The organism is Paraburkholderia phenazinium, assembly GCF_900141745.1.
GTDB classification, from domain to species: domain Bacteria; phylum Pseudomonadota; class Gammaproteobacteria; order Burkholderiales; family Burkholderiaceae; genus Paraburkholderia; species Paraburkholderia phenazinium_B.
Genome location: NZ_FSRM01000001.1, coordinates 1089364 through 1203993 on the forward strand (window position 1 = coordinate 1089364; position 114630 = coordinate 1203993).

General features: G+C 62.2%; 106 protein-coding genes and 1 tRNA gene (1 of these 107 only partly in view). 56 read left to right on the forward strand and 51 right to left on the reverse strand.

Annotation, left to right across the window (positions count from 1 at the left end; translation table 11 throughout):
* On the forward strand, positions 1–137 hold the end of the coding sequence (locus BUS06_RS05120; RefSeq protein WP_074263284.1) for a fumarylacetoacetate hydrolase family protein. Its footprint begins 562 nt before the window's first position; 137 of the gene's 699 nt are visible here — the last part of the coding sequence; the start codon falls outside the window, past its left edge; the stop codon is at positions 135–137.
* Between the two features lie 28 nt (positions 138–165).
* Complete coding sequence (gene maiA, locus BUS06_RS05125; protein ID WP_074263285.1) at positions 166–810, forward strand: maleylacetoacetate isomerase; 645 nt, start codon at positions 166–168, stop codon at positions 808–810.
* 132 nt (positions 811–942) lie between these two features.
* On the opposite strand, the gene ftsY is transcribed toward maiA, so the two are convergent.
* Complete coding sequence (gene ftsY / locus BUS06_RS05130) at positions 943–2127, reverse strand: signal recognition particle-docking protein FtsY (RefSeq protein ID WP_074263286.1); 1185 nt, start codon at positions 2125–2127, stop codon at positions 943–945.
* A 248-nt stretch (positions 2128–2375) separates the two neighbouring features.
* On the opposite strand from ftsY, the gene rsmD reads away from it, so the two are divergent.
* The 3 genes from rsmD to BUS06_RS05145 all read left to right on the forward strand — a co-directional run bounded on the left by rsmD (position 2376) and on the right by BUS06_RS05145 (position 3936).
* A complete protein-coding gene (gene rsmD, locus BUS06_RS05135; RefSeq protein WP_074263287.1) occupies positions 2376–2990 on the forward strand; it encodes a 16S rRNA (guanine(966)-N(2))-methyltransferase RsmD in 615 nt (204 codons plus the stop codon).
* A 113-nt stretch (positions 2991–3103) separates the two neighbouring features.
* Entirely contained in the window at positions 3104–3616 is a 513-nt protein-coding gene (gene coaD, locus BUS06_RS05140) for a pantetheine-phosphate adenylyltransferase (RefSeq protein WP_074263288.1), read from the forward strand.
* 65 nt (positions 3617–3681) lie between these two features.
* Positions 3682–3936, forward strand: a complete 255-nt coding sequence (locus tag BUS06_RS05145) for a YfhL family 4Fe-4S dicluster ferredoxin (RefSeq protein ID WP_074263289.1) — start codon at positions 3682–3684, stop codon at positions 3934–3936.
* 64 nt (positions 3937–4000) lie between these two features.
* Here BUS06_RS05145 and hisC read toward each other — a convergent pair whose 3' ends face one another.
* The 8 genes from hisC to BUS06_RS05185 form a co-directional block, all read right to left on the reverse strand.
* Positions 4001–5080, reverse strand: a complete 1080-nt coding sequence (gene hisC / locus BUS06_RS05150; RefSeq protein ID WP_074265920.1) for a histidinol-phosphate transaminase — start codon at positions 5078–5080, stop codon at positions 4001–4003.
* 14 nt (positions 5081–5094) lie between these two features.
* Positions 5095–5697 carry an aminoacyl-tRNA hydrolase gene (pth, locus tag BUS06_RS05155; RefSeq protein WP_074263290.1) on the reverse strand — a complete coding sequence of 201 codons (603 nt, stop codon included), beginning with the start codon at positions 5695–5697 and terminating at the stop codon, positions 5095–5097.
* Positions 5698–5839: 142 nt separating this feature from the next.
* The gene (locus BUS06_RS05160; protein ID WP_074263291.1) at positions 5840–6466 is read right to left on the reverse strand and encodes a 50S ribosomal protein L25/general stress protein Ctc; all 627 of its coding nucleotides are present in this window, start codon (positions 6464–6466) and stop codon (positions 5840–5842) included.
* 165 nt (positions 6467–6631) lie between these two features.
* A complete protein-coding gene (locus BUS06_RS05165) occupies positions 6632–7588 on the reverse strand; it encodes a ribose-phosphate pyrophosphokinase (protein WP_074263292.1) in 957 nt (318 codons plus the stop codon).
* 45 nt (positions 7589–7633) lie between these two features.
* A tRNA-Gln gene (locus BUS06_RS05170) sits at positions 7634–7710 on the reverse strand.
* Between the two features lie 53 nt (positions 7711–7763).
* The gene (gene ispE / locus BUS06_RS05175) at positions 7764–8645 is read right to left on the reverse strand and encodes a 4-(cytidine 5'-diphospho)-2-C-methyl-D-erythritol kinase (RefSeq protein ID WP_074263293.1); all 882 of its coding nucleotides are present in this window, start codon (positions 8643–8645) and stop codon (positions 7764–7766) included.
* A 53-nt stretch (positions 8646–8698) separates the two neighbouring features.
* Positions 8699–9373: a lipoprotein insertase outer membrane protein LolB gene (gene lolB / locus BUS06_RS05180; RefSeq protein WP_074263294.1), complete on the reverse strand. Its 675-nt coding sequence runs from the start codon at positions 9371–9373 to the stop codon at positions 8699–8701.
* Positions 9373–11214 (reverse strand): tetratricopeptide repeat protein, encoded by a 1842-nt coding sequence (locus BUS06_RS05185; protein WP_074263295.1) that lies wholly within the window; start codon positions 11212–11214, stop codon positions 9373–9375. The genes lolB and BUS06_RS05185 overlap by 1 nt, the downstream gene beginning before the upstream one ends.
* 87 nt (positions 11215–11301) lie before the next feature.
* Here BUS06_RS05185 and mutM point away from each other — a divergent pair, with 87 nt between their 5' ends.
* Complete coding sequence (mutM, locus tag BUS06_RS05190) at positions 11302–12132, forward strand: bifunctional DNA-formamidopyrimidine glycosylase/DNA-(apurinic or apyrimidinic site) lyase (RefSeq protein WP_074263296.1); 831 nt, start codon at positions 11302–11304, stop codon at positions 12130–12132.
* Between the two features lie 7 nt (positions 12133–12139).
* Positions 12140–13270 carry an A/G-specific adenine glycosylase gene (gene mutY / locus BUS06_RS05195; protein WP_083611347.1) on the forward strand — a complete coding sequence of 377 codons (1131 nt, stop codon included), beginning with the start codon at positions 12140–12142 and terminating at the stop codon, positions 13268–13270.
* Positions 13271–13287: 17 nt separating this feature from the next.
* On the opposite strand, the gene BUS06_RS05200 is transcribed toward mutY, so the two are convergent.
* The 11 genes from BUS06_RS05200 to kdsD form a co-directional block, all read right to left on the reverse strand.
* Positions 13288–13920 (reverse strand): LON peptidase substrate-binding domain-containing protein, encoded by a 633-nt coding sequence (locus tag BUS06_RS05200; RefSeq protein WP_074263297.1) that lies wholly within the window; start codon positions 13918–13920, stop codon positions 13288–13290.
* Between the two features lie 41 nt (positions 13921–13961).
* Positions 13962–14855 (reverse strand): RNase adapter RapZ, encoded by an 894-nt coding sequence (gene rapZ / locus BUS06_RS05205; RefSeq protein ID WP_074263298.1) that lies wholly within the window; start codon positions 14853–14855, stop codon positions 13962–13964.
* Positions 14856–14937: 82 nt separating this feature from the next.
* On the reverse strand, positions 14938–15906 hold the full coding sequence (gene hprK / locus BUS06_RS05210; protein WP_074263299.1) for an HPr(Ser) kinase/phosphatase: 969 nt from the start codon (positions 15904–15906) through the stop codon (positions 14938–14940).
* Positions 15907–16049: 143 nt separating this feature from the next.
* Positions 16050–16565, reverse strand: coding sequence for a PTS IIA-like nitrogen regulatory protein PtsN (ptsN, locus tag BUS06_RS05215; RefSeq protein WP_074263300.1), 516 nt, complete (start codon positions 16563–16565; stop codon positions 16050–16052).
* Between the two features lie 234 nt (positions 16566–16799).
* Positions 16800–17159: a ribosome hibernation-promoting factor, HPF/YfiA family gene (hpf, locus tag BUS06_RS05220; RefSeq protein WP_074263301.1), complete on the reverse strand. Its 360-nt coding sequence runs from the start codon at positions 17157–17159 to the stop codon at positions 16800–16802.
* A 171-nt stretch (positions 17160–17330) separates the two neighbouring features.
* Complete coding sequence (locus BUS06_RS05225) at positions 17331–18857, reverse strand: RNA polymerase factor sigma-54 (RefSeq protein ID WP_074263302.1); 1527 nt, start codon at positions 18855–18857, stop codon at positions 17331–17333.
* A 184-nt stretch (positions 18858–19041) separates the two neighbouring features.
* Positions 19042–19842 (reverse strand): LPS export ABC transporter ATP-binding protein, encoded by an 801-nt coding sequence (gene lptB / locus BUS06_RS05230; RefSeq protein WP_074263303.1) that lies wholly within the window; start codon positions 19840–19842, stop codon positions 19042–19044.
* A complete protein-coding gene (lptA, locus tag BUS06_RS05235; RefSeq protein ID WP_074263304.1) occupies positions 19839–20510 on the reverse strand; it encodes a lipopolysaccharide transport periplasmic protein LptA in 672 nt (223 codons plus the stop codon). The genes lptB and lptA overlap by 4 nt, the downstream gene beginning before the upstream one ends.
* Before the next feature lie 19 nt (positions 20511–20529).
* Entirely contained in the window at positions 20530–21138 is a 609-nt protein-coding gene (gene lptC / locus BUS06_RS05240) for an LPS export ABC transporter periplasmic protein LptC (RefSeq protein WP_074263305.1), read from the reverse strand.
* Complete coding sequence (locus tag BUS06_RS05245) at positions 21135–21698, reverse strand: KdsC family phosphatase (RefSeq protein WP_074263306.1); 564 nt, start codon at positions 21696–21698, stop codon at positions 21135–21137. Before BUS06_RS05245 ends, lptC begins: the two co-directional genes overlap by 4 nt.
* The gene (gene kdsD, locus BUS06_RS05250; RefSeq protein WP_074263307.1) at positions 21698–22681 is read right to left on the reverse strand and encodes an arabinose 5-phosphate isomerase KdsD; all 984 of its coding nucleotides are present in this window, start codon (positions 22679–22681) and stop codon (positions 21698–21700) included. The genes BUS06_RS05245 and kdsD overlap by 1 nt, the downstream gene beginning before the upstream one ends.
* Before the next feature lie 135 nt (positions 22682–22816).
* Here kdsD and BUS06_RS05255 point away from each other — a divergent pair, with 135 nt between their 5' ends.
* The 5 genes from BUS06_RS05255 to purU all read left to right on the forward strand — a co-directional run bounded on the left by BUS06_RS05255 (position 22817) and on the right by purU (position 27952).
* A complete protein-coding gene (locus tag BUS06_RS05255) occupies positions 22817–24808 on the forward strand; it encodes a monovalent cation:proton antiporter family protein (protein WP_074263308.1) in 1992 nt (663 codons plus the stop codon).
* A gap of 86 nt (positions 24809–24894) precedes the next feature.
* The gene (locus tag BUS06_RS05260; protein ID WP_074263309.1) at positions 24895–25461 is read left to right on the forward strand and encodes an adenine phosphoribosyltransferase; all 567 of its coding nucleotides are present in this window, start codon (positions 24895–24897) and stop codon (positions 25459–25461) included.
* Between the two features lie 20 nt (positions 25462–25481).
* Positions 25482–26096: a LysE family translocator gene (locus BUS06_RS05265; protein WP_074263310.1), complete on the forward strand. Its 615-nt coding sequence runs from the start codon at positions 25482–25484 to the stop codon at positions 26094–26096.
* Between the two features lie 68 nt (positions 26097–26164).
* The gene (locus tag BUS06_RS05270; RefSeq protein ID WP_074263311.1) at positions 26165–27013 is read left to right on the forward strand and encodes an NUDIX hydrolase; all 849 of its coding nucleotides are present in this window, start codon (positions 26165–26167) and stop codon (positions 27011–27013) included.
* Positions 27014–27082: 69 nt separating this feature from the next.
* Positions 27083–27952 (forward strand): formyltetrahydrofolate deformylase, encoded by an 870-nt coding sequence (gene purU / locus BUS06_RS05275; RefSeq protein WP_074263312.1) that lies wholly within the window; start codon positions 27083–27085, stop codon positions 27950–27952.
* Between the two features lie 151 nt (positions 27953–28103).
* Here the strand turns inward: purU and BUS06_RS05280 are convergent, their stop codons facing one another.
* Positions 28104–29189, reverse strand: coding sequence for an AI-2E family transporter (locus BUS06_RS05280; protein ID WP_074263313.1), 1086 nt, complete (start codon positions 29187–29189; stop codon positions 28104–28106).
* A gap of 35 nt (positions 29190–29224) precedes the next feature.
* Positions 29225–32098 (reverse strand): excinuclease ABC subunit UvrA, encoded by a 2874-nt coding sequence (gene uvrA / locus BUS06_RS05285; protein ID WP_074265922.1) that lies wholly within the window; start codon positions 32096–32098, stop codon positions 29225–29227.
* 306 nt (positions 32099–32404) lie between these two features.
* On the opposite strand from uvrA, the gene BUS06_RS05290 reads away from it, so the two are divergent.
* Both BUS06_RS05290 and BUS06_RS05295 read left to right on the forward strand, forming a co-directional pair.
* Positions 32405–33598 (forward strand): MFS transporter, encoded by a 1194-nt coding sequence (locus tag BUS06_RS05290; RefSeq protein ID WP_143787461.1) that lies wholly within the window; start codon positions 32405–32407, stop codon positions 33596–33598.
* Positions 33599–33713: 115 nt separating this feature from the next.
* The gene (locus BUS06_RS05295) at positions 33714–34247 is read left to right on the forward strand and encodes a single-stranded DNA-binding protein (RefSeq protein ID WP_074263315.1); all 534 of its coding nucleotides are present in this window, start codon (positions 33714–33716) and stop codon (positions 34245–34247) included.
* Positions 34248–34307: 60 nt separating this feature from the next.
* Here BUS06_RS05295 and BUS06_RS05300 read toward each other — a convergent pair whose 3' ends face one another.
* Complete coding sequence (locus BUS06_RS05300; protein ID WP_074263316.1) at positions 34308–35429, reverse strand: NADH:flavin oxidoreductase; 1122 nt, start codon at positions 35427–35429, stop codon at positions 34308–34310.
* Positions 35430–35526: 97 nt separating this feature from the next.
* On the opposite strand from BUS06_RS05300, the gene BUS06_RS05305 reads away from it, so the two are divergent.
* Positions 35527–35904, forward strand: a complete 378-nt coding sequence (locus tag BUS06_RS05305) for a winged helix-turn-helix transcriptional regulator (RefSeq protein WP_083611348.1) — start codon at positions 35527–35529, stop codon at positions 35902–35904.
* Positions 35905–35985: 81 nt separating this feature from the next.
* Here BUS06_RS05305 and BUS06_RS05310 read toward each other — a convergent pair whose 3' ends face one another.
* From BUS06_RS05310 to BUS06_RS05325, 4 genes are read right to left on the reverse strand one after another with little or no spacing between them, the layout of a single operon-like run.
* Positions 35986–36537 (reverse strand): hypothetical protein, encoded by a 552-nt coding sequence (locus tag BUS06_RS05310; RefSeq protein WP_074263318.1) that lies wholly within the window; start codon positions 36535–36537, stop codon positions 35986–35988.
* A 2-nt stretch (positions 36538–36539) separates the two neighbouring features.
* Positions 36540–37430, reverse strand: a complete 891-nt coding sequence (locus tag BUS06_RS05315) for an SPFH domain-containing protein (RefSeq protein ID WP_254368758.1) — start codon at positions 37428–37430, stop codon at positions 36540–36542.
* Positions 37431–37483: 53 nt separating this feature from the next.
* Positions 37484–38416: a phosphatidate cytidylyltransferase gene (locus BUS06_RS05320; RefSeq protein ID WP_074263320.1), complete on the reverse strand. Its 933-nt coding sequence runs from the start codon at positions 38414–38416 to the stop codon at positions 37484–37486.
* A gap of 21 nt (positions 38417–38437) precedes the next feature.
* Positions 38438–39100 carry a lysophospholipid acyltransferase family protein gene (locus BUS06_RS05325; protein WP_074263321.1) on the reverse strand — a complete coding sequence of 221 codons (663 nt, stop codon included), beginning with the start codon at positions 39098–39100 and terminating at the stop codon, positions 38438–38440.
* Positions 39101–39432: 332 nt separating this feature from the next.
* Between BUS06_RS05325 and BUS06_RS05330 the strand changes: the two genes are divergently transcribed.
* Positions 39433–40038 carry a CDP-alcohol phosphatidyltransferase family protein gene (locus BUS06_RS05330; RefSeq protein ID WP_074263322.1) on the forward strand — a complete coding sequence of 202 codons (606 nt, stop codon included), beginning with the start codon at positions 39433–39435 and terminating at the stop codon, positions 40036–40038.
* Between the two features lie 26 nt (positions 40039–40064).
* On the opposite strand, the gene BUS06_RS05335 is transcribed toward BUS06_RS05330, so the two are convergent.
* The 6 genes from BUS06_RS05335 to BUS06_RS05360 form a co-directional block, all read right to left on the reverse strand.
* Complete coding sequence (locus BUS06_RS05335; RefSeq protein WP_074263323.1) at positions 40065–41150, reverse strand: ABC transporter ATP-binding protein; 1086 nt, start codon at positions 41148–41150, stop codon at positions 40065–40067.
* A 29-nt stretch (positions 41151–41179) separates the two neighbouring features.
* Positions 41180–42187 (reverse strand): ABC transporter ATP-binding protein, encoded by a 1008-nt coding sequence (locus BUS06_RS05340; protein WP_074263324.1) that lies wholly within the window; start codon positions 42185–42187, stop codon positions 41180–41182.
* 1 nt (position 42188) lies between these two features.
* Positions 42189–43088 carry an ABC transporter permease gene (locus BUS06_RS05345; RefSeq protein ID WP_074263325.1) on the reverse strand — a complete coding sequence of 300 codons (900 nt, stop codon included), beginning with the start codon at positions 43086–43088 and terminating at the stop codon, positions 42189–42191.
* Between the two features lie 59 nt (positions 43089–43147).
* Positions 43148–44086, reverse strand: coding sequence for an ABC transporter permease subunit (locus BUS06_RS05350; RefSeq protein WP_074263326.1), 939 nt, complete (start codon positions 44084–44086; stop codon positions 43148–43150).
* A 44-nt stretch (positions 44087–44130) separates the two neighbouring features.
* The gene (locus BUS06_RS05355; RefSeq protein ID WP_074263327.1) at positions 44131–45747 is read right to left on the reverse strand and encodes a peptide ABC transporter substrate-binding protein; all 1617 of its coding nucleotides are present in this window, start codon (positions 45745–45747) and stop codon (positions 44131–44133) included.
* Positions 45748–46426: 679 nt separating this feature from the next.
* Complete coding sequence (locus BUS06_RS05360) at positions 46427–46885, reverse strand: Lrp/AsnC family transcriptional regulator (RefSeq protein WP_074263328.1); 459 nt, start codon at positions 46883–46885, stop codon at positions 46427–46429.
* Positions 46886–47175: 290 nt separating this feature from the next.
* Between BUS06_RS05360 and BUS06_RS05365 the strand changes: the two genes are divergently transcribed.
* On the forward strand, positions 47176–48249 hold the full coding sequence (locus tag BUS06_RS05365; protein ID WP_074263329.1) for a Leu/Phe/Val dehydrogenase: 1074 nt from the start codon (positions 47176–47178) through the stop codon (positions 48247–48249).
* A gap of 133 nt (positions 48250–48382) precedes the next feature.
* Here the strand turns inward: BUS06_RS05365 and BUS06_RS05370 are convergent, their stop codons facing one another.
* Positions 48383–49123: an LrgB family protein gene (locus BUS06_RS05370; protein ID WP_074263330.1), complete on the reverse strand. Its 741-nt coding sequence runs from the start codon at positions 49121–49123 to the stop codon at positions 48383–48385.
* A complete protein-coding gene (locus tag BUS06_RS05375; protein WP_074265923.1) occupies positions 49120–49491 on the reverse strand; it encodes a CidA/LrgA family protein in 372 nt (123 codons plus the stop codon). The genes BUS06_RS05370 and BUS06_RS05375 overlap by 4 nt, the downstream gene beginning before the upstream one ends.
* Before the next feature lie 269 nt (positions 49492–49760).
* Between BUS06_RS05375 and BUS06_RS05380 the strand changes: the two genes are divergently transcribed.
* Entirely contained in the window at positions 49761–51401 is a 1641-nt protein-coding gene (locus BUS06_RS05380; protein WP_074263331.1) for a methyl-accepting chemotaxis protein, read from the forward strand.
* Positions 51402–51498: 97 nt separating this feature from the next.
* Here BUS06_RS05380 and BUS06_RS05385 read toward each other — a convergent pair whose 3' ends face one another.
* The 7 genes from BUS06_RS05385 to BUS06_RS05410 all read right to left on the reverse strand — a co-directional run bounded on the left by BUS06_RS05385 (position 51499) and on the right by BUS06_RS05410 (position 58070).
* On the reverse strand, positions 51499–52311 hold the full coding sequence (locus BUS06_RS05385; RefSeq protein WP_074263332.1) for a c-type cytochrome: 813 nt from the start codon (positions 52309–52311) through the stop codon (positions 51499–51501).
* Positions 52308–53933, reverse strand: coding sequence for a b(o/a)3-type cytochrome-c oxidase subunit 1 (locus BUS06_RS05390; RefSeq protein WP_074263333.1), 1626 nt, complete (start codon positions 53931–53933; stop codon positions 52308–52310). The genes BUS06_RS05385 and BUS06_RS05390 overlap by 4 nt, the downstream gene beginning before the upstream one ends.
* Positions 53920–54498 (reverse strand): cupredoxin domain-containing protein, encoded by a 579-nt coding sequence (locus tag BUS06_RS05395; protein WP_074263334.1) that lies wholly within the window; start codon positions 54496–54498, stop codon positions 53920–53922. The genes BUS06_RS05390 and BUS06_RS05395 overlap by 14 nt, the downstream gene beginning before the upstream one ends.
* Before the next feature lie 2 nt (positions 54499–54500).
* Positions 54501–54677, reverse strand: coding sequence for a hypothetical protein (locus BUS06_RS37760; protein ID WP_167379371.1), 177 nt, complete (start codon positions 54675–54677; stop codon positions 54501–54503).
* Positions 54678–54749: 72 nt separating this feature from the next.
* The gene (locus BUS06_RS05400) at positions 54750–56123 is read right to left on the reverse strand and encodes a c-type cytochrome (RefSeq protein WP_074263335.1); all 1374 of its coding nucleotides are present in this window, start codon (positions 56121–56123) and stop codon (positions 54750–54752) included.
* Positions 56120–56836, reverse strand: a complete 717-nt coding sequence (locus BUS06_RS05405) for a c-type cytochrome (RefSeq protein ID WP_074263336.1) — start codon at positions 56834–56836, stop codon at positions 56120–56122. The genes BUS06_RS05400 and BUS06_RS05405 overlap by 4 nt, the downstream gene beginning before the upstream one ends.
* 343 nt (positions 56837–57179) lie before the next feature.
* The gene (locus tag BUS06_RS05410) at positions 57180–58070 is read right to left on the reverse strand and encodes a LysR family transcriptional regulator (protein WP_074263337.1); all 891 of its coding nucleotides are present in this window, start codon (positions 58068–58070) and stop codon (positions 57180–57182) included.
* A gap of 97 nt (positions 58071–58167) precedes the next feature.
* Here BUS06_RS05410 and BUS06_RS05415 point away from each other — a divergent pair, with 97 nt between their 5' ends.
* From BUS06_RS05415 to BUS06_RS05450, 8 genes are all read left to right on the forward strand, one after another.
* Positions 58168–59505, forward strand: coding sequence for an MFS transporter (locus BUS06_RS05415; protein WP_074263338.1), 1338 nt, complete (start codon positions 58168–58170; stop codon positions 59503–59505).
* 152 nt (positions 59506–59657) lie between these two features.
* Positions 59658–60446: a response regulator gene (locus tag BUS06_RS05420; RefSeq protein ID WP_367946951.1), complete on the forward strand. Its 789-nt coding sequence runs from the start codon at positions 59658–59660 to the stop codon at positions 60444–60446.
* A gap of 163 nt (positions 60447–60609) precedes the next feature.
* Positions 60610–61302 (forward strand): response regulator, encoded by a 693-nt coding sequence (locus BUS06_RS05425; protein ID WP_074263340.1) that lies wholly within the window; start codon positions 60610–60612, stop codon positions 61300–61302.
* Between the two features lie 110 nt (positions 61303–61412).
* The gene (locus BUS06_RS05430) at positions 61413–62057 is read left to right on the forward strand and encodes a response regulator (protein ID WP_074263341.1); all 645 of its coding nucleotides are present in this window, start codon (positions 61413–61415) and stop codon (positions 62055–62057) included.
* A gap of 243 nt (positions 62058–62300) precedes the next feature.
* A complete protein-coding gene (gene aqpZ / locus BUS06_RS05435; protein WP_074263342.1) occupies positions 62301–63044 on the forward strand; it encodes an aquaporin Z in 744 nt (247 codons plus the stop codon).
* A gap of 34 nt (positions 63045–63078) precedes the next feature.
* Positions 63079–66819 (forward strand): ATP-binding protein, encoded by a 3741-nt coding sequence (locus BUS06_RS05440; RefSeq protein ID WP_074263343.1) that lies wholly within the window; start codon positions 63079–63081, stop codon positions 66817–66819.
* Positions 66820–67174: 355 nt separating this feature from the next.
* Complete coding sequence (locus BUS06_RS05445; protein WP_074263344.1) at positions 67175–67609, forward strand: CHRD domain-containing protein; 435 nt, start codon at positions 67175–67177, stop codon at positions 67607–67609.
* Positions 67610–67758: 149 nt separating this feature from the next.
* Positions 67759–68724 carry an alpha/beta hydrolase gene (locus BUS06_RS05450; protein ID WP_074263345.1) on the forward strand — a complete coding sequence of 322 codons (966 nt, stop codon included), beginning with the start codon at positions 67759–67761 and terminating at the stop codon, positions 68722–68724.
* Here BUS06_RS05450 and BUS06_RS05455 read toward each other — a convergent pair.
* Positions 68694–69539: an EcsC family protein gene (locus tag BUS06_RS05455; RefSeq protein WP_074263346.1), complete on the reverse strand. Its 846-nt coding sequence runs from the start codon at positions 69537–69539 to the stop codon at positions 68694–68696. The two genes, BUS06_RS05450 and BUS06_RS05455, sit on opposite strands and share 31 nt — an antisense overlap.
* Before the next feature lie 141 nt (positions 69540–69680).
* Here BUS06_RS05455 and BUS06_RS05460 point away from each other — a divergent pair, with 141 nt between their 5' ends.
* Both BUS06_RS05460 and BUS06_RS05465 read left to right on the forward strand, forming a co-directional pair.
* Complete coding sequence (locus BUS06_RS05460; protein WP_074263347.1) at positions 69681–71276, forward strand: MDR family MFS transporter; 1596 nt, start codon at positions 69681–69683, stop codon at positions 71274–71276.
* Between the two features lie 28 nt (positions 71277–71304).
* Positions 71305–71766, forward strand: coding sequence for a MarR family winged helix-turn-helix transcriptional regulator (locus BUS06_RS05465; RefSeq protein WP_074263348.1), 462 nt, complete (start codon positions 71305–71307; stop codon positions 71764–71766).
* Here BUS06_RS05465 and BUS06_RS05470 read toward each other — a convergent pair.
* The gene (locus BUS06_RS05470; protein ID WP_074263349.1) at positions 71733–73010 is read right to left on the reverse strand and encodes an amino acid deaminase; all 1278 of its coding nucleotides are present in this window, start codon (positions 73008–73010) and stop codon (positions 71733–71735) included. The two genes, BUS06_RS05465 and BUS06_RS05470, sit on opposite strands and share 34 nt — an antisense overlap.
* A gap of 174 nt (positions 73011–73184) precedes the next feature.
* Between BUS06_RS05470 and BUS06_RS05475 the strand changes: the two genes are divergently transcribed.
* The 3 genes from BUS06_RS05475 to BUS06_RS05485 all read left to right on the forward strand — a co-directional run bounded on the left by BUS06_RS05475 (position 73185) and on the right by BUS06_RS05485 (position 76027).
* Positions 73185–74075, forward strand: coding sequence for a MurR/RpiR family transcriptional regulator (locus tag BUS06_RS05475; protein WP_074263350.1), 891 nt, complete (start codon positions 73185–73187; stop codon positions 74073–74075).
* Positions 74076–74078: 3 nt separating this feature from the next.
* Positions 74079–75560: an N-acyl-D-amino-acid deacylase family protein gene (locus tag BUS06_RS05480; protein ID WP_074263351.1), complete on the forward strand. Its 1482-nt coding sequence runs from the start codon at positions 74079–74081 to the stop codon at positions 75558–75560.
* Between the two features lie 83 nt (positions 75561–75643).
* Positions 75644–76027, forward strand: a complete 384-nt coding sequence (locus tag BUS06_RS05485; protein ID WP_074263352.1) for a RidA family protein — start codon at positions 75644–75646, stop codon at positions 76025–76027.
* A 789-nt stretch (positions 76028–76816) separates the two neighbouring features.
* Here the strand turns inward: BUS06_RS05485 and queF are convergent.
* From queF to ilvA, 3 genes are read right to left on the reverse strand one after another with little or no spacing between them, the layout of a single operon-like run.
* A complete protein-coding gene (gene queF / locus BUS06_RS05490; protein WP_074263353.1) occupies positions 76817–77641 on the reverse strand; it encodes an NADPH-dependent 7-cyano-7-deazaguanine reductase QueF in 825 nt (274 codons plus the stop codon).
* Entirely contained in the window at positions 77638–78555 is a 918-nt protein-coding gene (locus BUS06_RS05495; protein WP_074263354.1) for a 5'-nucleotidase, read from the reverse strand. Before BUS06_RS05495 ends, queF begins: the two co-directional genes overlap by 4 nt.
* A gap of 18 nt (positions 78556–78573) precedes the next feature.
* The gene (gene ilvA / locus BUS06_RS05500) at positions 78574–80097 is read right to left on the reverse strand and encodes a threonine ammonia-lyase, biosynthetic (protein WP_074263355.1); all 1524 of its coding nucleotides are present in this window, start codon (positions 80095–80097) and stop codon (positions 78574–78576) included.
* A 521-nt stretch (positions 80098–80618) separates the two neighbouring features.
* Between ilvA and BUS06_RS05505 the strand changes: the two genes are divergently transcribed.
* The 18 genes from BUS06_RS05505 (at position 80619) to BUS06_RS05590 (ending at position 103096) form a co-directional block, all read left to right on the forward strand.
* Positions 80619–84713: a DUF3683 domain-containing protein gene (locus BUS06_RS05505; RefSeq protein ID WP_074263356.1), complete on the forward strand. Its 4095-nt coding sequence runs from the start codon at positions 80619–80621 to the stop codon at positions 84711–84713.
* 34 nt (positions 84714–84747) lie between these two features.
* The gene (locus BUS06_RS05510; RefSeq protein WP_074263357.1) at positions 84748–85176 is read left to right on the forward strand and encodes an HIT family protein; all 429 of its coding nucleotides are present in this window, start codon (positions 84748–84750) and stop codon (positions 85174–85176) included.
* A gap of 7 nt (positions 85177–85183) precedes the next feature.
* Entirely contained in the window at positions 85184–85597 is a 414-nt protein-coding gene (locus BUS06_RS05515; protein ID WP_074263358.1) for a gamma-butyrobetaine hydroxylase family protein, read from the forward strand.
* Between the two features lie 66 nt (positions 85598–85663).
* Positions 85664–86395 (forward strand): bifunctional demethylmenaquinone methyltransferase/2-methoxy-6-polyprenyl-1,4-benzoquinol methylase UbiE, encoded by a 732-nt coding sequence (gene ubiE, locus BUS06_RS05520; RefSeq protein WP_074263359.1) that lies wholly within the window; start codon positions 85664–85666, stop codon positions 86393–86395.
* A gap of 37 nt (positions 86396–86432) precedes the next feature.
* Positions 86433–87455, forward strand: a complete 1023-nt coding sequence (locus tag BUS06_RS05525) for a Tim44 domain-containing protein (protein WP_074263360.1) — start codon at positions 86433–86435, stop codon at positions 87453–87455.
* A gap of 113 nt (positions 87456–87568) precedes the next feature.
* On the forward strand, positions 87569–88213 hold the full coding sequence (locus BUS06_RS05530; protein WP_074263361.1) for a ubiquinone biosynthesis accessory factor UbiJ: 645 nt from the start codon (positions 87569–87571) through the stop codon (positions 88211–88213).
* A gap of 15 nt (positions 88214–88228) precedes the next feature.
* A complete protein-coding gene (ubiB, locus tag BUS06_RS05535) occupies positions 88229–89806 on the forward strand; it encodes a ubiquinone biosynthesis regulatory protein kinase UbiB (RefSeq protein WP_074263362.1) in 1578 nt (525 codons plus the stop codon).
* On the forward strand, positions 89796–90437 hold the full coding sequence (locus tag BUS06_RS05540; protein ID WP_074263363.1) for a class I SAM-dependent methyltransferase: 642 nt from the start codon (positions 89796–89798) through the stop codon (positions 90435–90437). Before ubiB ends, BUS06_RS05540 begins: the two co-directional genes overlap by 11 nt.
* Before the next feature lie 138 nt (positions 90438–90575).
* Entirely contained in the window at positions 90576–90953 is a 378-nt protein-coding gene (locus BUS06_RS05545; RefSeq protein WP_074263364.1) for an FmdB family zinc ribbon protein, read from the forward strand.
* A 74-nt stretch (positions 90954–91027) separates the two neighbouring features.
* Entirely contained in the window at positions 91028–91684 is a 657-nt protein-coding gene (locus BUS06_RS05550; protein ID WP_074263365.1) for a DUF502 domain-containing protein, read from the forward strand.
* 71 nt (positions 91685–91755) lie between these two features.
* Positions 91756–93555 (forward strand): aspartate--tRNA ligase, encoded by a 1800-nt coding sequence (gene aspS, locus BUS06_RS05555; protein WP_074263366.1) that lies wholly within the window; start codon positions 91756–91758, stop codon positions 93553–93555.
* 188 nt (positions 93556–93743) lie between these two features.
* Positions 93744–94220 (forward strand): dihydroneopterin triphosphate diphosphatase, encoded by a 477-nt coding sequence (nudB, locus tag BUS06_RS05560; RefSeq protein WP_074265924.1) that lies wholly within the window; start codon positions 93744–93746, stop codon positions 94218–94220.
* A 41-nt stretch (positions 94221–94261) separates the two neighbouring features.
* Positions 94262–95473 carry a cardiolipin synthase ClsB gene (gene clsB, locus BUS06_RS05565; protein ID WP_429286976.1) on the forward strand — a complete coding sequence of 404 codons (1212 nt, stop codon included), beginning with the start codon at positions 94262–94264 and terminating at the stop codon, positions 95471–95473.
* 365 nt (positions 95474–95838) lie between these two features.
* Positions 95839–96438: a TetR/AcrR family transcriptional regulator gene (locus BUS06_RS05570; protein WP_074263368.1), complete on the forward strand. Its 600-nt coding sequence runs from the start codon at positions 95839–95841 to the stop codon at positions 96436–96438.
* Between the two features lie 97 nt (positions 96439–96535).
* Entirely contained in the window at positions 96536–98323 is a 1788-nt protein-coding gene (locus BUS06_RS05575; protein WP_074263369.1) for an acyl-CoA dehydrogenase C-terminal domain-containing protein, read from the forward strand.
* Between the two features lie 139 nt (positions 98324–98462).
* Positions 98463–100898 carry a 3-hydroxyacyl-CoA dehydrogenase/enoyl-CoA hydratase family protein gene (locus BUS06_RS05580; protein ID WP_074263370.1) on the forward strand — a complete coding sequence of 812 codons (2436 nt, stop codon included), beginning with the start codon at positions 98463–98465 and terminating at the stop codon, positions 100896–100898.
* Between the two features lie 83 nt (positions 100899–100981).
* Positions 100982–102181, forward strand: coding sequence for an acetyl-CoA C-acyltransferase (locus BUS06_RS05585; RefSeq protein WP_074263371.1), 1200 nt, complete (start codon positions 100982–100984; stop codon positions 102179–102181).
* 144 nt (positions 102182–102325) lie between these two features.
* Positions 102326–103096 (forward strand): enoyl-CoA hydratase, encoded by a 771-nt coding sequence (locus BUS06_RS05590; RefSeq protein WP_074263372.1) that lies wholly within the window; start codon positions 102326–102328, stop codon positions 103094–103096.
* A 40-nt stretch (positions 103097–103136) separates the two neighbouring features.
* Here the strand turns inward: BUS06_RS05590 and fdhD are convergent, their stop codons facing one another.
* Entirely contained in the window at positions 103137–103967 is an 831-nt protein-coding gene (gene fdhD, locus BUS06_RS05595) for a formate dehydrogenase accessory sulfurtransferase FdhD (protein WP_074263373.1), read from the reverse strand.
* A gap of 140 nt (positions 103968–104107) precedes the next feature.
* On the opposite strand from fdhD, the gene BUS06_RS05600 reads away from it, so the two are divergent.
* The 6 genes from BUS06_RS05600 to BUS06_RS05630 all read left to right on the forward strand — a co-directional run bounded on the left by BUS06_RS05600 (position 104108) and on the right by BUS06_RS05630 (position 109953).
* Positions 104108–104584, forward strand: a complete 477-nt coding sequence (locus BUS06_RS05600; RefSeq protein WP_074263374.1) for a nitrate reductase associated protein — start codon at positions 104108–104110, stop codon at positions 104582–104584.
* 183 nt (positions 104585–104767) lie between these two features.
* Positions 104768–107875: a sensor domain-containing protein gene (locus tag BUS06_RS05610; RefSeq protein WP_074263376.1), complete on the forward strand. Its 3108-nt coding sequence runs from the start codon at positions 104768–104770 to the stop codon at positions 107873–107875.
* Positions 107876–107922: 47 nt separating this feature from the next.
* The gene (locus tag BUS06_RS05615; RefSeq protein ID WP_074263377.1) at positions 107923–108531 is read left to right on the forward strand and encodes a helix-turn-helix domain-containing protein; all 609 of its coding nucleotides are present in this window, start codon (positions 107923–107925) and stop codon (positions 108529–108531) included.
* A complete protein-coding gene (locus BUS06_RS05620) occupies positions 108528–109055 on the forward strand; it encodes a GNAT family N-acetyltransferase (RefSeq protein WP_074263378.1) in 528 nt (175 codons plus the stop codon). Before BUS06_RS05615 ends, BUS06_RS05620 begins: the two co-directional genes overlap by 4 nt.
* A 13-nt stretch (positions 109056–109068) precedes the next feature.
* Positions 109069–109317 carry a hypothetical protein gene (locus BUS06_RS05625; protein WP_074263379.1) on the forward strand — a complete coding sequence of 83 codons (249 nt, stop codon included), beginning with the start codon at positions 109069–109071 and terminating at the stop codon, positions 109315–109317.
* A gap of 84 nt (positions 109318–109401) precedes the next feature.
* The gene (locus tag BUS06_RS05630) at positions 109402–109953 is read left to right on the forward strand and encodes a GNAT family N-acetyltransferase (protein ID WP_074263380.1); all 552 of its coding nucleotides are present in this window, start codon (positions 109402–109404) and stop codon (positions 109951–109953) included.
* 46 nt (positions 109954–109999) lie between these two features.
* Here BUS06_RS05630 and BUS06_RS05635 read toward each other — a convergent pair whose 3' ends face one another.
* Positions 110000–110395, reverse strand: a complete 396-nt coding sequence (locus BUS06_RS05635) for an acyl-CoA thioesterase (protein ID WP_074263381.1) — start codon at positions 110393–110395, stop codon at positions 110000–110002.
* A gap of 264 nt (positions 110396–110659) precedes the next feature.
* Between BUS06_RS05635 and BUS06_RS05640 the strand changes: the two genes are divergently transcribed.
* The gene (locus BUS06_RS05640) at positions 110660–112552 is read left to right on the forward strand and encodes an ABCB family ABC transporter ATP-binding protein/permease (protein WP_074263382.1); all 1893 of its coding nucleotides are present in this window, start codon (positions 110660–110662) and stop codon (positions 112550–112552) included.
* A 67-nt stretch (positions 112553–112619) separates the two neighbouring features.
* Here BUS06_RS05640 and murU read toward each other — a convergent pair whose 3' ends face one another.
* Together murU and BUS06_RS05650 are read right to left on the reverse strand one after the other, a co-directional pair.
* On the reverse strand, positions 112620–113360 hold the full coding sequence (murU, locus tag BUS06_RS05645; protein WP_074263383.1) for an N-acetylmuramate alpha-1-phosphate uridylyltransferase MurU: 741 nt from the start codon (positions 113358–113360) through the stop codon (positions 112620–112622).
* 12 nt (positions 113361–113372) lie between these two features.
* Positions 113373–114431 carry an aminoglycoside phosphotransferase family protein gene (locus BUS06_RS05650; protein WP_074263384.1) on the reverse strand — a complete coding sequence of 353 codons (1059 nt, stop codon included), beginning with the start codon at positions 114429–114431 and terminating at the stop codon, positions 113373–113375.
* Between the last annotated feature and the right edge of the window lie 199 nt (positions 114432–114630).

Sequence of the window (114630 nt, forward strand, 5' to 3'; positions counted from 1 at the left end):
TGTCGACGCTGTTCGAACTGCAGCCCGGCGATCTGATTTTCACGGGCACGCCCGAAGGCGTGGGCGCTGTCGTGAAGGGCGACACGATGAAGGGCGGCGTGGACGGACTCGGCGAATTCAGCGTACGCGTCGTCTGAAGCTGCTGCAGGGAGGAGACAGATAAATATGAAGCTTTATAGCTATTTTCGTAGCTCGGCGGCGTATCGCGTGCGGATAGCCTTGAATCTGAAGGGGCTGCCGTATGACTATGCGCCGGTGCATCTGCTGCGCGATGGCGGCGAGCAGCTCAAGCCGGCTTATCGCCGGCTGAATCCGGATGCGATCCTGCCCACGCTCGTGGATGGCGACAACGTTTTGACGCAGTCGCTCGCGATCATCGAGTATCTGGAGGAAACGCATCCGGAGCCACCGTTGCTGCCGAAGTCGCCGGTTGATCGCGCGTATGTGCGCTCGGTGGCGCTGCAGGTGGCCTGCGAGATCCATCCCGTGAACAATCTGCGCGTGCTGAAATATCTGAAGCACACGGTAGGCGCCGACGACGCAACCAGGGACGAGTGGTACCGGCATTGGGTCGAGGCGGGTTTCACGACGCTCGAAGAGCATCTGGCGAGCGATTCGCGCACCGGCAAGTTCTGCTTCGGCGATACGCCGACGATGGCCGATGCGTGTCTCGTGCCGCAGGTGTTCAACGCGCAGCGCTTCAAGATCGACCTGAATCGTTTTCCGACGATTCATCGCATTCACGATCAGGCGTTGCAGCTTGATGCGTTTGCGCGCGCGGCGCCCGGTGTGCAACCGGATGCGGAGTGAGGGGGGAGTCAATGGGCCGCTGAGCCATTGTGGCCAGGTATGGCACCAACAAAGAGGGCGCTCCGTGGAGCGCCCTCTTTGTTGGTGCTGCGATCTTGCGACTCACGCCGGCGAGATGCCCATCCGCGCTGTTTAGCCGCCGAGCAACGCGTCAGAAAACTCCTCGGCGCTGAACGGCTGCAAGTCCTCCACCTTCTCGCCCACGCCGATGAAGTAAACCGGGATCGGCCGTTGCCGTGCAATGGCCGCGAGAATGCCGCCTTTGGCCGTGCCGTCGAGCTTGGTGACGATCAGACCTGTGAGCCCGAGCACATCGTCGAACGCTTTTACTTGCGTGAGCGCGTTCTGCCCGGTGTTGGCGTCGATCACGAGCAGCACTTCGTGCGGGGCGCTGTCCATTGCCTTGCCGATCACGCGCTTGACCTTGCGCAACTCTTCCATCAGATGCAACTGGGTTGGCAGACGTCCGGCCGTGTCGGCCATCAGCACATCGATCTTGCGCGCGCGAGCTGCGCCGACCGCGTCGAAGATCACCGCGGCCGGATCGCCGCTTTCCTGTGACACGACCGTCACGTTGTTGCGTTCGCCCCAGATCGCGAGCTGTTCGCGCGCGGCGGCGCGGAAGGTGTCGCCTGCGGCCAGCAGCACCGACTGGTTGAAGCTCTGCAGATGCTTCGCGAGCTTGCCGATGCTAGTGGTTTTGCCGGCGCCATTCACCCCCGCGATCATCATCACGAGCGGCTGGGCGCGGCCGAGCATCAGTGATTTCTCGAGCGGTTTGAGCAGGTCGATCAACAGTGTGCGTAGCGCGGCCTTGACCTGTTGCGGCTCAGTCAGACGCTCAGCGCGGACTTTTTCACGCAGCGATTCGAGCAGAAATTCGGTGGCGTCGACACCTGCGTCGGACATCAGCAGGGCGGTTTCGAGCTCCTCGTAGAGGTCATCGTCGATCTTGGCGTTGATGAAGATGCCGGTCAGGTTCGAACTGGTCTTGGACAGACCGGTTTTCAGGCGCGTGAGCCAGGACCGCTTGGCCGCAGCTTCGGGCAACGGCGGCGGCACGATCTCCACGGTTTCGAGCGCGGTTTCCTCTTCAGGCTGCGCTTGCAGGGGCACAAGCGGCTCGAAGTCGCTCACGGGCGCGGCTTGCGTGCCAGTGTTGCTGACGGGCCGCGGGGCGGTTGGTGCAGCAGGCACGGCCGGCCGTGCCGCGGCGGCTTCGGCTTGCGGAGCGACGGATTCCTGCGCCGTCTGCGATTCCTCGGGCGTCGCGTCAGGGTCTTTCGAACCCTTGAATCGTTTGAAAAAGCTGAACATGTTCTGGCGTGGTGAGAGCGAGCGCCGGTGCGCGCAGCCGGTTGGGCCCGGTGGCAGCGGCAGGCAGCGTGACAATGCGGGATGCAAGGCGCTGGAAGGCGCTTATTTTATCAGGCATGTCTGATCTGGCCGCATTAGCCGTCCGGCCAGGGTGAGATGCTTTTCACCCTGTGGTAACGTTGCCTCTCCAACCCTAGTGCAAAAGCGTCTGTGGGTAACTGCCTAACCGTTTAACCGTTCGAATCTGCATGCCTCGTCCCTCTACCTCCCGCGCGCCCGCTGCTCCGTCTCACCGCGGCAAACCGCACGCCATCCGCATCATTGGCGGCGACTGGAAGCGCACACCGTTGCCTGTCCTCGACCTCGACGGCCTGCGTCCTACGCCCGACCGCGTGCGGGAAACGCTCTTTAACTGGCTCGGTCAGCGCCTTGACGGCCAGCGTTGCCTCGATCTGTTCGCCGGCAGCGGGGCGCTGGGCTTCGAGGCGGCTTCGCGCGGCGCGGCACGGGTCTTGATGGTCGAGCGCCACGGTAAGGCGGCCGGGCAATTGCGTGCCAATCAGGCGCGCCTCGCGCCCAACACCATAGAAGTGGCCGAAGCGGACGCGCTGCGCCTCGCGGCGAGCCTCGCACCCGGTTCGTTCGACGTGGTGTTCCTCGATCCGCCGTTCGATTCCGACCTGCTGGGCCGCGCGCTGGAACTGGCGGCACCGCTCGTCAGCGCCGAAGGATTCCTCTATGTGGAAGCCGGCGATGCGCTCGACGTCGCACAGACGCCCGCGCTGGCGGGCTGGACCATCGTTCGGCAGGGGAAGGCTGGGGCGGTCCACTATCATTTGCTGCAGCGCGAAAATGAGGAATAATGCGCGTTCCAAAACAAGCGCCGGACGGCTAGCCGTCACGCGCGCGACCGGCGGCAAACGCGCCCTGCGGGCGTGCTTGACGTGCCCATTTGTCTGAAGAGAGGAGAAGTGTCATGGTAGTCGCCGTGTACCCGGGTACGTTCGACCCGCTGACGCGCGGTCACGAAGACCTCGTTCGGCGCGCGTCGAGCATTTTCGACACGCTGGTGGTAGGCGTCGCCGACAGCCGCAACAAGAAGCCGTTCTTCACGCTCGAAGAGCGCCTCGATATCGCTCACGAAGTCCTCGGTCATTACCCGAATGTGCAGGTAATGAGCTTCAAGGGGCTATTGAAGGATTTCGTCCGCACCAACAACGCCCGTGTGATCGTGCGCGGCCTGCGCGCCGTGTCGGACTTCGAATACGAGTTTCAGATGGCCGGCATGAACCGCTATCTGCTGCCCGACGTCGAGACCATGTTCATGACGCCGTCGGACCAGTATCAGTTCATCTCCGGCACCATCGTGCGCGAGATCGCGCAGCTGGGCGGCGACGTCAGCAAGTTTGTGTTCCCGTCCGTGGAAAAGTGGCTGAAGGACAAGGTGGCTTTGCTGGATCAGGACAACCGCCAGGCGGGACAGTCCTAACCAGCGTAAACTAGCCGTTTGACGGAACGAAAGCCGGCCTCGCGCCGGCCCGAAGTGAGAAAAGCATGGCCCTGATGATTACCGACGAGTGCATCAATTGCGACGTGTGCGAGCCCGAGTGCCCGAACGACGCAATTTCGATGGGCCCGGAAATCTATGTGATCGACCCGAAGAAGTGCACCGAATGCGTCGGTCATTTCGACGAGCCGCAGTGTATCCAGGTGTGCCCCGTGGAGTGCATTCCGCGCGACCCGGAACATCTGGAGACGCCCGAAGGCCTGATGGCGAAGTATCACGCGCTGCAGGCCGCCAAGGCCTGAGCGGTCTGCTTTGGCGAGGCGTGTGAGTCTCGCCTCACTCTTCATCCTTCACGTTCCCGCGTGCTTAGCCCGCGTGCGAGCGAAACACATCCTTCAGCGCTTCCAGCAAAGTGTCGCATTCCGCATCAGTGCCGATCGAGATACGCAAATGCTGATCGATGCGCGGCGCCTTGAAATGGCGCACAAAAATCTCCTTCTCCCTTAGCCGCAAGGCAAGCGTGGCCGCGTCATAGCCTTCGTGGCGGGCGAACACAAAATTCGCCCCCGACGGCACGACACTGAAACCAAGTCCTGTCAGGCCCGCAGACAGACGCTCGCGGCTCGCGATAACTTTCGCGCAACTGTCGCGGAACCACACATCGTCCTGATAGGCGGCAATTGCTGCGACCTGTGCAAGCCGGTCGAGCGGATAGGAGTTGAAGCTGTCCTTGACGCGCGTCAGCGCTTCGATCAGCGCCACATTGCCGAACGCAAAACCCACGCGCATGCCGGCCAGCGAGCGCGACTTCGAGACGGTCTGTGTCACCAGCAGATTCGGATAGCGGTCGATCAGCGAGATCGCCGACTGCGCGCCGAAGTCCACATATGCTTCGTCGATCACCACAACCGAGTCGGTATGCCGTGCCACCAGCCGCTCGATTTCGCCGAGCGGCAAAGGGTGGCCAGTCGGCGCATTCGGATTCGGCAACAGGACACCGCCGTTGGGCAAATCGTAGTCGTCGACGCGGATGGCGAACGCGTCATCCACGGGAACGGTCCGGTATTCGACCTCGAACAGGCCGGCGTACGTCGGATAAAAGCTGTACGTGATGTCCGGGAACAGGATCGGCTTGTCGTGCTTGAGCAGCGCCTGGAAGGTCAGCGCGAGAACTTCGTCCGAACCGTTGCCGGCGAACACCTGTTCGGCGCGGATGCCGTGGTGCGCCGCGACCGTCTCGCGCAGCTTGCGTGCGGTCGGGTCGGGATAGCGTCGCAGCGATTCCGCGCTGTCACCGAGTTCATGACGGATCGCGTCCAGCACGCGCGGCGACGGAGGATACGGGTTCTCGTTGGTGTTCAGCTTGACCGGATGGGCGAGCGCGGGCTGTTCGCCCGGCACATACGGCGTCAGACGGTGGACGATGTCACTCCAGTAACGGCTCAAACTTGCCTCCATATTCAGCTGCTGCGATGCAACTGCATTACCGCCCGGTCGAGCTCGCCCTTGACAACGAGCGGCATCTGGACGAGCGCGCGTTCGATCGATGCGTCAATCACATCCTGCTCTTCGCGGCGCGGCGGCTTCAGCACATAGTTGGCTACGTCCGGCTTGGCGCAGGCACGCGCACTTTCCGGAATCAGATCGCGCGGATGGCCAATGCCGATACGCAGCCGCCAATATTGTTGCGACGAGAGATGCGCGGAGATGTCCTTCAGGCCGTTATGCCCGCCGCTGCCGCCACCGAGCTTCAGCTTGACGGTGCCGGGCGGCAGATCGAGTTCGTCGTGCGCAACCAGAATCTCATCGGGCAGGATTTTGAAGAAATGCGCGAGCGCGACGACCGATTGCCCCGAGCGGTTCATATACGTCTGCGGCTCGAGCAGATGGACCTCCTCGCCATGCAGACGGGCCTTCGCGTAGAAGCCGTGAAAGCGCCGCTCGTCACGCAAGGTGGTGCCGGCTTCGCGCGCCAGTTGATCGACCAGCCAGAAACCGGCGTTGTGACGCGTCGCGGTGTATTCGGCGCCCGGGTTGCCGAGCCCCACGATCAGCTTGATCATGATTGATTCATGATGGGTTAAGGGCCGGCGGCGTACCACGCGACCTGAAAAAAACGAAAAAAAACCCGCCGGGGCGAACCGCGGCGGGTCATATCGTCCGTTCCATTGAAACGGATCGAGAGGATTGCTCGCTCTATGCAGCTTAAGCGGCCGGCGTTTCGCCTTCGCCAGCAGCAGGAGCAGCAGCGTCGCCTTCAGCGACAGCGCCAGCCGGGATCGTCGCGGATGCGATCACCGGGTTTTCAGCTTCGATGTGTGCAATCAGCGCGACACCAGCCGGCAGGACGATGTCCTTGGCGTGCATCGTTTGACCTGCTTCGATCTTCGCGAGGTCGACTTCGAGGAACTCAGGCAGTGCCGACGGCAGGCACTCGATTTCGATTTCGTTCAGAACGTGCGAGATCACCGCGCTCGACAGCTTGACTGCCGGGTTCGATTCCTGGTTCATGAAGTGCAGCGGCACCTTGGTGTGCAGCTTCTTCGTTGCGTCGACGCGCTGGAAGTCCACGTGCAGCACGAGCTGACGGAACGGATGGTATTGCACGTCGCGCAGCAGAACCTGTTGCGCCTTACCGCCGACTTCCAGATCGAGAATCGACGAATGGAAAACTTCTTTCTTCAGGGCGTGCCACAACGCGTTGTGATCGAGTTCGATCATTTGCGGTTCAGCACCAGCGCCATAAACGATTGCCGGCGTCTTGCCGGTAATACGCAGGCGGCGGCTCGCACCCGTACCTTGCTGTGAACGCTCGAAAGCGACTACTTTCATTTTGAATCTCCAATGCACTGCCCGCGACCAGGCAGTAAAAACGGGGCCTTCATGCCAGATTGGCTGAGGCCCCAGACTCGACGGCACGAACCTTCGTTCGCCCATGCCGATTGTGCAAAAGCGCAGCGTGCGATTTGTAACCGCGCGTCGCGCCTTCGCAAATACTTAACTTTCCGCAAACAGCGACATCACCGAATCGCCGCGGCGGATCCGCGAGAACGTTTCGGCCAACAGACCTGCGCTCGTCAGCGAACGGATCTTGGCGCACGAGCGGGCTTCTTCGCCGAGCGGGATCGTGTCCGTGACGACCAGTTCGTCGAGCGCGGATGCAGCAATACGCTCGCCGGCACCGCCAGACAGAACCGGGTGAGTTGCATACGCGAACACCTTGATTGCGCCGCGCTGCTTCAATACCTGTGCTGCCTTGCAGAGCGTGCCCGCGGTGTCGACCATGTCGTCCATGATCACGCAGGTACGGCCTTCGACTTCACCGATGATGTTCATCACCTCAGCGATATTCGCCTTCGGGCGGCGCTTGTCGATGATCGCGAGATCGCAGTTCAGTTGCTTGGCCAGTGCACGGGCACGGACCACACCGCCGACGTCCGGCGACACGACCAGCAGGTTCTCGTGATTTTGCTTGCGCAGATCGCCGAGCAGCACGGGCGTGGCGTAGATGTTGTCGACGGGTATGTCGAAAAAACCTTGAATCTGGTCAGCGTGCAGATCCATCGTGATGATCCGCTCGACGCCAGCGATTTCCAGCATGTTCGCCACCACCTTGGCCGAGATCGCGACGCGTGCCGAACGCGGGCGACGATCCTGGCGGGCATAGCCGAAGTAGGGGATAGCAGCGGTGATCCGGCCAGCGGATGCGCGCTTGAGCGCATCGACCATGATCATCAGTTCCATCAGGTTGTCGTTCGCCGGCGCGCACGTGGATTGCAGGACGAAGACATCCTTGCCGCGCACGTTTTCCTGAATCTCGACCTGGATCTCGCCGTCCGAAAAACGGCTGACCATCGCTTTGCCGAGGGGAATACCGAGGATTTTTACGACTTCGTGTGCAAGCGCGGGATTCGCGTTGCCAGTAAAAACCATCAGGCCGTCATGGCTGCTCATCATGCACCTGCTTCTGGCTGGGGGGCGAGGAACTGCGAGAATTTTTGGCAGGGGAGGAAGGACTCGAACCCTCGAATGCCGGAATCAAAATCCGGTGCCTTAACCAACTTGGCGACTCCCCTACACTAACTTTGAGCTTCCCCGAGCGTGTAGGACCGCTCGACGATGCAAAACTTTATGACGCGAAGCCGAATAGTGGATGTATATCCAAGCTTGCTGTTACCGCGCTGTTCCATTCGCCTGGCAGTTTGGCTTGCACCGCTTCTGCTTCATCGCGACTTTGGAACGCTGCAAAAACGCTTGCACCTGATCCAGTCATCCGCGCGGGTGCGACGTTGTCAAACCATCCCAACACCTGCGCAACTTCTGCGTATTTTCCCACGACAACCTGCTGCATGTCATTCCGGCCAAAACTGTCGGGCCATCCCGTACTGCAAGTTTGTTGTGCAAGAAAGTCCGTAATTGTGAGGGGTTTTGAGTCCCTTGTCAACGATTTCTCGGAGAAAATCGCTGCAGTTGGAACGTGAACCCTTGGTGTCACAACGAGGAAATATCGCGGCGGCAATTGTACAACCTCCAATGCCTCTCCGACACCCTCTGCAAACGCATTTTTTCCGAACACAAAGAACGGCACATCGGCACCCAGCTTCAGTGCAATTGCCTGCAGTTCTTCGCGCGGCAGAGCGAGCTTCCACAGACGGTTCAGCGCCAGCAGCGTGGTGGCCGCGTCCGAACTGCCGCCGCCGAGGCCGGCGCCCATCGGCAGCCGTTTCTCGATCGCAATGTCGACGCCTTCCTGCGTGCCCGTATGGCTTTTCAGCAGTACCGCGGCTCGCACCGTCAGATCCTGTTCCGGCGGCACACCGGAGATGTCGCTGCTACGCGTGACGAGACCGTCGGACCGTCGCGTGAAATGCAGCGTGTCGCCCCAGTCGAGCAACTGGAACACGGTCTGCAGCGAGTGATAGCCATCCGGCCGCCGGCCGGTGATGTGCAGGAAGAGATTGAGCTTCGCTGGCGCGAGGCAGTCGCGCAGCGAATCGTTTGTTTCGGTCATGAGTAAAGACGAATTGCAGCAGGCGAGTCGTACGGGTAGTGCGCTTCGCCAGGTCACTGGTCGAGTACCAGCTTGATTTCGAGTGGCGGTTCCTGGCGGCTCAGATTGACGCGCTTGAGGCCAGTGGCCGGTGCATCGGCATACGCGACGTAGTTGATGGTCCAGCCGTCCTGAACGATTTCCTTCAGATGTGCGGGATCCTGCGGATCCTGCTCGGTTCTGGCTCGCGAAGTGGGCGCGGCCGATGGCTGCAACCAGTAGCGCAGGCCTTCGACGGGCAACGCAAAGCCGAGCGCATTCTGCATCAGCGTGGACACGTTGTCGGCGGTGAGCGGCTGGCGATTCGGCAGTTCGAGCGAGGCAGAGGCTGGCGACGATGTGACAATCGCGAGTGTCTGACCGAGCGGGTTACGCAACTGGAGCGTGACCGTGTCGCCGGCTTCCTGCCAGTCGAAATTGCCGTAGGCGTTGCGTTGCGCACCGTTCTGATCGACGTACTGGACGGCGAAGCGGCCGTGATAGGCGCGGCTTGTTTGAGCCGTGACCGAGGTCGTGGCGTTAGACGTCGACGGTTGCCGCGGTGTCACCGAGGCGCACCCGGTCAATCCGGACACCGTGACGACAGCCGCCGCTGCGAACCCCAGCGCCGCGCGGCGGGGCGCCTGGAAATAATGGAACCAGCCAGCAAGCCAGTGCGCGGAGCGGATAGAGCGGTTCGAAATGAGCATCAGAGATCGTTCACCTGAAAACGTGCGAGCGTTTTGAGGAGCGTATCGTTGTCCGGTTCGAGCTTGCGGGCTTCACGCCAGGCGTCGCGCGCCTGATCCTGGGCGCCGGTCTTCCACAGTACTTCGCCAAGATGCGCGCCGATTTCTGCATTGGGCTGCAGATTGTAGGCCTTGCGCAGCAGCGTGAGCGCATCCGACGTATCGCCGAGGCGATACTTGACCCAGCCCACGCTGTCCATGATGAACGCATCGTTCGGCGCCAGCGACGCGGCCTTCTGGATCAGCTTGTCCGCTTCCTGCAGGCGCACGCCGCGGTCCGCCAGTGAATAGCCGAGGGCGTTGTAGGCCTGCGGATTGTCCGGCTGCGTGTCGATCAGCCTGCGCAACTGCGCTTCCATGATGTCGTAGTGGCCGTTCTTCTCGGCCGCCATCGCATAGTCGTAGGTCAGATCGGGGTCGTCGGGGAAGTCGGCGGTGGCTTGCGCCAGGCGCGCTTCCGCTTCCGGATAACGCTTCGAGTCGAACAGGATGGCGGCGTCGGTGCGGTCGATCAAGGCCTGATCGCGTGGGTCAGGCGCTCGCAGGCCCGCCAGCAGCTTGCGGGCGTCGTCCGGCTTGTTCTGCTTTTCGAGCAACTGGGCGCGCGTGATCTGCGCCGGAATGTACTGCTGGCTCGTCGGCGCAATCTTGTTCAACCAGTCGCCTGCCGCTGCGTCGTTCTTCTGCTCGAGCGAGATCTGCGCGAGATAGATGTAGGCCTGGCCCGGATCGGCACCCGTCGTCTTCTCCGCTTTCTGCGCGTACTGCTGCAGATAGGTCTGCGCGGTTGGATAGTCCTTTTTCTGGATCGCGATCAGCGCGAGCGCCATCATCGGCGTCAGATCGTTCGCGTTGTCCTTGTGCATCTCAACGAACTGCGCCTGCGCGTCGTCGAGACGGTCGCTGGCCAGATACATCTGGGCCAGCGCGAGCCGGGCATCATGCGATTTCGGATTTTGCTGGACGTACTTCTCGAGCGACGCGATGCCTTCCTTGCGCTCTTCCGGGCCCATCTGCGAGAGCGTGAGTGCCGCGGGCAGATAGTCGGGCTTCAAGGCGAGCGCCTGCTCGAGCGACTTGCGTGCGCCCGGCGCATCGTTCGCCACGATCTGCTGACGGGCGATAGCCAGTTGCGCTTCGGGCCGGTTCATGTCGTTCTTCAGCAGATCCTGCAGCACATGCAGGCCGCCGATACGATTCGGACCGCGCGAGAGCAGCAGTTGCAGCGAGAGGATCGCGCTGCCGCGATTCGCTTCCGGCACCTTTGCCAGTTCGCGTGTGAGCAGCGGCTCTGCGTCGTCAGGCTTGCCCGACAGAACGAGCAGCGAAGCATCGAGTTGCGCCGCGCGTTCCGACGAGGGCGCATACTGCTGCCACAATTGCGCGGCCGCGAGGGCGTCCGAAGGACTCTGCGCTGCCAGCGCGATCTCCGTGGCGCGTTGCGCCATGCGCGGATCGTGCGTGTCGCGCGCAAGCGCAAGGTACGTTTGATAGGCCGGCGCCGGCTGGTCGCGCTGCAAGGCGACTTCCGCCGCGAGCACCTGGAACACGATCTGGCTCGACAGGGCAATATCGGGCAGATTTTTCTGGTCTTCAGGCGTTTGCGCACCGAGCGCGTCCGGGATGGACACGGAGTTGTCGTCCGAATCGGACGAGGGATCCTGCGCGTGCCCCGGCAAGGCGGCGAGCGCCCACACGGTAAGCGCCGCCGCACCTAACAGGCGTCGGGCGGAGACAGCGTGCGGCACGCGGGAGGCGCGCGACGGGCGCTTCGAAAACAGCTTCACGAAGGACAAGTTCATGGAAATCCGTTCAATGTTTCGGACGATTGTAACGCGCTCGCTACAATAAGCGCACAACCACTCACGCAAGTTGCAGACCAGTTAGACATGCCAGAGTTGCCAGAAGTTGAGGTTACCCGACGTGGAATCGAGCCGTACGTCTCCGGACGCCGGGTCGAGCGCGTCGACGTTCGCACCCCCGCGCTGCGCTGGCCGATTCCGGCAGACCTTGCGAGAACCTTGCGGGGCCACGTGGTGCACAAGGTCGAACGGCGCGGCAAGTACCTGCTGTTCGAAATCGACGACGGCTGGTTCATTGTGCACCTGGGCATGACTGGCACGCTGCGCGTGCTACGCAACCTGCCGCATCTGCCGGCTGCTGCGAAACACGACCATATCGACTGGATTTTCGACGAGTTCATTCTCCGCTATCGCGACCCGCGACGCTTTGGGGCCGTCCTTTGGCACTCGCGCGAAGACGGCGATGTGCTCGAGCATCCGCTGCTGGCCGGCCTCGGGGTCGAACCGTTTTCGCCTGCTTTTTCCGGCGCGCTGATGCACCGGGAGACGCGCGGGCGCAAGGTCTCCGTCAAGCAGGCGCTGCTGGCGGGGGAGATCGTGGTGGGGGTGGGCAATATTTACGCGTCCGAAAGCCTGTTTCGCGCCGGTATCCGGCCCACCACGCCCGCTGGCCGTGTTTCGCTGGTCCGCTACGGGTTGCTCGCGGATGCGGTGAGAGTCACGCTTGCTGCCGCGATCGAAAAAGGCGGCAGCACGCTGCGCGATTTCGTCGGCAGTGACGGTGAAAGCGGTTATTTCCAGCTCGATTATTTCGTCTATGATCGCGCGGGGCTGCCATGCCGTGTGTGCGGTACGCCGATCAAACAGATCGTGCAAGGGCAGCGCTCGACCTACTTTTGTCCTACCTGCCAGCGCTAATTTTCCGATGCCCTCCCGCTTAACGCCGTCCGCGACGGCCACCGTGCCTGTATTACCCATCGAGCCTGCTCTCGCTGATTTCTCTGCACGTCTGATCGGCTGGCAGCGTCAGCACGGCCGCCACGACCTGCCCTGGCAGAACACACGCGACCCCTATCGCATCTGGCTGTCGGAAATCATGTTGCAGCAGACCCAGGTGTCGACCGTGATTCCGTATTACGCGCGTTTTCTGGCGCGCTTCCCGGACGTCGCCGCGCTCGCCGCAGCGCCGATCGACGACGTGATGGCGCTGTGGGCCGGTCTCGGCTATTACTCACGTGCCCGCAACCTGCATCGGTGCGCGCAGGCGGTGGTCGAACTGCAGGGTGGGGCGTTTCCGGCTTCGGTGGAGGCGTTGGCCGAATTGCCGGGGATCGGCCGCTCGACCGCGGCGGCGATCGCGTCGTTTGCGTTCGGTGCGCGGGCCACGATTCTCGACGGCAACGTGAAGCGTGTGCTGGCCCGGGTGTTTGGCGTCGAAGGTTTCCCAGGCGAAAAGAAGGTCGAAAATGCCATGTGGACGCTGGCTGAATCATTGCTGCCGTCCAACGCCAGCAATGATGATGTGAGCGCCTATACACAGGGCTTGATGGATCTCGGCGCGACCCTGTGTATGCGCGGCAAGCCTGACTGCGAGCGCTGTCCGTTCGCGCCCGACTGCGTGGCGAATGTCACCGGCCGGCAGCGTCAACTGCCGGCCGCGCGGCCTAAAAAGGCTGTGCCGACGCGACGTACCTGGATGCTCGTGTTGTGCGACGGCGATACGGTGATGCTGGAAAAGCGGCCTCCGTCGGGTATCTGGGGTGGGCTGTGGAGCCTGCCGGAAGCGGCTGATGAAGCAGCGTTGGCGAAGCGGGCACGCGAATTCGGCGGCGACGGCGCGGTCTCACCGCTTGCGCCGCTTACACACACGTTCACGCATTTCCGGCTGGATATCGAGCCGCGCATCGCGGAACTGGGTCGTGTCGCAGGTGGCAAGACGTCGCTAGTGCTAGGTGATGCGGAAACCGTGTGGGTGGCGCTGCGCGACATCGACGCGTACGGCGTGCCGGCGCCGGTGCGCAAGCTGCTGGACGGTCTGCACGGGTCTTTGCTGTAGATAGCTTGCAGGAGCCCTCACAACAACTGATGCTGCTGCATGTAGTGATGAACCACATCGATGCGCGCCCCGGCATCCGGCAACTCCATCAGCTTTTGCCGCGCCCGCAGGGCAATAGGCAACACTTCTGAGAGCCGGTTTGACACCCACGTCGGGTCTTCGAGTTTGAACGGTTCCGCGAACGGCAGGCTATCCGGATCGCGCTCGCGGATTGTTGCGATGATCCGCTCCAGTACTTCCGCGCAAGCGCCAAATTTGGCCAGCAGTTCGTTGCCTTCGAGCGGTACGTCGTCCGGCAACGACTCCGCCATGCCCACCAGGAGACCGCTCGCTTCCACGCGATGCGATAGCAGCCGGAAGCGCCGCGTGCCACGCGCGCGGATCAGCAGCATGCCGAAGGTTTCGACATCGCACTCCCCGATCTCCGCCAGACAGCCGACCGCTTCAGGCACGGAGGGCTCGTCCGGAAGCGCCACTTCACCACCGCTTTTTAGCAGACATACGCCGAACGGAGTCTTTTCGCGCAGACACTCGCGCGCCATGTCCAGATAGCGCGCTTCGAAAATCTTCAGGGGCAGCAGCCCATCGGGAAACAGCACCGTGTGCAGCGGAAACAGCGGCACATCGGCAAGCACAGAAGTAGAGGACATGGCGCGCAACGCTTCGGGTTAAGGCCGCGCGATGCGGCCGGTTAAGCCACTAACTTCGATGATTCGCCGACGTCGACCGGCGCATCGCGGTGCCGCACGATCACATTGGCCTGCTTGGCAAGACGCGCGGCGAGCGTCTCGGCAATGAAAACGGAGCGGTGCTGACCGCCCGTGCAACCGATTGCCACAGTCAGATAGCTGCGGTTATCGTCGCGAAAGTGCGGCAGCCACTTCGCGAGGAACGTCTCGATATCGCCCATCATTTCGTGCACGACGGGCAGAGCACCGAGGAAATCGATGACCGGTTTGTCGAGTCCCGTAAGCGGGCGTAATTGATGATCGTAGTACGGGTTGGGCAGCGTGCGCACGTCGAATACGAAATCCGCGTCGAGGGGCACGCCGCGCTTGAAACCAAACGACTCGAACATCAGCACGAGGCCACTGTGCTCCTGTTCGATAAAGCGTTTGACCCATGCGCGCAACACGTTCGCGCGCAGGTTGCTGGTATCGATCTGGTGGCCGAACTCAGCCAGGTTTCCGACCAGTTCGCGCTCGCGCTCGATCGCTTCTTCGAGCGACGTGAGCAGGCCCACGTCTGCATCGTGCGAGGCCGAACCGGAGAGTGGATGGCGGCGGCGTGTTTCGGAAAAGCGTTGAATCAGCGATTGCGTGCTGGCGTTCAGAAACAGCACACGCACATCGTGTTCGCGCGACAGGTCGCGAATCATCGCGGGCATGTCGTCGAGCGAGGCGCTGGAACGCGCGTCGATTGCAACGGCGAGACGGTCGTAACCATCTGCTGCGAGGTAGGAGGCGAGTTGCGGCAGAAAGCGCGGCGGCAGATTGTCGACGCAATAGTAGCCAGCGTCTTCAAGCGCGTTCAGTGCAACGGATTTGCCGGAGCCGGAAATACCGGTGATCAGAATAATGCGCATGAGGTCGTCAAATCTGTACGTTTCATCATAGCATCTGGTCCCCGCGTGCGTGCCCCGTTGCCGCCGGACACACCGGGCGGTTTCAGATCAGCTTGCCGGGAAACTGGCTGTCCGGGTCCTGCATGGCGAGGCGCTGCCGATCCATGAAGTCGCGCAGCGTGTCGATGCCGCGCAGTTGCAGGATTGTGTTGCGCACGGCGGCTTCCACCAGCACCGCGAGGTTGCGGCCGGCCGCAACCTGAATGGTGACTTTGCTGATAGGCAGACCAAGCACGTCGACGGTCTGGCTTTCCAGTGGCAGACGCTGAAATTCGCCATCCGGACGGCGCACGAGCTGAACGATCAGCTTCAGCTTCATTTTGCGCCGTACGGCGGTTTCACCAAAAATAGTCTTGATATCGAGCAACCCGAGGCCGCGCACTTCCAGCAGGTTTTGCAGCAGCGGCGGGCAACGGCCTTCGACGAAATCTGGCCCAAGGCGCACGAAATCTACCGCATCATCGGCGACAAGGCCGTGACCGCGGCTGATCAGTTCGAGGCCGAGTTCGCTCTTGCCGAGACCTGAGTCGCCGGTGAGCAGCACGCCCATGCCGAGAATATCCAGAAACACGCCGTGCAACGTGGCGCGCGGCGCCAGGATGCGCGACATGTACAGACGCAGGCTGTCGATTACCGCTGCGGCCGACATTGGCGTAGTGAACAGCGGCGTGGATGAACGTGTGCAGCGCAGAACCAGCTCCGGCGGCGCAGCGACCCCGCCCGCCACCACCAAAAACGGCGGCTCGAGGGCGATCAGCTCGGCCATGTGGCGCGAGCGGTCTTCTTCGGATTGGCGCTGGTAATAGTCGACTTCGGCGTCGCCGAGCACCTGGATCCGGTTCGGGTGGATCAGGTTCAAGTGGCCGACAAGGTCGGCGCTCGAGGTGGCATTGGCGACCGTTTCCGCCGAGAAGCCACGCTCCCAGCCTTCATGCCCCGTCAGCCAGCTGAGTTTCAGCATGGCGGCGTTGTCGTCGAAAATGCTTTGGGCGTTGATGCTGGACGTATCCATGAGTCCGTGACTCCAGTGTGGGCCTGTGCCCCGCATGCGCCGGCTGCGTCAGCGCAGCCGGATTAGCCGGCGCGAGCCGGATTCGACACGGGGACCCAGCCGCTCGCAGGCGGGGGACCGACGTGCGGATGGGCGCCGATGCATCAAGGTTGCCACTGAGTGAGCAGTCGATGCAATGCTTCGCGGTTTTCTTCCGTATGCAGCCGTTCGCGCGTCTCGCGATCGGACAGCAACTGGGCGATTTCCGAGAGAATTTCGAGGTGTTGCTGGGTGGCTTGCTCGGGTACCAGCAGGAAGATCAGCAGCGACACCGGCTGACCGTCCGGCGATTCGAAGGGGATGGGCTCGGCGAGGCGCACGAAGGCGGCGAGCGGCTGCTTCAAGCCTTTGATCCGGCCGTGCGGAATCGCCACGCCTTCGCCAAGACCGGTCGACCCGAGGCGCTCGCGCGCGAACAGATTGTCAGTGACCGTGCTGCGAGCGATGCCGTTCTGGTTTTCGAAAATCAGGCCCGCTTGCTCGAAGACGCGTTTCTTGCTGGTGACCGATAGTCCGACGACGACGTTTTCGAGGGGAAGAAATTTGGCTAAACGATTCATGTTGGCAGGCGGAAACGTGGCCTGGATACTCCTCGCTGTGGCGTTTGAGTGGCGTTCCATTCTCGACTGATGCTCACGGCGATGTGCTTGGAAGCCCAAAAAACGCAGGACTCCCGCTGAATAACCCCGATGACCCCTATGGTAACCGGCCCATTATAGAACAGCGCGACCATGGATGGTGCGGCGCGCCAATGCCTGTTCGTCGTGCGATGTGTTCTAGCCAACGAAAAACCGCCCGTTGCCGGGCGGTTTAGCTAGGTCGGGAAAAATCCCTCTAATCCTTCACGGTCCTGCTTATTGCGGCGGCACGTCCAGTTGCGGCGCCAGCTCTTGATACTTGATCGCGTCGTGCTGATGACCCTGCAGGCGATCTTTGTGACGAATGACTTGCCGGTCGAGCTTGTCGATCATCAGATCGATCGCGGCGTACAGGTCGCCGTCACAGCTCTCGACAAAGATGTCCTTACCCTTCAGATGCAGGTTGATTTCAACCTTTTGCCTCTTTACCTTTTCCTTGTGGTTGTCGACCGAGAGGACCACACTGCCATCGATCACCTGATCGAAATGTCTTAGCACCCTATCCAGTTTGGTGATCACGTATTCTCGCAACGCTGGCGTTACTTCGAGATGGTGTCCACTGATCTGCAAGTTCATAGTGCTTCTCCATGCTAGTGGCCGCTTGGTCCGCACGATGGGGCAGGTACCGGTCGATCGTTCGCCTCGCCTGAGCCGTCCCCCGTGACTGACTACTGGCAGGTCGCATCGGCCGGCCTGTCCGCCAACGGGCGGAGCGGCCGGAAAATGCCCGCCACACTACGCGGCGAGCTAAAGAGACTTGCGCAGGTTGACTGCCGGGATCCTGAGGGCTTCGCGGTATTTCGCTACGGTGCGCCGTGCGACCACGAATCCTTGCTCCGCCAGCAGTTCGGCTATGCGGCTGTCTGAAAGAGGAGATTTGGTGTTTTCCGCTCCTATCAGTTGCTTGATGAGCGCGCGAATGGCCGTTGAAGAGGCAGCGCCGCCCGTGTCCGTCGAAACGTGTGATCCGAAGAAGTACTTAAATTCAAGCGTCCCGAATGGGGTCAGCATGTATTTACCGGTTGTCACACGCGAGACAGTTGACTCGTGTAGGCCCAGCGTATCAGCAATTTCCCGCAAAACCAAGGGCCGCATGGCAATTTCGCCATGCACAAAAAAGCTCTTTTGACGCTCGACAATAGCCTGCGCCACTCGCAGGATCGTCTCGAAGCGTTGCTGGATATTTTTGATCAGCCAGCGGGCTTCCTGGAGTTGCTGACGCAACGATCCACTGCCCGGATCGCCGCGGTTGTTCCGCAGAATGTTTGCGTACAGATGATTGATACGCAGTTTCGGCACGACCTCCGGGTTCAGCTCGGCCTGCCAGCTTTGACCGATCTTGCGCACCATGATGTCGGGCACGACGTAGTCGGCCTCGGCCTTGCCGTAGGCGGCGCCGGGGAACGGTTCGAGCGAGCGGATCAGCACGTGTGCATCGCGCAGATCGTCGTCGCTTGCCTTCAGATGTTTGCGCAGACGCGTGAAATCGCGTGCGGCAAGCAGTTCAAGATGGTGAGCCACGATCTCGAGGGCGAGCGTGCGGGTGGCCGAGCCGTCGAGGCGCAGCAATTGCAGCTTCAGGCACTCGGAAGCGGACCGTGCGCCCACGCCGGCCGGATCGAAGCTATGCAGCAGCGCGAGTGCGGCGTTCAGTTCGTCCAGGTCGACTTCCAGTTCTTCCGGCAGATCAGCCTGCACTTCTTCCAGCGTCGCGGTCAGGTAGCCGTCGTCGTCCAGAGACTCGATCAGAAACGTGATCAGCGCCCGGTCACGCTGGCTTGCCTGGGTGACGCGCAGTTGCGCCATCAGGTGATCGCGCAGCGAGGTGCTCGATTCGTGAATCTGCAGCGGCGGCAGGTCGTCGTCGTCGGAGGCGGTACCGGAACGGCCGTAGTCCTCCAGATTCCACTGGGACGAATCGCCGTTGCTGTCGGACGCGAGACCGTTGTACTCGTCGACACCCTGCGGCTCGCCGCTTTCGCCACCTTCACTGCTGCTGGAGGACGACGACGAGGAGGAGGACGACGAGCCGTTGCCCATCTGCTCCGGCGCGGCGTTGTTGGGCGCCTGGGCGATCAGCGAGCCGTCTGCGGCGACGCGCAGGGGGCTCGCGATCCAGTCGTCCTCGTTTTCGAGCAGAGGATTCTGGGAGATCGCCATCGCGACCTCCTGCTGCAGCTCAAGCGTAGACAGCTGCAGCAGCCGGATGGACTGTTGCAGTTGAGGTGTCAGCGCAAGATGCTGCGACAGGCGGAGTTGTAGGCTGGCTTTCATGGCAAGTTGAGATTCATTGTAAAGAGTTTGCCACGACCGCGATACCTTGCGGCATTCGCGATAACGCGTGCGCCCGGACTGGGTCTGCAGGGGCGCGGGCGGCCTGCCGCGTCAAAAATACTGGGAGGCCGCCGCAGCAAGGGGCCGGCGGCGGGGGACGCCGCCGTTCATGCCCCTCGGATACTTACATGCGGAAGTGCTCGCCCAGATAGACGCGCCGCACGTTTTCGTTTTCGATGATGTCGCCAGGCGCACCGGCGGCCAGCACGCTGCCGTCGCTGATGATGTAGGCGTGGTCGCAGATGCCGAGCGTTTCGCGCACGTTATGGTCCGTAATCAGGACGCCGATGTTGCGCTGCTTCAAGAACTTGACGATCTTCTGGATTTCCAGCACTGCGATCGGATCGACGCCGGCGAACGGTTCGTCGAGCAGAATAAAACTCGGGTTAGTCGCCAGCGCGCGTGCAATTTCCACGCGGCGGCGCTCGCCGCCCGACAGCGACAGCGCCGGATTGCCCCGCAGATGCGCAATCTGCAGCTCATCAAGCAGTGCTTCGGTGCGGGTGGTGATGGTGTCCTTGTTGAGCCGCTTGCCGCTTTCGTCAAGCTGCAGTTCCAGCACCGCGCGGATGTTCTCTTCGACGGTGAGCTTGCGAAATACCGACGCTTCCTGCGGCAGATACGACAGCCCGAGCGAGGCGCGCTTATGGATAGGCAGCAGGCTGATCGATTTGCCGTCCAGATCGATTTCACCGGCGTCGAGCGGCACGAGGCCCACGATCATGTAGAACGAGGTTGTCTTGCCGGCGCCGTTCGGGCCGAGCAGTCCGACCACTTCACCGCTCTTGACGTCGAGCGACACGTCCTTGACGACCGTGCGCGAGCCATAGCGCTTCTTCAGATTGCGAACCACCAGCGAGCTACTGGTCCCCGCCGGCTTGCGGTGGGGAAGGGAAGGTGAATTGACGGAGTTTACTGAGCTCACTGGGGCGGGGTTCCCTGGATCTTGTTGGACGGCACGAGCGTAGCGGAGGCGCCGGTCAGCGGCGCGGCGCCGCCGTTGCGCGGCGCCAGCATCGCGCGCACACGGCCGCTCGGGTTGCCCGGGCCGGCGACGTCCTTACCCGCCTTGGCGGTGTAGAAGTCGTTCTGGCCGTCATAGGTGATGACGCTGCCGTGGACCGTGTCCATCAGCGTCGAGAGGCCCTGCAGACGGTTCACCGTGGCGTCGGTCGTCAACGTGGTGAGGTCCTGCTTGCCGTCGTAGTCGATGCGGATGGCCGTGCCTTCGACATACTCGTCGAGGCCTTCGCGCTTCTGGCGGAAATACGACAGGTTGCCGCCGCTCGAAGTGCCGGTAGCGTACTGATAGCCTTGCGGATCCTGGGTCACCTCGACACGATCGGCCTTGATGACGATCGTGCCTTTGGTGGCCACCACATGCCCGGTGAAGATGTTGACCTGCTTCAGGTCGTCATACGTCATGTTGTCCGCTTCAATATTGAGCGGCTTGTCCTTGTCGGCGCGTTCGGCGTGCGCCGGCGGCGCGAAGCCGATGAAGGGCAACGCGAGCAGCAGCGCGGCAAGTCCGGCCCGGCACGCAGACAAGGTGCGCGCGCGGCCGGTATCAAAACGGTGGAACGATTCGTTCATGCAGTCACGCTGGAATGGATTACCCGGGTTGCTTCAGGGAGCCGCCGGACGCGTCGGACGCGGCGATCGCGCCACGGACATTGCCGAACAGCTGCATGACCCGGGTGACGTTGTTGTAGTTCATGCCGCTGGCCGTCATGACTGACAGGCCGCGCTGAAGTTTAACCGGCTTTTCGGTCTCGATCACATCGTCGTTGACCAGTACCCGAAAATGCTGGGAATCAGCCTGCATCGCCGGGTCGCCGTCACCGGCTGCGCGCAGGATGCGGGCGTGGTCGTACAGATCGACGATCGAGGCATCGCCGTTCACCGTGCCGGTGTCGCCGGTCGCCGTAACAATCGGCTTACCCGGCTGGAAGGCGCGGATAGCCGGCTTGATCAGATCGCTCAGTTCATTGTCTTCGTAATGGACGAGGTTCGTGGCCGTCAGCCGGTACTGCGTGGCGCCCGACTGATCCAGTTCGGACACCGAGAAATTATCGGCAAAGTAATCGGGCGTATGTTCTTTCGGCTTGACCTCGCCTTCGTGCGGCGGCGGCGCGGTGGCCTGCAGCAGCCACCACGTGATACCGGCGAGCGCAGCCATCGCGATGAGCGGGATCAGCGAAGTGAAGCGGAACTGGTTCATCCGACGAGGCCCTGCTGCTCACCGCCACTGCACGCCTTGGCAAGCAGTTCGTCGTACTTGTTTTGCGCCCGCAGCAGGGTGTCGCACACTTCGCGCACGGCGCCGTGACCGCCGCGCGCCTCGCTGACCCAGTGAGCCCGTGCGATTACTTCCGGATGCGAATTGGCGGGCGCCGCAGCGAAGCCGACCTTCAGCATCACGCCGAGATCGACCCAGTCGTCGCCCATATAGCCGCATTCCTCAGGAGTGCGGCCAGTCTGCCTGAGCAGATCGGCAAACGCTTCCGGCTTGTTTTCGATGCCCTGGTACAGATGCGTGATCTTCAGTTCCTTGGCGCGTACGGCGACGATGCCCGACTTGCGGCCTGTAATGATCGCCGTCTCGATGCCGGCTTCGCGCAGCAGCTTCGCGCCGTGGCCGTCCATCGAATGGAACGACTTCATCGTGTCGCCCTCGGCGGTGAACATCAGTCCGCCGTCGGTCAGCACGCCGTCGACGTCGAAAATCATCAGCTTCACGCGGCGTGCGCGTTCGTTAGCGGAGAGGGGCGCGGCGGCCATCAGATCACCTTTTTGGAGAACAGGTCGTGCATGTTGAGCGCGCCGATGAGCTTGCCCGCTTCGTCAATGACCAGCATCTGATTGATCCGGTGGCGCTCCATCAGTTCCACTGCTTCGATGGCCAGTTGGTCCGGGCCAATGGTACGCGGGCCAGGTGTCATCACCGAGGCGATCGGCAGGTCGCGGAAGTCGCCACTGCGTTCGAGCACGCGGCGCAGGTCGCCGTCGGTGAAGATGCCTTTGACGCGCTGGTTTTCGTCGACGATCGCCGTCATGCCCATGCGCTTGGCCGTCAACTGGAACAACGCGTCGCGTACGGTAGACTCAGGCATCACCTTCGGCACCTGGTCGCCGGTGCGCATCACGTCGCGTACGTAAGTAAGCAGACGCCGGCCTAATGCGCCGCCGGGATGCGAGCGGGCGAAGTCGTCTGGGCCGAAGCCGCGTTCTTCCAGCACGGCAACCGCGAGCGCGTCGCCGAGCGCGAGCGCGGCCGTGGTGCTGGCAGTGGGCGCGAGATTCATCGGACAAGCTTCCTTGGCGACCCCCGCATTCAGATGCACGTCGGCCAGTTTGGCGAGGCTCGAGCCCGGCTTGCCGGTGATCGCGATCAGCCGGGAGCCGAGCCGCTTGATGATCGGCAGGATCGCCATCAGCTCTTCGGACTCGCCGGAATTGGACATGGCGACGAACACGTCGTCGGCCGTGACCATCCCAAGGTCGCCATGGCTGGCCTCGGCCGGGTGTACGAAGAAGGCGGGCGTGCCGGTGCTGGCGAAGGTTGCCGCCAGCTTGCGGGCCACGTGACCAGATTTGCCGATGCCGGAGACGACCACGCGCCCGCGGCAGCTAAGGATGAAGTCGATCGCCTCGACGAAGCCATCGTCGAGTTGATCGCGAAGCGCGCGCACGGCGTCCGCTTCGATGTCGAGCACGTTGCGAGCGCGAGCGAGTGCCCGGTCGCCATTGATTTTCGCTATCATTCGCGGAGTATAGCAAAGGCGTTTGTTCGCCGCGCCGGGAGGGCTGTCCCCGGCCGCTGCCCTCACCGGCCCCTCAACCTTGTCGCACGGCGCTTTGCGTGCGATGGTTATGTCGACGAACCAGGACGCTTTCAGATGATTTCCCCGCTCGAAATGACGCTGTTCCTGCTGCTGGCATCAGTGGCGGGCGTCGTCGTTTTCCGTTTCCTGAACCTGCCGCCCATGCTCGGCTATCTGACGGTGGGGATCGTCGTCGGGCCGCATGCGTTCGGTATCGTTCCGGATTCGCAAGGCGCGCAGAACCTGGCCGAGTTTGGCGTGGTGTTCCTGATGTTTTCTATCGGGCTGGAGTTTTCGCTCGCCAAGCTGCGTTCGATGCGCCGGCTGGTGTTTGGGCTCGGCCTGCTGCAGGTGATCGGCACGGTCGCGGTGGCCGTCGCGCTCGGCTTCGTGCTGGAGCGCTGGGTGCATATCACGTGGCAGGGCAGCGTGGCGCTGGGCGGGGCGCTCGCCATGTCGTCCACGGCGATCGTCAGCAAGATGCTGGCGGAACGGCTCGAGATCGAGACCGAGCACGGCCGCAATATCTTCGGTGTGCTGCTGTTCCAGGATCTGGCGGTGGTGCCGCTGCTGATTGTCATCTCGGCGCTCGGCGGCGATTCGAGAACCCTGATGACCGCGCTCGGGCTCGCAGCGGTGAAGATTGTCGTTGCGTTGTCCTTGCTGCTGATCGTCGGGCAGAAGTTCATGACGCGCTGGTTCAACGTGGTGGCGCGGCGCAGGTCGCAGGAGCTGTTCATCCTGAACCTGCTGCTCGTGACGCTTGGGGCGGCGTTTATCACGGACAAGTTCGGCCTTTCGCTCGCATTGGGCGCGTTCATCGCCGGCATGCTGATCGCCGAGACGCCTTACCGGCATCAGGTGGAAGAAGACATCAAGCCGTTTCGCGACGTGCTGCTTGGGCTTTTCTTCGTCACCACCGGTATGCTGCTCAACCCGATGGTGATCTGGAAGCATCCGTTCATCGTGCTGGCCTTTCTGCTCGGGCCGTTGCTGCTGAAGCTGATCATGATTACCGCGTTGTCGCGGTTGTTCGGCGCGACACCGGGCGTGGCGATGCGCACCGGCATCGGCCTCGCCCAGGCCGGCGAGTTCGGCTTCGTGCTGCTGAACCTGATTCTCGATAAACACCTGGTCGACGCGACGTTGCTGCAGGCGATTCTCGCCGCGATGCTGCTGTCGATGCTGGCAGCGCCGTTTCTGATCCAGAACGCGGACCGCATCGTGCTTCGGCTGTCGTCGACTGAATGGATGATGCAGTCTTTGCAGATGACGCGCATCGCTACGCAAAGCCTGAAACAAAGCGGCCATACGATCATCTGCGGATACGGCCGGGCGGGGCAGAACCTCGCGCGCATGCTCGAACACGAAGGCCTGTCCTACGTCGCGCTCGACCTCGACCCGGACCGGGTCGCGGCGGCTGCGGCGGCCGGCGAATCGGTGGTGTTCGGCGATGCGGGGCGGCGCGAATCGCTGCTGGCTGCGGGTATCCATCGCGCGGCTGCGGTGGCGATCACCTACGCCAATACGCCGTCTGCGCTGCGGGTGCTGCACAACATCCACGAACTCGAGCCGACGCTGCCGGTCATCGTGCGCACGGTGGATGACGCCGACCTCGAGAAGCTGCTCGCCGCCGGGGCCACCGAAGTGATTCCGGAGATTGTCGAAGGCAGCCTGATGCTGGCGTCGCACACGCTCGTGCTGATGGGCGTGCCGATGCGGCGAGTGGTGCGGCGTGTCGAGGAGATGCGCGACGAGCGCTATAGTCTGCTGCGCGGCTATTTCCACGGCGCCGACGACGTGGGCGACGACGACAGTCACGAGCAGGTGCGACTACAATCGGTGCCGGTCGACGAGAACTCGGACGCCGTGGGCCGCACGCTCGCGGAAGTGGGGCTGGTCGACATGGGCGTCGAAGTGACGGCGATCCGCCGCCATGGCATTCGCGGCGTGGAGCCCGATCCGTCCACCAAGCTGCGTGCGAGCGACATCGTCGTGTTGCGCGGCTTGCCCGAAGCGCTGGCCGAAGCCGAAGAACGGCTGTCGCGGCATCGCCGGGCGGCGTGAGCGCGTGAGTAGGCGCCAGAGTCGGGCCGCCGCGCGAGATTCTTAAGCATTTTATCCGGATCCATGGGGATCCATCTGGAGTCATCATGTCCAACGCGCTTGCGAGCGCCCCGCTCGACGCGGCTGCGTTCGTCAAAAGCCAGATTCGCACCGTGTCCGACTGGCCGCAGGCCGGCGTGCAGTTTCGCGATATCACGCCGCTGCTGCAGCATCCTAAGACCTTTCGCGTACTGATCGACCTGTTCGTCCAGCGCTATATTGACGCGAAGCTCGACTACATCGCGGGCCTCGACGCGCGCGGTTTCATCATCGGGCCGGTGCTGGCGTACGAGTTGAATGTGGGCTTCATTCCGATTCGCAAGGCCGGCAAGCTGCCGTACAAGACGGAGTCCGAGTCGTACGAGCTCGAATACGGGACGGCGACCGTCGAGATTCATGCGGACGCCTGCGGACAGGGTGACCGCGTTCTGATCGTCGACGATCTGATTGCGACTGGCGGCACCATGATGGCCGGCAAGAAGCTGCTGGAGCGGCTCGGCGCGGTGGTGATCGAAGGCGCGGCGATCATCGATCTGCCGGACCTGGGCGGGGCCGCGCTGTTGCGCTCGGCGGGGTTGCCGCTGTTTACGGTCACTGAGTTTGGCGGTCACTGAACAATCACGAGGGAAGACGCATGCCGAATTTTTTGCTGTTCCTCGCCACCTCGATGGCGATCACCTTCGCCCCCGGCCCCGACAACCTGCAAGTACTTGCGCGCGGCATCTCGCAGGGACGTGCCGCCGGGCTGGTCGCCGCGCTCGGTTTTGCGGCCGGCATCACGTTCCACACGACGCTCGCCACGCTCGGCGTAGCCGCGTTGCTGCGTTCCTCGCCGATGGCATTTCAGGCCATCAAGTACGCGGGCGCTGCCTACCTGATCTGGATCGGCATCAAGGCGCTGCGCAGCCAGGGGCTTGCGACGGCTCATGAGCGTCCGGCGCAGCCGCTGTGGTCGGTGTTTCGCCAAAGCGTGTTCGGCAACATGATGAACCCGAAGGTGACGCTGTTTTTCCTGGTGTTCCTACCGCAGTTCATCGAGCCGCATGGCGTGCAGAGCGTGCCGGTGCAGATGCTCGAACTGGGTCTGGTGTTCATGCTGCAGACAGTGGTCGTGTTTTCGCTTTTCGGCGTGTGCGCCGGGATGATCGGCAGCTGGTTGAAGCGTCGTCCGCGCGTCGGCGTGTGGCTCGACCGTCTCGCTGGGGCGACCTTTATCGCAATCGGCATTCGCGTGGCGCTGCGCGACTAGGCTGCCTGCTGCGACCCGCTTCTGAACTGACCCGCGCGGCGCCGTCGCGCCGTGCCGTTGGAGCACTCATGACCTTGCCCTGTATCACCAAAGCGCGCCGGTTCGATGCGCAGGCGCATCGGCCGTTCTTGATGGAAGGCCAGCAGGTCGGCTGGATCCGCGCAACGGATGTGCCGTTGCTGGCCCGCTGGCCGGATGTTTTCGATGTCGACGCGGCGGGCGTGACGTTATCGTCGCGCTACTCCAGCCTCGATATGCGTAGCGCCGCACTGGGGGCTGTAATCGGCGCGCTCGCCGCGGATGGCAGGATTCCAGGCTGGCGCGATGAAACTTACGCGATCCGCAACCACTTCGACGCGCAGCCGCTTGCGTATATCGAGCGCGCGGCGTCGCGCTTTTTCGGCACGATGACCTACGCGGTGCATCTGAACGGCGTCGTAGAATACGCGGATGGCGCGCCGCAACTGTGGATCGCGCGCCGCAGCGACACCAAGGCGACCGATCCGGGCATGCTGGATAACGTGGTCGCAGGCGGGATAGGCTGGGGCTTCGGCGTGGAGGCGACGATTGTCAAGGAGTGCTGGGAAGAAGCCGGCATCCCCGAAGCGATCGCTGCGCGCGCCACGGCAGGGCGCACAGTGCATGTACTGCAATCGCTGCCGGAGGGTACCCAGGCCGAGCAGATCTTCGTCTACGACCTGGCGTTGCCCGCGGATTTCACGCCGCGCAATCAGGACGGCGAAGTGGGCGAACACCGGCTGGCGCGCATCGATGAGGTTGCGCGCTGGATCGAGGAAGACGCGATGACCGTGGATGCCAGCCTCGCTACGCTCGACTGCCTGCTGCGCCGCCGCTGGATAGACGCTGAGGACTGCGCGGGGATCGAAGCGCTGTTCGTGCCGCCGGCCGCTGCATAACGCGTGACGCACAGCGTCCTTGCATCACACTAAACGAATCACGGATTGAAGAAGGGAGTCACCCAGGTCATGTCGACCGATCACAGCTTTATTCTCAAACTGTCGTGCGCCGACCGGCCCGGCATCGTGCATGCGGTGTCCGGCTTTCTGTTTGAGCGCGGCAGCAACATTCTCGACTCCGCGCAGTTCGGCGACAGCCACACCGGCGAGTTCTTCATGCGGGTGCATTTCCAGCAGGTAGGCGGCGATCCGGGTCTGGAAGCGCTGCGTACCGCGTTCAGCACGCTTGCCGACGAGTTCGGCATGCACTGGGAGCTGCACGATGCGACCGTGAAGCCGCGCGTCGTGATCATGGTATCGAAGATCGGTCATTGTCTGAACGACTTGCTGTTCCGCTACCGTACCGGCCAGCTCGGCATCGAGATTGCCGCGATCATCTCGAACCACAAGGACTTCTATCAACTCGCCGCGAGCTATGACGTTCCGTTCCACCACTTTCCGCTGCTGGCTTCGACGCCCGAGGGCAAGGCGGCTCAGGAAGCGCGGGTGCTCGAAGTGATCGACGAGCATCAGGCCGATCTGGTGGTGCTTGCCCGCTATATGCAGATTCTGTCGCCGAAGCTGTGCGAGCGGCTCGCGGGGCGCGCGATCAATATCCACCATTCGTTCCTGCCGAGCTTCAAGGGCGCGAAGCCGTATTACCAGGCATTCGACCGCGGCGTGAAGCTGATCGGCGCAACCGCGCACTATGTGACGACCGATCTCGACGAAGGTCCGATCATCGAACAGGAAGTGGAGCGCGTCGACCACAGCATGACGCCGGATCAGTTGACGGCGATTGGCCGCGACGTCGAATGCGTGACGCTGGCGCGGGCAGTGCGGTGGCACGTCGAACATCGTATCGTGCTGAATGGCAGCAAGACGGTGGTGTTCCGTTGAGCGGGAACTGCTGCTACTGAATTCGCGGAGTCTGTGCCTCTTTGCAGAAAAACAAAGGCCGCCGGTCATTGCGACAGGCGGCCTTTTTCATGGGGCGCGGCGTTCGGGACGCGTACCGCTGCCGCTGTTCAGGCTCGCGGTATCACACCCTTCAAACCATCCGCAGATAAATCAGCTCCCGCTTGATATACGCATAAAAGATAGGCGCGGCAATCACGCCCTGGAGGCCGAAAGCCGCTTCCATTACCAGCATCGCCACCAGCAGTTCCCACGTGCGCGCTTCGATCTGGCCGCCGACGATCCGCGCATTCAGGAAGTATTCGAGCTTGTGGATCAGGATCAGGAACACGAGCGACATGACCGCGGCCGGAAAGCTCACGGAGAGCGCGACTGCGACAATGATGGTGTTCGAGATCAGATTGCCGATCACCGGCAGCAAGCCAACGATAAACGTGACGAGCACCAGCGTCTTGGAGAGCGGTAGCCGGTCGTGGAAGATCGGCAGGATCACCAGCAGGAAGATGCCGGTGAACACGGAGTTGATCGCTGAAATCTTCACCTGCGCGAACACGATGCGACGGAAGGCGTCCGCAAACCGCATCACGCGAGTGACGAACGCGGTGGACAGCGGCAGCCGCTGAATCGGTTTCTGCGCCCCGACCGCGATGATCGCGCCGATGATCATGCCGATCAGGATATGCGTGAAAACCCGCGCCGCGTTCTTGCCGCCTTGTTGCAGCATGCCGGCATGGGTATGCATCAATTCGGTGGCGCGTGCTTTCATCTGATCGGCGTCGACAGGCAGATAGTTGGCGACGAACTGCGGAATCCGCCCGCGCGCCTCGTCAATCAGCTGCATGGCCTGGTTGAGCAGCATCTGCACGCTCGGCACGTCGCCTTCGAAGTGGTCGATGATGCCGATTACGATGCCCGTCAGCACGCCGACGATCACCGTGGCCAGGATCACGACCGAAAGCCAGCGCGCGCGCTGGCTGGACATGTGCTTTTCGATACGCGGCGCGATTGTCTGAATGAGCTGAAACACGAGCAGCCCGGCCAGCAACGCGCCGAGCAGCCGCAGATTCAGGACTGCGATCATGCCGACCAGCATTAGCAGGTAACTGCCGATCTCGACGGCGGACAGTCTGGGCAGGCTCATGTCGCTCGTCAGCCTGACCGGGCGTGGGCGCAGATCCTGCACCTGCCCTTCTTCGGGCGCCTCGTTACGCTTGGTCATGGCTTATTTCCGTATCCAACCTAGGGTTTGCAGCATCATTTTTTGGCGGCGTCGCGTTTGAGCAGCGGCGCCAGATATCGACCGGTAAAACTTGCCTTCGACTTCGCCACCTGCTCCGGCGTGCCTTGAGCGATGATCTGACCGCCGCCGGCACCGCCTTCCGGACCGAGATCGATGACCCAGTCCGCAGTTTTGATTACATCGAGATTATGCTCGATGATCACCACGGTATTACCCTGGTCTCGCAAACGGTGAATTACTTCGAGCAACAGAGCAATATCGTGGAAGTGCAAACCGGTCGTCGGCTCGTCGAGGATGTATAGAGTGCGACCGGTGTCGCGCTTGCTCAGTTCCAGCGAAAGTTTGACACGCTGAGCTTCACCCCCCGACAGCGTAGTGGCCGACTGCCCCAGGCGAATGTACCCAAGACCCACGTCCAGCAACGTTTTCAGCTTGCGCGCCACCACCGGAACGGCCTTGAAAAACTCGTAGGCGTTTTCAACCGTCAGTTCCAGCACTTCGCTGATGTTTTTGCCTTTGTACTGCACATCGAGCGTTTCGCGGTTGTAGCGCTTGCCGTGACACACGTCGCACGGCACGTAGACGTCGGGCAGAAAGTGCATTTCCACCTTCAGCACGCCGTCGCCCTGGCAGGACTCGCAACGGCCGCCCTTGACGTTGAATGAGAAGCGGCCCGGATCGTAGCCGCGTTCCTTCGAAGCCGGTACGCCCGCGAACAACTCGCGGATCGGCGTGAAGAGGCCAGTATAGGTGGCCGGATTCGAGCGCGGCGTGCGGCCGATCGGCGACTGATCGACGTTGATGACCTTGTCGAAGTGTTCGAGACCTTCAATCGATTCGTACGGTGCCGGTTCGGCCGATGAGCCGTACAGGTGATGCGAGACCGCGTGGTACAGCGTGTCGTTGATCAGCGTGGACTTGCCCGAGCCGGAGACGCCGGTGATGCAGGTCAGGAGACCCACCGGCAGGTCGAGCGTCACGTGCCGCAGGTTGTTGCCGTAAGCCTCGACGATGCGCAGACGCCGCTCGTCCGGCTCCCTGCGCTCGTCCGGATAGTCGATGGTGCGCGCGCCGGACAGATACTGACCCGTGATCGATGCAGCGTCCGCCTGCACCTCATCGGGCGTGCCTTCAGAAATGATCATGCCGCCGTGTTCGCCGGCGCCCGGTCCCATGTCGACCACGTAGTCGGCCATGCGGATCATGTCCTCATCGTGCTCCACGACGATTACCGAGTTGCCGAGATCGCGCAGATGCTTCAGCGTCGAGATCAGACGGTCATTGTCGCGCTGATGCAGGCCGATGGACGGCTCGTCCAGCACGTACATGACGCCAGTCAGGCCAGAGCCGATCTGCGAGGCGAGCCGGATGCGCTGCGCTTCGCCGCCCGAAAGCGTTTCCGCGCTGCGCTCCAGCGACAGATAGTCGAGCCCCACGTTATTCAGGAACATTAACCGTGCGACGATTTCCTTGACCACCTTGTCGGCAATCTCGCGCTTTGAACCTTCTAGGCGCAGCGTCTGGAAATAGCCGAGCGCATCGCGCAACGGCCAGCCGCTGATTTCGAAGATGCCGCGCGCGTCGCCGTCCGCGCCGATGCGCACAAAGCGCGCCTCACGGCGCAAGCGGGTGCCTTCGCAGGCGGGGCAGGCCTGGTTGTTCTGGTACTTGGCGAGTTCTTCGCGCACGGCGACCGAATCGGTCTCACGGTAACGGCGTTCGAGGTTAGGGATGATCCCTTCGAATACATGCTCGCGAATCGACGCACGGCCGCGTTCGTTGATGTACGAGAACGGAATGGTCTGCTTGCCCGAGCCGAACAGCAGGATCTTGCGAACCTTTTCCGGCAGATCTTCGAAGGCTTCGTCGATATCGAACTCGTAGAACGCGGCGAGGCTTTGCAGCATCTGGAAGTAAAACTGATTGCGCCGGTCCCAGCCCTTCACGGCACCCGCCGCGAGCGACAGCGACGGATGCGCGACCACCCGCTTCGGATCGAAGAAAGTGATCTGGCCGAGGCCGTCGCACTCCGGACACGCGCCCATCGGGTTGTTGAACGAGAAGAGACGCGGCTCGAGTTCCTGCAGCGAATACGAGCAGATCGGGCAGGCGAACTTGGAGCTGAACAGATGCTCCTTGTCGGTGTCCATTTCGAGCGCGATGGCGCGGCCGTCGGCGAGACGTAGCGCCGTTTCGAACGATTCCGCGAGGCGCTGCTTCATGTCTGCGCGCACTTTCAGACGGTCGACGACGACGTCGATCGTATGCTTGTCGTTCTTCTTCAGCTTGGGCAGCGAGTCCACTTCATAGATCTTCGCGACTTCCTCATTGGCCGTGCCGCCGCCCGAACGCACGCGAAAGCGGATAAAGCCCTGCGCCTGCATTTCCTCGAACAGCTCGACGTGTTCGCCCTTGCGGTTCGCCACCACCGGAGCCAGGATCATCAGCTTGGTGTCTTCCGGCAGCGCGAGTGCTGCATCGACCATCTGCGAGACGCTTTGCGCCTGCAGCGGAATCTCGTGATCCGGACAATACGGCGTGCCGACTCGCGCGAACAGCAGACGCAGGTAGTCGTGAATTTCGGTGACGGTGCCGACCGTGGAACGCGGATTGTGCGACGTAGCCTTCTGCTCGATCGAAATGGCCGGCGACAGACCTTCGATCAGGTCGACGTCAGGCTTTTCCATCAGCTGCAAAAATTGCCGTGCGTAGGCGGAGAGACTTTCGACGTAGCGCCGCTGTCCTTCCGCATAGAGCGTGTCGAACGCAAGCGACGATTTTCCCGAGCCCGACAGGCCGGTAATCACGATGAGCTTGTGACGTGGCAGGTCGAGACTGACGTTCTTCAGGTTGTGGGTGCGAGCCCCACGGATACGGATTTGTTCCACGCGTTGATCCATTACCTGGCCATTGACTGGCGGAAAGAGGAAGAGGCTAAACCTGCTACTATAACGACTTTTCGAGACCGCTGTTACGGCTACCTGACAGCGCCCAACAGGCGCGCGGCAAGCTGTAAGACGGTGGTTTAGAGCCGTGCGAAAAGGTTGCAGATGGGGCCTTTTTGCGCGACTGCAAGACGCCTGCGGGTCTTTGCCGCAGTCCGCCGGTCGCTCACGGCAGGCCGCCGAGGGTATGCTGCTCCACGGTGAGTCGCCCGGCCCCGGGCCGTCCAGATTATTCAAAACACGTTCCCGATGTCCAATCCGTCCGCTACATCTTCACGCATGAGCGCGCCTGAGTTGCGCGCGACCGTGTCGCTCGCAGGCATCTTTGCGCTGCGCATGCTCGGCCTCTTCATGATCATGCCGGTGTTCTCGATCTACGCGAAAACCATCCCCGGCGGCGACAACGTCCTGCTGGTGGGGATCGCGCTGGGTGCCTACGGCGTGACGCAATCGCTGCTGTACATCTTCTACGGCTGGATTTCCGACAAGGTAGGGCGCAAGCCGGTGATCGCCACGGGGCTCGCGATTTTCGCGCTCGGCAGCTTTGTCGCGGCGGGGGCGCACGACATGACGTGGATCATCGTCGGTCGCGTCATTCAGGGGATGGGCGCGGTGTCGTCCGCGGTGCTCGCTTTTATTGCCGACCTCACGTCCGAGGAACATCGCACCAAGGCGATGGCAATGGTGGGTGGCAGCATTGGCGTGTCGTTCGCGGTGGCGATTGTCGGTGCGCCGGTCGTGTTCCAGTGGGTCGGCATGAGCGGGCTGTTCGCGCTGGTCGGCATTTTCTCGATCCTCGCAATCGGCGTAGTGATCTGGATCGTGCCGAATGCGCCGATGCCTGCGCACGTGCGCGCGCCGTTCTCTGAAGTGCTGCATAACGTCGAACTGCTGCGTTTGAATTTCGGCGTGCTGGTGCTGCATGCGACGCAAACGGCGCTGTTTCTGGTGGTGCCGCGGATTCTCGAAGCGGGCGGTTTGCCCGTGGCGTCGCATTGGAAGGTTTATTTGCCGGTGATGGGGCTGTCGTTTGTCATGATGGTTCCGGCCATCATCGCAGCGGAAACGCGCGGCAAAATGAAGACCGTGCTCGTGAGCGCGATTGGTCTTATCCTGATCGGACAGTTGTTACTAGGCGTCGCACCCCATACCATTCTGAGTGTGGCCGGGATACTGTTTATCTACTTTCTCGGCTTCAATATTCTTGAGGCGTCGCAGCCTTCGCTGGTGTCGAAACTGGCGCCGGGATCGCGCAAGGGCGCGGCTACCGGCGTGTACAACACCACGCAGTCTATCGGCTTGGCGATCGGCGGCGTGATCGGCGGCGTGCTGCTGAAGGCGGATGGGCAGAGCGCGGTGTTCTTCGCCTGCTCTGGGCTGGTATTTTGCTGGCTTATAATCGCGGCAAATATGAAGCCGCCAGCGCCGCGCAAGAAGGCTTGATGGTAAGTACTCACCGGTAGCCGGCGAGGCGCAGTTTGGGTCTCGGGCCGGCCGGTTCAGAGATGGTAAATGTGCGTTGCCGCGCCACCTGCAACGGAATCAACAGGAGAAACTCATGGCATCCGTGAACAAGGTAATTCTCGTCGGCAACCTCGGAGCCGATCCGGAAGTCCGCTATCTTCCGAGCGGCGACGCAGTGGCGAACATCCGCCTTGCGACGACGGACCGGTACAAGGACAAGACGTCGGGCGAAATGAAGGAAGCCACCGAGTGGCACCGGGTTTCGTTTTTCGGGCGTCTGGCCGAGATCGTGAACGAGTATCTGAAGAAGGGCTCGTCGGTTTATATCGAAGGACGCATTCGCACACGTAAGTGGCAGGCGCAGGATGGGACGGACCGGTATTCCACCGAGATCGTGGCTGAACAGATGCAGATGCTGGGTGGCCGCGGCGGAGCGATGGGCGGCGGTGGCGATGAGGGTGGATATAGTCGCGAGCCGTCGGAGCGTAGTGGCGGCGGCGGTGGTGGTGGTCGCGCGGCTTCGGGTGGCGGCGGTGGGGCGCGTGGTGGTAGCGGTGGCGGTGCTAGCCGTCCGAGCGCGCCGGCCGGTGGCGGGTTTGATGAGATGGATGACGATATTCCGTTTTGACCTCCCGCACCCAAAAAATGTAAAGATCAACCCCGCCTTCGAGCGGGGTTTTTCTTGAACTCAGTAAAGCTCCCCCAACGCCGCCGGACTAAAGTCCTTCAACTGACCGGTCTCACCCGAACGAATCTTCGTCACCCATTCCGGATCGCTGAGTATTGCGCGGCCAATGGCGACCAGATCGAACTCGTCGCGCTCCATGCGGTCGAGCAGATTGTCCAGACCCGCCGGGCTCGAACTCTCGCCACCGAAGGTGCCGAGGAAATCACCTGAAAGACCAACCGACCCCACGCTGATCGTCGCCGCGCCCGTCACTTTCTTCGCCCATCCCGCAAAATTCAGGCCGTTTTCCCCGTCGATTTCCGGAAACTCCGCTTCCCAGAAGCGCCGCTGCGAACAGTGCAGGATATCGGCGCCAGCTTCCACGAGGGGCACAAGCCAGTCGGCCATTTCATCCGGCGTATGCGCGAGTCGAGCGGCGTAGTCCTGCTGCTTCCATTGACTCAAACGAAGGATGATCGGGTGGTCCGCTCCGACGGCAGCCCGCACGCTCTTGATCACCTCGACCGCGAAGCGCGACCGTTCACGAATCGATTTCCCGCCAAAAGAGTCCGGGCGCCGATTGGTGCCGTCCCAGAAGAACTGGTCGAGCAGATAACCATGCGCGCCGTGAATCTCTACGGTGTCGAACCCGAGCCGCTTCGATTCCGCTGCGGCACGTCCAAAGGCAGCAACCGTATCCGCGATATCTTCATCGGTCATCGTCTTGCCACGCTGCTTTTCAGGTGCCACAAGACCCGAAGGACTCTCGACCGGCGAGGAAGGCCGCCATTCAGTGAACGGATTAGCAACGGACCCCACGTGCCAGATCTGCGGCGCCATCTTGCCGCCCGCTTCGTGGACGGCGTCGATCACCTTCTTCCAGCCAGCAAGCGATGCTTCTCCGTGGAAGAACGGAATATTCGGATCGTTGCGCGACGACGGGCGATCGATTACCGTCCCCTCGGAGATGATAAGACCGACCTCCCCCAATGCGCGCCGCCGGTAGTAATCCGCCACGTTAGCGCCGGGCACACCCTCTGGCGAGAAGGAGCGCGTCATGGGCGCCATCACAATGCGGTTTTTCAGGTTGAGCGTTTTCAGTTGAAACGGTCTGAACAACACGTCGAGTTGCGAACTAGTCATCGATGCACCTCATGAACGAAAAAACCGATGGTATATGTTTTATACTAGGTGTCAATGAGTCACCACATTGCTACCAGGTAGCATTCAGGAAACCGCCATGTCGGAATGTCAACCAGAGGTGTTGTCTCTTGCCAGTTGCCCAAGTCGTTTGCTACTCGATCAGATCGCTGACAAGTGGTCGGTTCTGATCCTTGCGTCGCTACGCCCCGGGCCGATGCGATTCAACGCGATCAAGCGCCGCATTGAAGGGATCACGCAGAAAGCCTTGGCGCAGTGTTTGCGTCGGCTCGAGCGAAACGGAATTGTCGAAAGAAGAGTGATTGCGACTTCGCCAATCTCCGTCGAATACGAAATCACGGCGCTGGGGCGGTCGCTCGATGGCCCATTCCAGGCGCTTTATATGTGGACGTACGAGCATCTCCCTGAGGTCGAGAGTGCGAGAGCTCGCTATGATCAACGTGAGACCGCGGGCTAATGTCTGCTGCGTGAGCTTGGGCGGGGCCGACCCACCAGAATAGCCTGCAGCGTCGGCCCAGGATTGAAAGAGCGGAGAGAATCAGACCGTGCGATCCAGCAACGCTGCCTCTCGACTCCGCAACGTCAACTGAAGGGCCGTCAATCCTTCTTCAACTTCGTCAAGATGCTCCAGTATCCATAGGCCATTGCGTCCATCGAGCATCGCATGGAGCAGCGAACACTGCCCTACGAGCCGCTCGTCACAGCCAATCAACACTTTCAATGTTTCGGCTTCCTGACGATAGCGCTGCGTCATGCGATCGTTCTCCGGAACCGGCTGGGATTGCAGCCTGCCGCTGACCGTGCCGATGTTTCCCGCCAGCCGTTCGAGCTTCTGTGCAGCCGCCATATTCGACGGATTCGGGAACGGCTTCTCGCGGGTGGGTGTGCCGATAAACTCGCGTCGATAATCGGACTCAGCGCGTTCGACATTGGAACGCGCCATCCCTAGCAGCCATCCTGCCTTGCTACGCACCAGTTGATCGTCAGCGCGAAGCTGATTTTCGGTGCGGTAGAAGTTGTAGCCCCAGCCGTGAAACAGGTTGATCGCCGCCTGGCGGAGCGCCCCTTCGTCGTAGAATTTTGAGTCCATGACTAGCTCTTTCCGGAGAACCCGGCTTCATGTCCGAGCGGATAAATTCCGGTGGCGGGCGCGCCGATCTGGAAGGGCAATCCTGCTGCCGCATTCGGCGCAGACACGAGGCCCTTTTCCGCCATGCGCAGCGCAAGGTAGTAACGAACCGCTTCGATCGGCGAGAGGCCAATAGCCTGCAGCGAGATGAGTTCGCGCATCCGCTCGTCCTTGGGCACGATCAGGACCTTGAGGTCATTCAGCATGATGCCAAACGTTCTCAGGAAATCGGAGAGATGCGTCTTGACCGACTCACGGATCTCGTTGATATGCTCGTTGATGTTTTCCATCTTCGTCACCTGGACGATCTGATTGATCGCCTGCTCGATTGCGGGGCCGGCATAGTCCGCGACCTCTTGCGTATCGATGAGGTTGCCGTTGAACGGCAGGTGCGTAATAAGATCGAGCGCTGCTTCCTTGGTATCGATGTGAATATAGTAGTCAACCTGATACGCCATCTCAGCCATCTCGGCGCTGGTCGCGATGCCCTGGCTGCGAATCAGCAGTTTGGCGCGGTTGATGTAGATGACTTCGAACACCCACGGCGAGGAACCACCAAAAAACCCTTGGGCGATGGAGCCCAGCAGCGGCTTGTCAGGCGTAGTGAGAGCGTACTGTCCCGTCTCATACACGTTGAGCACTGCGCCGCGTGATTTCAGCACGCAGAAGTGGTTGCTTTCGACGGTTAGCAGTGAGCCAGAAACAATGCTTTCGTCCACAATCTTGACCGCTACGCCCTTGGTACCGAGCAGGTCGGTGCCGTCGCGCTGAAGGGATGTGATGACCTGCCGTGTTATCGCCATGTCTTGCTCCTCATCTTGATCTCGTTCGTTGAACTGCTCGAGTGTTCGCAACGGTTCGGATAATGGAGCCGGCCGGCCGTCAGGAACGGTCGGTTCATATCCGTCTACTGCACGTAAAGATACCGCACCAGGTGGAAAAACACCGGCGCAGCAAAACAGATCGAATCGACACGATCCAGCGCACCGCCATGCCCGGCAATCATCGAACCCCAGTCTTTCGCGCCTAGCGAGCGTTTAACCGCAGACAGGACGAGTCCACCTACAAATCCCGCCAACACGATTGCCAGCGACATCAGGAACGCCGCGCCGAAGCTGAACGGCGTGATCCGGTAAAGCGCCGCGCCAGCCAACGTAGCCAGCAGCCCTCCGCCGACGAATCCCTCCACAGTCTTCGACGGACTCAGCAACGGCGCGATTTTGCGCTTCCCGAACAGCTTGCCGACAACATACTGGAACACATCGCTGATTTGCACCACCAGCAGGAAGAAGAACAGCAGCAGCGCGTTCTCGCCCTCATAGTGCGGGATATCCAGAATCAGAAGAGCGGGCGCATGACTCAACCCATAGACGCACACCATCAGTGCCCAATGGATCTTCGAGTTGCGGCTCAGAAACTCGTGCGTATCCTGCGTCAGCGCGGACACTAGCGACAACGTGATGAACAGATGCACCGGTACGAAGATGGAAAACATCCCGTACCACCGGACCCACAGCAGCAGATACTGCACCGGAATCGCGATGAAGAATGCGATGAAGAGCGTGGTGTGATCGCTCGGCGTCGTCGGCGTTAGCGTGATGAACTCGCGTAGCGCGAGATACGACACCACTGCGAAGACGATGTAAGTGGCCGTCGGCCCGAGGCCGATCGCAATTGCCATGATCGCGATCATGCCCCACCAGGCACGAATACGCTGGTTCAGATTGGCGATGGTCGCGCTTTTACCGCCGTCGCGCCACGCGAGAATCGCACCGATAATCGATGCAATGGCCAGAAAGCCGGTGAGGCCGCCCACAAGTTCCCAGAACGCTGTTCTCATAGTGTTTAATGTTTTGGAATGCTATTGATCTGAAGTGGCTGTTCTCGCCGCAGTCTCGAGCGCCTCCCGAGCAGGAGAAAGTTCGACGATCGCGTCGCGGGCGCGGCGCAGAAAATCCGCTTTCGCCTCTTCCGGCTTTAATTGCAGCGTGCCGCCGAAATGCACCTTGCAGATTAGCGGCACTGGCCAGATTGCGCCTTTGGGCATGATCCGCTGCAGATTCTCCAGGTAGACTGGGCACAGGTCGATATCAGGAAACTCGCTGGCGAGCCTGAAGATGCCGCTCTTGAATGCCTGCGGCAATGCTTCGGCGCTACGTGTGCCCTCGGGAAAAATGATCACGGACTCGCCAAGCCGCAATGCCTCGCGGACCGGATCGAGCGGGTCACCTTCACCTTCATGCTTGCGGTCGATCAACACGACGTTGAGCAGATCGCGCGCAATATGCACTTTGGCTTTGCCGCGCTGCCAATAGTCGCGCGCAGCCACGGGGCGAACCTGATGACGCAACTCACTCGGCAACGCGGCGAGGATCGCCAGCGTGTCGATGTGGCTCGTGTGATTCGAAAAGTAGATGGTCTGCGAGGCGCTCGGCGCGCCGTGATGCCACACGGGGTAGGTACCTGCCACGAGGCGTACGACGCTCAGCAGAAAGTCACGTTCCCACGCGTGCCAGGTACTCATGAATGCTCCTCTCGAAGCGATGCGCTGCAAGCGGTCGCTTGCCCTCGCGCTTATCTTCGTTATCCAAACTTCTGCCGACGGCCAGAATCCTTCTGACACCGACGCATTCTTATGCGATGCGAATCATCGTATGCGAGAGCAGAAGATTTCAGTCGCGGCATTATGACGAGTTTCCATGACAAGCACCACATCGCTTTGCTCGGGCTCGTCTTGACGTTCGTTGCCGTTTAAATGACGATGTCGCTGTTTGTGACAGCACAAACAGAGCGGGCGCGGGACATGTCGCCCGACTTCCCGAAAGACCATTCAAGACGCCAATCAACGAGCGCGCTATGAGCGTATACGCACTAAAACCGAAGTTCCAGAATCTGCTGCGTCCGTTGGTGCGGCAACTCGCACGCGCAGGCGTCACTGCCAATCAGGTCACCGTATCGGCTGCGCTTGGATCGATACTCGTCGGGATCGTGGCGGGTTTCGGATTTCCGCTTTACCGGCTGTTTTTGCTGATCCCTGTCTGGCTGTTTTTGCGCATGGCGCTCAATGCGATAGACGGAATGCTGGCGCGCGAATTCGGTCAAAAGAGCGCGCTCGGCGCCTATTTGAATGAACTGGGAGATGTGGTCTCGGACATAGCCCTGACATTGCCGTTTCTAGTGATACCCGAGTTTAATCCGGCCGATATCTGGGTGTTTGTGCTGTCCGCGGTGGTGGTCGAATGCGCGGGTCTGGTCGGACCGCTGGCTGGTGCCACGCGTCGTTATGATGGACCGCTTGGCAAGAGCGATCGCGCCGTCGCGGTCGGCGCGTTTGGTTTGTGGATTGGTTTGGGTTTGCCGCTGGCGCACTGGGCAGACTGGCTGTGGTGCGCGTTGACCGCGCTGTCGGTGATTACGGTCTGGCAGCGGATTAGAAAGGGAGTGACGGAGGCGCGAGGTTAAGCCGCCCAGCGCGCTCCTGCTAACCTTCAAATAACCGGCGGCGCTTCACGGAGATCCGCTCCCACGCGAATGCACGCCACCCTGCGATCCGCCGTCCCACGCGAGATCGACTGCGGCACCTCTTCGGCGCAAGCTGCAATCGCCTCGGGACAGCGCGTGCGGAACGCACATCCAGAGGGCAGGTTGAGCGGCGATGGCATCTCTCCAGTTAGCACCGCATGTTTGCGTGTGCGCTCGATCGCAGGATCAGGCCGCGGCACCGCCGACAACAACGCCCGTGTATAAGGATGCTGCGGCGACCCATACACCTCCTGCCGCGTGCCCAGCTCCATCACGCGCCCGAGGTACATGACCAGCACGCGCTGGCTGATCGCCTTCACGACCGCCAGATCATGCGCGACAAACAGCAGCGACAGCGACAACTCCCGCTGCAAATCGCGCAACAGATTGACGATCTGCGCCTGAATCGAAACATCCAGCGCCGACACGGGTTCATCGCAAATCACCAGTTGCGGCTCACCCACCAGTGCCCGCGCAATCCCGATCCGCTGACACTGTCCACCAGAAAACTCGTGCGCATAGCGCGACAGATGATGCGCGCCAAGACCCACGCGCTCCAGCATCGTTACCACGCGCGCATGAGTCTCATCACGCCCCAGACCGGGTCGTTGCACCTTTAACGGCTCGGTGACGATCTGCTCGATGGTCATCCGTGGATCCAGCGAGGCCAGCGGGTCCTGAAACACCATCTGCACGTCCTTGCGCAGCCGCTCCATCGCAACGGCCGGACGGCGTCCGTCGGTCACCGTCTCCGTATCGCGCCAGCGCACGCTGCCTTCCGTCACAGGTGTGAGGCCGATAATCGCTCGCGCCAGTGTCGACTTGCCGCAGCCCGACTCGCCTACGAGTCCCAGCGTCTCACCGCGTCGCACGTCGAACGACACGCCATCCACTGCGCGCAAGGTCGCTTTCGACGACCACGGATACGCGCCGCGCGGCACCCGGAAGTGCACCTTGAGATCGCGCACCGTCAGCACCGGCTCGCCCGCCACGTTGGCACGTGCTTCACCCGCCGCGCCGCCCAGCGGCTTTCCCGATGTCCCGTCACCCATACCCACCGTCCTTTGCGTCACCGTGTTACTCACCGCACCACCTCCATCATCTCGCCGACCGGGCGCAGGCAAGCACGCCAGCCGTCCGTCCGGTCGACGATGGCCTCCAGTTCGGGCCGCGTCGTATGGCAGCGGTCCTTTGCCAGCGCACAGCGTGGCGCAAATGCGCAGCCTTCGATGGCCTCGCCCGGCGCAGGGGGATTACCTGCGATCGTGCGCAACGGGGCATCGATGTCGTGTGTGCCGTCGGTGTCGTCGAGTCGCGGCAGCGCATCGAGCAGCCCGCGCGTGTACGGATGAGTCGGGTTCTCGAACAACGCTTGCGCACTCGCGCGCTCCACGGTGCGGCCTGCGTACATCACCATCACGTCGTCCGCGAGTCCTGCCACCACGCCCATGTCGTGCGTGATCAGAATAATCGCCGTACCCAGGTCGCGATTCAGCTCGCGCAGCAGTTCGATGATCTGCGCCTGCACCGTCACGTCGAGCGCGGTGGTTGGTTCGTCGGCAATAAGGATTTCGGGTTCGGTCAGCAGCGCGGTTGCGATGGTCACGCGCTGGCGCATGCCACCTGAAAACTCATGCGGATATCGATCGATACGTCGCGCCGCATCCGGAATCCACACGCGCTGCAGTGCCTCGATGGCCTGGCGGCGCGCATCGCGCCGCGACACGCCGCGGTGCAATTGCAGCGCTTCGGTCATCTGACGCTCGACCGTGAGAAACGGGTTGAGCGACGTCATCGGATCCTGAAACACCATGCCAATGCGATCGCCGCGAATCTGGTTCAGTTCGCGCTGACTCAGCGCCAGCAGATTGCGGCCTGCGTACAGCGCTTCGCCGGAGGTCTGGCCATTGCCGGGGAGCAGCCCGAGCAGCGCCATCACTGTCTGACTTTTACCCGAGCCCGATTCGCCGACAATCCCCAGCGTCTTGCCCTTTTCGAGCGTGAACGATACGCGTTGCACCGCGTCCACGGGCGAGGCGTCGCGCCGTGTGAAGCGTACCCCCAGGTCTTTTACTTCGAGCAACGCCATCTCAACGCTCCTTGGTATCGAGCGCGTCGCGCAGCCCGTCGCCTACAAAATTCACGCAATACAGCGTGACGCACAGCATCACCGCCGGGCACAGCAGCAGCCACGGCATCGACTCCAGTTTCTGCGCGCCGTCGTTGATCAGCACTCCCCAGCTTGTCATCGGTTCCTGCACGCCCAGACCGAGAAACGACAGTACGGATTCGGTCAGCACGATGCCCGGCACCGTGACCGTCGCGTACACCACCACCACGCCGAGCAGGTTCGGCACGATGTGCCGCAGGATGATCCCCGGTGTGCTCACGCCGGTCGCGCGCGCTGCGTCGATGAACTCACGGGTCCGCAGCGATAGCGTCTGACCGCGCACCACGCGCGCCATGTCGAGCCACGAGAACGCGCTGATCGTCAGCACCACCAGGTAGAACGCGCGGCCCAGCAGCGTCATCATCAGGATCGCGATCAGCATGTAGGGGATTGCGTACATCATGTCGACGATACGCATCATCACCGCATCGGTCCGTCCGCCGATATAGCCGGCCGTCGCACCCCACGCGACGCCGATCAGTCCCGACACCAGCGTGCCAAGCAGCCCGACTTCGAGCGACACGCGTCCGCCGGCAAGCGTGCGCACCAGCAGGTCGCGGCCGAGTTCGTCGGTGCCGAACCAGTGCTGGCCCAGCAGCGTGGGCGGCATGCTGATAGCGCCCCAGTCGTTGGCGGCGGGATCGTTGGAGAGGAGCAGCGGACCCACAAAGCAGGCAATGATGATGATCCCAAGGATCACCAGGCTGGCGAGCGCCGCGCGGTTGCGCAGAAACTGCCTGAAGGCAAGCTCAAGCGGACTGCGCGAGCGTCGCGGGGCGGCGGTAGCTGTAGTCGCAGCGGTGGAAGGGGAGGTGTTCATGGTGTCTCTATCGTAGATCGTAGTTCGATGATCAAGGCGTGGGATCCGTTGCCGGGATCTCAGTAGCGGATGCGCGGGTCGAGCCACGCGTACGCCAGATCGACGAGCAGGTTGAACACGACGGCCGCCACGGTCGTAAGCACCACGAGTCCGAGCACGAGCGTGTAATCGCGGTTGATGGCGCCGTCCACCACCAGTTGTCCGAGGCCAGGCAGCGCGAACACCGACTCCGTGACCACCGCGGCAGTAATCGAAGAGATGCAGATCGAGCCCAGCAGCGACACCACCGGCATCAAGGCGGGCTTGAGTGCGTGCCGCAGCACGATCACATGACCAGGCATGCCCTTCGCGCGCGCGGTGCGAATGAAATTCCCCGACAGCACTTCGATCATGCTGCCGCGCATCACCCGCGCAATCGATGAAACGTTGATGATCACCAGCAGCGCCATCGGCAGCACGCGGTAGCGCCAGCCACCGTCGCCCCAGCCGCCTGCGGGCAGCCAGCCGTGGCCATCCGAGCGCTTGAGCAGAATTGCAAACACCCACACCAGCACCGGGCCGAGCACGAACGGCGGAATCACGTTGCCGACGTTGCCGAGCAGCATCACGATGCGATCGGTGATGCCGTCGCGACGCACTGCAGCCGCCGTGCCGAGCAGCACGCCGATCACGAGCGCGATCGGCACCGAGAGGCCGCCCACGCCGAGGCTGACCGGCAGCGCCTTGCTGACGAGGTCATTGACCGACCAGTCGACGTAGCGCACCGACGGCCCGAGATCGCCATGCAGCAGTGCGTTTAGATATAGCAGGTACTGCTTCCAGAGCGGCTGGTCGAGGTGATATTTCGCGTTCAGATTCGCGATGGTGGCCGCGGACAGGTGCTTTTCAGTGTCGAACGGACCGCCCGGCGTCGCGTGCAACATCAGATAGCACACCGTAATCACGGCAAGAACGGTTGGAATGACCCATAGGGTACGGCGCAGCGCGTAGGCGAGCATGGCGGATTCCGTTACTTCAATATTCGGTGGTCAGTGAGCGGGGCTTAGTGCGCCAGCAGGTACATGTCCTGCGAGGCACGCTGATCCACATAGTTGGTCGGCAGATAGCCGCCCACATACGGTTTCACGAGCCGGTCGGCCGAGTACTGGAACAGCGGGATCAGCGGCGTTTGGCTCATGGCCAGATTGTGCGCCTGAGTGAGCAGGGCGGTGCGTTTCTGGTCGTCGAGTTGCAGGTTGCCCTGATCGATGAGTGCGTCGACCTTCGGGTCGCAGAACTGCTGGTCGTTCTGCACGTCGTTGCAGCGCAATTGATCGAAGTACGACATCGCGTCGTTATAGTCGACGAACCAGCCATCGCGCGAGGCCTGTACCTTGCCGGCATGGCGTTCGCTCAGCAGTACCTTGTATTCGACGTTCTCCAGCTTCGCGTTCACGCCGAGCTTGGTGCGCCATTCGGAGGTTGAGAAGAGTGCCACCTTCTTATGGAGATCGCTGGTGTTGTACGTCAGGGTGAAGGTCAGGGGCTTCGCATCCGAATAGCCCGCTGCCTTCAGCAGACCGCGCGCGTAGTCGACACGCTTGGCCATCGGCCAGCTCGCCCAGTCTGGTGTGTAGACAGCAGCGCCCTTGGTGCCTTTGGCGATGAGGCCGTACATCGGCACTTCGCCTGCCTGAGTGAGTTTCGACGTCAGCAGGTCGCGGTCGATCACCATCGAAAGCGCCTGGCGCACGCGCGGGTCGCGGAATGCCGGGTCGGTGTTGTTCAGGCTGTAGAAGTAGGTTGCAAGCTGCAAACCGGTCTGCAGTTCCTTGCCGAACTGCTTGCTGACCTGGGCATAGACACCCGAAGGGATCGAATACGTGTAATCGATCTGGCCGGACTGATACATGCGCATCGCCGTCTCGTCGCTTTCCACCGGCACGTACGTGACCTTCGAGATCACCACTTGCGGCGCGTTCCAGTACTTGGCGTTCTTGACGATCACGATGCGGTTATTCGGCTCCCAGTCGCTCAGCGTGTACGGGCCGTTGCTCACCATGTTGCCGGGGCGCGTCCAGCTATCGCCGAATTTATCCACCGTTGCTTTGTTTACTGGTGCCATGGCCGGCATGGCGGTGAGTTCGGTGAAGAAAGCGACCGGCACTTCGGTCTTGACCTCAAGCGTATACGGATCGACAACTCGTGCGGCCAGCGATGTTAGCGGCGCCTTGCCAGCGAGGATCGCTTTTGCGTTCTTGATGAACTCCGGCAGGATCGTATATTTCGAGCCGGTCTTCGGATCGAGCACACGCTGCCACGCGTAGACGAAATCTGTCGCGGTGACCGGATCGCCATTGCTCCATTTCGCGTCGTGACGCAGCTTGAAGACCCAGGTGTCGGGAGCAGTACGCGTCCATGACAGGGCGACGCCCGGCACGACTGCGCCGGAAGCGCCGATACGGGTGAGGCCTTCGAACAGATCGAGCCCAATAGTGTCGCCTGTCCACGATTCGATATGCGCTGGGTCAAGCGACTCGACTTCGGCCGGCACCTGACGCGTGAGTTCCTGCTTGGCGGCAAGCGTGGTGCCCGGTGGCACTGTGACCGCCGACGCTGCGCCGGCAAAAGTGAGCGTGATCGCTGAGAGCACCGCAGTAAGGGATTGCGACAGTTTCATAGGCTGGTTCGAAGAAGGAGGTTCAAGAGAAGTCCCCGCCCCGCGCAACAAGGCGGCAGGGGGCGCAGAGCAATGCGTGATGTCGCGGCACGACGAGGCTTAGCCGAAGAGGCCGCGCGACAGGACGTCCCGGCCCATGTGCTGGTGGGGACATCGGATGAGGAATGGGGTGTCGGAAGACAGGCGGTGCCACCGTCCGGCGGCTAATGTCACTTGCATACGTTTCACTTACGATTCTTCCTGTCGTTGTAGCCACAACCATGGACGACTTGCACATCGGCGCACGAGCCGTGCGCCAGCAGTCATGCGCGTTGTCCGGCAAGCGTTTTGCCGTTGACGCGCAACATTCGTTATCGAAAGTCCCATCAGCGTGCGATGCCGATTGTGTCGGCGGCACGCTGGTTTGAGGCGACGGCAGCCTAAGCAGAAGGCATGCCAAAAAACGTGGCTCGATTCCGTCCATCCGTCCGGTGTCTGGCCTGGCATGATGTAACTGGCTGATTGGATTACAAAATGCCAGCCGTGCATGGTTTTCATGATTACCGGCACGGTCGAAACGGTATCGCGCTTATATCACGCCGAAAGAAAACGTGATTTTGGATACGCCCAAAGTAGAGGAAACCACCTACCGCCTCCTGGTGCAGCACGCACCAGTTCGGAATCGATTTTGGGCGGGCCTCTATGGCTCTACGGAGACCGAGCGTTTGAGACAGCGCAAGGCAAAGATCGAGCGGCTGTTCTGAAAGCCAGGCAGCCGGTAGAGCTTGCGTCGCAGGAACGACTCGTACCCTTCGGTGCCTGCCACCGCCACCTTGATCAGATAGTCGTATTCGCCGGACACCAGAAACGCTTCGACCACTTCAGGCAGATCAGCGAGCGCCTCGCCGAAGCGCTCCAGCGTGCGTTCGTCGTGCTTCTCGAGGGTGACTTCGATGATGACCGTATCGGGCAGCCCAAGCGCCTTCTGGTTGAGCAGCGCGGCATAACCTTCGATCACGCCCGACTCTTCCAGCGCTCGCACCCGGTTCCAGCACGGCGTGGCCGACAGGCCGACGCGTTCGGCCAGTTTGGCGTTGGACAGACGTCCGTCGCTGCGCAGTTCGCGCAGGATTCGCTGATCGATCGCGTCGAGCTTCATGTCGTCCTCTGATGCACTCTCCACATCGCGTCGCGTGGGGAGACGATTCGTCTTTAGTAAAAAGGAAATATAGGTATTACTTCTGCCATAGGCCGCATCATGCCAGATAAACGGAAGAAATCCCCGGATTTGGACGCATACACTCTTGCCGTCGAGGCGCGCTCAAATCACGAATACCAGCGCCTCGCCCGTACTCCGCATGCCACCGCGATCCGGACCGCATGCGGCCAGGCGCGAAGCCATCGCTTCGCGCGGATGCTGAACTCTCCGCCCACAAGGAAGGAATACTGATGGACCGACTGACGACCACTGCCGCCGGCAACCTTTTTGGACTGCACGGTGAACCCGCTCACGAACGCATCGTGCTCGCCACCGACGCCGCCTCCGGACTGCAAGCTATCGTTGCTGTCTACAGCACGGCGCGCGGCCCTGCGTTCGGCGGCTGCCGCTTCTGGCAGTACGCGTCGGAGCACGAGGCGTACAACGACGCACTGCGTCTGTCGCAAGGTATGGCGTTCAAGAACGCGCTGGCCGATCTGCCGTTCGGCGGCGGCAAGGCCGTGATCCTGCGCCGTCCGGAAGTGCTCGACCGCGCGGCATTGTTCAAGGCGTTCGGACGGCTGGTGCAATCGCTGGAAGGCATCTATATCACCGCCGAAGACGTCGGCACGACCGCCGACGATATGCGTGCCGTGCAGAGTGAGACCGGCTTCGTGAGCGGTATCCCGCGCGATAACGACGTCTATGGTGGCAACCCGTCGCCGCGCACTGCCTATGGCGTGTTCACAGGCTTGCAGGCGGCCGTGCAAGCGGCGCTTGGGCGCAAGACGCTCGACGGCGTTTCGGTTGCGGTACAGGGCCTCGGCTCGGTAGGTTGGGATCTGTGCGAACGTCTGCATCAAGCGGGCGCGCTGCTGATCGTGTCGGATATCGACGCCGCTAAAACGGCCCGCGCCCAGCAACTCTTCAATGCGCGCGTGGTGGATACGGCAGAAATCGTCAACGTGGAAGCCGATGTGTTCGCACCGTGTGCGCTGGGCGGCTCGATTTCGGAATCGGTCGCGAAGCAGTGCCGTTTCAAGGTGGTGGCGGGCGGCGCGAACAATCAGTTGATCTCGCTGGCGGAAGGCGATGTGCTGCATCAGCGCGGCATCTTCTACGCGCCGGACTTCCTCGTGAACGCAGGCGGCATTATTAGTTGCGTGCGGGAATATCAGGGCTCGGGTGAAGAGCAGGCCGTGCTTGCCGAAGTCGCGCAGATCGGTCCGCGGGTCTTCGAACTGGCGGAGCGCGTGCGCGCGACTGGTGTTGCTCCGGCACGCGCCGCAGTGGCGTGGGCGCGTGAAAAGATGGTGGCCTGCTAAGGCGGCGGCGCAAACACTCGCCACCGCATTGATGCAATGACGTGCTGGAGTGGGTCCGCTAGCGGTTCAGATACTCCTCCAGCACGTCGTGCGCGAAGCAACTTCACGCACGACGACGAAACGCCGCCTTGGCTCAACGCATGAGCCAAGGCGCAATCGCCGGCAGCAGCACCGGCACGACAAACGCCGTGAATACTCCGTTCAGGCCCATTCCAAGTCCCGCGAACGCCCCCATCTCTTCGCTCACCTGAAAGGCACGCGCAGTGCCGATCCCATGCGAGGCCACGCCGAGCGCAAAGCCGCGCACTTCGGGTTCTGTCACGCGCAGCAGGTTCAGGATCGAGCGTGCGAAGACCGCGCCGAACACACCGGTCGTAATCACCAGCACGGCAGTCAGCGACGGAATACCGCCGATCTCGGCCGCCACGGCCATCGCGATCGGCGTCGTCACCGATTTAGGCGCGAGCGACGCGATGGTCTGATGCGAAGCGCCGAACAACGCCGCCACGCCCACTGCCGACGCAATCGCCGTCAACGAACCCGCCACCAGACCGCCGATCAAGGGCCACGCCGCGCGCCTCAGCTTCGGCCATTGCCGGTAAAGCGGCAGCGCCAGCGCGACCGTTGCCGGCCCGAGCAGGAAATGGACGAACTGCGCTCCTTCGAAGTAGGTCGCGTAGGGTGTGCCGGTGATTTCGAGCAGCATCACGAGCAACGCCACCGCGATCAGCACCGGATTGACGAGCGGGTTGAAGCGCGACTTCGCATACAGGGCCTGGGCAATCAGATAGGCGAGCAGCGTGATGGTCAGCCCGAGCAGCGGACTCGCGGCGAGATAGACCCAGATGGCGCCGAGTTTGGGAATCGCGCTCATTGCGCACGCTCCTGCGCAGCCGGTTCGTTGCGCTGCCGCCGCAGCAACGCGCGAGTGACGAGCGCAGTGACGGCAATCGCCAGGGTCGTGCTGACGACGAGCGAGACCACCACGGCCAGCGCATCGCCGCGGACCTTGCCGGCCGACACCATGATGCCGACACCTGCCGGGATGAACAGCAGCGAAAGATGACGCAGCAGTTCCAGCGCGGTCGGCTCGATCGCGTCTGCGATTTGCGGGCGCAGCATGAGAAAGCCGAATAGCAACAGCATGCCGATCACCGGCCCCGGCACCGGCAGCTTGAACAGATAAGAAACGCCTTCACCGAGGCATTGGAACACCAGCAAGGTCGCAAGGGCGCGGAGCATGAGCACGGTCCGGTAGGGCGTCGGCATCCAGCCGGCGCGAGGTTTGCAAGGCTACCAGTATCCAGGATTGGGTGTCGTGAAGAGAAACGGTAAGGGTAATTGTCTGACGAACCATAAAGTTTTCGGCAAAACGGCCGTAGTCCATCCTGTGGGGCGTTCGCTTAAATTTTAATCAAGTTGCGGACCTGGCCGAGGGGGCTTGGGCGCAGCACGCCTGACCGGAGCTTCTCGCTAACCGCCGGCAGGTCGCCCAATGGAGATTTGCCCAAATGCTTAACAAGCTGTCAATCCGCACCTGCCTGACCTTGATGGTCGCCTTCTTCGGCGTCGTACTGCTAATCGGGGCGGCGGCGGGTCTGCTGTCGTTGCGTGCCAGTAACGACTCGCTGCAGCAGATGTACACGGTAGATACGCCAGCCGTTGCCGATCTCGAGGGAAGCGCCGGCCAGTTGCTGCGGCTGCGCCTTGCGCTGGCTACCTACGCCTCGCTCTCCGACCTGAACGATCAGGATGGCGCGTCGGCGGTCCTGCAGCGCTTCGACCAGTATCTGAAGATCTCAAACGACCGCCTTGCTCACTATGTCAGCCGCGCCGGTTCGGGTGACGAAGAGCAACGTCTCATCAAGGACATGCAGGACAAGCGCGACATCTTCCTGCACGAAGGCGTCGAACCGGCGATGGCCGCGCTCAAGTCGGGCGACAAGACATCTTTCCAGCAACTGCAGGCGCACAAACTGCCCTCGCTCTACAACGCCTATGAAAAGGCGATGCTCACGCTGGAGCAACTGCAACTGAACCACGGCGCGCAACGCTATCAGGATGCGCAGGACCGCTTCTTTGCAATCAGCGTTGCGGTTGCGGTGGGCATGGTGCTGGCGCTGGTGTTTTCGTGGCTTGCGCGAGTGGTGCTGGTGCGGGCGATCGTGCACCCGGTGGATGCGACCATCGGGCAGTTTCAGCGGATCGCCGAGGGCGACCTGACGGGCCGCATCGAAGTCATCAGCGACAACGAAATGGGCAAGCTCGCAGCAGCCCTGCGCAAGATGCAGGATTCGCTGATCTCGACGGTCAATATCGTTCGTCAGGGTACCGAATCGATCGATACGGGCGTCAGCGAAATCGCTGCCGGCAACACCGACCTGTCGCAGCGTACGGAAGAGCAGGCGGCGTCGCTCGAAGAGACCGCGGCAAGCATCGAAGAGCTGACCTCCACCGTCAAACAGACCGCCGAGAACGCCAAGCAGGCGAGCTCGCTGGCGCAAGGCGCTTCGACGCTGGCGGCGCAGGGCGGCGAGTTGACCCAGCAGGTGGTGGGCACCATGAATCACATGGTGGACGATTCGCGCCGGATCGCCGACATCGTCGGAGTGATCGAAGGCATTGCATTCCAGACCAATATCCTCGCGCTTAATGCAGCGGTCGAAGCGGCGCGCGCGGGCGAGCAAGGCCGCGGCTTCGCGGTGGTGGCGAGCGAAGTGCGCTCGCTCGCGCAGCGCAGCGCCGGTGCTGCCAAAGAGATCAAGACGATGATCGACGACTCGACCGCGCGCGTGCAGACGGGGGCGCAACTGGTCGAGCGTTCGGGTACGACGATGACGGAAATCGTCGGCGCGATTGCTCGCGTGAGCGCGATCATGGGCGAGATTGCCGCTGCGGCGACGGAGCAGAGCACCGGCATCGATCAGGTCAATCTCGCCGTCGCACAGATGGATGAAGTCACGCAGCAGAACGCGGCGCTGGTGGAGCAGGCTGCGGCGGCTGCCAGTTCGCTGGAAGATCAGGCGCGCCGTTTGACGTCTGCGGTCGCGGTGTTCCGTACTGGATCGGGCTCCGGCGCTGCGTCCGTGCGGTCACCGGCAACGGGCCGCGCGCACACGGGCGTCGGCCGCACCGAGCCGGTCGCGGCGTAGAGCGGTCGCTGCTGCCTGTCGACTGAAAGACCGGTAGCGGCGTAGCGTGTGGTGAGCGGCGCAACTGTGCCGCTGACTGCGCGCGGCCGCCGGGATGTCAAGGCTGCGCTGCATAGTACTTCGCCAGCCCGTCGATTTCCTCCGGCGTCAGATGCCGCGCGACGTTGCGCATCTGTTCGTTGATGTCGTTATGCCGTTCTCCGCTCGCAAAGCGCTGCATTTGCGCGGCCAGATAGATCGACGATTGCCCACCTAGCCACGGCGCAGCGCCTTTGCGGTCGAGTTGCCCGTGGCACGCTGCGCACGGTGCAATATTGCGGATCGGGTCGCCCTGCATAGCGAGCCTGACCGCGCTGGCGTCCTGAGCAGTGTCGGTAGCGCCGGGTTCTGCCGGTGCGGCACGCTGCAGCGAGGCGTAATAGGCCGCCAGATCGTGCAGATCCTGATCGCTGCGATTGTGGATGATCGGCTGCATGATCGCGTTGGCGCGCAGTCCGTTCTGATAGTCGCGCAACTCCTTGTAGATCACATCGGCGTATTGGCCGGCCAACGCAGGAGCCGTCACCTGTACGGTGCCGAGCACGCCGTGGCACATCGAGCAGTTCTGCGTGGCGAGCGTCGCACCGCGTCCAATCGAAACCGCATCTGGATTGGCATAGCGCGCTGGCGGCAACACCACCACGTCGCTTGGCGCGGGCCCCGCGATGTTCGCTCCGCCACCGTACCAGCTCGACGGTGCGCCTGCCGCGCTGCAGATGGTCGCCCACAAGCCGTGCCCGGTGAAATCTCTGTTGGCTGACGGCAGCCAGATAAAGCCGATCAGGATCGAAATCACTGCAAGCACGAGCGTTCCGCCTACGCTCGTCACGAACCATGGATTGCGCAAGCTGAAGACCCGTTCGTAATTCATCGCTGCGCTCCGACGACGACCGCCGGCACGGAAGTCTGCTGCAGCCGCAGTAACTGGAAGACCGGCACGCTGTAGTTGACGATTGTCAGCGCGATCATCAACGAGACCCACAGGCCGAAGCTGTTCAGCGCGGCGGGCACGTGATCGACCGGATGGATGGCGAGACTAAAGCGAAATTCCTTGGGTTGTATGAGGGGTCCGAACTGCGATTTCGCAAGGATGTAGATGAACAGCACGCCGGAGATCACCAGCACGAAACCGCCGATCGCCGACATCGCCACCCACACTGCCTGCTGCTCGAGACCGGGCGCGTTGTAGTCGTAGTAGGCCATGCGTCGCGGCGCGCCGAGCAGGCCGACGTAGTGCCACGGCAGCGTCACGACCATCATGCCGATGAACCACAGCCATAGTTGGGTCCGCACGAGACCCAGCGAACACAGCGCGCGTCCGGTGAGCTGAGGCCACAATTCGTAGGCGATCGCGAAGTACATGATGACGATGGCGCCGCCGAAGATCAGATGGAAGTGACCGGTGACCCATTGCGTGTTGTGGATCGTCGAGTTCAACTGGTAGCTCATGTTGATGAGGCCACCCGCACCGCCTAGCCCCAGCATGACGAACGAGAACGCGAGCACCAGCATCATTGGATTGCGCCACGGCAGCGCGGTCAGCCAGCCGAACGCGCCCTTGCCGCCGCGCAGTCGGCCGGCGATTTCAACCGACGCGCAGATCGTGAACACGGTGAGCAAGGTCGGCACAGACACCATCCCGGTGAACACCGCGTGCAGGAATTTGAAGCCCGCACCGACCTGCGGATCGGCGAACAGATGGTGAATGCCGATCGGCATCGCGAAGATCAGGAACAGGATGAACGAGACGCGCGCCATCGAATCGCTGTAGAGCCGTCCGCCGATCGCGCCAGGCACCATCGTGTAGTACGCGATATACGCGGGGATCAGCCAGAAGTAGACGATCGCATGCAGCGTCCACGAGAACAGGACGCGGGAGAGACCGGCGTCGATGGTGGTCTTCCAGCCGAATGCGACCGGCAGAATCTGCAGCAGGATTTCAAGCGCGGCGCCGATCGCTGTCCATGCCCACAGATACGCGCCTGCCACGTTCGCGAACATCGCCAGCGGCACCGGCTTGACGGGATTGGCGCGCTTCCAGACGCGCAGGTTCACATGCATCAGCGCGACCCAGATCCATGAGCCGACCACCACCAGCACCACGCCGATGTAATAGAGCGGACTACCAATCATGGGTGGGTAGAAGGTGAACAGCACCGACGCCTGCCCTAGCGACACCGGCACCATGGCGACCACTGCTCCCACCGCCAGCACAAAGAACGCGGCCCACGCCCATTTGAGTCCTACCAGTGGCTGGCGCAATGCGAGCTCGACGATCGCATAACCGAAACCCATCGCTACGAGAGTCGGCAGTACATACGCCATCACCGTGCCGTGCGCGGTGACCGAGCGGTAGTACAGCTCAGGGTTGCCGACCCACGGCAGCAGCGGACTTCTGACCAGCATCTGCCACGAGCCGAGAAAGAGCGCGATCAGAAACGCGATGAAGGCGAGCCAGAAGTGCGCGAGAACGAGTCGCTTAGCGAGAAACACAGTTCAGCCTCCTTGATTGCTTTGCCCGTGCGAAGAAGGTGTCCTTGTCGATCACCTTCACGTGCGCCCACATCGTTTGATGGCCGAAGCCGCAGAATTCGTGGCACGGCATCAGATGATCGCCTGGCTGTGCGAAGCTGGTTTCCAGCGTCGAGATGTAGCCCGGCACGACCATCGTGTTGATGTTCGTGTCCGTGACGAGCAGGCCGTGCACGACATCCGCGCTGGTGGTGCGGAAGGTGACCGGTGTACCGGCCGGCACCAGCAGGCACTGCGGCGTAAATGAGTACTGCTGGGCAATAAAGCGCACCACGACCGAGCCGTCGGCTTCGACTGCGGAGCCGAGATTGTCGTCGACGAATTCGCCGCTTAACTGCAGGCGCGTCGGGTCCACGGTCTCGACGCGCGAGGGCGGCATCATGGCCCAATGCAGGCCGGAAAACACGATGATCACCAGCATCAACAGGATCAACGCCGACGCGAAAATCGCCCAGCGCCGCTCGGCGCGCAGCGCGACGGCATGGGCGCCACCTGGATGGTCAGGAGAAGGAGTGGGCGTCGCCATGATCAGTGAACGACTCCACGCGGCAGGAAGACGAAGAGATAGAAGCCGACCCAGATCGCCATCACGATCAGCGTGGCGATCCCGGCCACGGCGATCGCGCCGTGCGGTCCGGCCGCTACCACGCGTTCGATGTCTTCATCGGAGGGCGGCGCTGCGCTCGGATTCTCGTTGACGTCCATCTGAAGGATCTCCTTCGGGCAACGTTTGTTTAGATCAGTTCATGCGCTCGCGCGGCGGATGTGCCTCGCGGCTCAATGCAGTGGTGCCTTGCGCAGTTCGTTGACCTCGCGCTCCGTCACGGGCGAGCCATGATTGCCCCACGCAGTGCGAATGTAGGTGACGACAGCGGCGGCGTCCGTATCGCTCAACTCCTGGCCGAACGGCGGCATGCCGTACGGCTCGGGATTGCGTTGCGTGCCTGGTGGAAAGCCACCGTTCAGCACGATGCGAATCGGGTTGACGGCCGAATTCATTTCAATCGACTGGTTGCTCGCGAGCGGCGGGTAATGCTGCAACTGGCCTTCGCCGTTGTGGCCGTGACAGAGCGCGCACTTATCCATGTAGATCTGGCCGCCGAGTTCGAACGTTTTGGTGTTGGTGTGCGCCGGCGGCCCGGATTTGCGACCACGGTCGTTATCGGGCAACGTCTTCAGGTACGCCGCCATCGCCTTGATGTCGTCGTCGGTCATGTACTGCAGGCTGTGATAGGTCACCTCGGCCATCGGACCATAGACCGCGCCGCGATCGGAGATGCCGGCCTGCAGCAGATCGACGATGTCCTTCACGCTCCAGTCGCCGAGACCGCCGTCCTTGTCGGACGTGAGCGACGGTGCGTACCAGTTCTGCACGGGAATCAGGCCACCGGCAAACTGATCGCGCTGAGACGAACCGCCGAGCAGGTTGATCTTCGTGTGGCACAGCGTGCAATGGCCGAGTCCTTCGACCAGATACGCGCCGCGATTCCATTCCACCGAATGGGTCGGATCCGGCTTGTACTCGCCTTCGCGGAAATACAGCGTGCGCCAGCCGAGCAGCAGCTTGCGCTGGTTGAAGGGGAATTTCAGCGACTGCGGATGGCTTGGCTCACGCACCGGCGGAACCGATTGCAGATAGGCGAAGATCGCATCGGAGTCCTCACGCGTGACCTTGGTGTATTGCGCGATCGGCATGGCGGGGTAAAGCAGCTTGCCGTCCGGCGTGATGCCCGTGCGCATCATGTGGAAGAACGCGTCCGGACTCCATGCGCCGATGCCGTACTGCGCGTCGGGGCTGATGTTCGGTGAGTAGAGCGTGCCGAACGGCGTTTCCATCGCGAGTCCGCCGCCGAACATCTTGCCGCGCGGCGCGGTATGGCAGGCGATGCAATCGCCGGCGCGCGCGAGGTACTCGCCGCGTTTGACGATGTCAGGGCGGGTATCGGCGCCTGTGTTGGCGGCGATTGCTGCGGTTGTTGGCGTGGCGCTCGTTGCGGTAGTACTTGTGGCAGCGGACGAGTTGCGCATCAACGACGAATGCGGGGCGCTCAGTGCGAAAGCAACGGCGATGGCGCCGATGACGGCGAAACGCGCAGACGCGCGGCGACTCGTCCGAGGAACCCGTGCGATATGTGCGGAGATCGGCTTCATTGCGGCTGACTCCCGCAGGCCAACGGCAACGTACCGTTGCTCGACGAGGCCGGCCGTGGGTCGTCCGGCCTCGGCTGACGGGCAAGCCAGCTCGACACCGCGGTGATGTCCTTGTCGGTCAGCTTGACGGCGATCGCATGCATGCAATCGGGCGCGACCGCATGGCGCGTACCGGAGCGCCAGGTCCCCATCTGTCCGGCGATGTAGCTCGCGTGCAGACCGAGCAGTCCCGGGATGCCGGGTTGCGCGCCAGTCAGCCTCGCGCCGTGGCAGGCCGCGCATGCGGGCAGTTTGCGGGCCGGGTCGCCGTGCGTGACGAGCCGCTCGCCGTACTGCAGTACCGCAGGCGAGATGTTGCCGGTGTCGGCATTCGGGTAGGGCGGCTGCAGGTTGGCGAAGTACTCGCTGATCTTGTGCAGGTAGTCGTCGGGCAGGAAGGCGATCAGATAACCCATTGGCGGATAGGTCCGCCCGCCGTCGCGAAACGCGATCAACTGATTGAACAGATAGTCGGCAGGCTTGCCTGCGATGCGCGGGAAGTAGTCGTTGTCGCGCCCCTGTCCCTGCGCACCGTGGCAGGAGGTGCAGGCGCGCACCCGCTGGTCCATTGCCGATGGCATGGGGGCGTCCGCGTCAGTGGCGGCGAGTGTCGTACAGGCCCACGTGGTGAAAGCCACAAACAGAATCGACGATTCGATAGTTCTTCGATGCACGCCAAGCCTCGGGGGACGTGTTGTTGACGTCTGGTTTTCATGCATGCAACAAGCCGATGCATGACAGCCCTTCAAACCTGCTCTAGACCGCGACAGCGAAACTGTGAATCGGAACGAATTGAGGTGAGTTTATGCGGAGTGCGAAACAACGGGGCTGGGCATTTACTTTTTCGAAATCCCGTTTGATTACCTGTTGGATCGTCTGCAGCTACCGTCAGCGCTTGCGGACAGGTAACTCATATAAAAGCTGATTAATCATAGGCGGCATCCTCAGCGCTTTCAACGTCGCTTTTTCTGTTGCTGCGAGGTGACCCCAATGAGGCAGTTGCGCGGGTCTGGTGCTTCAACTAAACAGCCGCACCAAAGCGGCGCGCGCGCTGCTGACGCGTTCGCTTTCTCCCGTACGTCCCGGCAGGAGGTGAAATTCGACCGCGGGGAGCGCCGGCAGGCCCACGCTCGGCGCACACGCGACAACCCCAGGACCGATCGACGATTCGTTCAGACATCCAATCCCGAGTCCGGCTTTCAATGCCAGTTGCAGACCCGCGACGCCCGACGCCGAATGGGAGATCAGGTAGGCGACATTGAGATCGTCGAGCAGTTTGACGACAAAGCGCTGCAATTGACACGTGGACGGTAGCAATACCAGCGGGAACGGTTGGCTCACGCGCGGATCCGCATCGGCTGCGACGGCCCACAGCAGTTTCTCGCGCCGCACGACGACCCCTTGCGGGCGGCCGCCGCCTGCCGCGCCGCGCCGGTTAGCCGGTGTCACGAGACGCAACGACAGGCCGATGTCGAATGTCGCGTCGTCTCCGGCGCGCTCGTCGATCACCGCGCTTGGCAATACGGTGACGTGCAGTTTCAGCCGCGGATATTGCTCCGAGAACGTTTTCAGAATACGGGCGATGTCGTGCGGGCGGTAGTAGTCGGTGATGGCGATGCGCAGCTCGCCGTCGAGCGAGTGACCTTGCAGGTCGTCGAACGCAGCTTCGCTCATGGCGAGAATGCGGCGCGCATGATCGAGCAGCCGCGCGCCGGCCTGGGTCGCCGTGACGCCCTGCTTGCTGCGCACGAACAGCGGTTGGCCCACGCGCTCCTCCAGTTTCTTCAACTGCTCGCTCACCGACGACTGCGACAGGAACACCCGCGCTGAACCCGCCGACACGCTGCCGGCCTCAGCCACGGCGACGAAAGTTCGCAGTTGGCCCAAATCGAAACCACGCCAGTTCATGATTCGGATTCTCCGATGGAAGTGTTCCGATTTTCCGGCTTTTCCGATGGTTCGTCCAGTCGTACGATGGCCGCAATTCTTCTTTGCGGGAGGCATCATGGGAAGCGGTTCTTTGGTTGCGGCACAGGCGTCCCGCGCACGCGGCGCAAATCACAGGTGGAAGGTCCTGGGGGTGGGCTTTGCCGCCAATGCGAGCTTTTCGGCCGCGTTTTCCGGGATCCCGACGACCGCGGTGTTTCTGCGCTCGGGCTACCACATCGGCAATAGCGGTTTGGGACTGGTACTCGGCATGCTTGGGCTTGGCATTGCGCTCAGCGAGCTGCCGTGGGGGCTCCTGACCGATCGTTGGGGTGACCGGAAGGTTCTGTTGCTCGGCCTGGGAGCGACGGCGGTCGCGCTGGCAGGCATGGCGTTGTTCGTCGTGCCAGGCGGCGCACACGTGCCGGGTCTCACGATGCTGGCGCCCAGCCTGCTGCTGGTCGGGTTGTTGGGCGGGAGTGTCAATGGTTCGAGTGGCCGTGCGGTGATGGCATGGTTCCGTGACGGCGAGCGCGGACTGGCCATGAGCATCCGGCAGACCGCCGTGCCCGCAGGCGGCGGTGTGGGCGCGTTGATGTTGCCGGCGCTCGCGGCGCACTTCGGTTTCGCCAGCGTGTACGGAGTGTCGGCGCTGTTGTGTGCGGTGACGGCAGCGTTCGCGTGGTACTGGCTGCATGAGCCATCGGTACATGAACATTCCGACAGTCGGCCTGGCGTTGCCGGGGCGGTGGTGTCGGACGCAGTGAGTACTTCGAGCGCAACTATGATCAGCCCGTTGCGCGATGCCCGTGTTTGGCGGGTCGCACTGGGCATTGGCACGCTGTGCATGCCGCAGATCGCGGTGGTCACGTTCGGCACAGTGTTTCTGCACGACTTCACGCACGTCGGCGTGTTGCTGATCAGCGCGACGATGGCGGCCCTGCAAGCCGGCGCCGCGATCGCGCGTGTCTGGAGCGGCGGCTGGACCGACCGGCGCGGCAACCGCCGAGCCTATATGCGCGCGTGCTGCCTGATAACGGCCGGCTTATTCGCGGTGCTGGCGCTCGCGACCGTGGTGGCAGGCGCGCATTTCGCGGCGTCGACGGCGGCTCTCACCGTACTGATCCTGCTGGGTGGCGTGAGCGCTTCGGCCTGGCATGGCGTTGCCTTCACCGAACTCGCGACACTGGCCGGCACGCGTCGCGCCGGCACTGCGCTCGCAATGGGCAATACGTTTGCGTTTTCGACCTTGTTCCTGACACCGTTGGTCATTCCACTGCTGCTCTCTGTTGGTTCCTGGCCGCTGGTGTGGGCACTCGCCAGTGCGTGTGCGTTGATCGCGTTGCCAGTGTTCCCGCGTGCGGTGGTTGCCGGCGCTCGCGCCGCGACGTCTGCGCAGGTGCGGTGCGAGCCGTAAGCGGTTCAGGTTTGGGTTCAGATTCGGGTTTAACGCAAGAGGTTTCTTTACTCCTGTAGATAAAGTTTTGCATTCCTCGCTTTAGGAACTGCGGTCGAAATGTGAATTGATTCGGAAAGCTCCGATTCAAATCGTGTTCATCAGATGGTTTTATGGAGGCGCATTCCACGCCGCTTCGACGCCGTGTGCCGAGTCGGACCGAGCCGACTCGAGCCAGGTCAGGGTCGCGCCTGACAGCGTTTTGTCGAAGCGAACGATGCGCATACACATACAACAATCGAGAGAACATCATGGTGAACATTCGTGTCATCCTGGCGGACGATCATCCGTTCGTTTTGCTTGGGGTTCGGTCCGCAGTTTCTGCGCATCGCGACATCACCATCGTCGGCGAGGCGACGAGCCCGGCCAGCTTGATCGACCTGCTGCGCGACGTCCCTTGTGACGTGCTCGTCACCGATCTGAACATGCCCGAGTCCAGCGGCGCGATGGCGGACGGCTTGAGTCTCATCCAGCGCATTCGCCATGACTGGCCAGCGCTTGGTGTGGTGGTGCTGACCAACCTGACGAACGCGGCCATTCTTCGTTCGGCCGCATCCGATCATGCGGTGAGCATACTCAACAAAACCGAGCCGATGGATGAACTGGTGACGGCAATGCGCTCCGCCAGCACGGGTCGCCCGTACATCGGCCGGTCTATCCTCGAAGCGTTCAGCGAAGTTCGAATTGAATCGAACGCCGCGCCACGGACGCGTCATTTGTCGACGCGAGAGTCGGAAGTGATCGGAATGTTCGTACAAGGCAAGTCGGTATCTGAAATCGCTCTCGCGCTTGGACGCGATATTCGCTCCGTCCGCCGACAGAAACGCTTTGCCATGACGAAGCTCGGTGTCACCACTGATCCTGGTCTGTATGCGCTTGTCAAAGCCAAGGGTGGCGTCTGACGATTAAATCGGATTGCGAATTAAAACGGTTGTAGAAGCAACCATCGGTCAGCATTTCGGAGCAATCCGATGTTTGTGTCCTGGCAAATGTTTGATGCTCGCCTCTAGTCCAGTTGTTCCGTTAGAGAGCACTGGGAAACGAGAACTGGGGGAGCCAGACACCATGAACGCAAGCGTCGACATAAGCACACCCATTAGAGCCATCATCGCGGACGATCATCCGCTTGTCCTGCTGGCCGTCGAGAACCTGATGTCTGGCTTTCCCAATGTAGCGGTTGTCGGCAGGGCATCCGACACAGCTGAGCTGTTTAGCGAGGCCGATCGCCTGGAGTGCGATCTCGCCGTGATGGACCTTTACATGCCGGGCAGCGTCGGAGGAGATGGCTTCGGCACCATCAGGCGGTTTCGCAAGCTCCACCCCAAGGTGGCGCTGGTGGTCCTGACCATGGAGACGGATGCGGATGCGCTGGAGCATGTGCTGTCGCTGGGTGTCGATGCAGTGATGAGCAAGCGCGACCGGGTCGATCTGATCCATGTGGCGATTGTCAGTGCGCTTGCTCACGAGCGTTATGTGGGGCCAGCGGTGCGCGCGCTGATCGCCGAAGCGACCGTGGAGCGGCGTCTGAACTTCGTGCGCGAACTCCTGTCACCGAGGGAGTTGGAGGTGCTCAAGCAATACGCATCGGGCATAGGCGTGACGGAAATCGCCACGCGTCTTGGCCGCAGCGTCAAGACGATCAGCGCGCAGAAATGTACCGCCATGCGCAAACTCGCGCTCCGCACCGACTCCGAGTTATTCAAGTTTTCCGTCGAGTATGGCGTGCTGTCCGACGATTTCCCGAAAGGCCGGCGCTGATCCGATACGGCGTCGCGCGCGCTGATTCTGCGCGGCGGTAAGAAAAATACCTGGCCACTCCGGGGGATGCACTGCGTGCACGGAGCGTCAGATAACAACACAACAAAACGATGAATCCGACTACTCGAGTCATTGTGGCCGACGACCATTGCTGCGTGCGCGCCGGCGTGCGACATCTGCTGGAAAGTGTGCCCCACCTGTCGATCGTCGGCGAGGCTTCCGACGCGCAAACGCTGGCTGAACTGGTCGACACGTGCCCCTGCGATGTCGTGGTGTCCGATATCGGCATGCCGGATATCGACGGTCTCAACAACGCCACGCCGATTCTGCGGCGCATCTTGCGGTATGCGCCGCATCCGCGCGTCGTGGTGCTGACCATGATCTGCAATCCTCCCACGTTGGCCGGTCTGTTGAATCTGGGTGTATCGGCCATCGTCGACAAGCGCGATATCGTCGATGCGCTGACGGAAGCGATCGACGCCGCAGTCGCAGGACGTAACTTTCTATCAGCTAGCGTGAAAGCCGTCTTCAGCCAGGCGGGAGCTTTCCCACATCCGCGTGCCGGTATTCTGAGTGCGCGGGAATGGGAGGTCTTGCGACTCTATATAGAAGGCATGCCTATCAGCGAGATCGCGCTGCGGTTCGAGCGCAGCGGCAAGACCATTAGCACGCAAAAGCGAAGTGCGATGCGCAAGCTTGGGCTCGAGTCCGATACGGCCCTGATCCAATACGCACACCAGATTGGTTTGACCTGAGGGCCTGTGAGAGAACTCCCCAGGCATTGTCGGGTAGTTCCGCTGATTTAGGAGTCGTCCGATTAGTAGATCTGCGTCGCTCTTCCATACTTTCGAGTGGCATGCGTCTCATGAGTGGTTGCAATGACCTCTCACGAAAAGATGATTCGGCATGCAAATTTGATTAGAGAATCTGCATGGCCGCGGGCCGGCGCCAAGTGCGCTCTTTCGCACCGTGTAACTCGGAGAGCGGGAGGAGAAGTAATGACCCTGGTTAAACGGTTAATGGTCGAAGGTGCGGGCACAGCATGGCTGGTGTTCGTGGGATGTGGCAGCATCGTTCTGAATACAGCAGCGGCGCAACCGGGCTACGGTGTACTTCAAGTGGCGCTCGCTTTCGGGCTCGCGCTCACTACCGCGACTTACGCACTCGAGCGCTTGTCCGGTGCCCACTTCAACCCTGTCGTCACGGTCGGCCTGGCTGTTGCCAATCGCTTCCCGATTCGCGATCTGGTGCCGTACATCGCTGCCCAGATCCTCGGCGCGATCGCTGGCGCCGCGGTACTGGCGTACGTGGCGAGCGGGCGCCCAGGGTTCGAGCTGGCAGCAAGCGAGTTCGGTGCCAATGGCTTCGGTGATCATTCCCCGGCGGACTATCAGTTTCATTCGGCTCTGGTGATCGAGTTGGTGATGTCTTTCGCTCTGGTGATGACGAACCTGCTGATGTCGCGCAGAAACGTTTCGCGCTCCGTTTCGCCACTCGTCAAAGGCGCCTGCCTCGCGCTGATCTATCTGATTGCATTGCCTGTCACGAATGCGTCGGTCAATCCGGCTCGGTCCACAGGGCCGGCATTGTTCGTCGGCGACTGGGCGCTGGATCAACTCTGGCTGTTCTGGGCGGCACCGCTGGCCGGGGGCATCGCCGCCGGCATTCTGTACGCGCGCATGTGGGGTAAGCCACGCGCAAGCCGGGGCGGCCAGAGCGGAGAGCAAGGTGAGGTCGCTTGATTCCCGCTCCCCTGCGGAGCGATCCCTACCTGTCGTGAACGCGTCAGAGCGCTGGACTGTACGCGCACTATTGCGGCATCTGCTGCAGGCCGCTGTGGTGTGCGTCATGCTCTTCGTCGCGCCGTTCGCGCTTGCGGCCAGTTTGCCGACGGACGCTCCCGCGCCGGCGAGTGGCGCGTTTCCCGCCAGGCTCGTCGTCGGCATGCTCGCAAACGGATGGGCGCCTTTCGAAGCAGTCGACGATGGGCGCCTTACCGGCTTGAGCGGCGATTATTTGCGGGCGCTCGTCGGACCGGACGTCGTCATCGAGACGCAGACCTATCCCGATATGCCGCAACTGCTCGCGGCCCTCTCGTCCGGCAAGGTCGACCTGGTGATGAGCATGGCGCGCACTGCGGAGCGCGAGCACAGTCTCAGCTTTACCGCACCTTATTTCCGGGCCTCAACGTCGGTCGTCGTCAGGGTTGACGACAAGGCCGTGCAAGATGCCACGCAGCTCGCCAACGCCCGGATCGCGGTCGAGAAGGGCTTTGCGATGGACCGGTTGCTGCGCGAGCGTTTTCCGCACGCCCAGATCACCGCGTTCGCAGACACCGCCTCGGCGTTGCGGGCCGTCGCAAAGGGCGATGCGGACGCTTATTTCGGCTTCACCCCGTCGGTTCAGTACACGCTCGCGAATGACGAGTTCCACGGCTTGCGCACCGGTTTCGAGGACAGCAGCAGGCCGAGCGAACTGCGCTTTGCCGTGGCGCGAAATCGTCCCGTCTTGCGCGACGCGTTGGACCGCGCATTGGCCGCCATGTATCCGGCCGACGAGGCCGCCATCCGCGCTCGCTGGTTGGGAACGAGTTTCGATCCGCCATCTGACTACGCCCCGCGGCGTGTCGTGCTGACACCCTCCGAGCAGGCATGGCTGCGTCTGCTGCCTTTGCTGATAGGCATCGGCGTAGCGCTGGCGGTGACCCTGCGCGCCTACCTGCTGCTGCAGCGTGAGGTGCGCTTGCGCAAGCGGACCGAGCGCGAACTGGCGGCACAGCTCAACTTCCAGCAGACGATGATGGAGATGGTGCCTTATCCGCTCGTCGCAAAAGATCTCGACGGACGCTACATGGCGATCAATCGCGCTTACGAGGTGAGTTCAGGCTTGCGGCGCGAGGCGGTGCTGGGACGGACGAGCCGGGATGTGCAGGCGTGGGGACTAGACAATAGCCGCAAGCTGGAAAGCGCGACGCGCGAAATGCTGAGAAATGGCGAGCGTTTCCAGCTTGAGCTTGAGTTTGCGGACCGCAATGGCGAGATGCGGATCGGTCTGTTCTGGACCAACCTATGCCGCGATGTGGATGGCGAGCCTTCCTGCGTGCTCGGCACGGTCGTCGACATCACCGATATCCGGCGCGCCGAGATGCTAGCCCGCGAAAACGAGCGGCGCCTGTTTGACGTGACGCGCTCGTTGCCGGCGGTGGTTTTTCAACTGCGGCGCGACGAGCGCGGCCGCTACTCGTTTCCTTACATCGGCGGCAATGCGCGGCACTTGCTGGGTGGTGACAGCGACACGCTCGCGAAACCCGGTGACATCGATTTCGAGCGCGTGTGGGCGGCAGACCGGCCGCGCGTGCTGGCTGAACTCGAGCGCTCGGCGCGCTCCGAGACCCCGATTCACATGGAGTTTCGCTCTGAAGGCTCCGACGGTCTGCGGTGGGTGCGCGCCGAACTGGTGCCGCGTCGTGAAGCAGCGGGCAGCGTGGTGTGGAGCGGATACTGGGTCGATGCGAGCGCGGAGCACGCGCGTTCGGAGGAACTTGCACGGGCCCGCGATCTCGCCGAGGCCGCCTCGCGTGCCAAGGACGATTTTCTGGCGATGATGAGCCACGAAATCCGTACGCCGATGAACGGCGTGCTAGGCCTCGTCGAAGTGCTCGAACGTACGCAGCTGAATGCCGACCAGGGCGAAATGCTGGGCATGATCCATGAGTCCGCCGGCGCATTGCTGCAGATCCTGGACGACCTGCTCGACTATTCGAAGATCGAAGCCGGCCGTTTGACCCTCGAGGCGGAACCGATCGACATGCGCGATCTGGTGGACAACGCTGTGGGGTTGCTCGCTGGACGCGCGCACGAAAAGGGCCTCAAGGTGCGCGTCGATATAGCGCCCGAAGTTGCGGCCAGTTTGCGCGGCGACAGCGTGCGTTTGCGTCAGATCCTGTTCAACCTGCTTGGCAATGCGATCAAATTCACGCTGACGGGCGAGGTTGACGTGCGCGTCGCCGTCGCGGAGCAGACACAACAGACCCAGACGCTCGAGATGAGCGTGGAAGATACAGGAATCGGTATCGAGCCAGAGGTTCAGGCGGCCTTGTTCGAACCGTTCGTGCAGGCTGAATCGTCGACAACACGGCGCTTCGGCGGCACAGGACTTGGCCTGACCATCTGCCGCAAGCTCATTGCGCTGATGGGCGGCGCGCTCTACCTGCAGAGCACGCCCGGGGTAGGCACCCGCATGACCGTGCGCGTGGTGATGCCCATCGAGGCGCAGCACTATAAGGTCAGTGGTTTGCGCGGCAAGCGAGGAATCGTCGCCGTCTCCGACGCACGTGTCGCACAGGCGCTGGTGCACTTTGGCCGGGCGCTCGGCATCGAGTTGCGGCGGGTCAGTCAGGGTGCCGCAGAGTTGAGCGACCCGGCAGCGCTCACCGACGTCGAACTGGTGTTCCTCGGCGAGGAGCTGGAAGTGCCCGCCGCCGTGCGCTCACGTGCGCGCGTCGTCTATCTGACAGAAAAGCCCAAGCCTACCGGATACCGCGTTCTGGACGACGCGGTGCGCGTGAGTATCAATCCCATCTCCTGGCGCGGGCTCGGTGCAGCATGCGCCGCTTCACTCACGGGATTGTCGACTCCCGCACCGCGCGCGCGGGAGTCTGCGGAAACGGCGATGGTGCCTCCCGACAGGGAACGCGCCATCGCGAGCGGCCGGCTGATTCTTGTGGCGGAAGACCATCCGGTGAATCAGGAACTGATCCGTCATCAACTGGCCTTGCTCGGATTTGCCTGCGACGTGGTGAACGATGGCGTGGAAGCACTCGCCGCGCTGCAACAGACCCGCTACGGATGCCTGATCACCGACTGTCACATGCCGAACCTGTCCGGCTACGAACTTGCACGGCGTGTGCGTGAAACTGAAGAGGGCCGTCTCGGCGGCAGTGGCATATCGCATCTGCCCATTCTCGGCATCACAGCCAACACTGCGCCTGAGGATCTGAGTCAATGCCGCGACGCCGGCATGGACGATTGCCTCGTGAAGCCGACCCGTCTCGCGACGTTGCGCGAACATCTGAGCCGCTGGTTCGGTACAGAGATTGTGCGTCAAGTTGCGTCGGTCGAAGCGGTCAGTACCGCACCGGCCGCCGTGGCCCAAGGTCAGGAGCCTGTCGAGGCGTTTGTGCCTGTGGATCTCGCTCACATGACGCAGTTGTGGGGCAGCGAGTCAACGGTGAAGGCGCTGCTCGACTCGTTTGTGACATCTGTGCGCGACGACGTTCGCGCTTTGCCGCCGTTGCTCGATCATGTGGATGTCGCTCAGTTGCGTCAATGGCATCACCGGGTTGCCGGCGCTGCGGGCGTCTTGCAGTACGCGCCGTTGCTCGCCGCGTTGGAGCAATACCGAAGCGGCCTTGGCGGCAAATCGCCGGAGCGGCTGCGCGCAGATGGCATGGCGCTCGTCCAGAAATGCAACGCCATGCTCGATGGCATCGAAGAGCAGGCCGCTTTGCTCGCATAGCAGCGAGGCAGTGATTCAGATAGCCAGCTGGTGAGCGGTAGCTGACCCGCCTGACTCGCTCAGCGTATTCCCTTCACATTTGCCCAGACGAAAAAAAACGCGGCCGAAGCCGCGTTAAAGATTGGAGACATCCTTCGGTGAAGGAGTCACTTCTCGCTGCCTGAAGCATAGCGCCAGGCAGCGATTTGATTGCATCCGAATCTCGCAATTATCTATTTTCTGATTTTGTAAGAAAGACGGGCGTCCGGCCCCTGCGCGCTAAGCCCCACGTCGGCCCGCGATTTACACTAGTATGGGGTGGCTCCGTGCGCGACCCATGTGTGGTACGGCGGTGCACCAAGTCCGGAGAAAAAATATGAATGCAATTCGGAAACTCAGTCTGGGCGTTGTTTTTTGGGCACTGGCGTCGGGGATCGCCTTCGCAGACACGGTGGCGCTGAAGGCGGATCTCGAGCCGTCGAGCGAAGTCCCGCCGCGCGTCAGCCACGCACACGGCATGCTTGACGCCACCTTCGATACGTCCACCAAGGCGTTGCAGTGGACGGTCACCTATGCGGATCTGTCGAGTCCCATCTCGGCCGCACACTTTCACGGCCCAGCACCGGTCGGGCAGAACGCAAAAATTCAGATCCCGATCGACAAGAGCGCGCTTGCCAGTCCGATCAAGGGCTCCGCCACGTTGACGGACCAGCAGGTGACCGACCTGATGGCCGGTCAGTGGTACTTCAATATCCACACCGCGCAGAACCCGATGGGTGAGATTCGCGGTCAGGTACGACCTTCCAACTAGCAGTCGTTGCGCGGCCTGCTGCTCTCCATTTGTCCGCTGCGTAGCAGGCGGGCGTGCATGAATCGTCGCAGGATTAGAACCGCCCATCCAGCGGATCATTGTGCGAACCCACGTACCATGACGGTTGACCATTCATGGAGGGTGTCCCGATGAGTTGGCAAAGTGCGCTCGCGTGCTGGTACCTGCGCCGGCAGTTTCGACCGGCCACATTAAAGACCGAGATCAGCGTCGAGGGTGCGCGTGCTCTTACGGCGAAACGTGCCTGGTCGCCGAAAGTGCCTGCGGGCTGGCGCTTACTGGAACAATACGGCCCCGGCGAAACGTTGCGAGGCGAGTGGTTCGAGCCGGCCGCCGGCAGCGGCGAGACAGCCGGCGCTGTCGATACCCCCACCATTCTCTATCTGCACGGCGGCGGTTATTACTTCTGCTCGCCGCGTTCCCATCGCTCGATTGTGTTCGGCCTGGCGACACGCTCGGGTGCACCGGCGTTTTCGCTCGACTATCGGCTCGCGCCTGAAGCACGCTTTCCCGCTGCTCTCGACGATGCGTTGGCCGCCTATCGGCTACTGCTTGCGAGCGGCAGGCCGGCGGAATCGATTGTGATTGCGGGTGATTCAGCAGGCGGCGGCCTGGCTCTCGCTACGCTGGTTGCTTTACGCGACGCCGGTGATCCTTTGCCGGCAGGCGGCGTGCTGTTTTCGCCGTGGACCGATCTGGCCGCGAGCGGCGCGTCGATCCGCATCAACGATGGGGCCGATCCGATGTTCAGCGGTCCTGCGATCGGCCGGGCTGCAAAGCTATACCTTGGCGATACGCCTGCGACGCATCCGTATGCCTCGCCGGTCTATGCCGATCTGCACGGCCTGCCGCCGCTTTTCATTCAGGCCGGCAGCACGGAAGTGTTGCTGGACGACTCGCGACGGGTAGCCGAGAACGCACGCAGCGAGGGTGTGCCTGTCGAGTTGCAGGTGTGGCCGAACATGCCGCACGTCTGGCAGATCTTCACGCCTTTCATTCCCGAGGCCCGCCGCGCGCTCGACGGCGCCGCTGCCTTTGTGCGCGAGGTAGCGGGCCCGCGCAGCGCTCAACCGTCGAGCGCGATGTCGATGGTCTGATAGGCGGTCTTCACGAGTTCCGGTCCATATTGCCGCTCGAGCCGCCGCACGGTGAAATGGCCGTGCGCGACCAGCTGGAAGTGGTCCATGAAGACAGTGTTGACCATCGCACCCAGCACAGCGCCGATCGCCGGAATCGACTTGGCGGCGATCTGTTCGCTGACCTGCACGGAAAAGCGCGACGCGATCGTATTGAGCAGGCGCAACAGCGCCGTCGATCCGTGTGAGGTGAAGCCTTTGGTCGCGATCTCCGCCGACGCCTTCGAGACCGCCTGCGCCAGCGCGCCGCGCATGATGAAGTAGCCGTAGTCGGCGTCGTCGTCGGCTTTCGACGTGCCGCCCATCCCCAGCACCGTCAGACATTGCAACTGCGCGTCGATTGACGAGAGGTCTTCGCCTTCGCTACGCGCAATATCGCAGATCGAGCGGAACATCAATGTGGTTGTGACCGGCAATTCCACCGGCAACGCGAACAGCCCGAACGCGCCGCCGGCCGCGCCGGTTGTCGCCACCGCGAACTTGTGCAGCAGATTGCTCGGCCGGTCGGGAATCGCAAGCGGCGGCGCGTCGGGGTCGTGCCGCCCGAGCGTGCGTAGAGCGAGCTGCAGGCACTTGCGTAACGCGAGCTGGGTTGCATCGTTCACCTTCTCGTTGGCGATGGCCGGCATCCGCGACAGGAGCTTTTCGAGCGGCGCCCCGACGATGCTGGCCAGTTTCATCGCCAGCGCCGGGCTTTCCAGCTCGTGTTTCGCGCGTCGTAGCGCGCGCAGATCCTCGGCGGACAAGCTCTGTTCGGCGAGCGAAGTGGACTCCATGTGCCTCCCTGTGGCGGGCAAATTCTGTAATTAGCTGATCGTCGGCGCACCGGATGAACGCCAACACAGCCAGTTTAGAGCGCCATAACATGCTATGATTCCCCATTGTTTGACGCGTCAACCGTTGCGCTATCAAAAAACATGGCTGTCCATACTGCGGCCCACCATTCGAGTGGGCAAGTTTTACCGTTCCGGGAATCGCTCATGGCGATGCTCGGCGTTTCCTTTGTGACGATGCTTGTCGCGCTCGACCAGACCGTGGTCGGCACGGCGCTGCCTACGATCGTCGCTGAGCTCAAGGGCTTCGAGCTTTACGCGTGGGTCGCCACGTCGTATCTGCTGACCTCGGTCATTACCGTGCCGATCTTTGGGCGGCTCGGCGATTACTACGGGCGCAAACCGTTCGTGATCGCGTCGATCATCGTTTTCACCGGTGCCTCGGTGCTCTGCGGCATGGCCAACAGCATGCTGTTCCTGGTCCTTGCGCGCGGTCTGCAGGGTATCGGCGGCGGCATGCTGGTCGGCACCGCCTTCGCCTGCATTCCCGATCTATTCCCCGATTCAGTCGTGCGCCTGCGTTGGCAGGTGCTGATGAGTTCGGCGTTCGGCATCGCCAACGCCATTGGGCCGTCGCTCGGCGGCTTCCTCACGCAGTACTACGGCTGGCGCTCCGTGTTCTACGTCAATCTGCCGGTCGGTCTGCTGTCGCTCTTCTTCGTGTGGCGTTTTCTGCCGCATTTGCGGCACGTCGAGCATAAGGGCAAGATGCGCCTTGATTGGCCGGGCGCGTTGCTGATTGCAATCTCGCTCGGTTCCCTGCAACTGTTCGTCGAAATGTTGCCCAAGCACGGCGTGTCGCTGACCTCGGTCGCGTTGCTGGTCGCAAGTGTGGCGTCTGCATACAGTCTGTGGAAATGGGAGCAGCGTTGCCCTACCGCCATCCTGCCTGTCGATATGTTCCGCAATCGCAGCCTTGCCGCGCTGTTCACGCTGGCGGTGCTCGGCGGCTTCTCGATGTTCTCGCTGCTGTTCTACGCGCCGTTGCTGTTCCAGGGCGGCTTCGGCATGTCACCGAAAGAAGCGGGTCTCGTGATCACGCCGCTCGTCGTGTTCATTACGATCGGCAGCATTGCCAATGGCCGGATCGTGTCGCGCGTGAGCAATCCGAATCTGATGCTGTATATCGGCTTCACGCTGATGGCGCTGTCATGCCTCGGCGCGGTGGTAGCAACGCGCGCCATGCCGGGATGGCTGCTGATGACGTTCATGGTGCTCGGCGGTTTGGGACTCGGCTTCGTGATGCCGAATCTGACCATCTTCGCGCAACAGACGGCGGGCCGCGAGCATCTCGGCATTGCAACGGCGCTGCTGCAATCGCTGCGGATGATCGGCGGCATGATCGGGACGGCGTTGACCGGCACGCTCGTCACGCATATGTACGCGAGCGGCGTGCGCAGCGCGCTGGAACACGATCAGGCGACGCAGTGGTTCCCGGATATGGGCGATCCGCAAATTCTCATCAACCATGATGCTCAGGCCACGCTGCTTGGTCAGTTAGCGCATGCTGGACACAACGGCGCGGTGCTGCTGGAGTCGGCGCGCGAATCGCTGGTGTCGGCGATTCATCTTGGCCTTGCGCTCGCCGCAATCGTCGCAGTGGCTTCGATCTGGCAAAGCCGCCGCGTGCCGCCCATCAAGCTAAAGCGTCAGGTCGAGCCGACCATCCTCGCTGATTGATTTCGAATACCCGCGTCATCGGAACACCATGGAACAACAGGATCGCGTCGCCATCGTTCAGCAGTTCGGCCGCACCTATCGGGCGTTCATGTCGGCGTTCGAGGGGCAGGTGGGACATCCCATGCCGCGCTGGCGGGTGATGCTGGCGTTGCACGACCAGGGTGGTGAGTCGTCGCAGAAGCGTCTTGTCGAGCGGCTGCGTATCGACCCCGGCGCCTTGACGCGGCAGCTTAAAGCGCTCGAGGTGCTCGGCTGGATTTCGCGCAGCATGGACGAGCGCGATAACCGCATCACCAACGTGCGACTCACGGAAGCCGGGACAGCGGCCACCGAGGAGGCGCTGCCGCGCCGTACCGCGTTCCTCAACGATACGATGGCCGCGCTGCCGGACGACGCGCTCGCGGCGCTGTCCGGTGCGTTGCGAATGCTTGAAGTGAGGATCGGGGAAGTGGTCGCTCAGAAGAACGTTTCGATCACTTCCGTGACCTGATACGAAGGATTGACCACCAGCAGCTGACGCCATTTATCGAACGTCAGACACGGATGCGAGATGTCGAACGCGATCATGTCGCCGACCTTCAGGTCCGCGCCTGCGGGGATCCGCAGATAGGCGTGCTGATCCATCATGCCGAAGATTTCCCATCCCTCGCCGGCCGCGATTTCGCGCGGCGCCTCAGTGCCTGGGCGATAGTGTTTGGCGGGTTCTGGCATGCCGGCGTCGAATGCTGAATCGCGCTTGCCGAGACCGATGATGGCGCGATCCGGCTCTGGAATCGACTGCACGTAGGCCCACAGCTGCAGCGCCGGCAATAGCCCTTCGCCCATCTTTTTGGCGACCGGATTACGAGCAAAGATATCCGTCTGCGCTTTCCGGTAGACGCCAACGTCGTGCGTCAGATAGCAGCCCGGCCGCAACACCACTTCGACCAGGCCATCCGCCGATGCCTTCACGAACTCTTCCGCGACCACGTCGTACCATGCCGAGCCCGCGCCCGACAAAATAGCCGGTGTGCGCGCAAAGCGTCCTTCGTCGACCAGCGTGCGCGTGATGGCGACTGCGCCTTGCAGAAACTCGCGGACTTCGTGTTCTTCCTTCAGTACGCCTTCGTACAACTCCACACCAGCGAGCTTCAGCGCATCTGGATAGCGCGCGATTGCGTCCAGCACGGCGGTGCGTTGCGCTTCGTCGCGCACGCCGGTGCGGCCGCCCGGCACACCGAGTTCAAGCAGCACGTTCAGTGATTTGCGCACCGAGCCGAAGAATTTGCCGAGCTGCTCGACACCATCCACCGAATCCACGAGACAGAAGAATTCGAACTCCGGATCGCTGAGCATCTCGGCGATTATCAGCATGTTGCGGCGACCGACCAGTTGATTGGCCATCAGAATGCGCGACACGCCGCCGTGATACGCGGCCCGCACCTGGTGCGCGGTAGCGAGCGTGATGCCCCACGCGCCGGTTTCAAGCTGACGTCGAAACAGTTGCGGCGCCATGGTGGTCTTGCCGTGCGGCGCTAGCTTGACGCCGTATTCGGCGACGAACGCCTGCATCCATTTCAGGTTGTGCTCGATACGATCCGCGTAGAGCACGGCAGCCGGCAGGCTCACGTCTTCGTTCAGCAGATTCCATTCAAGGCGCGCCGCGTCCAGCAACTGGATACTGGTGCCTGGAACCATGCCCAAGCCCTTGCTATAAGGATCAATCGTTGCGCCCTGATAGTTTGTAACTTTCATGTAATCCTGCTCCATCGTCCAGATAAATCACAGCGAAGTTGACTTTCACATGTTACCGAAAGTAGCATGTTTCCTGAAATGTTATTTAGTACCACGGCATCAACGCCTGCTGGTACAAGTTGCCGTAGGTGGTGTCGCGCGTTGCAACGGTCCTCCCGATCTTTCCGTTTTTCCATGAATTCCAGCGCTGAACCGCTTACTTTCGACATCGTCGCCCGCATCGCCGAATGCGCGCCGGAACTGCGTTCGGCCGAGCGCAAGGTGGCCGCGCTGATCCTCGACGACCTGACCGGCGCATCGCGCGCGAGCATCGGTGCGCTGGCGCAGCAGGCCGGCGTCAGCGTTGCCACCGTCACGCGCTTTGCCAAGGCGGTGGGTTGCCGCGACGTCCGCGAACTGAAGTTGCGGCTCGCCCAGGCGGCGGCGGTGGGGCAGCGTTTTCTGCAAGGCAACGCGGCAGCCGACGCGCCCGAACCGCTCGCCACCCGTGTGTTCGACGAAGTGCAGACCGCGCTCACGCACAACCACCAGTTGCTGTGCCAGGCACCCTTAGCCGAAGCGGCCGCCGCGTTGCGCGAGGCGCGCATGATCTACGTGTTCGGCATGGGCGGCGGTTCAACCGCGCTCGCCGATGAAATGCGTTTCCGTCTGGTGCGCCTCGGCCGACCCGTGGCAACCTACCAGGACGGCTTGCTGCAACGGATGGTGGCGAGTACGGTATCGCGCGAATGTGTCGTGATTGCGTTGTCGACCACGGGCCGTGTGCCCGAGATGGTGGAGAACTGCCGCATCGCGCGCAGTTACGGCGCGACATTGATTACGCTGACCGCACCCGCTTCGCCGCTGGCGCGGCTGGCGGACTGGGTGATCCCGATCGTCGCGTTCGAAACCGATTTCATTTACAAGCCATCGTCATCCCGATACGCGATGATGATGGCGCTTGACGTGCTCGTCACCGAACTTGCCGTTAGTCAGGGCGATGAGAGCCGCGAATTGCTGCGCCGCATGAAGCACGCGCTCGACGCGCACCGCGGCGGCGGCGACCGACAACCGTTAGGAGACTGACCCATGCATTCGCATCCTGAAGCGGCGGATACGCTGATCATCGACGCTCAACTGTACGACGGCACGGGCGCTCCGCCGGTCGAACGCGACGTGGCGGTGCGCGACGGCAAGATTGTGGCGATCGGCAACCTGTCGAACTGGCTGGCCGAAGAGATCATCGAAGCGAACGGCCGGGCGCTGGCGCCGGGCTTTATCGATGTCCACACGCACGACGACACTCACGTGATCCGCGCGCCGCAGATGCTCCCGAAGATCAGCCAGGGGGTGACGACGGTGATCGTCGGCAACTGCGGTATTAGCGCGTCGCCGGTCGAGTTGAAAGGTGATCCACCGGATCCGATGAATCTGCTGGGCGCGCGGGACGCGTTCAACTATCCGACCTTCGCCGCGTACGTGGAAGCGGTGAACGCGGCGCGCCCGGCGGTGAATGTGGGGGCGCTGATCGGACACACCGCGCTGCGCAACAACCAGATGGACCGCCTGGACCGCGCGGCGAGCGCACAGGAAATCGAAGGCATGCGCGCGCAACTCGAGGAGGCGCTGAAACACGGCGCACTCGGCCTGAGTTCGGGGCTGGCATACGGCTCGGCATTCGCGGCGCCGCCGGAGGAAGTGATGGCGCTGGCCGAACCGCTGGCGGCGGCGGGCGCGCTGTACACGACGCATATGCGCTCGGAGTTCGACACGATTCTCGACGCGATGGAGGAGGCTTACCAGGTGGGCCGCCATGCACGCGTGCCGGTGGTGATTTCGCATCTGAAGTGCGCGGGGCCGTCGAACTGGGGGCGCAGCGCCGAGGTGCTGAAGTCACTGGAAGGCGCACGCCGCCTGCAGCCGATCGGCTGCGACTGCTACCCGTATAACCGCAGTTCGTCGACGCTGGACCTGAGGCAGGTGACAGGCGAGATCGATATCACGATTACGTGGTCGGAACCGCATCCTGAGATGGCGGGCAAACTGGTGAAGGAGATTGCCGCCGAGTGGGGCGTGACGCAGCAGGAAGCGGGCAAGCGCCTGCAACCGGCGGGGGCGGTGTATCACAACATGTCGGAGGAGGACGTACGGCGCATCCTGTCGCATCCGGCATCGATGGTGGGTTCGGACGGTTTGCCGAACGATCCGCTGCCGCATCCACGCTTGTGGGGCGCGTTTCCTCGAGTGCTGGGGCACTACGTGCGGGATGCGGGATTGTTGCCGCTGGAGGAGGCGGTGCGCAAGATGACGAGTTTGTCGGCGCGGCGGTTTGGTTTGACGCAGCGGGGTGAGGTGCATATTGGCTACCACGCGGATCTGGTGTTGTTCGACCCGGCGCGGGTGCGGGATACGGCGACGTTCGACAAGCCGCTACAGCAGGCCGACGGGATTGACGCAGTTTGGGTGAATGGCGTGTTGTCGTATCGGGATGGTCAGCCGACCGGCGAGCGGGCGGGGCATTTTGTGGCGCGTGGTGAGGCATCGAAGGCAGATGCGCACGGCGCGTTTTGAGGGTTTGGTTTTTGGGTTTATTGATGCGGTGCGCTGTTGACGTTTGATCTGCGCGCCGCTGGATCTTATAAGGAGTGTTTGTGATGAAGCGATATGGCGTTGAGGGTGGCAAGGGGACTGGCGGGCAACATATGCCGTTCGCGCGTGCGGTAGAGGCGGATGGCTGGTTGTTTGTGTCGGGGCAGACGCCGATGGAGAATGGCGAGGTGATCGAAGGCGGGATTGTGGCGCAGTCGCACAAGGCGATTCAGAATGTTTTTGCCATTCTCAAAGAGGCCGGCTATGGCGCCGAGCATGTGGTTCGGTGTGGGGTTTGGTTGGATGATCCGCGGGATTTTGCTTCGTTTAATAAGGTGTTCCGGGAGTATTTCGGGGAGAATCCGCCAGCGCGGGCGTGTGTGGTTTCTAGTATGGTGATTGACTGTAAGGTTGAGGTTGATTGCGTTGCTTATAAGGGGAAGGGTTAAGGGTTTGGTTTTTTGGGTTTTGCCTGCGCGGCGCTTTGGTGGTTGTTCTTGCTGCTTTGGCCTTTCCTTGCATTGTTATCGGTCTATTGGCGTTGCCCCTGTGCGGGGCGGCACTTACTTTCTTTGCCGCCGCAAAGAAAGTAAGCAAAGAAAGCGGGCTTCAAACCGCTAGCCTGTAGGTGTCCATCACTGGCATCAAGCCAAAGTGGTCCGCGCACGGGACCGCTCCTCGCACAGCTTGCATTAGTGACAAAGGACTCATCCGTTCCAGCGTCGCGCTGCGCGCCCCGCCGTCGGGCATAACGCCTTCTGCAAAGTCTGTAGGAAATCTAACTTTATTGGGGCGTGAATTCGATTGGCCGGGATGTCAAAATCGGTTTGCGCGCGAGAGCAGAGAATTGAGTGCGCTCCGCGGCTCGCCTCGTCAAGCTGATGTAGTTTGTCAAGCATTGGACATACGGGTCGGCCATTATGCCGCGCAAGCCCGCTTTCCTAGGTATACCCATCCGCGACGCACGCAGTGCGGAGCGGGATGAATGAGTCCTTTGTCACTAACGCGGGTGGTGCGAGGGACGATTTTGTGCGCGGACCACTCTGTGTTCACGCGAGTGGTGGACACCTACAGGCTAGCGGTTGCAAGCCCGCTTTCTTTGCTTACTTTCTTTGCGGCGGCAAAGAAAGTAAGTGCCGCCCCGCACAGGGGCATCGCTAATAGACCAATAACAACGCAAGGAAAGGCCAACACAACAGAAGCACCCGCCAAACCAAGGCGCCGCAGGCAAACCCGCATTACTGCCGCGCCGTGCGGCAATTATCCGGCATGGGCAAATTAAAGTTAGTCCGGAACGGATTAATATCAAGCCCCCCACGTCGCGTGTAGCGAGCATAAACGGCGAGTTTCAGCGGCTTGCAAACCTTAAGAACGTCAACAAAAATCCGCTCAACGCACTGCTCATGAAACCCGGTGTGATTCCGATACGAAACGATATACCGCAGGAGCCCAGCATGATCAATCTGCGGTCCAACGTAATGAATCTGCACACTCCCCCAATCAGGCTGCCCGGTAACGGGACAATTCGACTTGAGCAGATTAGAAAACACGGTCTCCTCAACAGGAGCCTCCTCAAGCGCAGCCTTGAGCAACGAAGGATCAGGATGATAAACATCAGTATCAAGATCCAACCGATCCAGCGGCGTGCCTTCAAACTCATCCAGCTGCAACTTGCCAAAATCCATCGGCCCAGTCAGATGCACTGAAACCGTAGCGCCGCAGGCAGCAGAAACATCCCGCTTGATCGTATCCCGCACCGCCTCAAACGACTCAAACGAACTCTGCGCGAACGACCCCAGGTACAACTTGAACGACTTCGATTCGACAATATTCGGCGAGTCCGCCGGCACATAAAAAGTCGCCACCGCAATCTGCGGCTTGCCGCGCCCATTCAGCCAGGAAAGCTCGTAAGCATTCCAGATATCCGTCCCGAAGAACGGCAACTGCGCCCCAATGCCAATCGCCTCGCGCGCGGTCTTGCGTGCGATCGGAAAGAGCAGCGTCGCGTCGTACTGTTCGGTATAGGTGGCAGGTTTGCCCAGCGGTGATTGTTCGGGTGTCATGATGCGTTCACGATGCCACTCAGCACGTGCCCCGTCGCCGTCACGACGCGGGCCGATTCGCAGTGGCCAATTTGATCGTCGAAGAAAAAGTCCGGCTCGAACTCACGCAAAAATGCGCTCTTGTCGAGACCGCCCAGGAACATCGCTTCGTCGATTTCGATGTTCCACGCCATCAGCGTACGGATCGCCCTTTCATGCGCCGGTGCCGAACGCGCCGTTACCAGCGCCGTCCGGATATGCATTGGTGCTGCCTGCGTTGGCGCAGCCTCGTCCGCCACATTCTGCAAACGGTGCAGCGCCTCCAGTAACGGCTTGAGCGGCCCGTCGGCTAACGGTAGATCCTTGTTGTGGATCTCATGGCCCAAAAACGCCCGCAAGCCTTCCTGCTGAAATACGCGCTCGGCTTCGTCGGAAAACAGCACGGCGTCGCCGTCGAAGGCAATGCGGATTTCGTCCGGATACTTGCTCGCCATTTTCGCCGATTCCGGCAATACGCGCGCAGCCGGAAATCCGGCGGCCAGCGCATCGCGCACGTCGTCCTGATTGGCGGACAGAAACAGCGATGCGTTCAGCGGTTTCAGATACCCAAACGGCGCACGTCCACGCGTAAAGACGCCGCGCTCGATCGCGAGGCCGTGTTCGCGGCACGAGTGAAACGCGCGCAGTCCGCTAATGGGATCGCTACGCGACAGGATCACCACCTCCACCCGGTGCGCGCCCGCGTTCAGCGCCAGCAGCTTGCGAATCAGCGGAAACGCCACGCCCGGTTTGGCGGGCACACTGAGCCGCTCACGCTGCAGCGTTTCGTAGCTGTGCAGGTCGCCTTCTTCGTACACGCGGTTCTCTTCTTCGAAGTCGAACAGCGCGCGCGATGAAATCGCGACCACCAGCTTGTCCTGAAGCGTGAATGCCATCGGCGAGGTCCTGTCAGCCTAGGCGAGGAACAACCGGTACACCGGGTTCGTCGTCTCTTCCCAGTACGGATAGCCGAGCGTCGCGAGGAAGCGGTCGAACTCGGGGTTCTCCGTGCCGGGCACCTGGATGCCAACGAGGATCGAGCTGTAATCCGCGCCCTGGTTCCGGTAATGGAACAGGCTGATATTCCAGTTCGGCGCCATCGACGACAGGAATTTCATCAACGCACCCGGCCGTTCCGGGAATTCGAAGCGGAACAGGCGCTCGTCATGCGCGAGCGGCGAACGGCCGCCCACCATGTAACGGATATGCTGCTTCGACAGTTCGTCGCTGGTCAGATCGACGGTGGCAAAGCCGTGCGCCTCGAAGGCGCCCGCGATCTGCGCCGACTCGCTGCGGTTCCTGATCTGCACGCCCACGAAGATATGCGCGGAACTCGCTTCGGCGATACGGTAGTTGAATTCGGTAACGCTGCGAGTGCCGACCAGTTCGCAGAAGCGTTTGAAGCTGCCGCGCTCTTCCGGGATCGTCACGGCGAACACCGCTTCGCGTGCCTCGCCGACCTCGGCGCGTTCGGCCACGAAACGCATCCGGTCGAAATTCATATTCGCGCCGGAGGTGATGGCGATCAGCGTCTGATCCTCGATGCCCTCGCGCTCCGCGTATTGTTTCGCACCTGCCACCGCCAGCGAGCCCGCGGGTTCCAGCACGCTACGCGTGTCCTGGAACACGTCCTTGATCGCCGCGCACAGGGCGTCGGTGTTCACGATCAGCACGTCGTCGAGGTATTCGCGGCACAGCCGGAACGTTTCCTCGCCAACCAGTTTCACCGCAGTGCCGTCGGAAAAGAGACCCACTTCATTCAGCGTGACACGCTCGCCGGCCTTCAGGGACTGTGCCATCGCACAGGAGTCGTCGGTCTGCACGCCGATCACCTTGATCTCCGGGCGCACCGACTTGACGTATGCGGCAACCCCAGCCGCAAGACCACCGCCGCCGATCGGCACGAAGATCGCGTGAATGGGCCCTTGATGCTGGCTCAGGATCTCCATCGCCACCGTGCCCTGGCCGGCAATCACATACGGATCGTCGAACGGATGCACGAACGTCAGGCCGCGCTCTTCCTGTAGCTTGGCGGCGTACGTATAGGCGTCGCTGTACGACTCGCCCACCTGCACGACTTCGACCGTGGGGCCGCCATGCGAGCGCACCGCGTCGACCTTCACCTGCGGGGTTGTCACTGGCACCACGATAATCGCCTTCACGCCCATGCGTGCCGCCGACAGCGCGACGCCCTGTGCGTGATTGCCCGCCGAAGCCGTAATCACACCGCGCTCCAGCGCTTCGGCCGGAATGTGCGCCATCTTGTTATATGCGCCACGTACCTTGAACGAGAACACCGGCTGGTTGTCTTCGCGCTTCAGGTAAATCGGGTTGCGCAGCCGTGCCGACAGATTCGGCGCATGTTCGAGTTCGGTCTCGTGGGCGACGTCATAGACGCGCGCGGTCAGGATTTTCTTCAGATAGTCGTGGGAAGCCATGCGGGTGGCGCGGTGCGCTGTGTGAGACGGGAAAGGTCAATGATAGCGCCAACGGCCCGCGCTCTGGCCTCGGCCGTATGGCCAACGCGCAGGAAAGATCCGGAAACACCACCCGCCCGACCGTTCGGTCGAAGAATTGTGGACTCACCAGTTTGAACATATTTCCTCGCCTGGTCGTGTAAAAGCCCTGCTAGAGCGTGATTCGAGCGTCAACGCGCGTGCGGATCATGCGGTAGAATTCGATTTTGGAACAAGGATCGGAAGATGCACTGGCAGCCTCAGATCGCCCATTTGATGCCCGTCCCGCGTGGGTCCCGTCCCGCGGCGCAGAGGCACGTCTGTTGTGCGCGATCGTGTAGCTGCATCTGAGTGCCACGAAGCGGCCGGCGTGTATCGCCCGCCGGCAGGTGCTTCGGCCAACTAGAAGATTTCCAGAATTGCGCCCCACGCGCACCGTCAGCCAGCGCCTCCTCAATCGTCATTAGCGAGCGCGCCCAGTTGACCTACCGAGTCGTCCAAACATGAACGCACCTCAAGTATTCGATCCGCACGGAGCCGCCGCTGCGGTGGCCGCCGCCCCTGAAGCGCGTCTGCGCGAAATTCCCTATAACTACACCTCGTTTTCCGACCGTGAGATCGTTATCCGCCTGCTGGGTAACGAAGCGTGGGATGCGCTGGCCGAGTTGCGCGCCGAACGGCGCACCGGCCGCTCGGCACGCATGCTGTACGAAGTGCTCGGCGACATCTGGGTGGTCCGCCGCAATCCTTACCTGCAGGACGACCTGCTCGACAATCCCAAGCGCCGTGTGTTGCTGATCGAAGCGTTGCACCATCGTCTGTCGGAGATCGAGAAACGGCGTCGCGCCGACTTGACCGAACACGGCGACGAAGCGGGGGTAGACCGCGCTGCACGCGTGGAAACGCTAGTGGTTGCGGCGCGCCGCGCCGTGGATGACTTCGCCAACGAGTTCGACAAGACCGCTGAGCTGCGCCGCCGTGCCACCAAGGTGCTGGGCCGCGTCACGCAGAAAGACAACATCAAGTTCGACGGGCTGTCACGCGTCTCGCATGTGACCGATGCGACCGACTGGCGCGTCGAATATCCGTTTGTCGTGCTGACGCCGGACACGGAAGTCGAGATCGCCGGCATGATCAAGGCCTGCTTCGAACTCGGTCTGACGGTGATTCCGCGAGGGGGCGGCACGGGTTACACGGGTGGGGCGGTGCCGCTCACGCCGTTCTCTGCGGTCATCAATACCGAAAAGCTCGAGCAACTCGACGCGGTCGAATTGACCGACCTGCCTGGCGTGCCGAACAAGGTCGCGACCATTTTCTCGGGCGCTGGTGTCGTCACGCGCCGCGTGACTGAAGCCGCCGAGCAGGCTGGTTACGTGTTCGCGGTTGATCCGACCTCGCTCGACGCCTCATGCATTGGCGGCAACGTCGCCATGAACGCAGGTGGCAAGAAGGCCGTGCTGTGGGGCACGGCGCTGGACAATCTCGCCTGGTGGCGCATGGTCGACCCGGAAGGCAACTGGCTCGAAGTCACGCGCCTTGACCACAACATGGGCAAGATCCATGACATCGAGGTGGCCCGCTTCGAACTGAAGTGGTTCGACGGCGAATACGCGCCCGGTGAAAAGCTGCTGCGCACCGAATCGCTCGACATCAAGGGCCGTGTGTTCCGCAAGGAAGGCCTCGGCAAGGACGTCACGGATAAATTCCTCGCCGGCCTGCCTGGTATCCAGAAGGAAGGATGCGACGGCCTGATCACGTCGGCGCGCTGGGTGCTGCACAAGATGCCGGCCCATACGCGTACCGTCTGCCTCGAATTCTTCGGCCAGGCGCGCGATGCGATTCCGAGCATCGTCGAAATCAAGGACTACCTGTTCGAAACGTCGAAGCAGGGCGGTGCGATTCTCGCCGGCCTCGAACACCTCGACGAACGCTATCTGCGCGCAGTCGGCTACGCGACCAAGAGCAAGCGCAACGCGTTTCCGAAGATGGTGCTGATCGGCGATATCGTCGGTAACGATGCGGATGCGGTGGCGCAAGCCACCTCGGAAGTCGTGCGCATGGCTAACGGCAAGAGCGGCGAAGGCTTCGTCGCGGTGAACGCCGAGGCGCGCAAGCGCTTCTGGCTCGACCGCAGCCGCACGGCCGCGATTGCGAAGCACACCAACGCGTTCAAGATCAACGAAGACGTGGTGATTCCGCTCAACCGCATGGGCGAGTACACGGACGGGATCGAGCGCATCAACATCGAACTGTCGATCAAGAACAAGCTGCAACTGCTCGACGCGCTCGAAACGTTCTTCAAGGGCGGCAAGCTGCCGCTCGGCAAGAGCGACGATGCCAACGAGATTCCAAGCGCCGAACTGCTGGAAGACCGCGTGCAGCATGCGCTCGAGTTGCTCAAGCAGGTCCGCGCGCGCTGGGAATTTCTGCGCGACAAGCTCGATCTGTCGTTGCGCGAGGCGCAGCACTACATGGTTCAGCTCGGCTACGCGGGGCTCGCGGAGAAGTTCGCGGACCGCGTCGATGCGCAGCCTAGCGTGACGGTCTTCGACGTGACGCAGGACCGTACGGTGCGCGTGTCGTGGAAGCAGGAAGTTCGTGCGGAGTTGCGCCAGATCTTCAACGGCGGCGAATTCAAGCCGATCCTCGAAGAAGCACAGGCCATTCATAAGCGCGTGTTGCGCGGCCGCGTGTTCGTCGCGCTGCACATGCACGCGGGTGACGGCAACGTGCACACGAACATCCCTGTCAACTCCGACAACTACGAGATGCTGCAGGACGCGCACACGGCCGTCGCGCGCATCATGAAGCTGGCGCGCTCGCTCGACGGCGTGATTTCGGGTGAGCACGGCATCGGCATTACCAAGCTCGAATTCCTGACCGAGGACGAGATTGGCGAATTCCGCAAGTACAAGCAGCGCGTCGATCCGCACGGCCGGTTCAATGCCGGCAAGCTGCTCGAAGGTGCGGATCTGCGCAATGCCTACACGCCGAGCTTCGGGCTGATGGGCTATGAGTCGCTGATCATGCAGCAGAGCGATATCGGCGCGATCTCCGAGTCGATCAAGGACTGCCTGCGTTGCGGCAAGTGCAAGCCGGTGTGCGCGACCCACGTGCCGCGCGCCAACCTGCTGTACAGCCCGCGCAACAAGATTCTCGCCACGTCGCTGCTGGTCGAGGCGTTCCTGTACGAAGAGCAGACGCGCCGCGGCGTGTCCATCAAGCACTGGGACGAGTTCAACGACGTCGCCGATCACTGCACGGTCTGTCACAAATGCGTGACGCCGTGTCCGGTGAAGATCGACTTCGGCGATGTCACGATGAACATGCGCAACCTGCTGCGCAAGATGGGCAAGAAGAAGTTCAACGCGGGCAACGCGGCCGGCATGTTCTTCCTCAACGCCACCAATCCGCAGACCATTAACCTCGCGCGCACCGCGATGATGGGCATCGGCTACAAGGCGCAGCGTCTCGGCAACGACGTGCTGAAGAAGTTCGCGAAGAAGCAGACGGCGCATCCGCCCGCTACCGTCGGCAAGCCGAAGGCGGTGGAGCAGGTGATCCACTTCATGAACAAGAAGATGCCGGGCAATCTGCCGAAGAAGACGGCGCGCGCGTTGCTGGACATCGAAGACAACAAGATCGTGCCGATCATCCGCAATCCGAAGACCACTACGGCGGATACGGAAGCGGTGTTCTATTTCCCGGGCTGCGGCTCCGAGCGTCTGTTCTCGCAGGTGGGCCTGGCGACCCAGGCCATGCTGTGGGAAGCGGGCGTGCAGACGGTGCTGCCGCCGGGTTATCTGTGCTGCGGTTATCCACAGCGCGGTTCGGGCCAGTTCGACAAGGCGGAGAAGATTGTCACGGATAACCGTGTGCTGTTCCACCGCGTCGCCAACACGCTGAACTACCTCGACATCAAGACGGTGGTGGTGTCGTGTGGCACGTGTTACGACCAGCTCGCCGGTTATGAATTCGAAAAGATTTTTCCCGGTTGCCGGATTATCGACATTCACGAATTCCTGCTCGAGAAGGGCATGAAGCTCGATGGCGTCAATGGCATGCGTTACATGTATCACGACCCATGCCACACGCCGATCAAGACGATGGACCCGGTGAAGCTGGTCAATCAGTTGATGGGCTCGGAGAAGGACGGCTACAAGATCGAGAAGAACGATCGGTGCTGTGGCGAATCCGGCACACTCGCGGTGACGCGTCCGGACATCTCGACGCAGGTCCGTTTCCGCAAGGAAGAGGAAATCCGCAAGGGCGCGGCCAAGCTGCGCGGCATTCCGCTGGTGGCGGAAGCTGGCGCCAACGGGATCAACCCGGCCAATGCTTCGGCCGGTGCAGCGGGCGCGCCGGATGGCTCGGTGCTCAAGGCCGGCGACGGTCCGACGCCCAACGGCGCCACCGAAATCAAGATCCTCACGAGCTGCCCGTCCTGCCTGCAAGGGCTGTCGCGCTACAACGAGGACGCCAACATCGAGGCGGACTACATCGTCGTCGAGATGGCGCGCCACGTGCTGGGTGAAGACTGGATGGCCGATTACGTCCAGCGTGCGAACAATGGCGGAATCGAGCGCGTGCTGGTTTAATGGCACGACTGACGATTTCCGCTTGAGGACGACGATGGACTGTGTATTTTGCCGTGAAGATGGCGGCGACGTGCTGTGGCAGGACGATACGATGCGTGTCGTCCTTGCCGACGAACACGATTACCCGGGCTTCTGCCGGGTGATCTGGAACAAGCACGTTGCCGAGTTTTCGGATCTTGCCGAGAGCGATCGCGACCGTGTGATGCGTGCGGTGTATGCGGTCGAACGCGCCATGCGGCGCATCCTGCAACCGGTCAAGGTGAATCTGGCGAGCCTCGGCAACCAGGTGCCGCACGTGCACTGGCACGTGATTCCGCGTTTCTCTAACGACGCCCATTTCCCACTGCCGATCTGGGCGCCGCGCCAGCGCACGGTGTCGGAGGCGCTGCTGTCGTCACGCCGGGCGCAGGCGACGTTGCTGCGCGATGCGGTGCGGCAGGAAATCGAACAAGCTTTGGCCTGAGGTCAACATGAGTGGACTGACTCGCGACACACCGGTGCCAACCGGCGTGGTGGTACACGCCAAATCGCACGCGCTCGAACTGCAATACGCAAACGGCGAATCGTTCCGCGTGCCGTTCGAATTACTGCGGGTGTACTCGCCCTCGGCGGAAGTGCGTGGCCACGGGCCGGGGCAGGAGACGCTGCAGACCGGCAAGCGCGAGGTGACGATCACCGCCATCGAGGGCGTGGGCAACTATGCGTTGCAGCCGACCTTCTCGGATGGTCACTCTACCGGGCTCTATTCGTGGGATCTGCTGTATGACATCGCCACCCGCCAGGATGAACTCTGGCGCGAATATCTCGACAAACTGAAAGCGGCCGGCGTCGACCGCGACGCGCCGATGGCGTCAGCCAGCGCCCCGCACGGTCATTGTCACTGATACGATTCGGCCTGACGCCACACTGATGCGGCGCAACATTCAAAAATACGCGAAAGGACGAACGCGATGAGCAAAACCCACTTCGGCTTTCAGACGGTAGACGAACAGGAAAAAGCGCAGAAGGTGGCCGGCGTGTTCCACTCTGTCGCCTCCAACTACGACCTGATGAACGACCTGATGTCAGGCGGTCTGCACCGGGCGTGGAAAATGTTCACGATTGCACAGGCGAATGTCCGGCCGGGCTATAAGGTGTTGGATATCGCCGGCGGCACGGGTGACCTGTCCAAGGAATTCGCCAAAAAGGCGGGGCCGACCGGCGAGGTCTGGCACACGGACATCAATGAATCGATGCTGCGCGTGGGCCGCGACCGCCTGCTCGATAAAGGCATCGTGACGCCGGCGCTGTTGTGCGACGCGGAAAAAATCCCCTTTCCAGACAACTACTTCGACGTGGTGACGGTAGCGTTCGGCTTGCGCAACATGACCCACAAGGATATCGCGCTGGCAGAAATGCGCCGCGTGCTGAAGCCGGCTGGCCGTCTGCTGGTGCTCGAATTCTCGAAGGTGTGGGATCCGCTGAAAAAAGTCTACGACGTCTATTCGTTCAAGGTGCTGCCGTGGCTCGGCGACCGTTTTGCGAAAGACGCGGAGAGCTACCGCTACCTGGCGGAATCGATCCGGATGCACCCGGACCAGGAAACTTTAAAGACGATGATGGAACAAGCTGGCCTCGACGGCGTCAAATATTACAATCTGTCAGCTGGTGTGGTAGCTTTACACGTGGGGACCAAATACTAGGGTCCCTAACCCATCGTTTTTAAAGGAAATTTCCATCATGTCCGATTCGCGTTTGTTATCTTCCCGTAATGTTAAGGGGTCGCTGGCGAGGAGAATCGGACTGGCAGTGATGGTCGGTCTGATCGCGTTCGCCACCGTTGCCTCGCTCGACGCCGAGGCGCGGCGCCTGGGTGGTGGGCGCAGCATCGGCCGTCAGCAGTCGAGCGCGATGCAGCGGCAAACCACGCCGCCGGCCCAATCTCCGCAGCAGGCACAGCAATCGGCACAAGCCGCCCAGGCGCAGCGCGCGCAACCGGCGCCGACGCCGGCCGCCGCACCTAACCGCTCGCGCTGGCTCGGGCCGATTGCGGGTCTGGCCGCTGGCCTCGGTATCGCCGCGCTGCTTTCGCACTTCGGGATGGGTGAGGCGTTTGCCGGCGCCATGGCCAATATGCTCGTGATAGCCGCCATCGCGATGCTGGCTGTCTGGCTGATCCGCCGTTTTGTGGGCCGCAAGCGCGATGCCGCAGCACCTGCCTATGCGGGCACAGCGCCCAGTTTGAACGCTGGACGTAACGGCTACTCGCAGGAGCCGAGCTTCACCGAGGCGCCGTCGGCGCAAAACGGCTTTTACCGCGAGCCGCAGGTCAATGCCGCTTCGGCTATGCTCGCGACGCCTGTCGTTCCCGCCGGTTTCGACTCGCAAGCGTTTGTCCGCAATGCGAAGGTCTACTTCGTGCGCCTGCAGGCCGCGTGGGACGTGGGCAACATCGCCGATATCCGCGAATTCACGACGCCCGAAATGTTCGCCGAAGTGAAGATCGACCTCGACTCGCGCGGGCCAGAGGCCACGCTGACCGACGTGGTGCAGTTGAACGCCGAGCTGCTGGGCGTTGAGGACCGCGGCAGTGAATATCTGGCCAGCGTGCGCTTCTCCGGCCTGATCCGCGAGAACTCGGGCGCGCCGGCCGAGCCGTTCGTGGAAATCTGGAACCTGTCGAAGTCAGGCCGCGCAGGGGAAGGGTGGTTGCTCGCCGGTATCCAGCAGGCGGGGATCGGTCAGGCCACCTCCGCGCATTGACGTGACGCGTTGCGCATTGGCTGTTCGGCCGACTAAGCCGCGAAGCGAACGGACGTTACAATAGGAACCCGCGCGGGCACATCGCCCGCGCGGGTTTTTTCTTGCCACTCTCAATGACCCTCGCCGCCAAGCCCTTCGCTGCTGCCGTCAATCACCTGCTCGCCCGCGAATCGTGGGCCCGCGAGCGCCTCGCCCCCTATGCCGGCAAGACCGCCCGGCTGAGCTGTCCGCCGGTCGTTCTGATGCTGCTCGTCCAGCCCGACGGCTATCTGGCCGCGGTCGACGAAACGCAAACGCAGCAGTTCGACGTCACCATCTTGGTGCCGCCCGAGGCGTTGCCGGCCTTTGTACAGGGCGGTCAGGCGGCGGTGATGAAGCATGTGAAGATCGAAGGCGACGCAGAATTCGCCACGGTGATCGCGAAGCTGGCCGAGCATCTGCGTTGGGAACCGGAGGAAGACCTGGCGCGGATGATCGGCGACGGTCCGGCCTGGCGGGTCGCCTCGGTGGCGCGCTCGGTCGGTGAGCATGCGCGCCGCACTGGGCGCAATCTGCTCGACTCGGTGGCCGAATACCTGCTCGATGAGAATCCGCAACTAGTGCGCCGCGCCGCGCTTGACGACTTCAATGCCGACCTCGCCAGCGCCCGCGATGCGCTGGCACGCGTCGAAAAACGTCTCGAGCGTCTTGAAAAGAAGGTCGAAGCCCGCGGCGCCAATGCGCCGGGCGGCGCCGCCACGTCGCGCGGCACGCGCTAGTCACCGGGCTCAACCATGCGTTTTCTGCGTTTCCTCAAAATTTTCTTTACGGTTATCCGCTTCGGTCTCGATGAGATGATGCTCAGCCGTATCAACGACCGCCGTGTGCGGTTGTTGCTGCGCATCACCACGATCGGCCGTAAGTTCGACCAGCCGCCAGGCGTGCGGCTGCGTCTCGCGCTCGAAAGCCTCGGGCCGATTTTCGTGAAGTTCGGCCAGGTGTTGTCGACCCGGCGCGACCTGCTGCCTGTCGATATCGCTAACGAGTTGGCCAAGCTGCAGGATCAGGTGCCGCCGTTCCCGTCCGAGGTGGCAATTGGGCTCGTCGAGAAGTCGCTGGGGGCGCCGGTCGACGTGCTGTTCGACGATTTCGAGCGGGTGCCGGTGGCGAGCGCGTCGATCGCGCAGGTGCACTTTGCCAAGGTGAAAGCCGGCCAACATGCAGGCAAGGCCGTGGCGGTGAAGGTGCTGCGCCCGAACATGCTGCCGGTGATCGACTCGGATCTTGCGTTGCTTCGCGATATCGCCGTATGGGCCGAACGCCTGTGGGCCGACGGCAAGCGTCTGAAACCGCGTGAGGTCGTCGCCGAATTCGACAAATACCTGCACGACGAGCTCGACCTGATGCGCGAGGCCGCCAACGGCAGCCAGTTGCGTCGCAATTTCGCGGGACTCGATCTGCTGCTGGTACCGGAGATGTACTGGGAGTTCTGCACACCCACCGTGCTGGTGATGGAGCGCATGGTCGGCGTGCCGATCAGTCAGGTGGAAACCCTGCGCGCCGCGGGCGTGGACATCCCGAAGCTGGCTCGCGAAGGCGTCGAAATCTTTTTCACGCAGGTGTTCCGCGACGGCTTTTTCCATGCGGACATGCACCCCGGCAATATCCAGGTCAGTCTCGATCCGGCGCACTTCGGGCGCTATATCGCGCTGGACTTTGGCATCATCGGCGCGCTGTCGGACTTCGACAAGAACTACCTCGCTCAGAACTTCCTTGCGTTCTTCAAGCGCGACTACCACCGGGTCGCCACGCTTCACCTCGAGTCGGGCTGGGTGCCGCCCACTACGCGTGTCGAGGAACTCGAAAGCGCAATTCGTGCAGTCTGCGAACCGTACTTCGACCGCGCGCTGAAGGACATTTCGCTGGGTCAGGTGCTGATGCGCCTGTTCTCCACGTCGCGCAGGTTCAATGTCGAGATCCAGCCGCAGCTCGTCCTGTTGCAGAAGACGATGCTGAACGTCGAAGGCCTCGGGCGTTCGCTCGATCCCGAACTCGATTTGTGGAAGACGGCCAAGCCGTATCTCGAACGCTGGATGAATGAGCAGATCGGCCTGCGTGGCTGGCTCGAGCGTTTGAAGATCGAAGCGCCGCAGTGGAGCAAAACGTTGCCGCAACTACCGCGGCTGATCCACCACGTGCTGGCGGAACGTCACGACAACCAGCGCGGCCCGGGCGACGACACGATTCGCCAGATCCTGCTCGAGCAGAAGCGCACCAACCGGCTGTTGCAAGGCTTGCTGATGTTCGGTATTGCGGTCGGCATTGGCGCGGTGGTGGCGCGGGCCTGGCTCGCACTAGTTTATGGTGGATAAAGTGGATCCGTTGAATCCAGCAGGCCCCGACTTCGCCACCCGCGATCCGAACTCGCCGGCATTCTGGGATGAACGCTTTGAACGCGGCTTTACGCCATGGGACCAGGCGGGCGTGCAGGCGGCGTTTCAGACCTTCGCGACGCGCCATCCCGAAGCCGCAGTGCTGATTCCCGGTTGCGGCAGCGCGTGGGAGGCGCTCTGGCTAGCCCGTCAGGGTCGCCGGGTGCAGGCGATCGATTTCTCGTCGGCTGCGGTGGCGACTGCGCGCTCACAGCTAGGCGCATACGCAAACGTCGTCGATCAGGCCGATTTCTTCTCCTGGCAGCCGCCCTTCACCCCAGGCTGGATGTATGAACGCGCATTTCTGTGCGCGTTGCCGAAGGACCGCCGCGCAGATTATGCGCAGCGCATGGCCGAACTTCTGCCGGCGCAGACTCTGCTGGCCGGCTTCTTCTTTCTGGGCGCGACCCCGAAAGGGCCACCGTTCGGAATCGAGCGCGCCGAACTCGACGCCTTGCTGAATCCGCATTTCGAACTGATCGAAGACGAGCCCGTCAGCGACTCGATGCCGGTGTTCGCCGGCCGCGAGCGCTGGCTCACCTGGCGCCGCCGCGCCTCGACGAGGACTTGATCCCACGTTGGGCGCCCCAATATGTGCCCGCGGTGGCTGCGTCGGCCGCCCACTCCTGAAAACCGGGGGTGGGAGATTGTTTGCGGCTATAATTCAAGGCTTTGCAAGCGTTTGCCAGATTAATGTAGGGAAAAGATCATGCCGATCTACGCGTATCGCTGCGAATCATGCGGCTTCGGGAAGGACGTGCTTCAGAAGATGAGCGACGCCCCGTTGACGAACTGCCCCGAGTGCGGAAAAGACACATTCCGCAAGCAGGTGACCGCAGCCGGGTTTCAATTGAAGGGTTCGGGCTGGTATGTAACCGATTTCCGCGGCGGCAACGGCGCGAAGAGCGCAGCGGCGCCGAGTGGCGCGAGCGGCGACAAGGAAGCCGCGCCCGTGAAGTCCGAGGGCGGCTCCGCCGACACCGGCTCGTCGGGCGGCTCGACCGAAAGCTCTACCAGCGCCGCAACACCTGCAGCGCCGGCGGCCGCACCGGCTAGCACCAGCGGCAACGGCTCCGGCAGCGCCTAGCTAGCGTTGCCGCCTCGACGAGGCGGCGCACTCGCCACAACCGGCCCGGCCGGCGTGGCTTTCTGGCGATACACATGACGACGAAAAAAGCGACGCTCAAATCGGTGTTCCTGACCGGCCTGCTGGTGCTGGTGCCGTTGGCCATCACGTTGTGGGTGCTCGGTCTGATTATCGGCACGATGGATCAGACGCTGCTGTTGCTGCCGGAGTCGTGGCAGCCGGAGCGCGCGCTCGGCTTCCGTCTGCCCGGCCTGGGCGCAGTGCTGACGCTGGCGTTTATCTTCATCGTTGGACTGTTGACGCAGAACTTCATCGGGCAGAAGCTCGTGAAGTGGTGGGAGTTGCTGGTCGGCCATATTCCGGTGGTCGGGCCGATCTACACGAGCGTCAAACAGGTGTCCGATACGTTGCTCTCCAGCAGCGGCAATGCGTTTCGCAAGGCCCTGCTTATCGAGTATCCGCGCAAGGGCTCCTATACGATCGCGTTCCTGACCGGGATTCCGGGCGGGGACGTGCTCAACCACCTGAAGGAAGATCACGTCAGCGTGTACGTGCCGACTACGCCGAACCCGACGTCCGGCTTCTTCCTGATGGTGCCGAAGAGCGAAGTGGTCGAACTTGATATGACGGTCGACGCTGCGCTCAAGTACATTGTCTCGATGGGCGTGGTGGCGCCATCCGCGCCACCGGCGCAGCAGGTGCGCCGCTCCACCATCGAACCGCCGATGTAATGCCGGCGCGCATTGTTTCAGTTTCATGAGCTGCGCGCCGTTCAACTAATGCAAAACGAAAGACAAACATCATGTCGATGCGATCTGAATACTGCGGTCTGGTGACCGAAGAACTGCTGGGCCAAACCGTGTCGCTGTGTGGCTGGGTGAGCCGTCGCCGTGACCACGGCGGCGTTATCTTCATCGACCTGCGCGACCGCGAAGGCCTCGTTCAGGTCGTGTGCGACCCCGATCGCGCGGAGATGTTCAAGACCGCTGAAGGCGTGCGCAACGAGTTCTGCGTGCAGATCAAGGGCGTCGTGCGTAATCGTCCGGAAGGCACGACCAACGCTGGCCTGAAGAGCGGCAAGATCGAAGTGCTGTGCCACGAACTGAACGTGCTGAACGCGTCGGTCACGCCGCCGTTCCAGCTCGACGACGACAACCTGTCGGAAACCACGCGTCTCACGCATCGTGTGCTCGACCTGCGCCGTCCGCAGATGCAGCACAACCTGCGTCTGCGTTACCGTGTTTCGATCGAAGTACGCAAGTATCTGGACTCGCTGGGCTTCATCGACATCGAAACGCCGATGCTCACGAAGAGCACGCCCGAAGGCGCGCGCGACTATCTCGTGCCGTCGCGTACCAATGCCGGCCAGTTCTTTGCTCTACCGCAGTCGCCGCAGCTGTTCAAGCAGCTGCTGATGGTCGCTAACTTCGACCGCTACTACCAGATCGTCAAGTGCTTCCGCGACGAAGACCTGCGCGCCGACCGTCAGCCGGAATTCACGCAGATCGACTGCGAAACCTCGTTCCTCTCGGAACAGGAAATTCGCGACCTGTTCGAAGCGATGATCCGTCACGTCTTCAAGGTGACGATCGGCGTTGAACTGGACGAGAAATTCACGGTGATGCAGTACTCGGAAGCCATGCGCCGCTTCGGTTCGGACAAGCCGGACCTGCGCGTGAAGCTCGAATTCACCGACCTGACCGACGCGGTCAAGGACGTCGATTTCAAGGTGTTCAGCACGCCTGCCAACACCAAGGATGGCCGCGTTGCGGCGCTGCGCGTGCCGAAGGGCAGCGAGCTTTCGCGTGGCGATATCGACAGCTACACGGAATTCGTGCGCATCTACGGCGCGAAGGGTCTGGCCTGGGTCAAGGTTAACGAAGTCGCCAAGGGCCGCGACGGTCTGCAAAGCCCGATCGTCAAGAACCTGCACGATGAAGCCATCAAGGCCATCATCGAGCGCACCGGTGCGCAAGACGGCGACATCATTTTCTTCGCGGCGGATCGCGCGAAGGTCGTCAACGACAGCCTCGGCGCACTGCGTCTGAAGATCGGTCATTCCGAATTCGGCAAGGCCAACGGCCTCGTCGAAACCGGCTGGAAGCCGCTGTGGGTGGTCGACTTCCCGATGTTCGAATACGACGAAGAAGAAAACCGTTACGTCGCCGCGCATCACCCGTTCACGAGCCCGAAGGACGAACACCTCGAGTATCTGGAAACGGATCCGGCCCGCTGCCTCGCCAAGGCCTATGACATGGTGTTGAACGGCTGGGAAATCGGCGGCGGTTCGGTGCGTATTCACCGCGAAGAAGTGCAGAGCAAGGTGTTCCGCGCGCTCAAGATCAATGCGGAAGAAGCACGCGCCAAGTTCGGCTTCCTGCTCGATGCGCTGCAATACGGCGCGCCGCCGCATGGTGGTATCGCGTTTGGTCTGGACCGCATCATCACGATGATGGCCGGCGCCGACTCGATCCGCGACGTAATCGCGTTCCCGAAGACGCAGCGCGCACAGGACCTGCTCACGCAGGCGCCGAGCGAAGTGGACGAGCGCCAGTTGCGCGAGTTGCACATCCGTCTGCGTCAGCCGGAAGCGAAGGCGTAAGGCTGCATGCTCACTGTCTGAGCGGCTCATCCAGCGGTTCAATGGGCCGCGGTCAAGCAAACGAAAAAGGCGCGGCACGCGCCTTTTTCGTTTTTTGCGTTACAGTCGGAGCAACGGGTGAAACAATAGCCCAGATAAAGCCGTCGACCGACATGTACCGCGCGCAGTACGCGCCTAGTCTTATCGCCATGCCGAAACCGCCGAAGATTCCCGAATCCGTACTTGTGGTGATCCATACGCCGGAATTAGATGTGCTGCTCATCGAGCGTGCTGATCGCGCGGGTTTCTGGCAATCGGTGACGGGCTCGAAAGAAACGCTCGACGAGCCGCTTGCCTCGACCGCTATACGCGAAGTGGCCGAGGAAACCGGTATCGTGATCGGCAGCTCCGCTGTGCCCCGCGAGGCGTTGTTGGACTGGCAGTATCAGATCGAGTACGAGATTTATCCGGTCTGGCGGCATCGTTACGCCGAGGGCGTGACGCACAACACCGAACACTGGTTCAGCCTCGAGGTGCCGCAGCGTTGCGAGGTGACGCTCGCGCCGCTCGAGCACACCGCGCACCTCTGGCTGCCGCATGAAGAAGCCGCAGAGCGCTGCTTCTCCTCGTCGAACGCCGACGCGATCCTGCAGTTGCCGCAGCGCCTGAAAAGGCGGCTCCGATGACGGCCGGCGGTTCGCGGCATTTCGAGCGGCTTCGGCAAACCCTGTTCGGTCGTCGTTACTGGTCGAAGTTCCGCTTCACCGCCGGTAACGAAGTCCAACTGTTCCGCTCCGGGGAGGCGTTTTTTACTTCGTTGATCGCGCGCGTCGATGCGGCGGAGAAAGACGTCGTTCTCGAAACCTACATCTTCTGCAATGACGACGCCGGCCAGGTGGTCAGTGCCGCGTTGCTGCGCGCCGCCGCCCGCGGCGTGCGTGTGCGCGTGATCACCGACGGCATCGGCACCGCCCGTCTGCCGATTTTCCACGACTGGCCTGAGCGCGGCATCGAGCATCGGATCTACAACCCGCATCTGTTTGGCCGCTTCGGTTTTTCGCGCACGCATCGCAAGCTGGCCGTGGTCGACGATCAGTTCGCGTGGTGCGGCGGCATCAATATCGTCGACGACTACGAGAACGACGGTGCGCGTTTGCCGTATCGGCGCTGGGACTTTGCGGTCGAGCTGCAGGGGCCGGTGGTCGCCGATGTCCGCGAGGCGTTCGAGAGCCAATGGCACCGGATCCGTTTCGGTCACCGTCCGGTCGAAGCGCTGCAGCCCGATTTCACCTTCAAGGACGACACCAGTTCCGGCGCACCGGCCCGCGGCCACAACCGCAGCGCCGATCTGCGCGGCGTTGGCGAACCCGCGGTGGCGTTCGTCGCGCGCGACAACCTGATCAACCGCCGCGCCATCGAGAAGGCTTACCTCACCGCGATCGGTCAGGCGCGCACCGAGGTGCTGCTCGCCAATCCCTACTTCATGCCGGGCCGCAAGCTGCGCCGTGCGCTGGTGTTCGCGGCGCGGCGTGAGGTGGACGTGAAGCTGATCATCGGGAGGAAAGAGTTTGCCGCGCTCGATTACGCAGTGCCTTTCCTGTACCGCTCGTTGCTGAAGGCCGGCGTGAAGATCGCCGAATACGAAAAGACGATGCTGCACGGCAAGGTGGCCGTTGTCGATTCGGCCTGGGGTACGGTAGGCTCATCGAATCTCGACGCGCTGAGTCTTATGCTGAACAACGAGGCCAACGTCGTGCTAGTGCATGACCCGCAAATCAAGGCGTTGCGCGAGGCGATCCTGACTGCCTTCGACGAGTCGCGCCGTATCGATATCGAGCACTACGAGGCCCGTCCCGCAGGCGAGCGTGCGCTGAACTGGCTGGCCTACAACACCTACCGCGTCGTGATGAAACTGCTGACGGTCGGCGGGTACGACTAGACCGGTTTTGCCGCAAGCAAGCTCGGGAACGGATGATGTCATTGCTCGACCGCGATGCTCTGGCGCTGAATGAATCATGCACGCGGTCGCCCCGAGGCCCAGGGCAAACCCGCCTGCCCGAACGTCCCCTGCGCGTCCATCGCGCCAAATCGCCCCGGGAGTTGCGACACGCGTCAAACCGGATCGCGCCGACAAGACAAACCCCTCTAAAAAAATCTCCCGCGTCCGATAGACGTATGACGCAAAATTGATGCTCCGGTTAGAAACCGGTTTCTAATAAAGTCCTTGTTTCGCGGACGGCAGCACTCAATAATAGTACGGCCGTTCGATTTTCTTTCGGTCACATAAGAACGGTAAAAACAGCTATGCGAAAAGGCGAACAAACGCGGGTCGCGATTCTCGATGCAGCACTCGATCTGGCAAGCCGCGACGGACTGGAAGGTCTGACGATAGGGCTGCTGGCCGAGCGCATGCAGATGAGCAAGAGCGGCGTGTTTGCGCACTTCGGGTCGCGCGAGGACTTGCAGGTTGAAGTGGTGCGCGAATATCACCGTCGTTTCGAAGACGAGGTGTTTTTCCCGAGTCTGCGTGAGCCGCGCGGCTTGCCGCGTTTGCGCGCAATGATCTCCCGCTGGATTGAGAAGCGCATCCAGGAAGTGACTACCGGATGCATCTACATCAGCGGTGCGGTCGAGTATGACGACCGCGCGGACAACCCGGTGCGCGAGCAACTGGTGTCGAGCGTGACGATCTGGCGTGCAGCGCTCACCCGGGCCATTTCGCAGGCAATGGAAGAAGGGCATCTGCGTGCGGACACGAACCCGCAACTGATGCTGTTCGAACTGTACAGCTTCACGCTCGGCCTGCATCACGACGCACGCTTCCTGCACTTACCGGATGCAGTGCCTCTGACCTGGGCCGCGCTCGAAAAACTGATTGTTTCGTATCAGAGCGAAAGCCGTTAGCAGGGCAGCCGGATCCGGCGGATCCAGCGGCGCTGAAAAGGTCCGGACACGGACTGGAGTTGACGGCCTGGCTCCTTGTCAAACTTTGGAGAGAGTCATGGGACAGTACGCCGCGCCGTTGCGCGACATGCAATTCGTGTTGCACGAGCTGCTTAATGTCGAAGATGAGATCAAGCAGATGCCGAAGCACGCAGATCTCGATGCCGATACGATCAATGCAGTGCTGGAAGAAGCCGGCAAGTTCTGCTCCGAAGTGCTGTTCCCGCTGAATCAGAGCGGCGACCAGGAAGGCTGCACGTACGTCGGCGACGGCGTCGTGACCACGCCGAAGGGTTTCAAGGAAGCTTATAAGCAATATGTCGAGGCTGGCTGGCCGGCACTCGGTTGCGATCCGGAATACGGCGGCCAGGGCCTGCCCGCGTTCGTCAACAACGCTCTGTACGAAATGCTTAATTCGGCGAACCAGGCGTGGACGATGTACCCGGGCCTGTCGCACGGCGCGTATGAATGCCTGCATGCGCATGGCACGCCGGAACTGCAGCAGACGTATCTGCCCAAACTCGTCTCCGGTACGTGGACCGGCACGATGTGTCTGACCGAGCCGCATTGCGGCACGGATCTCGGCATCCTGCGCACCAAGGCCGAACCGAACGTCGACGGCTCTTACTCGATCAGCGGCACCAAGATTTTCATCTCCAGCGGCGAACACGACCTCGCGGAGAACATCGTTCATCTGGTGCTCGCGCGTCTGCCGGATGCACCGAACGGTACCAAGGGCATTTCGCTCTTCATCGTACCTAAGTTCGTGCCGAACGAAGCCGGCGAGCCGGGCGAACGCAATACCGTGAAGTGCGGTTCCATCGAACACAAGATGGGCATCCACGGTAACGCCACCTGCGTGATCAATCTCGACAACGCCAGGGGCTGGCTGGTCGGCGAGCCGAACAAGGGCTTGAACGCCATGTTCGTGATGATGAACGCCGCGCGTCTGGGCGTCGGCATGCAGAGCCTTGGGCTGACCGAAATCGGCTATCAGAACTCGCTGACTTACGCGAAAGAGCGTCTGCAGATGCGTTCGCTGACCGGCCCGAAGGCGCCTGAAAAGGCCGCTGACCCGATCATCGTGCACCCGGACGTGCGCCGCATGCTGCTCACGCAGAAGGCCTACGCCGAAGGCGCGCGCGCTTTCTCGTACTGGTCCGCGCTGCATATCGACAAGGAACTGTCGCACGCCGAAGAATCGGTGCGCAAGGATGCCGCCGACCTCGTCGCGCTGCTCACGCCGATCCTGAAAGCGTTCCTCTCGGACAACGCGTTCGAGAGCACCAACCACGCCATGCAGATTTACGGCGGTCACGGCTTCATCGCCGAGTGGGGCATGGAGCAGTACGTGCGCGACGCGCGCATCAACATGATCTACGAAGGCACCAACGCGATCCAGTCGCTCGACCTGCTCGGCCGCAAGGTCCTCGGCGACATGGGCGCGAAGATGAAGAAGTTCGGCAAGCTGGTGACGGAGTTCGTCGAAGCCGAAGGTATCAAGCCGGAAATGCAGGAGTTCGTGAACCCGCTCGCCGACATCGGCGACAAGGTGCAGAAGCTCACCATGGAAATCGGCATGAAGGCCATGCAGAACCCGGACGAAGTCGGCGCCGCGGCTGTACCGTATCTGCGCACCGTCGGCCATCTGGTGTTCTCGTACTTCTGGGCCCGCATGGCGCGCATCGCCCTGGACAAGGAAGCGTCCGGCGATCCGTTCTACAAGGCCAAGCTCGCCACCGCGCGCTTCTACTTCGCCAAGCTGCTGCCGGAAACGGCCATGACGATTCGCCAGGCACGCGCCGGTTCGAAGTCGTTGATGGACGTCGAAGAGTCGCTGTTCTAAAGCCACATCACGGCAGGGCCGCGCGTGCCTGAAACGCGTGGCCCTGCCGCCAGCCACACATTGCGAAGCCCGCGTGCACCGCGCGCGAAACCCACGCAAACATTACGCGACACCCGCATAACTCCCCCGGAGGAACGACGTGAGCAATCTGATCATTCGCAAGGTAGCCGTGCTCGGCGCCGGCGTGATGGGCGCGCAGATCGCTGCGCACCTGATCAACGCCAAGGTGCCTGTGCTGCTGTTCGACCTGCCCGCCAAGGAAGGCCCGAAGAACGCGATCGCACTGAAAGCGATCGAGAATCTGAAGAAGCTGTCGCCGGCGCCGTTTGGCGTGAAGGAAGACGCGCAATACATCCAGCCTGCCAACTACGACGACGACATCGAGAAGCTCGCCGAGTGCGATCTCGTGATCGAAGCAATCGCCGAACGGATGGACTGGAAACACGACCTGTACAAGAAAGTCTCGCCGCATATCGCGTCGAACGCGATTTTCGCGAGCAACACGTCGGGTCTGTCGATCACCGAACTGTCGCAAGGTTTCTCGGATGAACTGAAGTCGCGCTTCTGCGGCGTGCACTTCTTCAATCCGCCGCGATATATGCATCTAGTCGAGCTGATTCCGACCGCGGCGACGCGTCCGGAAATTCTCGATCAGCTCGAAACGTTCCTGACGAGCGTGGTTGGCAAGGGCGTCGTGCGTGCGAAAGATACGCCGAACTTCATCGCCAACCGGGTGGGCATTTTCTCGATCCTCGCGGTCATCACCGAAGCGGCGAAGTTCGGCCTGCGTTTCGACGAAGTGGACGATCTGACGGGTTCGCGTCTGGGCCGCGCGAAGTCGGCAACGTTCCGCACCGCCGACGTGGTCGGTCTCGACACGATGGCGCACGTCATCAAGACGATGCAGGACAACCTGAAGGACGACCCGTTCTTCCCGGTCTACGAAACACCGGCCGTGCTCGCCGAACTCGTGAAGAAGGGTGCGCTCGGTCAGAAGACCGGCGGCGGCTTCTACAAGAAGGAGGGCAAGGCGATCAAGGTGCTCGATCCGAAGACGGGCGAGTATGTCGACGGCGGCGCGAAGGCCGACGAACTGGTGGGCCGCATCCTCAAGCGTCCGCCGGCAGAGCGCCTGAAACTGCTGCGTGAATCGCAACATCCGCAGGCGCAGTTCCTGTGGTCGATCTTCCGCGATGTGTTCCATTACATCGGTGTGCATCTGGAGTCGATCGCCGACAACGCACGTGATGTCGATCTGGCCATCCGTTGGGGTTTCGGCTGGAACGAAGGCCCGTTCGAAGGCTGGCAGACGGCCGGCTGGAAGCAGGTCGCCGAGTGGGTGCAGGAAGACATCGCCGCAGGCAACGCGCTGTCGAGTGCGCCGCTGCCGTCTTGGGTGCTCGAAGGTCCGGTTGCCGAGAAGGGCGGCGTGCATACGAACGAAGGTTCGTGGTCGCCGGCTTCGAAGTCTTTCGTGCCGCGTTCTTCCTTGAGCGTCTATGACAAACAGGTGTTCCGTGCGCCGCTGGTCGGCGAGACCGGTGCCGATCCGAAGACTTACGGCAAGACGCTGTTCGAAACCGATGCGGTTCGCGCATGGGTCGACGATCGTGCGGGCGAGGACGACGTCCTGATCGTCTCGTTCAAGAGCAAGATGAACACGATTGGACCGTCGGTAATCGATGGCCTCACGCAAGCAATTGAACTGGCCGAAAAGGAATACAAGGGCCTCGTGGTGTGGCAGCCCACGTCGCTGAAGCTCGGTACGCCGGGCGGTCCGTTCTCGGCAGGCGCGAATCTGGAAGAGGCGCTGCCTGCGTTCATGACGGGTGGCGCGAAGGGTATCGAGCCGTTCGTGCAGAAGTTCCAGCAAGGCATGCTGCGCGTGAAGTACGCGAACGTGCCGGTGGTTTCGGCTGTGTCGGGCATCGCGCTCGGCGGCGGTTGCGAACTCGTGCTGCAAAGCGCGAAGCGTGTGGCGCATATCGAGAGCTACATCGGTCTGGTGGAAGTCGGCGTGGGTCTGGTTCCCGCTGGCGGCGGTCTGAAGGAAGCGGCGCTGCGCGCAGCGGAAGCGGCGACGCAGGCTGGTGCCACCAACGATCTCCTGAAGTTCGTGCAGAAGTCGTTTGAAAACGCCGCGATGGCGAAGGTCTCGGCCTCCGCGCTCGACGCCCGTGCAATGGGTTATCTGAAGCCGTCCGACACGATCGTCTTCAACGTGTTTGAGCTGCTCGATGTGGCGAAGAAGGAAGCGCGTGCGCTGGCCGCGGCCGGGTATCGTCCGCCGCTGCGTGTGACGCAGGTGCCGGTCGCAGGCCGCTCGGCGATTGCGACGATCAAGGCGTCGCTCGTCAATATGCGCGATGGCCGTTTCATTAGCGATCACGATTACCTGATCGCGAGCCGTATCGCCGAAGCCGTGTGCGGCGGCGATGTCGAAGCGGGCAGCCTGGTGGACGAAGAATGGCTGCTGAAACTCGAGCGCCGTGCGTTCGTCGATCTGCTCGGCACGCAGAAGACGCAGGAACGGATCATGGGCATGCTGCAAACCGGCAAGCCGGTGCGTAATTAACGCGCGACGATCGCCCGCATAAATCGCATGGGGCCAGAGTAAGCGCTAAAGCGCTAACTCTGGCCGACATAGGAGCTCTTCAAATGACAAAGCAATTGCAAGACGCATACATCGTCGCCGCGAGCCGCACGCCGATCGGCAAGGCGCCGCGCGGGATGTTCAAGAACACGCGCCCCGACGAACTGCTGGTGCACGCGATCAAAGCGGCCGTGGCGCAGGTGCCCGGTCTCGATACCAAGGTGATCGAAGACGCCATCATCGGCTGCGCAATTCCAGAAGCGGAACAAGGGCTGAACGTGGCGCGCATGGGTGCACTGCTTGCCGGTCTGCCGAATACGGTGGGCGGCGTCACGGTGAACCGTTTCTGCGCGTCGGGTCTGACGGCGCTGGCGATGGCCGCCGACCGCATCCGCGTCGGCGAATCCGACGCGATGATCGCCGGCGGCTGCGAATCGATGAGCATGGTGCCGATGATGGGCAACAAGCCGTCGATGTCGCCGCACATCTTCGATCGCAGCGAAGACTTCGGCATCGCCTACGGCATGGGCCTGACCGCCGAGAAGGTCGCCGAGCGCTGGAAGATCAGCCGCGAAGCGCAAGACCAGTTCTCGGTCGAATCGCATCGCCGCGCCATCGCCGCGCAGCAGGCCGGCGAGTTCAACGACGAAATCGCCGCCTACACGATCACCGAGCGTTTCCCCGATCTCGCCACCGGCGAAGTGAAGGTGAAGACGCGCGAAGTCGCGCTCGACGAAGGTCCGCGCGCGGACACGTCGCTGGAAGGTCTGGCCAAGCTGCGTACTGTCTTCGCCAACAAGGGTTCGGTGACGGCCGGCAACAGCTCGCAGACCTCGGATGGCGCGGGCGCGCTGATCGTGGTGTCGGAGAAGATGTTGAAGGAGTTCAACCTGACGCCGCTCGCGCGTTTCGTCAGCTTCGCCGTGCGCGGCGTGCCGCCGGAAATCATGGGCATCGGTCCGAAGGAAGCGATTCCGGCTGCGCTGAAGGCCGCGGGTCTGAAGATCGAAGACCTGGACTGGATCGAGCTGAACGAAGCGTTCGCCGCGCAGTCGCTGGCGGTGATCCAGGACCTCGGTCTCGATCCGTCGAAGATCAACCCGCTTGGCGGCGCGATTGCACTGGGCCATCCGCTCGGCGCGACGGGCGCGATTCGTGCGTCGACAGTGGTGCACGGCCTGCGCCGTCGCAACTACAAGTACGGCATGGTCACGATGTGCGTCGGCACAGGGATGGGCGCAGCGGGCATCATTGAGCGTCTGTAATCGTGTACGCACAGGTCCTTTGAAGACCTCAGAACGGTTCGTAAGCCCTGAGGCCTGCGAACCGTTTTTTCATTCAGCCGCATCACAGCCGCATTACCGCCTCGACAGGCAGTGTTGCGCAGCACTGAGCGGGACTAACAGGAGATGACGATGGACATTCTGGTCGAGCGCGCCAACGGCGTGCTGACGATTGCCTTCAACCGGCCGGACAAGAAGAACGCGATTACGGCCGCCATGTACCAGACGATGGCCGACGCGCTGGTCGAAGCGCAGGGCGACACGTCCGTGCGGGCGATCCTGTTTCGCGGCAGCGTCGGCATTTTCAGCGCCGGCAACGATCTGGAAGATTTCATGAAGACGCCGCCGATGGGCGAAAGCGCGCCGGTGTTCCAGTTCCTGCGCGCGATCAGCTCGGCGGAGAAACCGGTGGTGGCGTCGGTGGCGGGCCCGGCGGTGGGGATCGGCACGACCCTGTTGCTGCATTGCGACCTGGTGTATGCCGCCGATACAGCGACGTTTTCGCTGCCGTTTGCGCAACTTGGGCTGTGCCCGGAAGCGGCTTCGAGCCTGCTGTTGCAGCGCGTCGCCGGCTATCAGGCCGCAGCGGAAAAGCTGCTGCTGGGTGAAGCGTTCGACGCGCGCGAAGCTCAACAGATGGGCTTCGTGAACCGCCTGCTACCGGCCGCGGAAGTCGATGCATTCGCGCTCGAACAAGCGGTCAAGCTGGCGGCACTGCCGGCTTCGTCGTTGCGTGTGACGAAGTCGCTGATGAAGCGAGCGAGCCACCACGAACTGCAAACGCAGATGTCCGATGAAGCCGTGCACTTCGGCAAGATGCTGCTCGCGCCGGAAGCGCGCGAGGCGTTCAAGGCGTTCTTCGAAAAGCGCAAGCCGGATTTCCGGCAGTTCGACTGAGCAGCAACAGGCAACAGGCAACAGGCAACAGGCAACGGGCTTACGTCGGCGCAAGCGTGTCGTAGTCGACGTAACCGGCCTCGCGGCAAAAGCTCACCAGCCGTACGCCGGCCTGGCGTGCAATCGCAATCGCCAGCGACGAGGGCGCCGAGATGGTCGCCAGCATCGGCACGTCGACGCGTGCTGCCTTGCGCACCAGTTCATAGCTCGCACGGCTCGACAGGAAAACAAAGCCTTCCTTGGTATCCGCCCGGTCGAGCACCAGCTGCCCGATCAGCTTATCCAGGGCGTTATGACGGCCTACATCCTCGAATGCGAGGCTGATGGCGCCTTCCGCGTCGCACCATGCCGCGGCGTGCAGGCCGCCCGTCAGTTTGGTCAGGGCCTGATGCGCAGGCAGCTCACGTGCAGCGCGGGCAATCGCATCCGGTGCGAGCCGCTGCAGAAAACCGGTGTCAGGCACGCGCTCCGGCTTCAGATCCAGCAGATCGATGCTTTCGATCCCGCACACGCCGCAGCCAGTCCGGCCCGCGAGCGCGCGGCGCTTTTCCTTCAGCTCGACGAAGGCCTGTTGCACGACCTGCAATTGCACTTCGGCATGCGGCATTTCGCCGTCATGCAGCTCTACCTCGATGTCCTGGATATCGCTGCCGCGCTCCACGATCCCTTCCGAAATCGCAAAACCGACCGCGAACGCCTCCAGATCGCGCGGCGTGCACATCATTACCGCATGCGAAATGCCATTGAAGACGAGCGCCACCGGCCACTCCTGACCGACGTGGTCAATGACCGTTTCCACCGCGCCGCCGCGGTGGCGGCGCACCTGGCGCTCGACAGCGCCCGGTTGATCCGCCGTTTCAAGTTCGTTCAAAACCCTGACTCCTAGACCGATGCGGCGCGCGGGGAAGTGTCCCCTGGCCCAGCCTGGCCGGGCCGCCGCCGCACGAATAAGGTTCTAAAATACCTCAAGCGGGCGTTGTGCGTTGGCCCGCCACCAAAGAGGACACTGTCATGGGACTCAACGAGGCGCCGCTCCTGTTCAACTTCGAAGTCGAGTCTTCGGAAGATCTGACCTACATCCCGATGGCGGTGCGCTTCAATCTCGACCGCTTCGGGCTGCGCATCTCGCTCGCGCAGTGGCAGATGCTGCCACACGAAGACCGCAAGCTGCTCGCGCGTTTTCCGGTCGAAGAGGACGCCAGCATCGAGCCGAACTTCGATCATGCGCTGTTCGAAATGCTGCGCACGCACGCCAACGTCGAGCCGGAGTGGTTCACCCCCGAGGATGCCCCCGCCTGGCGTCGGACCAACGCCGTGCCGGAGGGCGTGATGCACCAGGTGGCACTCGCCAGCCTGCACGCCCCGAGCACCGACCAGTGGGCCACGCTCGAGCCGTTCAAACGCTACGTGCTTACCAAGCTGTCGCGCAAACCCGAAGCGAACCACGACTTTGTACCCGCCATGAAAGAGTTTGGTCTGGCCGGCTAGTCGTCCCCATCCCGCAAATATTTTTGCATCGCACCCTCAAACTGTTCCGATTCGTTGCCGTTATCCAAGGGTTGGCGCGTAAAAAGACCCCGCAGAGGCAAGAACAAGCACGTGCTGCATATGCATTCATGCGCACGGACCTCAGCGCACTCCCGCCTGCAGAACGAATAACGTTCGGAACCCATGACTCCTTTCCTATCGAGGCGGTTACTGATCAATCTGGCAGTCGTCGCCGCAGCGGTCGGCGCGAACGCGTTTGTCGCCTACACGCAGATCTGCGGCCAGCGCGATGCCGACGTGCGCTCGCTCCGCTCGACTGACATCCGCCAGAATCTCGACGCTTATCGCTCGGCGCTCGATGACGGCCTCGCGACGCTGGGCCGCTTCGAGGCGACCGGGCGGCCCGGACCGGCCGATGCGGCGTCGGTGATGTCGGCTTCGCTCGCCGGGCTCGAGCACAGGCTCGCGGCGGAACTCGCCGACGAACCGGCCATGGCCGCCACACTGGGCAAGCTGAGTAGCGAGAGCCGGACACTGCAGCAGGAAATCGCGGCCGCGCTGGCGCTGGCTCAGGCGAGCGGCCCGGACGAATCGCGAGCATGGGCGGCGTCGGCCTACACGCAGCTCGGCATGGAACTGGATCACGTGGAAACGGCGCTGGCAGCGTTGCGGCAGCAGGAAAACCGCGCCTTGCAGGTGTCGCTGGCGGAATCGCACCGGCGTACGCAGCACGCGATGCTGCTGCTGATCGTCACAATGCTGGCCGGTTGCTCGCTCCTGATCTTCACGTTCGGCGCACGTGAAAGCGCGGCGCGTGAGCGGCTGCGGATGGCCAAGGCGCTGTACCGCAACGACGAACGTTTTCGCGGCCTGTTCGACACCCATCCCGTGCCGATGTATATCTTCGATCGCGAGACGCTGCGTTTTCTCGCGGTCAACGCGGCAGCCGTCCAGCAATACGGCTATTCGGAGAGCGAATTCCTTGCAATGACGGTCCGCGCGATCCGTCCGAACGGCGAGATCGGCCGCCTCGAGTCGCATCTGCTGCGCAGCGACGATGGCCCCAACCAGGGCCGCACGATGGCCGGTGTCTGGCATCACCGGCGCAAGGACGGCTCGACGATCAGCGCCGACATCTCGTATCACTCGCTGACCTACATGGGCCGCCCCGCGATCTTCGTGCTGGCCGATGACGTCACCGAGCAGATCAATGCCGAAGCCGAGGCACAGCGCTCGAACCAGATGCTCGAAACGGTGATCGACAATATTCCTCAGCGGATTTTCTGGAAGGATCAGCAATCGCGTTATCTGGGCTGCAACATGGCGTTTGCTCGCGATGCCGGGCTGGCGTATCCGGAGCAGGTGGTGGGCAAGACCGATCACGATCTGCCCTGGCGCGCGCTGGCCGATCAGGTGCAGGCGCACGACGTCGAAGTGATCACCACCGGCGTGCCAAAGATGAACTTCGAGGCCGACCTGGTGATCGACGGCGTGCATCGCACCACAGTGACGAGCAAGCTGCCGTTCACCGATAGCGACGGCCGTGTGATCGGCGTGCTCGGTTCTTACACCGATATCACCGAGCGCAAGCGCGCCGATCTGGCGCTGCGTCTGCAAAGCCGCGCGCTCGATGCCAGCGTCAACGCGATTCTGATCACCGGGCCGACCGAGACGGGCAATCTGATCGAATACGTGAATCCGGCGTTCAAGCGCATCACCGGCTACGATCCGGCCGAGGTGATCGGCCAGGACTGCCGCCTGCTGCAACGCGACGACCGGGATCAGGAAGGGATTTCGGCGATCCGCCAGTCGCTTGCCGCCAATCGCGAAGTGAGCGCGGTGCTGCGCAATTACCGCAAGGACGGCGCGCTGTTCTGGAACCAGCTGTTTATCGCGCCGGTGCCGAATCCGGATGGCGAGACCACGCATCACATCGGCGTCATCAACGACGTCACCGACCTGATGCGCTATCAGGAGCAGCTCGAATACCAGGCGAACTACGACAGCCTGACCCGGCTGCCCAACCGCAATCTGCTGCGCGACCGTCTGCAGCACGCGCTGATCGTCGCCCGACGCCACCACAAGGGTGTCGCAGTCGTGTTTATCGATCTGGACGGCTTCAAGAACGTCAATGACAGCCTCGGACACAGCGTCGGCGACCGGCTATTGGGCGTCGTCGCCGAGCGCCTGGCGCGCTGCGCCCGCGCGAGCGACACGGTGGCACGGCATGGCGGCGACGAATTCGTGATCGTGATGACCGACACCGTCGACGAGCAGTCGCTGATTGCGTGGATGGAGCGCGTGCGCGCGTCGATCTCCGAGCCGGTGTGGCTCGACGGCACCGAGCTGTACGTGGGCTGCAGCATGGGCGCGAGCCTGTTCCCGCAGGACGGCGACGACACCGAAACCCTGATGAAGAAGGCCGACCTCGCGATGTATCGCGCGAAGGACATGGGCCGTAACAACTTCCAGTTCTACCAGCCGGAGATGAATGTGAGCGCCGGCGCGCGGCTGAGTCTCGAACGACGTCTGCGGCGCGCCTTGCGCGATAACGAGTTCCTGCTGCACTACCAGCCGCAGGTGGATATCGTGACCGGACAGATCGTGGGCATGGAGGCGCTGGTGCGCTGGCGCGACCCGGAGGTGGGGCTGATCCCGCCGTCGTCGTTCATTCCGGTGGCGGAGGAGTGCGGACTGATCGGGCCGTTGTCCGAGTGGGTGATGCGCGAAGCGTGCCGCCAGAACAAGGCCTGGCAGGACGAGGGCTTGCCGCCGGCGCGCGTCTCGGTGAACCTCTCGGCGCGGCAATTCCAGCACCACGACATCGCCAAGGTGGTCACGCAGATCCTCGCGGAGACTGGACTCGAGCCGCAATACCTCGAACTTGAGCTCACCGAAAGCACCATCATGCGCAACGCCGAAGAAGCGGTGTTGATGCTCAACTCGCTGCACGCGCTGGGCATTGGGCTCGCCATCGACGACTTCGGCACCGGCTATTCAAGCCTTAGCTATCTGAAGCGCTTTCCGGTGGACCGCCTGAAGATCGACCGCTCGTTTGTGTCGGACATCGGCACGTCGGGCGACGACGAGACGATTACGTCGGCCATCATCGCGCTCGCGCATTCGCTGAACCTGCAGGTGATCGCCGAAGGCGTGGAGACGTCGGAGCAACTCGATTTTCTCAAAGAGCGCGCCTGCGACGAAATGCAGGGCTACTTCTTCTCGAGACCGATGCCGACCGACGCGATTCCTGCCTTGCTGCAGGCTGGGGCGGCGGCGATGGTGGCGTAGCGGTAAAAATCTAGTTTACTGGATTTATTTTCCATTAAACTGGATTCATGGACATCAACAACCGGATCGCCAGCCGTGTGCGTGAGCTTCGCGACGCCCAGGGCTATTCCCTCGACACGCTTGCCGAACGCAGCGGCGTGAGCCGCTCCACGATCTCGCTGATCGAGCGCGGTCAGAGCAGCCCAACGGCAACCGTGCTCGACAAGCTCGCCACCGCCCTGCGCGTGACGCTCGCTTCGCTATTCGAAGACAGCGCAAGCGAGTCCGCCGAGCCTTCACCGATGTCCCGCGCTGGCGAGCAGCCGGTATGGACCGATCCGACTTCGGGCTATGTCCGCCGCAACCTGTCGTCTGCGGCACGCTCGCCGATCCAGTTGGTCGAGGTCAACTTTCCGGCGGGGCAGCAGGTTGCTTACGACACCAGCGAGCGCGACGTCGAGATTCATCAGCAGGTCTGGATGATCGAAGGCGTGATGGAGATGACGGTGGGCGACGCGCACTGGCGTCTGGAGGCGGGCGACTGTCTTTCGATGAGGCTCGACTGTCCCACGGCGTTTCGTAATCCCACGCGCGAGCCGGCCCGCTATCTGGTGGCGCTGACCAGCGTGCCCTTTACACCGTTTGCGCCATTTACGCCGGCAAGGAGAAACGGATGAGCGAAGACGTTAGCGTGCGCCGGATCGGCGCCAATGAGGCTGTCGCCTGTGTAGACGCGTTGGCGGACGTGCTGATCGATTGCGTGGAAGGCGGGGCGTCAGTGGGCTATATGTTGCCGCTCGCGCGCGAGAAAGCGCTCGGGTTCTGGCGCGGCGTCGCCGAGGGCGTGGCGCGCAACGAGCGGGCGCTGCTGATTGCCGAGAACCGCGCGGGTGAGATACTCGGTACAGTGCAGTTGATCTTCGCGCAACCCGACAATCAGCCGCATCGTGCGGACGTCGGCAAGATGCTGGTGTGCCGCAAGGCGCGGCGGCGAGGTATCGCGCAGCGCTTGATGGCGGCGGTCGAAGATACCGCGCGTGACGAGGGCAGGAGCGTGCTGGTGCTCGATACCGTCACCGGCGGCGCGGCGGAGGGCTTGTACGAAAAGGCCGGGTGGCAGCGTGTGGGCGTCGTGCCGAAGTACGCGCTGATGCCCGACGGTGAGTTTTGCGCGACGACGGTTTATTACCGGCATCTGTGAGGGAGCGCGATAGATGAAGCATGCAGGTCCAGCGGCACTCGACACGCTCGCAGTTCTGATCGGCTCGATACGCGAGCGCGGAGAACTCAAGGAGCCGCGTCCGGGCGTTTTCTATCGCAAAGGCAAAGCGTTTCTGCATTTTCATGAGGACGCAGCGGGCCTGTTTGCGGATTTGCGCGTGAGCACCGAATGGGAGCGCTTTCGCGTTTCCGAACAAGCTGAGCGCACAAAATTTCTGGCGATTCTCGATCGAAGCCTGTGAGGCTATCTCAGCCCATATCGCGTCGGCATGCGTGGGTGGCCGTGTAGAATTGGCCCTCGCATTTCCTCATTCCCCAGGTGCTCGATGAGCGACTTCCCCGCGCTCGAAACGCAACGGCTGCTGCTGCGCGAACTCGTCGCCGGCGACGCCCCGGCGCTGTTTGCGATTCACGGCGACGCGCCCAGCATGCGCTGGTACGGCGTCGACCCGATGGTCGATGTCCGGCAGGCGCAAAAGCTGATCGAGACTTTTGCCGGTTGGCGCAAGATGCCCAACCCGGGAGTGCGCTGGGGGATTGAACGCAAGTCCGACGCGATGCTGATCGGCTCGTGCGGATTGTTCAAATGGAATCGCGGCTGGCAGACCTGTACGGTCGGCTATGAACTGGCTCGCTCGGCGCGTGGCGCCGGGCTGATGTCGGAAGCGTTGTCCGCGGCGCTCGCGTGGGGCTTCGAGCAGATGATGCTGAACCGCATCGAAGCGCAGATTCATCCGGACAATGCCGCTTCGCTCAAGCTGGCGCACGGCCTCGGCTTCGTACAGGAAGGGCGGGCGCGCGAAGCCGGTTACTGGCAGGGTGAGCGTCATGACCTGCTGCAGTTCAGCCTGCTGCGCAAGGACTGGAGGCTAGCCTGAGCAAGCCGCCTGAAGAGGCGAGCGGCTGCCCGCCTCGCCGCTTCGTCTAGTCGATTGAGGGCAACGCGCGTGGACGACGGTCGCTATCGGTGGCGACGTACGTCAGGGTCGCTTCGGTGACCTTCACAACTTCTTCCGCGAGACTCATCCGCTGCGCGTACACCGTGACTTCAATCGTGACCGAGGTATTGCCGGTCTTGACGATATCCGCGTAGAAGCTCAGCAGATCGCCGACGAACACCGGCTGCTTGAACACGAACGAATTGACCGCGATGGTCGCCACCCGCCCGTTGGCGCGCCGGCTGGCGGGAATGGACCCGGCGATATCGACCTGCGCCATGATCCAGCCGCCGAACACATCGCCGTGAACATTGGCGTCGGACGGTTGCGGCACGACGCGCAGCGCGCAGGATTTTTGCGGAAGTTGAAGTTGATCGTTCATCGGGGCACCCATGAGAAACAGATTGGCTCGACCAGCAGGCGGGTTCTTCACGACAACATGACAACCGGCAACCGGCCAGCCCGTGGAAAGCGGCGCCAGCCGGCTTCTGCGACAATAGAGAGATCAGGAATTGTACGGGAAAGCGCCCAGCCGGGTCGCGCGCCGAAATGCCTGCCGCCGGGATTGCGCGGGCGGCGGGTACCCGATGGCGGCGCGCCCTGCTGATGCCTCTGTCGATTCCGTCCCCACCGCCAGCTGATCCCCATGCGCCGCTCCTCCGCCTCCTCCGAACTCTCGCCGATCTCGACCCAGCCGCGCAACGACTGGCAGACGATCATCTCGCTGCTGCCCTACCTCGCCACATACAGGGGGCGGGTGGTGCTTGCGCTCACGTGCCTGATCGGCGCGAAGGTCGCCAATCTCGGCGTGCCGATCGTGATGAAGCGGATCGTCGACAGCCTCGCGTCGGTGCGGCATCTGACGGCGCTCGGACGCGCGGATCATGCGCCGGCCATCGTGCTGCTGGGCGGTGTCGGTCTGCTGGTGGTCGCCTATGCCGTAGTGCGGTTGTCCACGTCGCTGTTCACCGAGTTGCGCGAAATCCTCTTCTCGAAGGTGACGCAAAGCGCGGTGCGGCAGCTCGCGCTCAAAGTGTTCCGTCATCTGCATGGGCTGTCGCTGCGCTTTCACCTCGAACGGCAGACGGGCGGCATGTCGCGCGACATCGAACGCGGCACACGCGGCATCACGCAGCTGATTTCATATTCGCTCTACAGCATTCTGCCGACGCTGGTCGAAGTGGGCCTCGTGCTCGGCTTCTTCATCGTCAAATACGAGGTGTATTACGCGATCGTCACGTTCGTGGCGCTGGCCGTGTACATCACGTTCACGGTGAAGATGACCGAGTGGCGCACGCACTTTCGCCGCACGATGAACGATCTCGACTCGCGCGCCAACTCGCGGGCGATCGACTCGCTGCTTAACTACGAGACCGTCAAATATTTTGGCAACGAAGAGTGGGAAGCGCAGCGCTACGACGAAAACCTGCAGCGCTACCGCAGCGCGGCGATCAAATCGCAGAACTCGCTGTCGGTGCTCAATTTCGGCCAGCAGGCGATTATCGGCGCGGGGCTTGTCTTCATCCTGTGGCGCGCGACCGAAGGCGTGATGGCGGGCAAGCTCACGCTCGGCGACCTGGTGCTGATCAACACGTTTATGTTGCAGCTCTACATTCCGCTGAACTTTCTCGGCGTGGTGTATCGCGAGCTGAAGCAGAGCCTCACCGACATGGATCGGATGTTCACGCTCCTCAGTGCGCCGCAGGAAGTACCGGACACGCCGGATGCGCCGGACCTCATCGTGGGCGGCGCGCAAGTGCGTTTCGAGCATGTCAACTTTTCGTATGAACCGGCGCGGCAGATCTTGCACGACGTGAGCTTCACGATTCCCGCCGGCACCACGACCGCGGTGGTTGGCCACAGCGGCTCCGGCAAATCGACGCTCGCGCGTCTGATGTTCCGCTTCTACGATCTGGAGCGTGGCACGGGCGGCGCGATTACGATCGACGGCCAGGACATCCGCGATGTGACGCAGGACTCGCTGCGGGCTTCGATCGGCATCGTGCCGCAGGATACAGTGCTGTTCAACGATTCGATCTATTACAACATCGCCTATGGCCGCCCGTCGGCGACGCGCGACGAAGTGATTGCAGCGGCGCGCGCCGCACACATTCACGATTTCATCGAAGGATTGCCGAACGGTTACGAGACGCCGGTCGGCGAGCGCGGACTGAAGTTGTCCGGCGGCGAGAAGCAACGCGTGGCGATTGCCCGCACGATCCTGAAGAACCCGCCGATCCTGCTGTTCGACGAGGCGACCTCCGCGCTCGATTCGCGCTCCGAGCGCGCCATTCAGCATGAGCTCGACCTGATCGCCCGCGAGCGGACTACGCTGATCATTGCGCACCGGTTATCGACCGTCGTGCATGCGCAGCAGATTATCGTGATGGACAAGGGGCGTATCGTCGAGCGCGGCACGCACGCGGAGTTGCTGACGGCCGGTGGGTTGTTCGCGCAGATGTGGGCGCTGCAGCAGCAACGCGCTGCACAAGTGGAGGACGCGCCCGAAGTGGTAGTGGCCGGTGAGGGTGGGCGCTAGCCAGGCGTGGCCAGAGTATCTATGCGTGGCCGAAGCAATTTATGCCTGGCCATGGTCAACCAGGCCGTTACGATTGTGCCGCAGCCTGCCTTAGCCGGTCATCAAGCGCCTGCAACTGCGCGACCGTCCCGACGTTATCCCACAGTCCCTCATACACTTCGCCGCTCGCGAGGCCGCGCGCAACCGTTTCGAAGTAGTACGGCGTCAGCGGACGCCGCGTGCCGCGCGGCAGCGCACGGAACATACGCGTGTCGTACAGCGCGATGCTGCCGAACGTGAGACGCGGCTTTCCATCGGACAACACCACACCGTCGACCAGGCCGAAATCGCCCGCAGGATGAAACGGCGGGTTCGGCACCATCACCAGATGCATGCCCGGCTCCGCCTGCGCGGCGAGCCGCGTAGCGTGCGCACGCAGCGATGCGTAATCGAAGTCGGCATAGACATCACCGGCCACGCCGACAAAGATCTCGCCGGGCGCGCCTTCGGCTGCCGGAGCGTCCTCCAGCAGCGGTAACGCCTGCGCAATCCCGCCGGCCGTCTCCAGCGCTTCCTGCTCGGCTGAATAGCGCAGCTCCACCCCCCAGCGCGACCCGTCGCCAAGTGCCGCTTCAAAACGCTCGCCGAGCCATGCATGATTGATCACAATGGTCCGGAGTCCGGCTTGCGCGAGACGCTCGATCTGCCAGACGATCAGCGGTTTGCCGCCTGCTTCGAGCAGCGGCTTCGGGGTGTGGTCCGTCAATGGACGCATCCGTTCGCCGCGCCCGGCGGCGAAGATCATCGCTTTGGTGAGAGACATCGTCATTGTTCGGAAAGCTCAGAAGGTATAGCCGACTTCGCCGGCACGGCCTTCGAGCTCATCAAGCAGCTTCGCAAAAGGTGCAAGTGGACGGTAGCGCCCGGCGACCTTGCGCCCATAACCGATAAAGCGCGGCAGGTCCTTCATGTAGTGCGGTTTGTGGTCCCGGTAGTTGATCCGGCAGAACAGGCCCAGCACCTTGATGTGCCGCTGCAGGCCCATCCACTCGAGTTGACGGTAGAACTCGCCGAAATCGGCATCGACCGGCAGGCCGGCTTTTTTCGCGCGCTCCCAGTAGTACACGAAGCAATCGAGCTCGAACTCCTCGTCCCAGCTCAGGAAGGCATCGCGCAACAGCGAGGCGACGTCATAGGTAATCGGACCATAGACCGCGTCCTGGAAGTCGAGCACGCCGGGGTTCAGCGGGTTCGGCTCCGGCATCACCATCAGGTTGCGCGGCATGTAATCGCGCAGCATGAAAACCTGCGGCTGTGCCTGGGCACTGGCGATCAGCAGCGCAAACGTGCGGTCGAGCAGCCCGCGGGTCTTCTCGTCGACCTCGCGGCCGAGATGCCGGCCGATGAACCACTCCGGCAGCAACTCCATCTCGCGGCGCAGGAACGCTTCGTCGAACGGCGACAGCACACCCGGCTTCGATGTCAGTTGCCAGCGGATCAGCGCGTCGAGCGCGTCGCGCATCAGCGCCTTTGCGTTGTCCGGCGTCAGCGCGCTGAGGTAGGAGGTGGTGCCCAGATCGGTGACGAGCATGAAGCCGGCCTCGAAATCGACCTCCAGCACCTGCGGCACATTCACGCCGGCCGCGCTCAGCAGTTGCGCCACCTGCACAAATTCGCGGCACTTTTCCGGCGGCGGGGCGTCGACGGCGATCAGCGTGGTGCTTGCCGCGTCTTTCAAATTCTTACCCTTCAGGCGGAAATAGCGGCGAAAACTTGCGTCGCTGGAAGCGGGTACCAGCGTTGCAAGGTCGAGTGCATAACGGTTCGCGTGACTCTCCAGCCAGGCGGTGAGCAGTTGCAGGCGGGCGTCGGGAGAAGTGGAATCGGAGGGCAGCGTCATGAAAACCGGAAGGCAAATTCAGGGGGGCAACGTCTTGCCATATAATACCCCACGACTTTTTTGACACGACGCACGCCAGCTTTCGCTCGCCCCGCTTCACCGCCCGCCTCATCGTTCGACCGGTTGTAAATTTTGATTGATGGGTCGCCGACCATCACGGTCAGGCTGCTCAGGCGGAGGATCGTGGTTGCAGGAGCGG

Coding starts and splice junctions, on each gene's coding strand:
- maiA (WP_074263285.1), top strand. CDS start 166: ATGAAGCTTTATAGCTATTTTCGTAGCTCGGCGGCGTATCGCGTGCGG.
- ftsY (WP_074263286.1), bottom strand. CDS start 2,127: ATGTTCAGCTTTTTCAAACGATTCAAGGGTTCGAAAGACCCTGACGCG.
- rsmD (WP_074263287.1), top strand. CDS start 2,376: ATGCCTCGTCCCTCTACCTCCCGCGCGCCCGCTGCTCCGTCTCACCGC.
- coaD (WP_074263288.1), top strand. CDS start 3,104: ATGGTAGTCGCCGTGTACCCGGGTACGTTCGACCCGCTGACGCGCGGT.
- BUS06_RS05145 (WP_074263289.1), top strand. CDS start 3,682: ATGGCCCTGATGATTACCGACGAGTGCATCAATTGCGACGTGTGCGAG.
- pth (WP_074263290.1), bottom strand. CDS start 5,697: ATGATCAAGCTGATCGTGGGGCTCGGCAACCCGGGCGCCGAATACACC.
- BUS06_RS05160 (WP_074263291.1), bottom strand. CDS start 6,466: ATGAAAGTAGTCGCTTTCGAGCGTTCACAGCAAGGTACGGGTGCGAGC.
- BUS06_RS05165 (WP_074263292.1), bottom strand. CDS start 7,588: ATGAGCAGCCATGACGGCCTGATGGTTTTTACTGGCAACGCGAATCCC.
- ispE (WP_074263293.1), bottom strand. CDS start 8,645: ATGACCGAAACAAACGATTCGCTGCGCGACTGCCTCGCGCCAGCGAAG.
- lolB (WP_074263294.1), bottom strand. CDS start 9,373: ATGCTCATTTCGAACCGCTCTATCCGCTCCGCGCACTGGCTTGCTGGC.
- BUS06_RS05185 (WP_074263295.1), bottom strand. CDS start 11,214: ATGAACTTGTCCTTCGTGAAGCTGTTTTCGAAGCGCCCGTCGCGCGCC.
- mutM (WP_074263296.1), top strand. CDS start 11,302: ATGCCAGAGTTGCCAGAAGTTGAGGTTACCCGACGTGGAATCGAGCCG.
- mutY (WP_083611347.1), top strand. CDS start 12,140: ATGCCCTCCCGCTTAACGCCGTCCGCGACGGCCACCGTGCCTGTATTA.
- BUS06_RS05200 (WP_074263297.1), bottom strand. CDS start 13,920: ATGTCCTCTACTTCTGTGCTTGCCGATGTGCCGCTGTTTCCGCTGCAC.
- rapZ (WP_074263298.1), bottom strand. CDS start 14,855: ATGCGCATTATTCTGATCACCGGTATTTCCGGCTCCGGCAAATCCGTT.
- hprK (WP_074263299.1), bottom strand. CDS start 15,906: ATGGATACGTCCAGCATCAACGCCCAAAGCATTTTCGACGACAACGCC.
- ptsN (WP_074263300.1), bottom strand. CDS start 16,565: ATGGAACGCCACTCAAACGCCACAGCGAGGAGTATCCAGGCCACGTTT.
- hpf (WP_074263301.1), bottom strand. CDS start 17,159: ATGAACTTGCAGATCAGTGGACACCATCTCGAAGTAACGCCAGCGTTG.
- BUS06_RS05225 (WP_074263302.1), bottom strand. CDS start 18,857: ATGAAAGCCAGCCTACAACTCCGCCTGTCGCAGCATCTTGCGCTGACA.
- lptA (WP_074263304.1), bottom strand. CDS start 20,510: ATGAACGAATCGTTCCACCGTTTTGATACCGGCCGCGCGCGCACCTTG.
- lptC (WP_074263305.1), bottom strand. CDS start 21,138: ATGAACCAGTTCCGCTTCACTTCGCTGATCCCGCTCATCGCGATGGCT.
- BUS06_RS05245 (WP_074263306.1), bottom strand. CDS start 21,698: ATGGCCGCCGCGCCCCTCTCCGCTAACGAACGCGCACGCCGCGTGAAG.
- kdsD (WP_074263307.1), bottom strand. CDS start 22,681: ATGATAGCGAAAATCAATGGCGACCGGGCACTCGCTCGCGCTCGCAAC.
- BUS06_RS05255 (WP_074263308.1), top strand. CDS start 22,817: ATGATTTCCCCGCTCGAAATGACGCTGTTCCTGCTGCTGGCATCAGTG.
- BUS06_RS05260 (WP_074263309.1), top strand. CDS start 24,895: ATGTCCAACGCGCTTGCGAGCGCCCCGCTCGACGCGGCTGCGTTCGTC.
- BUS06_RS05265 (WP_074263310.1), top strand. CDS start 25,482: ATGCCGAATTTTTTGCTGTTCCTCGCCACCTCGATGGCGATCACCTTC.
- BUS06_RS05270 (WP_074263311.1), top strand. CDS start 26,165: ATGACCTTGCCCTGTATCACCAAAGCGCGCCGGTTCGATGCGCAGGCG.
- purU (WP_074263312.1), top strand. CDS start 27,083: ATGTCGACCGATCACAGCTTTATTCTCAAACTGTCGTGCGCCGACCGG.
- BUS06_RS05280 (WP_074263313.1), bottom strand. CDS start 29,189: ATGACCAAGCGTAACGAGGCGCCCGAAGAAGGGCAGGTGCAGGATCTG.
- BUS06_RS05290 (WP_143787461.1), top strand. CDS start 32,405: ATGTCCAATCCGTCCGCTACATCTTCACGCATGAGCGCGCCTGAGTTG.
- BUS06_RS05295 (WP_074263315.1), top strand. CDS start 33,714: ATGGCATCCGTGAACAAGGTAATTCTCGTCGGCAACCTCGGAGCCGAT.
- BUS06_RS05300 (WP_074263316.1), bottom strand. CDS start 35,429: ATGACTAGTTCGCAACTCGACGTGTTGTTCAGACCGTTTCAACTGAAA.
- BUS06_RS05305 (WP_083611348.1), top strand. CDS start 35,527: ATGTCGGAATGTCAACCAGAGGTGTTGTCTCTTGCCAGTTGCCCAAGT.
- BUS06_RS05310 (WP_074263318.1), bottom strand. CDS start 36,537: ATGGACTCAAAATTCTACGACGAAGGGGCGCTCCGCCAGGCGGCGATC.
- BUS06_RS05320 (WP_074263320.1), bottom strand. CDS start 38,416: ATGAGAACAGCGTTCTGGGAACTTGTGGGCGGCCTCACCGGCTTTCTG.
- BUS06_RS05325 (WP_074263321.1), bottom strand. CDS start 39,100: ATGAGTACCTGGCACGCGTGGGAACGTGACTTTCTGCTGAGCGTCGTA.
- BUS06_RS05330 (WP_074263322.1), top strand. CDS start 39,433: ATGAGCGTATACGCACTAAAACCGAAGTTCCAGAATCTGCTGCGTCCG.
- BUS06_RS05335 (WP_074263323.1), bottom strand. CDS start 41,150: ATGGGTGACGGGACATCGGGAAAGCCGCTGGGCGGCGCGGCGGGTGAA.
- BUS06_RS05340 (WP_074263324.1), bottom strand. CDS start 42,187: ATGGCGTTGCTCGAAGTAAAAGACCTGGGGGTACGCTTCACACGGCGC.
- BUS06_RS05345 (WP_074263325.1), bottom strand. CDS start 43,088: ATGAACACCTCCCCTTCCACCGCTGCGACTACAGCTACCGCCGCCCCG.
- BUS06_RS05350 (WP_074263326.1), bottom strand. CDS start 44,086: ATGCTCGCCTACGCGCTGCGCCGTACCCTATGGGTCATTCCAACCGTT.
- BUS06_RS05355 (WP_074263327.1), bottom strand. CDS start 45,747: ATGAAACTGTCGCAATCCCTTACTGCGGTGCTCTCAGCGATCACGCTC.
- BUS06_RS05360 (WP_074263328.1), bottom strand. CDS start 46,885: ATGAAGCTCGACGCGATCGATCAGCGAATCCTGCGCGAACTGCGCAGC.
- BUS06_RS05365 (WP_074263329.1), top strand. CDS start 47,176: ATGGACCGACTGACGACCACTGCCGCCGGCAACCTTTTTGGACTGCAC.
- BUS06_RS05370 (WP_074263330.1), bottom strand. CDS start 49,123: ATGAGCGCGATTCCCAAACTCGGCGCCATCTGGGTCTATCTCGCCGCG.
- BUS06_RS05375 (WP_074265923.1), bottom strand. CDS start 49,491: ATGCTCCGCGCCCTTGCGACCTTGCTGGTGTTCCAATGCCTCGGTGAA.
- BUS06_RS05380 (WP_074263331.1), top strand. CDS start 49,761: ATGCTTAACAAGCTGTCAATCCGCACCTGCCTGACCTTGATGGTCGCC.
- BUS06_RS05385 (WP_074263332.1), bottom strand. CDS start 52,311: ATGAATTACGAACGGGTCTTCAGCTTGCGCAATCCATGGTTCGTGACG.
- BUS06_RS05395 (WP_074263334.1), bottom strand. CDS start 54,498: ATGGCGACGCCCACTCCTTCTCCTGACCATCCAGGTGGCGCCCATGCC.
- BUS06_RS37760 (WP_167379371.1), bottom strand. CDS start 54,677: ATGGACGTCAACGAGAATCCGAGCGCAGCGCCGCCCTCCGATGAAGAC.
- BUS06_RS05400 (WP_074263335.1), bottom strand. CDS start 56,123: ATGAAGCCGATCTCCGCACATATCGCACGGGTTCCTCGGACGAGTCGC.
- BUS06_RS05410 (WP_074263337.1), bottom strand. CDS start 58,070: ATGAACTGGCGTGGTTTCGATTTGGGCCAACTGCGAACTTTCGTCGCC.
- BUS06_RS05415 (WP_074263338.1), top strand. CDS start 58,168: ATGGGAAGCGGTTCTTTGGTTGCGGCACAGGCGTCCCGCGCACGCGGC.
- BUS06_RS05420 (WP_367946951.1), top strand. CDS start 59,658: ATGGAGGCGCATTCCACGCCGCTTCGACGCCGTGTGCCGAGTCGGACC.
- BUS06_RS05425 (WP_074263340.1), top strand. CDS start 60,610: ATGAACGCAAGCGTCGACATAAGCACACCCATTAGAGCCATCATCGCG.
- BUS06_RS05430 (WP_074263341.1), top strand. CDS start 61,413: ATGAATCCGACTACTCGAGTCATTGTGGCCGACGACCATTGCTGCGTG.
- aqpZ (WP_074263342.1), top strand. CDS start 62,301: ATGACCCTGGTTAAACGGTTAATGGTCGAAGGTGCGGGCACAGCATGG.
- BUS06_RS05445 (WP_074263344.1), top strand. CDS start 67,175: ATGAATGCAATTCGGAAACTCAGTCTGGGCGTTGTTTTTTGGGCACTG.
- BUS06_RS05450 (WP_074263345.1), top strand. CDS start 67,759: ATGAGTTGGCAAAGTGCGCTCGCGTGCTGGTACCTGCGCCGGCAGTTT.
- BUS06_RS05455 (WP_074263346.1), bottom strand. CDS start 69,539: ATGGAGTCCACTTCGCTCGCCGAACAGAGCTTGTCCGCCGAGGATCTG.
- BUS06_RS05460 (WP_074263347.1), top strand. CDS start 69,681: ATGGCTGTCCATACTGCGGCCCACCATTCGAGTGGGCAAGTTTTACCG.
- BUS06_RS05465 (WP_074263348.1), top strand. CDS start 71,305: ATGGAACAACAGGATCGCGTCGCCATCGTTCAGCAGTTCGGCCGCACC.
- BUS06_RS05470 (WP_074263349.1), bottom strand. CDS start 73,010: ATGAAAGTTACAAACTATCAGGGCGCAACGATTGATCCTTATAGCAAG.
- BUS06_RS05475 (WP_074263350.1), top strand. CDS start 73,185: ATGAATTCCAGCGCTGAACCGCTTACTTTCGACATCGTCGCCCGCATC.
- BUS06_RS05480 (WP_074263351.1), top strand. CDS start 74,079: ATGCATTCGCATCCTGAAGCGGCGGATACGCTGATCATCGACGCTCAA.
- BUS06_RS05485 (WP_074263352.1), top strand. CDS start 75,644: ATGAAGCGATATGGCGTTGAGGGTGGCAAGGGGACTGGCGGGCAACAT.
- queF (WP_074263353.1), bottom strand. CDS start 77,641: ATGACACCCGAACAATCACCGCTGGGCAAACCTGCCACCTATACCGAA.
- BUS06_RS05495 (WP_074263354.1), bottom strand. CDS start 78,555: ATGGCATTCACGCTTCAGGACAAGCTGGTGGTCGCGATTTCATCGCGC.
- ilvA (WP_074263355.1), bottom strand. CDS start 80,097: ATGGCTTCCCACGACTATCTGAAGAAAATCCTGACCGCGCGCGTCTAT.
- BUS06_RS05505 (WP_074263356.1), top strand. CDS start 80,619: ATGAACGCACCTCAAGTATTCGATCCGCACGGAGCCGCCGCTGCGGTG.
- BUS06_RS05510 (WP_074263357.1), top strand. CDS start 84,748: ATGGACTGTGTATTTTGCCGTGAAGATGGCGGCGACGTGCTGTGGCAG.
- BUS06_RS05515 (WP_074263358.1), top strand. CDS start 85,184: ATGAGTGGACTGACTCGCGACACACCGGTGCCAACCGGCGTGGTGGTA.
- ubiE (WP_074263359.1), top strand. CDS start 85,664: ATGAGCAAAACCCACTTCGGCTTTCAGACGGTAGACGAACAGGAAAAA.
- BUS06_RS05525 (WP_074263360.1), top strand. CDS start 86,433: ATGTCCGATTCGCGTTTGTTATCTTCCCGTAATGTTAAGGGGTCGCTG.
- BUS06_RS05530 (WP_074263361.1), top strand. CDS start 87,569: ATGACCCTCGCCGCCAAGCCCTTCGCTGCTGCCGTCAATCACCTGCTC.
- ubiB (WP_074263362.1), top strand. CDS start 88,229: ATGCGTTTTCTGCGTTTCCTCAAAATTTTCTTTACGGTTATCCGCTTC.
- BUS06_RS05540 (WP_074263363.1), top strand. CDS start 89,796: ATGGTGGATAAAGTGGATCCGTTGAATCCAGCAGGCCCCGACTTCGCC.
- BUS06_RS05545 (WP_074263364.1), top strand. CDS start 90,576: ATGCCGATCTACGCGTATCGCTGCGAATCATGCGGCTTCGGGAAGGAC.
- BUS06_RS05550 (WP_074263365.1), top strand. CDS start 91,028: ATGACGACGAAAAAAGCGACGCTCAAATCGGTGTTCCTGACCGGCCTG.
- aspS (WP_074263366.1), top strand. CDS start 91,756: ATGTCGATGCGATCTGAATACTGCGGTCTGGTGACCGAAGAACTGCTG.
- nudB (WP_074265924.1), top strand. CDS start 93,744: ATGCCGAAACCGCCGAAGATTCCCGAATCCGTACTTGTGGTGATCCAT.
- BUS06_RS05570 (WP_074263368.1), top strand. CDS start 95,839: ATGCGAAAAGGCGAACAAACGCGGGTCGCGATTCTCGATGCAGCACTC.
- BUS06_RS05575 (WP_074263369.1), top strand. CDS start 96,536: ATGGGACAGTACGCCGCGCCGTTGCGCGACATGCAATTCGTGTTGCAC.
- BUS06_RS05585 (WP_074263371.1), top strand. CDS start 100,982: ATGACAAAGCAATTGCAAGACGCATACATCGTCGCCGCGAGCCGCACG.
- BUS06_RS05590 (WP_074263372.1), top strand. CDS start 102,326: ATGACGATGGACATTCTGGTCGAGCGCGCCAACGGCGTGCTGACGATT.
- BUS06_RS05600 (WP_074263374.1), top strand. CDS start 104,108: ATGGGACTCAACGAGGCGCCGCTCCTGTTCAACTTCGAAGTCGAGTCT.
- BUS06_RS05610 (WP_074263376.1), top strand. CDS start 104,768: ATGACTCCTTTCCTATCGAGGCGGTTACTGATCAATCTGGCAGTCGTC.
- BUS06_RS05615 (WP_074263377.1), top strand. CDS start 107,923: ATGGACATCAACAACCGGATCGCCAGCCGTGTGCGTGAGCTTCGCGAC.
- BUS06_RS05620 (WP_074263378.1), top strand. CDS start 108,528: ATGAGCGAAGACGTTAGCGTGCGCCGGATCGGCGCCAATGAGGCTGTC.
- BUS06_RS05625 (WP_074263379.1), top strand. CDS start 109,069: ATGAAGCATGCAGGTCCAGCGGCACTCGACACGCTCGCAGTTCTGATC.
- BUS06_RS05630 (WP_074263380.1), top strand. CDS start 109,402: ATGAGCGACTTCCCCGCGCTCGAAACGCAACGGCTGCTGCTGCGCGAA.
- BUS06_RS05635 (WP_074263381.1), bottom strand. CDS start 110,395: ATGAACGATCAACTTCAACTTCCGCAAAAATCCTGCGCGCTGCGCGTC.
- BUS06_RS05640 (WP_074263382.1), top strand. CDS start 110,660: ATGCGCCGCTCCTCCGCCTCCTCCGAACTCTCGCCGATCTCGACCCAG.
- murU (WP_074263383.1), bottom strand. CDS start 113,360: ATGACGATGTCTCTCACCAAAGCGATGATCTTCGCCGCCGGGCGCGGC.
- BUS06_RS05650 (WP_074263384.1), bottom strand. CDS start 114,431: ATGACGCTGCCCTCCGATTCCACTTCTCCCGACGCCCGCCTGCAACTG.